The sequence below is a fragment of the Agromyces sp. NPDC004153 genome (assembly GCF_053603635.1).
The window spans coordinates 1,119,031-1,234,373 of the sequence record NZ_JBSGFY010000001.1; the positions used below are offsets into that span (position 1 = coordinate 1,119,031).

Here is a 115,343-nt window from a genome sequence, read left to right on the forward strand (position 1 = left end):
CCGCACGAGGCCCTGCCGAACCTCTACATCGCGGCGACGCGCCGATCGGCGCTCGACGACTCGTTCCCCGCGAACCACCCCGAGTACGCGCTGCCGCTCGCGGACGCGCTCGCGCACGCCACCCGCGACGCCGCCGCGAGCTGCCTCGAGGAGCACGAGCGCGGCCGGATCGCCCCGGGGCTCGCCGCCGACTTCGCGGTGCTCGACCGGGACCCGTTCGCCGAGGGCGCCGACGTGCTCCTCGAGGCGCGCGTCGTGCGCACGGTGGTGGCGGGCGCCACGGTCCACGAGGCCGAGCCGGGTGACGCCGCGCGGGAGGCATCCGCGGCCTGACCGACTTGGCTCGTCGCCTGAAGTGACGCGATCCGCCCTCTCCCACCGGTGGGAAGGGCGGATCGAGTCCTCTCGTCATCATCAGGGTTGACTTATATAAGTCGTGGGTGAAGAATGGTCGCATGCACGCGCTCGACATCCTCGGCGATCCGGTGCGGCGACGCATCGTCGAACTGCTGGCCGACGGCGAACTCGCCGCCGGCGAGGTCGGGCGTGCCGTGCAGCGGGAGTTCGGCATCTCGCAGCCCGCGGTCTCCCAGCACCTGAAGGTGCTGCGCGAGTCGGGGTTCGCGGCGGTGCGCTCCGAGGGCACGCGGCGCTTCTACACGCTCGAGCCCGAGCCGATCGCCGAGGCCGCCGAATGGTTCACGCCGTTCGAGCGGTTCTGGCGCCCGCGGCTCGACGCCCTCGGCACGGAGCTCGCACGCTCGGCGCGTGCACGTCGCCTCGCGCCATCCGAACCGGCACGACCCGACTCGGCAGCGCCCGAACCGGCACGACCCGACTCGGCAGCGCCCGACCCGGCAGCACCCAAACCGGCACGACCCGACCCGGCACGACCCGACTCGGCAGCGCCCGACCCGGCAGCACCGGATACGAACACCTCGAACAAGGAGACCTGAGATGGACATCGACGCCCAGCTCGACGCCGTCGACCGCGGCCTGACGACCGGCACCCGCGACGGCGCCGACACGTTCGTGCAGACGCTCGCCCAGACCTACCCCGCACCCATCGACGACGTGTGGGACGCCCTCACGTCGGCCGAGCGCATCCCGCGCTGGTTCCTGCCGGTGCGCGGCGACCTGCGGCTCGGCGGCCGCTACCAGCTCGAGGGCAACGCCGGCGGCACCGTCGAGTCGTGCGACGCCCCGAACTCGTACGGCGTGACCTGGGAGTACGGCGGCGGCGTCACGTGGGTCACCGTGCGGCTCACCGAGGTCGAGCCCGGACGCACCCGCGTCGAGCTCCAGCACGTCGCCCCGTCGGCCGACCTCGGCGCCGAGATTTGGGAGCAGTTCGGCCCGTCGGCCACGGGCATCGGCTGGGACCAGACGCTGCTCGGGCTCGCGCAGCACCTCACGACCGGCGAGGTGAAGCCCGAGAACGCGCAGGAGTGGCTCGTCTCCGACGAGGGCATCGGCTTCATGCGCGGGAGCGCCGACCGGTGGTCGGCGGCGCACGTCGCGTTCGGCGCGGAGCCCGAGGTCGCGCGCGCCGCGGCCGACACCACGTTCGCGGCGTACACGGGCGCGGCTCCCGCGTCGATGGACTGACCTCCGGTCAGAGCAGGCGGCGGGCGGTCGCCCAGGCGGTGAGCTCGTGCCGCGACGAGAGCTGCAGCTTGCGCAGCACGCTCGACACGTGCGACTCGACGGTCTTCGCCGAGATGAACAGCGTGGCCGCGACCTCCTTGTAGGCGTAACCGCGCGCGATGAGCCGCATGACCTCCTGCTCGCGCGTCGAGAGCCGGTCGAGCTCGTCGTCGGCCGCGGCGGTCTCCCCCACGGCAGCCCCGAACGCGTCGAGCACGAACCCCGCGAGCCGCGGCGAGAACACCGCGTCGCCGCCGGCGACGGCCTGCACCGCGCGACTCACCTCGGCCCCCGACGCGCCCTTGGTGATGTAGCCGCGGGCGCCCGCGCGGATGACGCCGACGACGTCCTCGGCCTTGTCGGACACGCTCAGGGCGAGGAACCGGGTCGACGGCACGGCGGATGCCACGTGCCGCAGCACCTCGGCACCGCCCGAGATCGTTGCGTCCGCGCCGCCGGGCAGGTGCACGTCGAGCAGCACCACGTCGGGCCGCGTCTCGGCGATCACCGCGACCGCGGACGGGACATCCGCCGCCTCGCCGACGACCTCGATGGAGCGGTCGAGGTCGGCGCGCAGGCCCGACCGGAAGATCGAGTGGTCGTCGACCACGACCACGGTGAGCGTGTCAGCCATGCTCCGCCCTCGTCTCGAATCGCAGGTGCACCTCGGTGCCCTCGCCGCCCGCGCCGGGCCGCACGGTGGCGCTGCCACCGGCCCGGCGCATCCGCCCGACGATCGACTCGCGCACGCCGAGCCGGCCCGGCGCCACGTGCGCCGGGTCGAACCCTGGTCCGCGGTCGCGCACGTAGACGTCGACCGCGTCGGTCGAGCCCTCGAGGTAGACCGACACCTCGCCGCCCGCATGCCGGGCTGCGTTGAGCATCGCCTCGCGCGCGGCCGCCGCGAGCTCGCCGCTCGCGCGCTCGTCCGACATGCCGACGGCGACCACGTCGATCCGCACGGGGTAGTCGAGCTCGAGCGCGGCCGCGAAGTCGCGCAGGTCGGTCGCGAGGTCGCTGTCGGCCGGGGCATCGCCCTCGTGCAGCCAGCTGCGCAACTCCCGCTCCTGGGCGCGCGCGAGCCGCCCGGCCTCGCTCGACGCGCCGGCCCGATTCTGGATCAGCGCGAGCGTCTGCAGCACCGAGTCGTGCAGGTGCGCGGCCATCGCGCTGCGCTGCTCGTCGCGGATGCGGCGCACCCGCTCGCCCTCGAGGTCGCGCCAGAGTTTCACGAGCGCGGGGAGGTACACCAGCCCGATTCCGAGCAGCGCGCCGAACGCGGCCAGCACCGCGACGACCGGCCACGCTCGTGCAGCGGGACCCAGCACCAGCACGACCGCAAGCAACGCGAGCGCCACGGTGAGCGCCGCACGCACCCCGACCTCGAGGCGCCGCCCGCGCGCGGGATCCGGCCGGTCGATGAAGCTCACCCACGCTCCCGCACCCGCGGAGAGCAGCACCGCGAGGACGGCGGGCACGAGCCAGTCGGGCGCGCCGCCGTCGGCGCGGCCGTCGTCGAGGATCGCGAGCAGGATCGCGAGGACCGCGGCGCCGAGCGCGCCGGCTGTCGCCAGGATCGCCACGGGGGCGCGCCGCTCGATGCGGTCGTCGGGGCCCGACGCCTCCGCCCACGGCGCGAACGCCCACAGCCACGCGTAGAGCAGCGCGCCCGCGCCGGCGAGGAGCGCCGTCGCCACGAACGCGATGCGCACCACCCGGACGGGCCATCCGAGATGGTCGGCGAGCCCGCCCGCGACGCCCGCGACGAGGCAGTCACGTCGGCGCGCGAGCGTCGGGGCCGCCGATGCCGTGCTCATGCTCCGATCCAAGCAGAACACGGATGCCCCGACACGGCCCTTCGCCGGAAATCAGGGTCGGCTCAGGGTCATGCCGGATGGCCCGCGGGGCGCCGCACGAGGGACGATCGACCCATGACCTCCACCACGACCCCGCCCTCCGCGGGCGACCCGGGCGGAGCCCCGGGCGCCCCCGGCGCCCCGGGCGCCACCGCCCCGCCGCCATCCGAGGATCGCTTCTTCGCCTGGCTCCGCTCGCTCGGCGTGCCGCGTCGGCCCGGGTGGATCGGCGGCGTGGCCGCCGGCATCGCGGCCAGACTCGGCATCGACCCGATCATCGTGCGGGGCATCCTCGTCGTCGTCGCGCTGTTCCTCCCGGTGGCGTTCCTGGCCTACGGGGCCGCCTGGTTGCTGCTGCCCGACACGACGGGGCGGATCCACCTCGAATCGATGCTCCGGGGCGTGTTCGACAGCGCGCTCGTCGGCGTCGCCGCGTTCGCGCTCGTCGGCCTCCTCGGCCTCGGCGGGCCCTGGTGGTTCGGCGGCTGGGACTGGGACGTCGACGGATGGGGCGGCCCGTTCCGCTGGCTCGGCGTGGTGTGGCTGCTGCTCGTGCTCGCCGGCGTCGTCACGCTCATCGTCTGGCTCGCGCGGCGCGCGTCGCCCGCGGCATCCGTACCGCCATCCGATGCCCCGGTCACCACGCCCGCAGCGGCTCGGGGCACCGGCACGACGGATGCCGCCACGGCGGCCACGACCGCAGCGGGCGCGTCATCCGCCTCCGCCACCGCGGCGACCATCCCCATGCCGGCCGGCGCCCTCGCCGTCGAGCCCGTCCCACCGCCGCCGCCGGCGACCGCGCACCACGGCAGCGACGAGTACGCCGCGTGGAAGGTGCAGCAGGACGCCTGGCGTGCGGAGCACGACGCGTGGCGGCGCAGCCAGGACGAGGCGAACCGCGCGGCGCGCGCGCAGCTCGCCGCCGAGAACCGCGCCCGCGCGCTCGAGTTCCAGGCGCAGGCCGAGGAGGCCCGGCGCATCCGGCGGCTCACCCGCCCGCGCACGAGCTTCGCCTACGTGATCGCGACGCTGGGGGCGGCCCTGGTCGCCGGGGCGATCGCCTCGCTGGTCGCGCTGGGGTCGGCCGACCACGCGGCGCAGTCCGTGACCATCGGGCTCGCGGTCGGGACGATCGTGACCGCACTCGCGATGGTGCTCGCCGGTTCCCTCCGGCGCCGCAGCGGCTTCCTCGCGTTCGTGACCGTGACGCTGCTGCTCGCGACGTTCGTCACGGCCGTCGTGCCGCGGGACCCGCGGCTCGTGCTCGGCGGCGTCGCCGAGTCGGCGAGCACGACGAGCGTCGTGCAGCCGATCGGCGCGGTCAGCTTGACGGTGGACGAGCAGGTCGCCGACGAGGCCTCGCCGGTCGAGTGGCGGCTCGTCCAGGGCGTCGGCTCGGTGTCGATCGACGTCCGCGACGGCGCTCGGATCGCGCTGGCGGTCGAGTGCGCCGACTGCACGGTCACGCACGCCCGCTTCGACGCGGACGGCGACTGGTCGCTCGTCGACGAGGTCGACTTGGGGCCCGGCCGATCGATCGGCGGATGGAGCGACGAGATCGGCCCGGGCCTGCAGGCCGGTGAGGTCGACGTCGAGATCCACATCCAGGCGATCGCCACCGCGATCCACGTGACCGAGTTCGAGCCCGAGGGGAACCGACCATGACCGACGACACGACGAGGGCGCTCGGATTCGACGAGGCGCTGCAGCCGCCCGAGGCATCCGTCGCACCCCGCACGCCCGCACCGGAGGAGCTCCGGCCGCGCATCCGATGGGCCGGGATCGTCTGGGGCCTGGTCTTCGCGGGGCTCGCCGCGACGCTGCTGTGGATCGTGCTCGAGCCCGCCCGCATGGAGCTCGTCGCGGACTGGTGGGCGACGCTCACGCCCGGCGGCCTGATCCTCACCGTCCTGCTCGTGCTCGGCGGCCTGCTGCTCGTCGCGGGGCTCTCGAGCCTCGGCCGGCGATCGGACCGCGGGGCCTGACCGCTCGCGGCATCCGCTCGCCCGACGTGCGACGCGCCACGCGGCATCCGCACGCATGACAGGACCGCCCCCGGTGTCGCGGGGGCGGTCCTGCATGCGCTCTCGGGAGCGGAGGCCGGATCGGCGGGACCTCAGTCCTCGGCGACCGCCCGCGAGAGGGTCTCACCGCGGAAGAACGCGGGACGCTTGCGCCATTGCCACAGCATGATCGCGACGCCCGACAGCAGCACGACCATGCCGAGCACGAACACCAGGCCGAGGCCGAAGACGTGCGAGCCGCTGCCGTACTCGGGGTCCATGCTGTCGATCAGCGTCGTGAAGAACAGCACGCCGAGGATCACGCCGCCCACGAGCGGGAACAGCAGCGTGAAGAAGAAGTTCCGCACCGACCGCCACCACAGCTTGCGGAAGAACCACACGCACGCGAACGCCGTGATGCCGTAGTAGAAGCAGATCATCATGCCGAGCGCCGTGATGGTGTCCCAGAGCACGTTCTCGCTCACGAACCGCATGACGGCGTAGAACACGGATGCCACGACGGCCGACACGATCGTCGCGTACCCGGGCGTGAAGAACCGGGGGCTGACTTTCGCGAACGTGTCGGGCAGGGCGCCGTAGTGGCCCATGGCGAGAAGCGTGCGCGCGGGCGACACGAACGTGGACTGCAGCGAGGAGGCCGAGCTCGTCAGCACGGCGAGCGACACGAGCACCGCGAGCGGGCCGAGGATCGGGCCGGCGAGGTGGAAGAACACGTTGTCCTGGATCTCGGGGTTGCCGAGCCCGTACTCGCCGTCGCCGACGCCCGCGTAGGCGATGAGCGACACCGCGATGAGCAGGTAGAGCACCACGATCGTGACCACGGTGATGGTGGCCGCGCGGCCGGGCGTCTTCTCCGAGCCCTTGGTCTCCTCGTTCATCGTGAGGGTGACGTCCCAGCCCCAGAAGATGAAGATCGAGAGCGACAGGCCCGCCGCGAACGCCGAGAACGACTCGACCGCGAACGGGTTGAACCAGCTGAGCTCGACGGGCGTCGCGTCGAACGCGTTGCCGTTGGCCACCTCGACGAGCGCGGCGACCGAGAACAGCACGAGCACGGCGACCTGGAAGCCGACGAGCCAGTACTGCAGCTTCTGCGTGGTCTGCATGTCGCGGTACGAGACCCACGTCGCGCCGAGCACGAACAGCAGGCAGACGCCGACGTTGATGAACGGGTTCGCGGCGAGGTCGGCGATCTCGGGGTTGCCCGCGACCTGCGAGATGAGCAGGAACAGGAAGTCCACCGCGATGCCCGCGAGGTTCGAGAGCACGAGGATGGTCGCGGCCACGAGGCCCCAGCCGGCCATCCAGCCGATCCACGGGCCGAACGCGCGCGTCGCCCACGTGAACGACGTGCCCGAGTCGGGCATCCGCTTGTTCAGCTCGCGGTAGCCGAAGGCGACGAGCAGCATCGGGATGAACCCGACGAGGATGATCGCGGGCACCTGCTCGCCCACCTCCGACACCGTCGGGCCGAGGGCCGCGGTGAGCGTGTAGGCGGGCGCGATGCACGAGATGCCGATGACGATCGCGCCGATGAGGCCGACCGACCCGGCCGAGAGGCCCTTCTTCGTGATGCCGTGGTCGGCGCCGTCGACCGCGGAGGTCGCCTCGGTGAGCGGGGGCTGGTTCGGTTGCGTCATTGCGATGTCTTTCAGGTGGTGGTGCGCGGCACCACGATCATGGGCACCGGCAGCTCGCGCAGCATCTTCGCCGCCGTCGAGCCGAGGAAGAGGTGGCGCGGGGCGGCGAAGCGGCTCGAGCCGACGAGCACGAGCTCGCCGTCGTGCCAGTCGAGGCCCTCGACGGCCTCCTCGATGGTGGCGCCGGTGGCGGCGACCGCCGTGGCGTCGAGGTTGGCCGGCAGCTCGCGGCGTGCGGCAGCCAACACCTCGTCGGCGTGCACGGCTCCCGTGAGCTCGACGAGTCCCTCGTCGAGGCCTGCGGGCAGGTCGATGGGCACGAGCGACACGAGGCGCAGCGGCGCGCGCGTGGCGCGGGCCAGGCGCACGGATGCCTCGAGCAGCGCGTCCGCGCCGGGACGCGTGCCGATCGCGGCGGTCACGCGCGTGACGCCCTGGGTCACCGGCACGTCGCGCTGGCCGACCGGCGCGAGCGCGACCGGGACATCCGACGAGTGCAGCAGCTCGTTCGCGACCGAGCCGATGCGCGACCGCCCCAGCAGGCCGCCACGGGCCGCGCCCACGACGATGAGCGACGCGCCGAACTCGTGCGCCGCGGCGATGAGGCCCTCGGCGAACGACTCCGCGTAGCGCACGTGCAGCGACTGCACGACGTCCTCGTCGTCGAGCGATTCGGATGCCTCGGCCAGCCACTCGCGCGACTGCCCCTTGAGGTACCGCTCGTACCCGGTGTCGGTGGGCACGGTGGTGTTGTGCGCCTCGCTGGGCAGCACCATCACGACGTCGAGGATCGCCTCGCTCGCCCGCGCGATGCGGGTGCCGAGGGCGAGTGCGTCGGCGCCGGAGTCGTTCGCCGTGTAGCCGACGACGATGCGTCCGTTCACGATGCCGCGCGCAGCTCGTCGCCGGCCAGGATCTCGTCGGCGACCTCGCGGCCGACCCGGATCGCACCGTCCACGTGCTGGTACCCCTTGCCCGCCATGTCGCTGCACGAGAAGTGGATGGGACCGACGGGCGTGCGCAGGTCGGCGCCGTAGCGCGCGAGGCCGCCCATGTCGAAGCTCGCGGCGTAGGCGCCGCGCGTCCACTCCTCCGAGCCCCAGTCGCTCTCGTAGTAGACCACCGGATGCTTCGCCTGCTCGCCGTAGTAGTGCGACATCGACTCGAGGATCCGGGCCTTGCGCTCCTCGGCGCTCAGCGAGAAGACGCCGTCGGCCTCCTCGTCGGCGACGAAGCCGACGAGCGTGCCGCGGGGGTCCTCGTGGTTCGTGTTGTCGTACGCCTCGTGCACGAGCTCGTAGGGGCTGAACGCGGTGCCGCTCAGGCCGTCGGCGCGCCAGAACGGCGTCTCGTAGACGGCGTGCACCTTGATGACGAGGCCCATCGAGAGGTGCTGGTGCAGCTGCTGCTGCCGGCGCGGCAGCGGCGGCTCGTACGAGATGCGCGAGATGAGGATCGGCGGGATCGCGAGGATGACGTGCGCCGCGTGCACCTCGAGCTGGTCGGTGACCGCGACGACGCCGCGCTCCGGGGCATCCGGATGCCAACGGAGCGTGCGGACCGCCTGGCCGAGCCGCACCGCGCCGCCGAGCCGCTCGGCGAGCAGCAGCGGGACCTGCTGCAGGCCGCCGACGACGCGGCGGTCGAGGATGAAGTCCGCGTCCACGAGGTTGGAGAACGATCCGGCCGAGGCCGCCATGAGCAGTGCCTGCAGCGCCGAGAACGCGTGCGCCGGCTTCGTGAGCATGGCGCCCGCGATGAACATGCCGATGTTCTCGCGCGCCTCCTCGTCGTCGGTCTGCGTCTCGAGCCAGCGCGCAAACGAGATCTCGTCGAGGTCCTTCGCCTGCGGGTGGTCCCACGGGCGCTCGGGGTCGATCTGTGCGACGAGCGCGTCGAGCTTGTCGATGAGCGAGACGATCTCCTGCTCGGTCGCCGGCGGCACCGGGAAGATCTCGCCCTCGAACTTGCGCAGCTCGCCCTCGGGGCCGATGTAGACGTTCACGCCCTCGCGGTAGCGCGGGTACGTCTCGAGCCCGAGCTCGTCGAGCGTCTCGATGAGCGCATCCTGGTCGGGCGAGACCCACTGGCCGCCGATCTCGAGCATGGCGCCGTCGACGTCGTCGGTCCAGAGGCGGCCTCCGGCGCGGTCCCGTGCCTCCAGCACGACGACCCGGCGGCCGGCGTCCTTCAGTCGGTTGGCCGCGGTGAGCCCGGATGCCCCGGCGCCCACGACGACGACGTCGCAGTCGATGCGTTCCATGATTCCTGTCTGACTTCCTGTTCGTGACGCCGGTCGTCGAGTAGCGCCGTGCGAAGCGCGACGCGTATCGAGACGCTGACGTGTGGTCTCGATACGCGTCCGCCTCCGGCGGTCGCTGCTCGACCACCGGTATCAGCTCACCGGGATGAGCGTGTACTTGGTGTCGAGGTACTCGTGGATGCCCTCGAGGCCGCCCTCGCGGCCGATGCCCGACTGCTTCACGCCGCCGAACGGCGCGGCCGCGTTCGAGACGAGGCCCGTGTTGAGGCCCATCATGCCCGTGGCGAGGCGGTCGATCAGGCGGTGGCCGCGGGCGAGGTCCTGCGTGAACACGTACGACACGAGGCCGTACTCGGTGCCGTTGGCGAGGCGCACCGCTTCGTCCTCGTTCGCGAAGGTCGTGATGCCGAGCACCGGCCCGAAGATCTCCTCCTTGAGGAGGCGGCTGCCCGCCGCGACGCCCGCGAGCACGGTCGGCGCGTAGAACGTGCCGTCGCCGTCGATGCGGGTGCCGCCCGTGAGCACGGTGGCGCCCCGGCCGACCGCGTCCTGCACGAGCGCGTCGGTCGAGTCGACCGCGTCCTGGTCGATGAGCGGGCCGATGTTCACGCCGTCCTCGGTGCCGCGGCCGACCTTCATGGCCCGCACGCGGTCGGCGACGCGCTTCGCGAACTCGTCGGCGACCGACTCGTGCACGATGAAGCGGTTCGCGGCGGTGCACGCCTGGCCGATGTTGCGGAACTTCGCGATCATCGCGCCGTCGACCGCCTTGTCGAGGTCGGCGTCCTCGAAGATCACGAACGGCGCGTTGCCGCCGAGCTCCATCGAGGTGCGCAGGATGCCCAGCGCCGACTGCTCGAGGAGCTTGCGGCCGACCTCGGTCGAGCCCGTGAACGACAGCTTGCGCAGGCGCGGGTCGGCGATGATCGGGGCCGACAGGGCCGACGACTTCGAGGTCGTGACGACGTTGACGACGCCCTTGGGCAGCCCGACCTCCTCGAGCAGCTGCACGAACGCGATGGTCGTGAGCGGCGTGAGGGCCGGCGGCTTGATGACGACCGTGCAGCCCGCGGCGAGCGCCGGGGCGATCTTGCGGGTCGCCATCGCGAGCGGGAAGTTCCACGGCGTGATGAAGAACGACGGGCCGACGGGGCGCTGCGACACGATCATGCGGCCGGTGCCCTCGGGGTTGAGCCCGTAGCGACCCGAGATGCGCACGGCCTCCTCGCTGAACCAGCGCAGGAACTCGCCGCCGTAGGCGACCTCGCCGCGCGCCTCGGCGAGCGGCTTGCCCATCTCGAGCGTCATGAGGAGGGCGAAGTCCTCCTTGCGCGCCATGAGCGTGTCGAACGCGCGCCGCAGCAGCTCGCCGCGCTCGCGCGGTGCGGTCGCGGCCCACGCGTCCTGCGCGGCCACGGCGGCGTCGAGCGCGCGGATGCCGTCGGCCGGCGAGGCGTCCGCGATCTCCTTGATCGTGTCGCCGTTCGACGGGTCGGTGACGGCGAGCGTGCGCCCGCCCTCCGCCTCGACCCACTCGCCGCCGATGAAGAGGCGGTCGGCGACCCGGTCGAGGATCGTCGTCTCAAGCATGGTGTCGGTCATTCTGGTTCCGTTTCGTGTCTTCCGGCCGGTGGGAGTGGTGCCCGATCAGGGGTAGAGGCCGCGGAGGCGGTGGGCCTCGGCGACGCGCTCGACGGCGAGCGCGGTGGCCGCGGTGCGGAGCGAGAGGTCGCGGGCCCGGGCGTAGCCGAGCACGTGCCGCCAGGCGCTGAGCATCCGCTCCTCCAGTCTGGACTCGACCTCGTCGGCGCGCCACCAGTAGGCCTGGTTGGCCTGCACCCACTCGAAGTACGAGACGATGACGCCGCCCGCGTTGGCGAGGATGTCGGGCACGACGAGCACGCCGCGCTCGCGGAGGATGCGGTCGGCGGCCGGGGTGGTCGGGCCGTTGGCGCCCTCGACGATGACCGCAGCCTGCACGTCGCCGGCGTTGCCGTCGTGCAGCACGCCTTCGACCGCGGCCGGGACGAGCAGGTCCACGTCCCGGGTGAGCAGGTCGGCGCCGTCGAGAGGCTCGCCGCCCGCGAATCCGATGACCGAGCCCGTGGCTCGCACGTGGTCGGACAGCGCCTCGATGTCGAGGCCCGCCGTGTTCACGACCGCGCCGTACTGGTCGCTCACCGCGGTGACGCGCACGCCGGCCTCGGACAGGAACCGCGCGGCATCCGCGCCGACCTTGCCGAAGCCCTGCACGGCCGCGGTCGAGCGAGCCGGGTCGAGCCCCACGTGGCGCAGCGCGGCGAGCGCGATGTGCGTGACGCCACGGCTCGTCGCGCTGGCGCGGCCCTGCGAGCCGCCGAGCGAGATCGGCTTGCCGGTCACGATGCCGGGCACGGTGTAGCCGCTGTTGACGGAGTACGTGTCCATCATCCAGGCCATGGTCTGCTCGTCGGTGCCGATGTCGGGCGCGGGGATGTCGCGCTCCGGGCCGATGATCGGCAGGATCTCGCTCGTGTAGCGGCGGGTCACGCGCTCGAGCTCGGCCGCGGAGTGCTCGCGGGGGTCGATCGCGAGGCCGCCCTTCGCGCCGCCGTACGGCACGTCGAGCAGGGCGCACTTCCAGGTCATCCACATCGCCAGCGCCCGCACCTCGTCGAGGTTCACGTTCGGCGCGTAGCGCAGGCCGCCCTTGGCGGGGCCGCGCGAGAAGTTGTGCTGCACGCGGTAGCCGAGGTAGAGCCGGCTCTCGCCCGAGTCCATGCGCAGCGGCACCGCGACGCTGAGCTCGCGGCGCGGGGTCGCGAGCATCTGGTGCAGGCCGTCGGCGTAGCCGAGCAGCGAGACGGCCTCGGCGAGCTGCGAGCGCGCGTCGGTGAGCGGGGTGGCGATGTGATCGGATGCCGCGTGGACACCCACGTGGGCGGTGGACACCGTCGTCGCCGCGAGCACGTCGGTCATGCGTTCTTCAGTCCTTCCGCGACGACCGAGAGACCGTCGATGAGCAGTTCGTCGGAGATGGTGAGCGGCGGGAGGAAGCGGATCACGTTGCCGTAGGTGCCGCAGGTCAGGACGATGACGCCGTGCGCGTGGGCGTACGCGGCGACCTTCGAGGTCAGCGCCGCGTCGGGCTCGCCCGTGGTGGGGTCGACGAGCTCGATGGCGACCATCGCGCCGCGGCCGCGGACGTCGCCGATGCGCGGGTCGGCCGTGCGCAGCGCGTTCAGGCGGCCGAGGAGCACCGCGCCGATCTCGCGGGCGCGCTCGATGAGGCCGTCCTCCTCGTAGGACTCGATCGCGGCGAGCGCGGCGGCGCAGGCGAGCGGGTTGCCGCCGTAGGTGCCGCCGAGGCCGCCGGCCATGGCGGAGTCCATGATCTCGGCGCGGCCGGTGACCGCCGACAGCGGCAGTCCGCCCGCGATGCCCTTCGCCGTGACGACCAGGTCGGGCACGATGCCCTCGTGGTCGCTCGCGAACCAGGCGCCCGTGCGGCCGAAGCCGGTCTGCACCTCGTCGGCGATGAAGACGACGTCGTTCTCGTTCGCCCACTTCACGAGCGCGGGCAGGAAGCCCTGGGCCGGCACGATGAAGCCGCCCTCGCCCTGGATGGGCTCGATGATGATCGCCGCGAGGTTCTCGACGCCGACCTGCTTCTCGATCTGCAGGATGGCGCGGGCCGCCGCCTCGGCGCCCGAGAGTCCGCCGTCGCGGAACGGGTACGAGAGGGGCGCGCGGTAGACCTCCGACGCGAACGGCCCGAAGCCGCTCTTGTACGGGATGTTCTTCGCCGTGAGGCCCATCGTGAGGTTGGTGCGGCCGTGGTACGCGTGGTCGAATGCGACGACGGCCTGGCGCTTCGTGTGGTGGCGCGCGATCTTCACCGCGTTCTCGACGGCCTCGGCGCCCGAGTTGAACAGGGCCGAGCGCTTGACGAAGTCGCCCGGGGTGAGCTCGTTGAGCTTCTCGGCGACGTCGACGTAGCCCTCGTAGGGCGCCACGGTGAAGCACGTGTGCGTGAACGCGTTGAGCTGCGCGGTGACGGCCTCGACCACGCGGGGGTTCGAGTTGCCGACACCGGTGACGGCGATGCCCGAGCCGAGGTCGATGAGCGAGTTGCCGTCGGCGTCGACGACGACCCCGCCGCCCGCGGCGACGACCGAGACGGGAATGGTGGTGCCGACGCCCTTGGCGACGGCCTCCGCCTTGCGGGCCATGAGCTCCTGCGAGCGGGGGCCGGGGATGGCGGTGACGAGGCGGCGCTCCTGCGCGAGGGCCGGTCCTCCGGCGACGATGGCCGGGGTGTCGACGAGGGTCATGGTCTGCTCCGATGCAAAGGTGACGACGGTGGCGATGCCGCCCATGCTAGGTCGGCGGCGACGGATGCCTCAGCGCCCGCGTGTACACTCGGGTGCACGTTGTTCGACACCGCGTACAAGGAGTGGCACCCATGCAGCCGACCGTGCGCACCCTGCTCGACCGGCCAGAGCTCGGGCTGGCCCTGCTCACCCCGCCCACCTCCCTGCCGCCCGAGTCGCTCGACGCCGCCGTCGTCTGGGCGCACTCGTCCGACCTCGTCGATCCGGCGCCGTTCCTCGACGCGGGGCACGTGCTGCTCACCACCGGCACGCAGTTCGAGCGGGCCGAGGCCGATGAGCCCGGGTTCGCCGACGCCTACGTGCGGCGCCTGCTCGAGACCGGCATCGCAGCGCTCGGCTTCGGCACCGAGGTGATCCGGGCAGGCACGCCCGACGCGCTCGTCGACGCCTGCGCCGCGCAGGGACTCCCGCTCTTCGAGGTGCCCTACCGCACGCCGTTCATCGCCATCGCTCGGCTCGTCGCCGACCTCCTCGCCGAGGACGCGTACGCCCGACAGGCCTGGGCGCTCGCCGCGCAGCGGGCCATCTCACTCGCGGCACTCCGGCCCGACGGACTCTCGGCGACCCTCGGCGAACTCTCGCAGCGCCTCGACGCGTGGGTCGGGCTCATCGACGCCGCCGGCACGCTCGATCGCGAGGCGCCCGACGGCGGGCTCGAGCAGCCCGCGCTCGGGGAGGTCGTCGGCGAGGCCCGCTCCATGCTGCGCCGCGGCCAGCGTGCGAGCCGCACACTCGTGGCCGGCGAGTCGGTGGGCGCGCCGCAGCGCATCACGCTGCAGACGCTCGGCGGCGGCGGCGCGTTGCGCGGCGTGCTCGCCATCGGCGACTCGGCCGAGCTCGACCAGGCCGGCCGCGAGGTCGTCACGTCGGTGATCGCGCTCGCCGGCCTCGCGCTCGAGCAGAACCGCGACCTCGACCGCGCCCGCGGCCACCTGCGCACCGGGCTGCTCCGCGGCATCCTCGCGGGCGACACCGACCTCGCTGAGCGCGTCGCGAGCGAGATGTGGGGCCCGCTGCCCGCAGCGCCGTTCCGGGTCGCGATCGCGGACGTGCCCGCCCAGCACGTCGACCGGCTCACCGAGCTGCTCGAGCTCCGCGTCGAGGAGCGCGGCGGACGCCTCTTCTTCGGACGAGACCAGGACACCGTGGTGATCCTGCTCGAGGACGCCGACACGGCGCTCGCCGACGAAGTCGCCGCCGAGTTCGAGGTGCCCGTCGGCATCTCCGACGCGGTCGCCGCCGACGCCGTGGCGCTCGCGCACGAGCAGGCGCTGCGGGCGCTCGAACGCGCCCGCGAGACGAAGGCCGGTGTCGTCGCCTTCGACGAGATCAGCCGCCAGGGCGTCCTCGCGTTCCTCGCACGCACCGACGCGCGGGCCGTCGCCCTCGCCACACTGGCCCCGCTCACCGAGTACGACTCGGCGCACGGCACGTCGCTCCTCGAGACCACGCGTTCGTGGCTCGAGCACGGCGGCCAGTTCGACGCGACCGCGCAGGCGCTCGGGGTGCACCGACACACCGTGCGCAGCCGCGTCGCGCTTGCCGAGAAGCTGCTCGGCCGCGACCTCTCGGGGTTCCACGCGCGCGCCGACCTCTGGGCGGCGCTCCTCGCCGTCGACTGAGCGGATGCCGCGGCCGCCGCGGCCCCGCGGCATACGGCCGCTCAGCGGCGCTGCGAGGCGAGCAGCTCCCGGTACCAGTCGAACGAGTCCTTGCGGGTGCGCTCCCCGGTCTCGAGGTCGAGGTGCACGAGGCCGAAGCGCTGCGTGTACCCGTCGGCCCACTCGAAGTTGTCGATGAGCGACCACACGAGGTAGCCGCGCACGTCGACGCCGCGCCCGATCGCAGCATGCACGGCTCGGATGTGCCCGTCGAGGTAGGCGATGCGCTCGGCGTCGTGCACCTGGCCGTCGATCACGACGTCGGGATACGACGCCCCGTTCTCGGTGATCACGACGGGTGGCAGGGCGTCGCCGAAGTCGGTGCGCAGCGTCACGAGCAGTTCGGTGAGCGCCTCGGGCACGACGGGCCAGCCGAAGCCGGTCACGGGCACGCCGTCGAACTCCACGGGCTCGAACGGCAGCCCGGCGGCGGCGAAGTCCGAGTCGGCGGATGCCCCGGCGACCCGCGTGGGGTTGTAGAAGTTCACGCCGTAGAAGTCGAGCGGTGCGGAGATCACGTCGAGGTCGCCGTCCTCGAGTCCCGGCATCCGCTCGAGGCCGAGCACCGAGAGATCGGGATAGCGCCCGGCGAGCACGGGGTCGGAGAAGACGCGATTGTAGATCGCGTGGAACGCGGCGGCGGCGAACCCGTCCACGGGATCCTCGGTCGCCGGGACGACGAGCGTGTGGTTGTTCACGATGCCGACCTCGGCGTCGCCCGCGGCACGGATCGCCCGCACGGCCAGCCCGTGCGCGAGCAGCTGGTGATGGGCGCTCGGCAGCGCGTCGGTCATGAGTACGTGACCCGGTGCGAGCGTGCCGAGCGCATACCCCTGCAGCGTCGTCATGTTCGGCTCGTTGAGCGTGATCCAGTGGCCGACGCGGTCGCCGAGGCCGGCGAGCACGAGCTCCACGTAGTCGGCGAAGCGTGCGGCGGTGTCGCGTGCGAGCCAGCCGCCGGCGTCCTCGAGGAGCTGAGGCAGGTCCCAGTGGTAGAGCGTGGGCAGCGGGCGGATGCCCGCCTCGAGCAGCCCGTCGACCATCCGGGCGTAGTGGTCCAGCCCGACCGGGTTCGCCGCGCCCGTGCCGTCGGGCTGCACGCGCGGCCATGCGATCGAGAAGCGGTAGTCGTCGACCCCGAGCTCGGCGAGCAGGGCGAGGTCGTCGCGCCAGCGCCGGTAGCTGTCGGCGGCCACGTCGGCGTTCGAGCCGTCGAGGATGCGGCCCGGCGTGCGGGCGAACACGTCCCAGATCGACTCGCCGCGCCCGTCGGCCCGGGTCGAGCCCTCGACCTGGAACGCCGCGGTGGCCGCGCCCCATCGGAAGCCCGCCGGGAACGTGAGCGTGCGCGCGTCGACCATGGGAACCTCGCCGTCGTGGAGCCGTGGAAAGTGGGACAGATGACCCACTCCGCCCACCCTAGCCGCCCGCCGCACTCCGCGGGAGAGGCGTTCCGTCCCTTCCGCGCCGACGGGCCCCGGCGTACGCTGGAACGACCGGAGGGAGCAACGATGCACGCAGCGGTCGGCGAACGCCTCGTCATCCACGGCAAGCAGGTCGGCCAGTCCGACCGCCACGGCGAGATCCTGGAGGTCCGCGGCGCGGACGGCGGTCCGCCCTACATGGTCCGCTTCGACGATGGGCACGAGACGCTGCTCTACCCCGGCGCGGACTGCGAGTTGGAGCACGAGCACCAGAAGCACGCCACCTGAGGTCGTCGAGTAGCGCCGCCGCAGGCGACGCGTATCGAGACGCACCACGTACGATCTCGATACGCGTCCGACTTCGTCGGGCGCTACTCGATCACCGGCTCGGCAGGCGCTCCTCGATCACCGGCTAGCGTGGAGCGCATGTTCCACTCCTACGCCGCGATCGGCGACAGCTTCACCGAGGGGGTCGGCGACGAGCTGCCCGACGGCAGCGTGCGCGGATGGGCCGACTTCGTGGCCATGGGGCTCGCCATCGCCGCGCGCGAGCCGGTCGGCTACGCCAACCTCGCGATCCGCGGCCGCAAGCTCGGGCCGATCGTCGACGAGCAGCTCGAGACCGCCATCGCGCTGCACCCCGAGGTCATCAGCTTCAACGGCGGCGGCAACGACATGCTGCGCCCCCGCATGCCCGAGGAGCGCGTCGCCGACCGCTTCCGCCAGGCCGTGCACCGCATCCGCGACGAGGGCATCCACGTGCTCATGCTGAGCGGTGCGAACCCCACCGACCACCTGCCGCTCGGGCGCGTGTTCGACGCTCGCGGCGTGCGGCTCACCGCGGCGCTCGGCGACCTCGCCGAGCTCGACGGCGTGACGTTCGTCGACAACTTCAACGACCGCGGGCTGCGCGACATCCGCTACTGGTCGCCCGACAAGCTGCACCTCAACTCGCTCGGCCACGCTCGCGTCGCGAGCAACGTACTCACCGCCATCGGCGTCGCGACCCCCGAGGAGTGGGGCGTCGCCGAGGTCGCGGCCGCGCCACCCGGCCCGCGCAGCCGCAACACCGCGACCTACTACCGGGAGTTCGTGCTGCCCTGGATCGGACGCCGCCTCACGGGGCGCTCGTCGGGCGACGGGCGCACGGCGAAGCGTCCCACGCTCGAGCCGTTGGCACCGGATGCCGCGCACTGACGTGCGCTGACGCTCGCTGAGGCCCGATCACGCTCGCTCGAGCGTCGCGCGCCCGCGGCATCCGCTCGCTCAGGGCGCGCTGAGCACGTCGGCGACGAACGCGCGCGTGCGGCGCGCGAGGCCGTCGATGCGCTCGATCTCGCGCACGCTGGGCATCACCTCGGACGGCGCCGGCGGACGGCCGAGCCGCACGGTCTCCTGGCAGGCGAGGTCGCTGCACATGTAGGTGCCGATGCTGTCGCCCCGCTCCCCCGCGGCGCCGGCCTTGCGTGCCGAGAACAGCTCGACCTGGTCGCCGGGCTGCGCCGTGTGGCAGAGGTTGCAGATCGCGGCGCGATGACGGGAGCCGTTGGCGCCGGCCGCCCGCAGCACGACGCCGACCGGCTCGCCGTCGAGCTCGGTGACGAGGTAGCCGCGGCCGGAGATGCGCGGGTCGCGCCAGGCGAACGCGTCGAGGTGCGCCCACTCGGTGAGCGGGAAGTCGTGCGGCAGCGACAGCTGTGCGAGCTCCGCATCGCTGGCGTTGCCGAACGTCTCGCGGATCTCGGTCTCGATCAGCGGCTGCATGCATCCCCTCCCGTGCGCCCCTCCCAGTGTACGAACCCTGCGCGGAGGCGGGTCAGGGCTCCACCGTCCACTCGATCTCGGTGGAGTCGGACCCCCACGTGACGACGACGACGTCGCCAGGCCCGATCCGGCGCGGGCGCGCGCCGTCGCGGATGTCGTCCGCGGCGATGAGGCGGGTGAGCCCGTGCGCCTGGAACTCCTGCAGCGTCGCACACGACCGCTCCCAGTCGAAGAAGTACAACCGCCGCGACAGCATGCAGACGCGGCCGTCGTCGCGGAACACCCAGAACTCGTAGCCGAACGCACGCCCGAGCGAGCGGAGCGTGGCCGCCTCGTCGGGTCCGAGACGAGCGCCGGTCGCGACCTGGTCGACGAGCTCGAGGTCGTCGGGCAGCAGCTCGTGCTCGAACACACCCAGCCCGCGCGGCGGCGAGAGGGCGTCGCGGGCGGGACCGACGAGCGCGATGCCCGTCGCGATGACGACGAACGCCACGATCGCCGCGACGATCGCCTGGGTGCGGGTGGGGCGCCAGCGTGGACGCGGCTCCTCGCCGGCGGGCGGCGCAGTGGCTGCGGTCGTACGGGCCTCGTCGGCCGCTGGCGCATCGCCGTCGCCCGCGGCATCCGAGTCTCCGGCGTCCGTGGATGCCGCCGCATCCGAGTCTGCCGCAGCATCCGGAGCGTACGGGCCGGGCGACCGCGACGAGCCGGGCGAGACGGATGCCACCGGCACCGCCGGCGCTGCGGCGCGTGCCCGCGCGGCGAGCTCGGCCTCGACCTCGGCGAGCTCCGCCGCCGCGTCGCTCTCGGCTCCGTCGCGCGTGCCGTAGACGATCCGCCGAAGCTCCTCGCGTCGGCGCTCAAGCGGATCCTCGTGCTCGATTCCCATGTCGTGTCCCGGCCTCCCCGCCGGGGGCGGCGCCCGCGCGCCGCAGGTCAGCGTTCGGGCGGCGTCACCTCCGCGGCATCCGTCGCCCATCCGGCAGCGACTGCGTCGGGTCGCGCCTCACGCTCGCCTCGGCGTCCCCTGATGAGGAAGCCGAAGCCGAGCGCGATGAAGAACATGAGCACGCCGTACACGGCGGCGGGCAGGCTCATCTCGACGCTGCCGATCACGGTCTGCGCGATGACGATCGCGAGCGTCGCGTTGTGGATGCCGATCTCGAAGGAGCTCGCGATCGCCTGCCGACGGTCGACCCGCAGCATCCGCGGCACGACGAAGCCGATCGTGAGGCTCAGGATGCAGAAGAGCACCGTGATGCCCGCCAGTCGGCCGAAGTTGTCGAGCAGGAGCTGGAGGTTCGACACGATGGCGCCCGCGATGACCACGACGAGGATGACGATCGACGCGATGCGCACGGGCCGGTCCATTCGGTCGGCGAAGGCGGGCTTCCACCAGCGCACCAGCATGCCGAGCACGACCGGGCCGAGCACGATGAGGAACACCTCGATCGCCTTGGCCGGCTGCAGCCCGAGTGCCTCGTCGCCCGGCAGGAAGTAGGCGATCGCGAGGTTCGTGATGAGCGGCAGCGTGACGACCGCGATCACCGAGTTCAGCGCGGTGAGCGAGATGTTGAGCGCGACGTCGCCACGGAACAGATGGCTGTAGAGGTTGGCGGTCGTGCCGCCGGGCGACGCGGCGAGCAGCAGCATGCCGACCGCGAGCACGGGCGGCAGCTGGAACCACAGCACGAGGCCGAAGCACAGCGCGGGCAGCACGAGCAGCTGGCAGAGCAGGGCGACGATCACCGCCTTCGGATGCCGCCCCACGCGCGCGAAGTCGCGAGGTGTCAGGGCGAGGCCCAATCCGAACATGATGATGCCGAGGGCGACGGGCAATCCGATGGTGGTCAACGCTGATCCCATGCGGACAGTGTCGCTCATGCCGGGCCCGCGAGGGAATGGGCCCGTTCAGGGGTCAGGTTCAGTCGAGGACGAGCCGCGGGCGGTCGTCGACCGCCGGACACCACCCGGCGGGCGTGCGCTCGTAGGCGTGGGCGGGACCGTCGGCGACGAGGCGCGCGAGCGCGTCGAGGAACCGGTCGACGTCGTCGGCCGAGGACCCGGCGCCGAGACTGGCGCGCAGCCCGTTGGAGCGGCGTGCGACCCGGTCGAAGAACGGGTGCGCGCAGAAGCGGCCCGCGCGCACCGAGATGCCGTGCTCCGCGGCGAGGGCCGCCGCGACGAGCCCGACCGAGCCGTCCTCGACCTCGATCGTCGCGATGCCGAGCCGGTCGTCGGCGTCGTCGAAGCCGCGGATGACCCGGATGCCGCGCTGCCGGGCGAGCCCCTCGTGCAGGCGCGTCGTGAGGGCATCCTCGTGCGTGCGACGGACGTCGTCGCCGAGCCGGTCGAGCTCGTCGAGCGCGCGGGCGATCGCGGCGATGCCGAGCACGTTCGGGGTGCCCGCCTCGTGCCGTTCGGGGCCGTGCTTCCATTCCGTCGCATCGAGCCGCACGGACTCGACCGCGCCGCCGCCCGCGAGGTGGGCCGGTGCGGCGTCGAGCCAGTCGGCACGGCCCACGAGCGCGCCCGAGCCGTAGGGCGCGTAGGCCTTGTGTCCCGAGAACGCGAGGTAGTCGATGCCGGATGCCACGAGGTCGACCCTGCGGTGCGGCAGCAGCTGTGCGGCGTCGACCGCGAGCCGGGCGCCGCGTGCGTGCGCGAGGGCGGCGATCGCGGCGACGGGGAGGACCTCGCCCGTCACGTTGGAGGCGCCGGTGACCGAGACGAGTGCGGCCGGACGGCCGGCGAGCTCCGCGTCGAGGGCCTCGAGCGTCTCGGCGATCGTCGCGCGGCCGACCACGACCCGGCGATCGCGCCAGGGCAGCAGGTTGGCGTGGTGCTCGATGTCGAGCACCACGGTCTCGCCGGGCACGGCGCCCGCGAGCAGGTTGAGCGCGTCGGTCGTGTTGCGGGTGAACACGACGAGGTCGTCGTCTCGCGCGCCGACGTGTCGCGCGACGGTGACGCGGGCGTCCTCGACGAGCGCCGTCGTGGCCTGCGACGGGTAGCCGCTGCCGCGGTGCACGCTCGCGTAGTACGGCAGCACGCGGGCGACGTGGGCCGCGACCGCGTCGAACGCGGGGGCGGATGCCGCGACGTCGAGGTTCACGTGCCGCACCGTGCGGCCGCCGAGCACTGGGACCTCGAGGCCGGCGTCGGCGAGCGCGGCGAGCGGTCCGAGCGCGGGGCGGGACGCGGCATCCGTCGACGCACCGTGCGCGCCCGCGCGCACTGGCGTGCGCAGGTCGGTCGCGATCACGGCGGGCTCCTCGGGGTGGGTTGGCGTCGAACGTACGGCCGGCGGCGGCGGCCCGCAACGGTGGGCGTCGCACGGTGTCATGCCGCGCAACATCCGGTAACGGAGCCGCCGCCGCCAGGCTCGGTGCGTCAGCCCCCCACCTCGTCGCGACGCGGCTCCTCGGGCTCCCCGAGCGACAGCATCAGCCGGTTCGCCCAGTTGAAGAACGCCGCCGAGTGGATGACATCCGACACCGCCTGCTCGTCGAGCCCCGCCGCCCGCAGGGCGTCGAGGTGCTCGGGCGCGAGCCGCGACGGCGTCGCCGCAAGGGCCACCGCGGCGTCGACGACAGCGCGCCACACCGCGTCCTGCTCGGCGTCGACCCCCAGGTCGAGCAACCGCTGCACGTCGTCGTGCCGCTTCGAGTGATGCGTCGCGAACCGCGCGTGCACCGACGCGCAGAAGATGCAGCCGTTGAACCGGCTCGTCGCCGCGGCGGCGAGCTCCCGCTCGGCGCGACCGAGCCCGTCGGCGGCGTTGTAGAAGATGTCCTTGTCGGTGAGCGTGCGCGCCCGCAGGATGTTGGGGTCGCGCACGAGCAGCCGGAAGTAGTCGCTCTTCGCGCGCGAGCGATCGACGAGTCCGGCGTACTGGCGCTCGGTGAGCGTCGCCTCGTCGGCGGGCTCCAGCCAGGGCAGCCAGCCGAGCTCGTCCTGGGTGAAGGCGAGGGGCACGGATGGCCCGGGGTGCTCGAGGATGCGCACGGGCACGTCGCCCGCGGCATCCGTGCTCGTGGTCGTGGCGGCGTCGGTCGTGATGGTCGTGTCGGTCATGCGGCGTCCTTGGTGGTGAGCAGGCGGAGCCCGGCCGCGACCCGCAGCTGGAACGCGAGGAACGAGACGAGCTGGGAGAGGGTGACGATGCCGGCGGTCGACCAGCCCGCATCGGCGAGGGTCGCGAGGGCGACGGCCGACGACTCGCGCGGGCGGAAGACGAGCAGGTGCGCGTGCTCGAGCGCCCCCGCGAGGCGCTCGCCGAACGCGGCACGTGCGGCATCGTCGAGCCTGAGGCGCAGCCCGGGCACGCCCTCCACGGCAAGCGGTCCGGCTGCGGGGTATTCGCCGTAGGGGCCCTCGGTGCGCGCGGTCGTCGCCGCGTCGGCCACGGCGTCGGCGAGCGCGGCGCCGCCCGCCGAGCGCGTGAGGGCGCCGTAGTGGGTGGCCGCCACCTCGTCGTCGTGCAGGATCGCGACGAACTGCGCCACGGCCGCGCGCTCGGAGAGGCTCGCGTGCGTCTCGTCGGGGTCGGTGAACAGGGCGTCGTAGCTCGCCTGGGCGTTGTCGCGCGTGACGGGACGGTGGCGGCGCAGGGCGTCCACGCTCCCGCCGGGTCGCACGCCGGCGAGCCGGTCGATGATGTCGGTCATGGGGATTCCCTTCCTTCTGGTTCGTGGGTCAGCGGGCGGATGCCTCGGCGAGCGCCCGGCTCCCCCAGCCGAGCGCCGGGGCGACCTCGGACGCGATCAGCTCGATCGAGCGGAGCACGAGCTCGTGCGGCGGGTCGACGGAGTGCACCTGGAACGCCACCTCGGTGGCCTCCGCGGCGGCGGAGTCGCGGGCGAGCGACTCGATGACCTCGACGGGCGTGCCGACGTGCGTGTCGTAGGTCGCGATGAGCTCGTCGAGCGTGTCGCCGATCGGCGGCTGCCCGGTGCGGGCGAAGCCGACGGCGGCCCGCCGGAGTCCGAGCTCGGCATAGTGGCGGGCCTCCTCGCGCGAGTCCGCGACGAACAGGGTGCGGGACGCGAGGACGCGAGGCGGCACGCCCTTCGGCAGCGCCTCCCGATAGGCGTCGATGATCGGCAGCTGCAGTTCCGAGAGCGTGCGGCGCGGGGCATCCGTCGGCCTCGGCTGGGTGCGGGAGAGCAGCAGCCCGTGCCCCGCGCGCCCGGCCCGCGTGCCGCCGAACGACGAGAACGTCGCCTGCCAGATGCGGCCGAGCAGGTCGCGGCCCGGCGGCTGCAGGTGGTTGGCGGGGTCCCCGAGCTCCCCGCCGGCGAGTGCGGCGACGAGCGCGTCGACCTTCTCACCGAACACGCGCCCACGGTCCTCGGAGCGCTCGCCGAACGCGAGGAACGACGCGGGCGTGGAGCCCGAGCCGAGCCCGAGCTCGACGCGTCCGCCCGAGAGCAGGTCGAGCACGACCGCGTCCTCGGCGACCCGCACCGGGTCCTCGAGCGGCAGCGTCACGACGCCCGTGCCGAGCCGGATGCGGCTCGTCTGCGCTGCCGCGTGCGCGAGGAACACGAACGGGGACGGAAGCCCGCCCTCGGCCGCGTGGAAGTGGTGCTGCGCCACCCAGGCCGAGTCGAAGCCGTGCCGCTCGGCGTGCACGATCTGCTCGGTCGCGATGCGGTACCGCTCGGCCGCCGAGGCGTCGTCGAGGAGCCGGGTGAAGAATCCGATGCGCGTCATGCCGTGACCTTCCGTCGGGGAACCGCATCGAGCAGTTCCCGGGTGTACTCGTGCCGGGGCGACCGGAACACCTGTTCGGTCGGCCCCGACTCCACCACGCGGCCGCGACGCATCACCGACACCGAGTGGCTGATGCGGGCGACGACCGCGAGGTCGTGCGAGATGAAGAGGTAGCTGAGCCCGAGCTCGCCCTGCAGCTGCTCGAGCAGCTCGAGGATGCGGGCCTGCACCGTGACGTCGAGCGCCGAGACGGCCTCGTCGAGCACGACCAGCTCGGGCTCGAGCGCGAGCGCCCTGGCGATGGCGACGCGCTGGCGCTGGCCGCCCGAGAGCTCCCGCGGACGGTGTCCGGCCAGGTGCGCCGGCAGCGCGACCCGGTCGATGAGCCGTCTCGCGGTCTCGGCACGCGAGCGGCGGTCGCCGATCCCGAAGTTGCGCAGCGGCTCGGCCACGAGATCGGCCACTGTGTGCCGCGGGTCCAGCGACGCGAACGGGTTCTGGTACACGAGCTGCACGCGTCGGCGGAACTCGCGCCGTGCAGCCCCGGTCAGCGCCGTGACGTCGGTGTCGCCGAGGCGCACGGTCCCGGCATCCGGGGTGACGAATCGCGTGACGATGCGCGCCGTGGTCGTCTTGCCCGATCCCGACTCGCCCACGATGGCGTGCGTCGTGCCGCGCACGATGTTGAAGGACACGTCATCGACGGCGCGGAACGGCTCGGCGCCGCGCTTCGTCGCGTAGGCCTTCACGAGCCCGGATGCCTCGAGCGCGAACGGGTTCTCGGCGGCCGCCACGCTCGCGTCGCGCAGGTAGACGGGTGGGCGCGGATGCCGGAACTCGGGCTCCTCGAGCCCGGGCGCGTCGGCCAGGAGCCGGCGCGTGTACGCCTCGCGCGGGCCGTCGAGCAGCTCGCTGGTCGGGCCCTGCTCGACGATGCGGCCGTGCTGCATGACGACCACGCGCTCGGCGCGCTCGGCGGCGACGCCGAGGTCGTGCGTGACGAGCAGCACCGCGGTGCCGTGTTCGCGGCGCAGCTCGTCGATCAGGTCGAGGATCCGGCGCTGCACGGTCACGTCGAGCGCGCTCGTCGGCTCGTCGGCGATCACCAGCTCGGGCTCCAGCGCCACGGCCGAGGCGATGAGGACACGCTGGCGCATGCCGCCCGAGAGCTCGTGCGGGTACTGGCGGGCCCGCAGTGCGGGGTCGTCGATGCCGACCCGGTCGAGCAGCTCAAGCACGCGGCGAGGCACGTCACGCCGATCGCCGCGACGGTGGATGCGGAACGCCTCGCCGAGCTGCACGCCGATCGGGCGAACGGGGTTGAGCGACGAGACCGGATCCTGCGGGATGTACCCGATGCGCACGCCGCGCACGGCCTGCAGGCGGCGGTCGCTCCAGCCCGATATCTCGGTGCCCGAGAGGCGGATCGTTCCGCCCTCGACGGCACCGCCGGCCGGGAGCAGTCCGAGCACCGCGCTCGTGGTCGTGGTCTTGCCCGAGCCCGACTCGCCGACGAGCGCGACGACCTCGCCGGGCGCCACGTCGAACGACACGTGGTGCACGACACGGCTCGGCCCGGCCGGCGTGCGGTACGCGACGTCGAGGTGCTTGAGCTCGAGGAGCGCGGTCATCGGTTCCTCCCGAGTGCGTGACTGATGCGGTTGGCGGCGAGCACGACGACCACGACGACGAGGCCGGGCAGCACGGTCAGCCACCACGAGGTCGCCACGTAGTTGCGCCCCTCGGCGATGAGCAGGCCCCATTCGGGCGTGGGCGGCGGGGCGCCGTAGCCGAGGAAGCCGAGCGTCGAGATCGCGAGGATCGCGGTGCCGAACTGCAGCGCGGCCAGTGCGATCACGGCGGTGAGGGAGTTCGGCAGCACGTGCCGGAACAGCACCGTGGGCAGCCGCGCTCCCGAGCCGAACGCCGCCTCGACGAAGTCGGCCTGGCGCACGCGCACGACCTCCGACCGGGAGAGCCTCGCGAACGCGGCGATCGAGCCGATGCCGACCGCGATCGCGGCGTTCACGGTGCCGAAGCCGAGCAGGATGATGATGCTCAGCGAGAGCAGCAGCGCCGGGATCGCGAGGAGCACGTCGACGATACGACCGATCACGGCGTCGACCGCGCCGCCGAGCGACCCGGCGAGCACGCCGAGCAGCGTGCCGCCGACGAGGCCCACCGTGACGGCGACGAACGCGCCCGAGAGCGAGTGCACCGCGCCGTACACGACGCGCGCGTACAGGTCGCGGCCGATCGCGTCGGTGCCGAACGGATGCGCCGCGCTCGGCGCCTGCAGCTTCTCGGCCGGCACTCCCGCGAGCGGGTCGGCGCCCGTGAAGAGCCACGGCACGATCGCCCACGCGATCGCGAGCACGATGACAGCCCAGGCCACGACCAGATCGGGTCGGCGGAGGAGGCTGCGCCACCGCACCGCTCGTCGAGTAGCGCCCGCCGCAGGCGGACGCGTATCGAGACGCCCCGACCCAGCGCTGGGAACCGGGTCTCGATACGCGTCGCCGCTCCGCGGCGGCGCTACTCGACCACCGGTGGCTGCGGGCGCTCCTCGACCACCCGCGGAGTTCTCCTTCACCGGCGCGCTCATGCCGCCACCGCCTTCCGCTTCAGCCGGGGATCGAGCACCGGGTACACCAGGTCGACCACGAGGTTGACCGCCACGAACACGAGCGCGGCGAGCACGACGACCGCCTGGAGCACGGCGACGTCCTGGTTGCGCACGGCCTCCTCGGTGAGGCGGCCGATGCCGGCGCGTCCGAACACGGTCTCGGTCACGACCGCCCCGCCGATGAGCTCGCCGATCAGCACGCCCGCGATCGTGATCGTCGGCAGCACCGCGTTGCGCGCGACATCCCGCCACAGCACCCGGGCCGGGCTCGCGCCCTTGGCGCGTACGACCGCGACGAACGGCGAGAGCTGCACCTCGTCGATCGATCGCGCGAGCACCTGCGCGAGCGGGGCCGAGATCGGGATCGCGAGCGTGAGCACGGGGAGGATGAGTCCCTGTACCGGGTCGGCGCCGATCACGGGCACGAGCCGGAGCTGGAACGAGAAGACCTGGATGAGCACGATGCCGAGCCAGAACACGGGCACCGACACGAACAGGCCGGGCAGGTTCCGCAGGGTCGAGCGCAGCCAGGCGAACGGCGCGAGCGTCGAGAGCACGGCGAGCCCGACGGCGATGACGACGGCCACGAGGAAGCCGAACCCGGCGAGCGCGAGCGTGCCGGGAAGGGCCGCGCCGATGAGCTCATGCACCGCCGTGCCGTACTGCACGGAGTAGCCGAAGTCGCCCACGACGAACCCGGTCAGGGTGTGCAGGAACTGCTCGATCACCGAGTTGTCGGCGCCGTACGCGGCCCGGATGTCGGCGATCTGGTCGGGGCTGAGTCCCAGCTCGGGGCTCTCGAACTTGATGAGGATCGCATCGCCGGGCAGCGCCTGCAGCAGCACGAACGTCGCCGTGAACGCGACGGCGAGCACGATGAGCGCCTGGCCGGTGCGGCGGGCGAGGTACGCCATGGGGGTGCTCCTTCCTGGTGCGGGGAGGTCCGCTGGTCGAGTGGCGCCCCGCGGAGCCGACGCCACTCGACCAGCGAGGGTTGCGAGCTACTGCTGCTGCTCGACCCAGGTGTCGTAGAACAGCGGTCGCGCGACCGACTCCGTGCGGAATCCGTGCACGTACGACGCCGCGCCGTAGACCTGCGGCTCCTCGAAGAGCGGGATCACGTAGGCCTGATCGGTGAGGTAGTCCTGCACGGCGGCCGAGGCCTCGTCGCGCTTCGCGGCGTCGGGCTCGGATGCCACGGCCTCGAGCAGGCGGTCGAGCTCGGCGTCGTCCGAGAGCAGCGTGTTGCGGTTCTTCGTGTGGTACTGGCTCTTGATCACGTCGTTGTCGGCGCGTCCGACCATCGAGTGGTAGAGCGGGGTCTTCAGCGGGTCGAGGATGTCCTCGGCGTAGCTGCCCGAGTCGGCGGCCTTCACCTCGAGTTCGACGCCGATCTCCTTCAGCTGCTGCGCCACGAGCTCGAGCGTCTGCTTCGAGAGCGGCTGCGGCTTCGCCTCGTAGACCGTCAGCGACAGCCGCTGTCCGTCCTTCTCGCGGATGCCGTCGGCGCCCTCGGTCCAGCCGGCCTCGTCGAGGAGCTCCGCCGACAGCTCGGGGTCGTACTCGAGCCCCTCGGACTCGTCAACGTAGCCCTTCGCGGTGGCGGCGAGCTCCGACGTGGCGACCGGGTAGTTCTCGGTGAAGATCGTGTCGACGACCTCCTGCGCGTCGACGCCGTGCACGAGTGCCTGACGCACGCGGAGGTCGCTGAGCAGCGGGTTCGTGAACCGCAGGCCGAGCGAGTTGTTCACGCCGCGGGTCGGCGCGGCGATCACCTCGAAGCCGGCCCCCGAGACCTGCGCCTCGTCGAACGCCTGCACGTAGCGGATGACGTCGGCCTGGCCGGCGAGCAGTGACCCGATGCGGACGCTGTCCTCGGGCGTCACGACGACGTCGATCGCGTCGAGGTACGCCCGGCCCTGGTGCTCGAACGACGGGGGCGCCCAGTCGTAGTCCTCGCGCGCCTCCAGGCGGAGCGAGGTGCCGATCTCCTCCTCGGTCGCCACGAACGCGCCGCTGCCGATGATCGCGGCGGCGTTGCCCGCACCCCAGTCCTCGAGCTTGCGGTCGAGCGTGGCGGTCGAGACGAGGCCCGAGTTGATCGTCGAGGTCGCCTGCAGGAAGCCGGGCGCGGGCGCCGAGAACCGGAAGGTGACGGTGTCCGCGTCGACGACCTCGCTCGAGGCGTAGTTGTTGATCGCCTCCGAGATGGTCAGGCCGAGCTCCGTGTCACCCAGGCCGTAGGTGTCGAAGTTCTTCGCCACGGCCGCGGCGTCGAGGGGGGTGCCGTCCGAGAAGGTCACGTCGTCCCGCAGGTCGAACGTGAACTCCGTCGCATCCGCGTTGACGGTCCACTCGGTGGCGACCCAGGGCTCGATCTCGAGCGAGTCGGGGTCCTGCCACGTGAGGCGGGCCGTGAGGTTGTTGACGAGTCCGCCGTTCGGGTAGAAGCCGGCCTGCGGCGGGTAGAGCGTGGTGTAGGCCTGGTGCTCGAGGTAGGTGAGCGTGCCGCCCTCGACGGGGTCGCCGGCTGCGGCATCCGTCGACTGGGCCTGGCCGGCGCACGAGGCGAGCAGGGCCGCCGCGGCGAGCGCGGCCGTGCTCGCGAGGGCGAGGCGGGTGATGCGTGGCGTGGACATCTCGGTGATCTTTCCTTCGGTCGGGAACGGTGCAGGGAGGGCCCCTGGTGGGGGTTGGTCGTCGAAGCTACGGATGCCGCGTGGCCCGCTCAACCGGCCGACGACCCGCGCCGTCACGGTCGGTCACGGGCTGCAATCGCACGTCACCGTGGGCAACATGCACGTTGTCGGGACGGGTCAGTCCGAGGTGCTCGCGCAGGGTCGAGCCCTCGTACTCGGTCGGGAAGACGCCGCGTCGCTGCAGCTCGGGCACGACGCCGAGCGCGAACGCCTCGAACTGGGCGGGCTGCACGGCCGACAGCACGTTGAACCCGTCGACGGCGCCCGCCTCCGCCCACGTCTGGAACTCCTCGGCGATCTCGGCGGCCGTGCCGACGACCATCGACGCGTTGACGGATGCCGCGACGACGAGGTGCCGAAGGGTCGGCGGCCGCTCCCCCGCGGGGCTCCGCCCGGTGCGCTCGGCGACGATCTCGACGAGCTCCTGTCCGGCGGCGCTGAACTGCGCGACGAGCGAGGGCGTCACGGCGCGGTCGGGCGAGAGCCCCGACACGTCGACACCCAGGAGCACCGAGAGCTGCGCGAGCGAGCGGTTCGCGGGGAACGCCTCCGGCGGCCCGTCGGGCCAGTCCTCGGCGATCTGCAGCAGCTCGCTGAGCTCGTCGGCGATGGCCTGCGCATGCTCGCGCGTCTCGCCGACGATCGGCAGCACGGGCGCGATCACCTTGAGCGTGCGGTCGTCGCGGCCCGACTCGAACGCGAGCGCGCGCAGCTCCTCGCGGATCGCGATGCCGTGCTCGAGCCCCGAGACCGCGACGAGCGCGAGGTCGGCGTTCTGCGCGGCGAAGAGGCGGGAGCGCGGCGACGCGCCGGCATGGACGATCGGGAGGTGCCCCTGCACCGGCCGGGCGACGTTGAGCGGCCCCGTCACGCTGAGGTGCGCACCGTGGAAGTCGGTGGCATGCAGGCGCGACGGATCGAGGTACACGCCCGACGCGGCATCCGCCACGATCGCGTCGTCCTCGAACGAGTCCCACAGGCGGCGCAGCACGAGCTCGAACTCGACGGCGCGGTCGTAGCGCGTGTCGTTCGCCTGGTGATGGTCGCGGCCGTGGTTGCCCGCGGCGCGCGGCTCGGCGCCCGTGACGAGGTTGAGGCCGGCGCGTCCGCCCGAGAGCAGGTCGATCGAGGCGGTGGATCGCGCCAGCGTGTAGGGGTCGGCGTACGTCGTGTTCGCGGTCGCGATGAGCCCGATCCGGCTCGTGATGCCGGCGAGGTAGGTGACCGCCGAGATCGGGTCGATGCGTGCGACGAGGTAGGGGTCGCGGAACTCCAGGTCGTGGCCGGTCGCGAGCCAGTCGCCGAAGAACAGGTAGTCGAGCCGTGCCGCCTCGGCGACCTCGGCCGCGCGCCGCAGCACCGCGGCGTCGCCGCGCGGGTCGCGGTGCGCGCCGGGGTGGCGCCAGCCCGAGGGGTACGCGCCGATCGCGCGGACCATGGCACCGATGATGAGTCGAGTCATGTGAGGACCTCCGATGGCCGACGCTAGGGAGGGGCGACGGATGCCGCGAGGGTCCCCGTCACACGGCGGAACGAGGTGCCACACGCCGACACCCTGCGTCACCGGGCGTCACCGCTCGGGTCTCGGGGTCCGTCACAGAACGACTCGCGCATGCCGTCGGCGTCCGCCGGCGGCACCCGCGGCTGCACGTCGCCGCCCGCCCTGTCAAGCCGTCGCCGGGCGCCGCCCGCTCGATAGAATGGTGGGTCACCCCCGCACGATTCCGTGCGATCCGTCGACCCCTGGAGGCCTTCCGTCCGTGACGAGTCCCGACCGCGATCGATCCACCGACCACCTCGACCACTCCGGGAACTCGTTCGCGCGACGCGAGCCGATCCCGCCGCAGGTGAGGCTCGCGGATGCCTCGGAGCTCGTGCTCGTGGCCTCCTCGCCGCGCACCGCGCGGTTCGACCGCGACGACCTCGTGCTCCGCAAGGGCCAGTACGCGCTGCGCAACGGGCACATGACGCCCATGGAGTCGATGGTCGAGGACCTCCTCGCGGTCGGTGACGCACTCGACGCGGCCGGGATCGGGTACCTGCTCGTGCGGGGCAACGACGAGCGGCTCGTGATCGCCGTCGACCGCGCCGACCGCAAGGCCGTGGCGCGTGCGCTCGCCGAGGCGTTCGCGAACGAGCCGTTCTACGCCGCGACCATCGCGCCCGAGCGCATCGCCGACGCCGACCCGGTGCTGCTCGCCGATGGCAAGCTGTCGGCGCACCGCAAGGCGAGCATCCTCCGCCTGTACCGGCCGCGCGTCGAGCCCGTCGGCCGCCTGCGCTATGGCAGCGCGACGGGCGTGCAGCTCGAGCTCTGGCGGTTCGGCGAGGACACCATCGAAGCGCCCGTCGAGAACGCGCTCATGCGTCGCACGATGCCGCGCTCCGAGGCGGTCGACGACACCGTGCACCTGCACGGACGCGACTGGCCGACGCTCGAGCAGATGTTCGCGCCCCTCGCGAGCGACGTCGACTTCGACATCGACATGGTGTTCTCGTGGGTCGACGGCTCGAGCGACGAGTTCGTCCGCGAGCGGGCGAAGCGCATGCAGAGCTACGTGGTCGGCGAGGGCGACGACTCCGAGGCGCGCTACCGCCAGATCGACGAGCTCAAGTACGCGCTCCGGTCGGTGCACCTGTTCGCGCCGTGGGTGCGGCGCATCTTCATCGCGACCGACTCCCCCGCCCCGAGCTGGCTGGCGCGGCATCCGAAGGTCACCATCGTGCGCAGCGAGCAGATGTTCGCCGACACGTCGGTGCTGCCGACGCACAACTCGCACGCCGTCGAGAGCCAGCTGCACCGCATCGAGGGGCTCGCCGAGCACTTCCTCTACTCGAACGACGACATGTTCTTCGGCCGCCCGGTGTCGCCCGACCTGTTCTTCTCGCCTGGCGGCATCACCAAGTTCGTCGAGGCCACGACGCGCATCGGACTCGGCGACACCGACCCCGCCCGCAGCGGCTTCGAGAACGCCGCGCGCGTGAACCGCGCGCTGCTGCGCGAGCGCTTCGGCAAGGTCACGACGCGGCACCTCGAGCACTGCGCCGCCCCGCTGCGCCGCAGCGTCATGGCCGACCTCGAGGCGACGTTCCCCGAGGACTTCCGTCGCACGGCGGCCAGCCGGTTCCGCGCGGCGACCGACATCTCGGTCACGAACTCGCTGTACCACTACTTCGCGCTGCTCACGGGTCGCGCGGTGGTGCAGACCGACGCGCGGGTGAAGTACGTCGAGACGACGCTGAAGCGCGCGCTGCCCGCGATGCGGCGGCTGCTGAAGCGCCGCGACATGGACATGTTCTGCCTCAACGACGGCAGCTTCCCCGAGATCTCGGTCGAGGAGCGCACCGCGGCCGTCATCGACTTCCTCGACCGCTACTTCCCGTTCCCGGCGCCGTGGGAGAAGCCGGCGGATGCCGCGCCCGACGTGCCGGAGCTCACGGCGTAGCCGCCCCGCGGCGCTGCCGGAATCCCGTACGTGCGCTGGAATCCCGTTCGAACGGGATTCCAGCGCGCGATCGGGATTCCGCTGCCGACCCGCCACATCCGGAGCGCGGGCGACCCGTCCTCCACACGGTCGCTTGCTCGCGGCGCGTGCACGGAAGCGGTCCGTCGCGCGGCTTGCGGCGTGCTGCGGGTCATGCTCTTGGGATGCCGCACGCGCTTCCGCTCGACCAGCACGGCCTCGTCCGCGTCGCTGACGCACGGGCGAGTGGGAGCCTCGGCGAATTGCGTGCCGCCCTTGCACGCGGAGAACTCCAATCCGTTCGGCGCGGCGTCTACCGCGCGACGCCGTCTGCGGCCGGGTCTGAAGGGCTCGACCCCGGTGACCGGGCCGACCGGCTCGCCCATCTCTCACGAGTCCATGCGGTCGCCCGGACGTTCCGCGACCCGGTCTTCACGAGCTACTCGGCCGCGGCACTGCTCGGCTTGCCGATCATCGGGGAATGGCCCACTGAGGTCTACACCATGTCGCGAACCGCGCACGGCCGGCGCCGTGCCGGCGTGGTCGAGGTCGCGCAGACCAGCACCTTCGACCTCACGGCCGTCGACGGCTGCCTCGCAACATCCGTCGAGTACACCCTGCTCCAACTCGCTCGTCACGCCCCGCTGGTCGGGGCGCTCACGGCGACGGATGCCGCGCTGCACGTCGGGCGATTCGGCGGCACTGCTCCGCTGACCACGCTCGAACGCCTCGAGGCGGAGCACGAGCGATTGAAGCCCTACCCGCGCAGTCGACGCGCGGACGCGGTGCTCCGTCGAACGACCTCGCTCGCCGACACGCCGCTCGAGACCGGCAGCCGCCTGCTCATCGAGGAACTCGGATTCGCCGCACCCGAACTGCAACGCGAGCTCTGGCTGCCCGAACTGGGCAAGCAGGCGTTCCTCGACTTCTACTGGCCCGAGGTGGACGTCGGTGCCGAAGCAGATGGACGAGGGAAGTATCGCGGCGGGGTGCGTGTCGCTGGAACCCCTTCGAGCGCCATCCGCGCGGCGGCCGACACGGTCATCGCCGAGAAGGATCGTGAGAACGCGATCCGGCGCCTGGTGTCCGGGTTCGACCGATGGGACTGGGACGAGATGCTCGGCAAGCAGGCGGTCGAAGCGCGCCTCGTCCGGCTCGGCGTGCCCCGAGTTCGGCGGCGGGTCATCCTCATCTGACGCGGCCCGCGGCGGCGATCCCGCTGACGCTGCGTGCACACTGACGCAGCGGAATCCCGCTCGCGCAGTGGAATCCCGTGCGAACGGGATTCCGGCGCACGAACGGGATTCCGCGGCGATCCGCAAGGCGCGGCGGGCGCTCAGCCCGCGAGCACCGGGATCGGCATGGTGAACGGGGGCTCCTTCGGGGCCGCAGGGGTCGCGGCATCCGGGATCACGATGCCGTCGGCGGCCAGGCGCCGGGCGCTCTCGGCGGCGTCGATCCAGTCGAGCGCGGGGAACGATCCGAGCGGCACGACCGAGTGCAGCACGGTCGACGGGTACACGTGCACGAGGTTGAACGCCCGGGCGCCGTCGCGGCCGCGGGTGCCGCCGACCGGAACGTTGAGGTCCTGCGTGTAGCAGCTCGCCGACGCGACCGACACGGGCACGCCCGCGAACGTCGCCGTCGACGAGTAGTGCAGGTGCCCGGCGATGATCGAACGGATGTCGCTGCCCTCGACCACCTCGGCGAGGCCCGCCTGGTCCCGCAGCTCGACCGACACCGCGAGGTCGAGCACGCTCGGAACGGGCGGGTGGTGCATGGCGAGGATCGTGCCGTGCGGCGCCGGGATCGACAGCTCCTCGGCGAGCCAGTCGAGCTGGTCGGGCGTCACCTCGCCGTGGTGGTGTCGGGGCACGGTCGAGTCGAGCGTGATGACTCGGAGCCCGTTGACGTCGTCGACCCGGTCGACCGGACGCGAGCCGCCGACATGGTCGTCGAGCAGCCCTCGACGGAACGCCGTGCGGTCGTCGTGGTTGCCCATGACCCAGATCACCTGCGCGCCGAGCCGCTCGGCCACGGGGTCGACGAGCCGGCGCAGCCGGTCGTACGCGTCAGGCTCGCCGAGATCGGCGAGGTCGCCCGTGAACACGATCGCCTCGGGCCGGCCGCCGGATGCCTCGAACTCCTCGAAGAGCGTGCGCAGGTGCTGCTCGCTCGCGACCCGGTCGTAGAGGCGGCCTCCGCCGGCGAGCAGGTGCGTGTCGCTGATGTGGAGGAGGAAATGGTCCGGCCGGGGGTACTCGGCCGTGCGAATGGTCACTGGGGGTTCCCATCGTTCGGTGGTGACGCGCAACGCTGGACGTCGCGCTCAACCTACCCGAACACCCGAATCTGAACGCGCCATGAACGGGGAGTGTGACGAAGCCGAAACCGTTGGGCGCGACCGCAGGCGCGCGGCGCCGGACCGGTGTCAGGGCTTGACGGGCTTCTTCGTCTGGCCGGGGGCATTCGGGTTGCCGCGCGTGTCGGAGGGCTCGGGCTCCGTCGGCTCGACGGGATCCTCGACGGTCGGCTCGTCGACCGCGGGGTCGTCTCCGGCGCCCGGCTCGGGCACTGCGGTGGGACCAGGCGTGGACGGTCCGAGGTGCTGCTCCGGTCCGGGGCTCGGCAGGATGGGCGCGTACGAGCCCGGCTCACCCGTCTCGGTCGACGTCGGCCGCACACCTTCGACCACGTTGGCCACCTCGTCGTCGGGCGCCGAGCCTCCGCGCGCGATGGAGATGAGCGCCACCGCGCCGCCGATCATGATGACGGTGGCCGCGGTCGCGGAGATGACGAGCACGTGCAGTCGCCGCTCGAACAGCCACGCCGCCGCGGTCGCGACACGGGGTTCGACGGATGCCACGACCGGCGCCGCGACGGCCACGACCTTCGCGCGCCAGCCGTCTCCCGCCACTGGCGCGGGGCGCCGCGCGTGCCGTCCGCGAGGTCGGCGCATCGGCTCATCGGGTTGCTGCTGCTGCCCGTCGGTCATGCGTCCACCTCCCCCTGTTGCGTGCGGCGCGCTGCCCCGTTCGGGGGACAGCGCCCATACGAGGATAGGCGGACGGCGTGGATGACTCCACTCGGGCCGGACGCGTGGTAATGGAGCGAGGGCGTCAGGAGCGGTGACGCGGCTTCCGGTACGGCTTGTCGGCCGGTGCCCCGGAGTCCCCGTCGCGGCGGCGGTCGCCGGCCGGCCGCCGCTCCCCGTCGCGGCGGCGGCGCGGACCGCCGGAGTCGAGGCGCAGCTCGATGAGCCGGCCCGAGATGCGCGTGCCGTCGAGCCGTTCGAGGGTCTCGCGCGAGAGGTCGGCGGGAAGCTCGACGAGCGAGAATTCCGGCCGGATCTGGATCGCGCCGAAGTCCTCGCGGCTGAGGCCGCCCTCGTTCGCGAGCGCCCCGACGATCTGGCGAGGCTCGACCTTGTGCCGGCGGCCGACCGCGATGCGGTACGTCGCCAGGTTCGCGTCGCCGCCGCGACGCCGGCGACCGCCGCCGTCCCGCTCGTCGTCGTAGCGACCGCCGCGGTCGTCGCGGTCACGGCGATCGCCACGGCCACCGCGGTCGTCACGGTCGTACCGGTCGTCGCGATCCCGTCGGGCGCCGCGCTCGGCGCGCGCCGGGCGCTCGGGCTCGGGCTCCATGAGCAGCGGCGTCTCGCCCTGGGCGACGACGGCGAGCGCGGCCGCCACGTCGACCTCGGGAACGTCATGGTGCCGCACGTAGTGGGCGATGATGTCGCGGAAGCCCTCGATGCGATCGGATGCCGCGAGCGCCTCGCTGATGCGGTCGTCGAATCGCGCGAGCCGGGTGACGTTGACCTCGTCGACGCTCGGCAGCTGCATCTGCACGAGCGGCTGGCGCGTGGCCTTCTCGATGCGGGCGAGCAGGCCGCGCTCGCGCGGGGTCACGAAGCTGATCGCGTCGCCCGTGCGCCCGGCGCGTCCGGTGCGGCCGATGCGGTGCACGTAGGGCTCGCTGTCGGTGGGGATGTCGAAGTTCACCACGTGGCTGATGCGCTCGACGTCGAGGCCGCGCGCCGCGACATCCGTGGCCACCAGGATGTCGAGCTTGCCCGACTTCAGCTGGTTGACCGTGCGCTCGCGCTGCACCTGGTTGATGTCGCCGTTGATCGCGGCAGCCGAGAACCCGCGGGCGCGCAGCCGCTCGGCCAGTTCCTCGGTGACGTTCTTCGTGCGGACGAACACGATCATGCCCTCGAAGTTCTCGGTCTCGAGGAGGCGCGTGAGGGCGTCCACCTTCTGCGCGTACGAGACCACGAGGTAGCGCTGCGTGATGTTCGCCGACGTCTGGGTCTTCGCCTTGACGGTGATCTCGGCGGGGTCGTGCAGGTACTGCTTCGACATGCGGCGGATGGCGGCGGGCATCGTCGCTGAGAAGAGGGCGACCTGCTTGTCGTCGGGCGTGTCGGCGAGGATCGTCTCGACGTCCTCGGCGAAGCCCATCTTCAGCATCTCGTCGGCCTCGTCGAGCACGAGGTACTTGAGCTCCGAGAGGTCGAGCGTGCCCTTGTCGAGGTGGTCCATGATCCGGCCAGGCGTGCCGACGACGATGTGCACGCCGCGGCGCAGCGCCGAGAGCTGCACGCCGTAGCCCTGGCCGCCGTAGACCGGCAGGATGTGCACGTCGCGCAAGTGCGCGGCGTAGCGCTCGAACGCCTCGCAGACCTGGAGGGCGAGCTCGCGGGTCGGCGCGAGCACGAGCGCCTGCGGGGTCTTCTGCGACAGGTCGAGGCGCGCGAGGATCGGCAGCGCGAACGCGGCGGTCTTGCCGGTGCCGGTCTGCGCCAGGCCCACGACGTCGCGCCCGGCGAGCAGCGTCGGGATGGTCGCGGCCTGGATCGCGGAGGGCGTCTCGTAGCCGACGTCGTCGAGCGCCTTGAGCACCGGGCCCTCGAGTCCGAGGTCGGAGAACGTCGTGGCGGGCTCCTCCGGAGCCTCGACCTCGACCGGGGCGTCGCCTGAAGTCACGCTTCAGGGTAGTCCGCGCGACTGGGAGCCGTCACGGGGCGGCAGCCCGAGCCCACGGCCGGAGCCGGCGACCGGCGGGCGAAGCGACCCGCCGAGGGGCGCCAAGTGTGCGGCATCCGCTCGTGGATCGCAAGGGGTGGCGAGCTCTCGCGGCATCCGGAATGGTGGACGGTTCGTGATCGAAGGAGGAACGATGCTCACCCTGACCGACACCGCCACCACCGTCGTCGAGGAGATCGTGCGCCGCAACGACGACACCGAGCGGGCCGGACTGCGGATCGAGGCCGAGAACCCGGATGCCACGGACTTCGGCGTATCGATCGTGCCGCTGCCCAAGCCGCGCGACGCCATCGTCGAGCAGGGCAATGCCCGCGTCTACCTCGACGAGAGCGCGACCACCGCGCTCGACGACAAGACGCTCGACGCACGGGTGGATGAGGACGGCCGCGTGGCGTTCGACATCCTGCCGCAGGTGTGACCCGACCGGTCCGGCGCCCTGCCGCAGATCGGACCGCGCCACCGCGACGGCGCTCCGCTTCGGCGGGGCGCCGTCGTCACGCGCATCGTCATGTCCAGGCGCGGGCGCTGCGGGCGGCCCAGTAGGCGGTCGGGTCCTCGGCGAGGGCGACGAACTCGGCGGATGCCGCGGCGGTCGCGGCATCCGTGGCGCTCGGCGCTCGCGACGCGAGGTTCGACGCGAGCTGGTCGGCCGTGACGGCACCTGAGAGCACGACGTCGCTCCACGGTTGCGCCCGGGCGACGCCGATCGCGAAGGCGTCGATCGCCTGCCCGTCGGCGGCGGCGAGCGCGGCCGCGCGCGGCTCGTCGCCCGCCGGAGTGAGCCGCCCGTTCGCGACCGCCTCCTTGACGACGACGAGCCACCCGGCGTCGTGCGCCCTCGCGAGGGCCGGCGCGGCCGACGGCTCGAGCAGGTTCCACGTCGCCTGTACCGCCGTGAACGGCGAGTCGGGCAGCATCCGGGCCGCGTCGAGGGCGTCGGCCTGTCCCGGCCCGCTCGTCGAGACGCCGATGCGCACGCCGGATGCCGCGAGCTCGCGCAGCCGGTCGAGCAGCGCCGCGTCGGAGAGCGCCGGGCTGTCGGGCCTGAGCGAGTGCACGAGGTACACGTCGGGCGGACCGCCGAGCGCCGCGAGCGTCTCGGGCCACTGCCGCTCGAGCATCCCGAGCGAGTGCTCCTTGCGCTCGTGCACCTCGGCGTCCATGCGCCAGCCGCCGACGTAGGCGTAGCCCCATTTCGACTCGACCGTGAGTTCCGGGCGGCGCCCCGGATGTGCGGCGAGCCACGACCCGAGGAACTCCTCGGCCCGCCCGTACGACCGCGCCGCATCGAAGAAACGGATGCGTCACGGGCTGGGGCTCGGTCGCGGCTCGATCGTCCACGAGTCGTCAGCCTACGCGCAGGGATCGCCCGTCAGCCGCGGACCCGCGACGCCCGAACCCGCTCGAGACTCCGTCCCGAGACACCCGAGAGGGCCGGTCCGCGTGGACCGGCCCTCCGGGCCTCTCCGTCGAGCTTCGGGCTGCTACTCGACCAGCGTGAAGGTCACGGTCGTGACGTTGCCCGCAACGTCGACCACCTTCAGCTCGTTGCTGCCGAGCACCGCGCCGTATGAACCGGGCTTGACGCCGTTGAGCGTGCCGTCGATCCGGTCGGCCAGGTCCCGGCTCACCCCGTTGAGCGAGAGCTCGGCGAGCCCGCCGAGGTCGAACAACCGGAAGGAGACCGAGCGGTAGACCCCGTCCTCGCCCTTCGAATCCGGCTTCACGGCGACCGTCGGTCCGGTCCGGTCCGGCACGGCGATGTCGGTCCGCTTCGCCGGCAGCTCCGCCTCGTCGCCGAGGTAGAAGCCGGCGAATCCGACCTGGTCGTAGCCGGTGTTCTTGTTGGCGACGCCGGTGCGGTACATCGGGTCGTGCATCAGCGTGCGGATGCCGTACTCGGTCGGCGCCAGCGTCGTGACGATGCCCAGTCGGTTCCCGCTCGCCCGCAGGATGAGCTCCTCGCGCCAATCGCCGAACATGTCGGCCTTGAGCGTCGGAGTGCTCTTGTTGCCGGTCGACGTCATGCCCGTCGCGAGGTACGACGTGGCCGCGAACGTCTGGTCGTCGATGCGGTTGACCGTGGCACCGTTGACGGCCATGTGGGTCAGCCCACCGCCGAACCAGATGGCGTTCTGGCCCTGCGCGATGCCGCGAGCGCTGGAGGTGGTCGTCAGGATCTCGCCCGTGACCATGCTCCTGACCTCACGCGTCGCGCCGGCCGAGCCGGCCTGCGCGCCCGGCCACCGGTTGGAGAAGTTGCCCGCCACGCTGCCCTCGTCGTCACTGCCGGAGTAGGTGCCGTAGATCAGCGAGTTCTCGTAGACGACCTCCCCCTGCTCGTCGAGGCGCTTCCCCTTCATGGGGTCGTAGCCGGCCGGTCCGGGGATCCAGCCACTGTGCACACCCGTGCGGATGTCGTCCAGGAGGTGCTCCTCCATACCCGACCACTCGCGGATGTTGTCCTCCTTGTCGACCGGCAGCAGCGCGCTGCGGTCGCCGTGGCGGAGCGGAGCCCACTGGTTGAGCGGGTTGTTCCGCACCTCGTCGGTGGCGAACTGGAACTCGCCGGCGACCGGCGGCACGCCGTCCTGCCCCTCGATCGTGGGCATGACATCGCCGTTGAGCACCTTCGGGAGGATCTTGGTCTTGTCGGCGTTCAGGCCGAGGACCATCGCCTTCAGCACGACCTCGTCCCAGCCGTCGCCGTCGAGGTCGGCCGAGGCCGTGAAGTGGTTGCCGCGATTCTGGTAGTCGTAGGCGCTGCCGCCGAGCGACCAGTACTGCGGGTCCGCCGAGTCGAAGCTCGCCTGCAGCTGGACCTGGCCATCCACGAGGTTGAATGCGGCGAGGGTCGTCCGGTGGTAGTACCCGCGCTGGGAGACGGCGTAGTTGTTCACGCCGTCGAGGGCGGCCACGACGCCGACATAGCGGTTCGGGCGGTTGCCCTGCGCGTCACCGTACGAGGCGGCCTTCCACGGGTGCTCCAGCCAGTAGACCTCCGACTCGGCGAGGATCTGCGCCTTGTAGTCGCTCGTCGATGTGCCCGCGCCGGGGCCCGGGTAGGCCAGGTACGAGTAGTTGCCGCGCTGGGAAGCGGGCGTCATGGCCCAGTTCTCCCCGTCCACGCTCGCCCGGTACGGGAACGGGTACGTCTCGCTGTCGACGAGCACGCCCTTGGCGGCATCCGGGTCCCACTCGAACGCGGAGAAGAACTCCTGGTCGTCCTTGGCGGGGCCGATCGGACCGACGTAGTACGTCTTGATCCAGCGCTTCACCGCCGGGTCGTTGGGTCCGTCGTTGCCGCCGCCGGCGGTCGGGCTGCGGTAGGCGATGCTGAAGCTGTTCAGGAGCGACCAGTAGGTGTCGAGCGCCTGGTCGTCGCCGGTGGCGAAGTACTCCTTGAACTTCTCCGTGGTCGTGGCCAGGCCGTCGTCGCCGCCCACCACGGTGTCGAGGGTGTCGGGGTACACGACCGACTGCGAGGCCTCGTCCCAGTTGCCGATCCGGGTGCCGAGCGCGGTCTTGAGCATGAGCTCCGACGTGCCGTCACCGTCGAAGTCCTCGGCGAACAGGGTGGTCTCGTGGTCGTTGGCCGCACGCACGTTGTAGCCCATGTCGACGCGGAACAGCAGGGTGCCGTCCTGCTTGTAGACGTCGACGTACTCGGGCGCGGTCGTGGTGTTGGCGCCGCCGAAGATCGGCTCCGAGTACATCGGGTCGACCTGGGTGCTGCGCCACTTCACGACGATCTCGTACTCGCCGTCGCCGTCGAAGTCGCCCACCGTCATGTCGTGCGTGGAGTACGCGCCGCTCAGCCCCGTCGCGATCGCGCCGGACTCGGTCTTCGCATACGGAAGGGACGTGCCGGAGTCGAGGTTCTCGACGTACTTGATGAACTCGCCCTCGAGCTCGTCGTAGAGCACTTGGGTGATCCTGCCGTCGACGAGGCCGTTCGTCAGCGGTCGCGGTGCCGCGTAGGTGGCGATGCCGAGGGCGTTGGGCGTCGTGTTCTTCTGGTTCAGCGCGGCGACCCAGCCGTCGAGCTGTTCCTGCGTCACCGCGGTCTGCTCCTCGAACGCCGACCGGAAGCCCTTCAGCAGGTCCATGTCGACGACGTACCAGTTCTGGCCACCGGTTCCGGGGACGACCATGCTGGCCGCGCTGAGGTTCCGGTTCGGACCGCCGAACTCGTTGGCGGTGCCGCGGTAGGTGAAGTGCGCGAGCGGCACGGGGGCCGGCGCGGGCTTCAGCGGGATGTAGTGCACCGCACCGCGGTTCGCCTGCCCCGCGCCTCCGGCCAGGGCCGAGAGCATCGGCACGCTCATGCCCTGCCGCTCGCCCTCGACGCCGTGGATGACCGGCGCGACTTCATAGACGGAGGTGAGGACGCCGTCGGGGTCGGTGTAGTTCGACGGGGTGCTGTCCTCCTTCACGACGCCCGGGTTCGTGTCGTAGTCGCTCTCGGGCTGGACGTCGCGCGGATCGATGGTCGCGATCTTCTGGAAGTCCGCGCCACCGTCCTTGCGGTAGACGTTCCACGAGAGGCCGTTGGGCTCGTCGCCCAGGAAGCGCCAGCTGAGGAAGATGCCGTCGGCGGACTGGGCCGCGACCAGGCCGCGAGTGAGGTACTCCATCGGGCGCAGGTCGGACTCGGGGGCGGCGGCAGCGGGAACGCTGGCGCCGAACAGCGACAGCCCCACGGCCACCGAGACGGTGAGCGGGAGGGCTTTGCGCCATGGATTTCGCGTGGTGGATCTGGGTGATGACGTGGACGTGACCATGCCTGCCTTCTTCGTCGAAAGTGACTGGGTTTCCGTGCCCAGCGTGTTCCGGGGCATGACTGATCGCCCGTCGAGCAGGGTGGTGGTGGCCATCGCTCGCCGTCGAGGGACATGGCAGGAATACGCTTTCCAACCTCGAAACTATGCCCGAGCCATGAGGGTGTCAAGAGCGAATCGAAACGATTCAGGTGCTCGGTTTTGACATGCCGTGCGGCCGCCGTCAAGGCCTCGAGATGCCCGACGACCCGCCCGTAGGCTCGGCGCATGCCCTCCCGATCACGTGCAGCCGTGGTGTACAACCCTGTGAAGATCGACGGCGACGAGCTCCGTCGCGCGATCGCCGCCGAGCCCGCAGCGGCCGACTGGGACCAGACGCTCTGGTACGAGACCTCCGTCGACGACCCCGGTGGCGGCCAGGCGAAGGCAGCGCTCGAGGCGGGTGCCGACATGGTCATCGCGGCCGGCGGCGACGGCACCATCCGCGCCGTCGCCGAGGTGCTCGGCGGCACGTCGACCTCGCTCGCGCTGCTGCCCTCGGGCACCGGCAACCTGCTCGCCCGCAACCTCGACCTCACGCTCGACGACCTCGAGAACTCGATCCACGTCGCCTTCGCGGGCGCCGACCGGCGCATCGACCTCGCCTGGGCGGAGCTGCGCAGGGAGGACGGCTCGACCGACCGCGCGGCGTACCTCGTGATGGCCGGATTCGGGCTCGACGCCAAGATGCTCTCGAACACCGACGAGGAGCTGAAGGCGAAGATGGGCTGGCTCGCCTACGTCGCCGCCATCCGCACGGCGCTGCGCGACGAGAACCGCATGCGCATGCGCTACCGGCTCGACCGGCATCGCATCCGTGCCGTCTCCGCCCACACGCTCATCATCGGCAACTGCGGGTCGCTGCCGGCGAACATCCTGCTGCTGCCCAGCGCCGCGATCGACGACGGCCGGTTCGAGGCGGTCTTCCTCCGGCCCGAGAGCGCCTGGGGCTGGCTGCAGATCATGGGCAAGGTGATCTGGGAGAACGGCGTGCTGCGTCGCACGCGGTGGGGCAGCGGGCTCGTCGGCCGCGACGTCGACGCGCTCCGCTACGTCAAGGGCCGACGCCTCGAGGTCGTGCTGAGCCACCCCGAGGAGATCGAGCTCGACGGCGACGGCTTCGGGCGCGCCCGCGCCCTCCGCACGTGGGTCGACGCCGGCGGGCTCACCGTGCGCGTGCCGCCGGGTGAGCGGCATCCGAGCGAGGAGCGTGCCGAGCCGCACGAACGACGCGAGTCGCAGCCCGACCAGCCGCCGCCGGGAGACGCCGGGCCCGGCGCGGGCGATGGCGAGGTGCTGCCGGGCGAGGTGACGTCCGACACCACGGGAATTTCGACGTAATGTAGAAAACATGGCTCGCACCGCGCTCGCCCTCCGCCTACTGCTCCCCCCGTTGCTCATCGGCATGATCGTGGCGATCTCGTTCCTCGAGGCGCCGCTGAAGTTCCTCGCACCGGGCATCACCATCCCGCTCGGGCTCGGAATCGGCCGCCTCGTCTTCACCGCGCTCAACATCGCCACGGGCATCGTCCTGGTCATACTGACCCTGGCCAGCCTTCGCCCGCGGCCCGCGCGCACGCCGCTCGTGCTGCTCGCTTCGATCTGGCTCGTCTACCTCGTCGAGGTGGCGGTCATCCGCCCGGTCCTCAACCGCCGTAGCGACCTCGTGCTCGCGGGCGCCCAGGCGCCGGGCACCGACTGGGCGCACTATGCCTACATCGCAGCGGATGCCGCACTGCTCGTGCTCCTCGTCGCGCTGGCCGTCGTGACGGTGCGAGGGGTCCTCCCGGCGACGGCCGACGCGCCACGGCAGCCGGTCCGCGCCTGACCCGTCGGAGCGGGCGATGAGCGCACACCGCGTCGCGTCGCGTCAAGACCCGTGGTGAGGATTTCTCGAATCGGTGGGTCATCAGGCAGAATCAGTGCGGCGAGACGATGACCGGGGAGATCCTCGTCTCGCCACTTCGGCGGGCCGGGACGCCCCCACCTGAAGGATCTGGGGAGATCCGGGGCGGCCCGACCCGCCGCCCACGCTCCCCCCGCGGCATCCGCTCAGCCCGCGGCATCCGCCCCGTCAGCATCGCCCGCCTCGGCGCCCGGCACCCACTCGAGCAAGTCGCCCGGCTGGCAGTCGAGCACCCGGCACATGGCCTCGAGCGTGCTGAAGCGCACGGCCTTGGCGCGTCCGTTCTTCAGGACCGCGACGTTCGCCGGTGTGAGCCCGACCAGCTCGGCGAAGTCGCCGACGCTCAGCTTGCGCTTGGCGAGCTCGACGTCGATGCGCACGATGATCGGCATCAGATCACTTCCTCGAGGTCGGCGCGGATCGCCGCCGCCTGCCCGAGGAGGGCGCGCATCACGACCATGAGCAGCAGCACGACGCTCGTGGCGAGCCCGATGCCGAACAGCACGACCGGGATGCCCGGGTCCCGCAGCTCGGGCGTGAAGTAGAGGAAGCCGACGACGTAGCCGAACACCAAGAGCATCAGCAGCCACAAGGCGGCGATCGTCCAGACGATGGCGTCGACCCAGGCGAATGCCTGCTCGCTGAAGATGCGCTCGCCCCGCACCAGGTCGAGCAGCCGCCAGATGCACACGATGATCACCTGCACGCCGATCAGCACGAGGATCGAGAACACCAGCATCAACCAGGGGATGTGCGCGAACTCGGGCCGGATCCCGCGGGCCGACTCCATGAACTGGCCGGGCACGCTCAGCACCTCGGCGACGATCAGGCCGACGAACAGCAGGGCGAGCAGGACCTTGAGCGGGACGAGGACGCGATCGAGCTTCAGCATGCATCGACCCTCGCGTCTTTTCTATCGTTTGTCAATAGGTTTCGAATTGCTCTCATTCGATGCACGGCGAGCAGCCATCGGATGCCCCGAGGCCCGTGCGTGTGCACGGCGAGGCACCGCCCCGGCTGTCGAGCCGGGGCGGCGCCCCACGTCACCCGCTGTGCGTCAGCGACCCGACGGCGTCTCCGTCGGCTCGGATGACGCCGGCGGCTCGGTCGCGGGAACCGGCGCGGTCGGCGACGGCGCGCTCGGCGTCGGCTCGGTCGGCGTCGGCGTCGGCGTCGGCGTCGCGTACGGCGCAAGCTCCGGCGACACCGCCCCCGGCCGGCCGCGCGCGTCGCTCGTCACGAACACGCTCGGCAGCGACGGCGTCACGCCGCCGCCCTCCGTACGCGCGACCACGAACCAGGCATACGTCGTGCCCGGCTTGAGCCCCGTCCACTCGACCGACGCCACCTCGCCCGACGCGACCGTCGACTCGCCGACCACCGCGATCGGGTTGTAGAGCGCGAGCGAGTCCGTCCGGAAGCTCGTCGTGCGCGACGTGAGGTCGACCGGCAGCACCATGTTGTCCGACTCGGGACCGTACCGCAGGGCGGGGTCGTACTCGTCGGCGCCGAAGTCGTCGAGGAACGGCGAGAACGTGTCGACCATCATCTCGCCGCGGTCCACGTCGAACTGCAGCAGGCGCAGGTAGCTCGCGCCGAACCGCAGCCGGTCGGTCGGGGCGTAGCCGCCGATCTCGGTGAGCCCGAGCTCCTCGGCCGTGACCGTGTAGTTCTGGTAGTCGGCGAGCATCTCGACGACGCCATGACCCACCACGCCGACCTTCGGCTTGACGTTCGTGCCCACGCCGTGCACGTGGCCGGCGAGGATGAGGAACACGTTGGGGTTGTCCTCCACGACCGTCTTGAAGAGCATCGACCCGTCGGGCGCGGCGTATCCCGAATTGCGACCGTCGCGCTGCGCGCTCGCCGCGAGGTAGTCGTGCGACAGCAGGATGCCGTTGCGGTCGGGGTAGCGCTTGTAGATCGAGTCGGCCCACTCCGCCTCCTCGCGCGTGACGCCGTACGAGAGTCCGACCGCGACGAAGTCGAGGCCGCCCGCCGAGAACAGCGTGTAGTTGTTCTGGTTGTCGCCCTCGCGCCAAGGGCCGCCGTACTCCGCGTCGATCCACTGGTCGTCGGCTGCCTCGTAGCGATCGGGGCCGTAGTACTGGTTGTACATCGCCCCGGGTCCGTCCTCGGTGCCCGACCGGTTGTCGTGGTTGCCCGCGATGACCTGGTTGGGCACGCCCGCGTCGTCCAGCACCTGCTGCTGGCGCGACGACACCTCGAACTCGCCGACGACCTCCTGCATCATCGCGGCATCCGCTGGGGTGCGGATGTTGTTCTCGATGATGTCGCCCGTGTGCGCGACGTACTCGATCCTGCGGTCGTCGGCGTTCGCCGCGATCCATCGGGTGGTGTCGCCGTAGGCCTTCTCCCAGATCGCCCGCTCGGCCGCCGACTCCTGCTCGGTCGCCCCCTCCGACAGGTACTGCGTGTCGGTGAAGTGCGCGATCGAGAAGTCGTACGACGCCGGGTCGGCGAAGCCCTCCGCACCCGCGTCGAGCTCGTCGGCGAAGGGGTCCTCGCCCGTGATCATCACGTGCACCTGCTGCACGTCGAGGTAGCGCTCGTCGACGATCGCCGTGAGCTGCGTGTCCCCGTCGAGCGCGCCGCGGGAGCTCGCGAGCACGTCCCACGCGCCGGTCGACAGGTTCCACGCCCGCAGCGACACCACGCGGGTCGGGTCGATGACGCCCTCCCAGCGGAGGACCGGGTCGGCCACGTGGCCCTTCACCTGCACGTCGAAGCGCTGGAACGCGACGTCCCGGCTGGCCGGGGCGTCGAGGGTCGCCCCGTCGCCCGGTGCGAGCGCCTTCGTGTCGCCGAGGTTCTGCTCGCCGGCGACGTTCAGCGAGGTCGGCACCTCGGGCGCCGACCCCTGCCAACCCTGGTTCGGCGTGAGGATCTCGGCCTGCGTGAACTCGGCCGTGACGTCGCCGCCGTCGGGCTCCGCGACGGATGCCTCGAGCGTCACCGTGCCGGCGACGCCGTTCGCCCCGCCGGCCGGAACCAGCTCGGCGGGCACGTCGGGGATGCCTGCGGAGGCGAACACCACCTCGTGGGTCGCGGTGTTGCCGAGCGCGTCCGTGGCGGTGACCGCGAGGGTGTGGTCGCCGGCGCCGAGGCCGGGGCCGACGAGCGATCCGAGCGCGACCAGCTCGCCGTCGAGCGTGAGCTCGGGCGTGCCGATGAGACCGGATGCGTCGTCGAGCTGCACATCGAGGGCGACCGACGAGGTGATCGTCGCGCCGGCCGCCGGCACGCTCGACGCCACCGCGGGCGCCAAGTTGTCGGTGAGCAGGGTGCGCGTCGCGACCTCGCCGGTGGTGGATGCCGCGGCGACCACATGCGCGCCGTCGGCGATGGCCGTGGTGTCGAGCTCGGTGCGCAGGCCCTGCGCCGTGGCATCCGTGACCTCGAAGTGCAGGTCGACCTCGCGGAACAGGTTGATGTTCGACCCGCACGTGCCGTCGCCGAGGGCGTACGACGTCTTCGGTCGCTGGAGCGCGGCCGCGCCCGACGCCGGCGCGAGCGCCACGTTCGAGATTGTGAAGTCGTCGCGGTTGCAGCCCGTCGCGGTGGTCCCGGTCACGAACTCGACCGTGTTCCAGCCCGGGAGCAGCCACTCGTTCGGGATGACCACGTTCGCCCGCTCGCTCACGAAGTCGCCGCCGAGCACGTAGCGGATGCCGTTGACGAACAGCAGGTTCGCGAACGTCGCGTCGATCGAGTTGGAGCCGACGTCGAAGCTCAGGGTGGCCTCGCCCGAGCCGAGCGTCGGCAGCACAGCCACCGCCGGCGCGTCGACCGTCCACCGCGTCTCGGCCTTCGGCAGCGCCGTCGTCGACGATCCGCAGTTCCCGTCCCCCATCGAGTAGCTCGGCGCGATGGCGAGGCCGGCCGCCGAACCGGTGCTCACGGTGAGCCCGACGTCGGTCAGCGTGAAGTCGTCGAGGTTCGCACCGCAGGTCGAGCTGATGTCGCCGGCGACGATCTCGATGACGTTCTCGCCGGCGACGAGGTAGCGGTTCGGCACCGGGACGTCGACGCGCTGGCTCACCCAGTCGCCGAGGATGTCGACCTGGTGGCCGTTGACGAGCAGGTGGTTCTGGTAGCGGTGCTCGATCGAGTTCGAACCGACCGTGAAGCTGAACGTCGAGGATCCCGCGCCGAGGCTCGTCGCGGCCGGCGGCACGGAGCCGTCGATGGTGAGCGACGAGACGCCGCCCTCCTCGTCGGCCGGCTGCGAGGCCGACACGGTCTGCGTCCCGTGCGCGAGCGTGCCGTCCTCGGGCGCCAGGCTCGGCGCGCCGATGGGTGCGTTGTTCACGGTGACCGCGTGGGCGACACGGCCGCCGGCCGCCGTCGTGGCGACGATCTCGTGCGCGCCGTTCGCGAGCGCGCGCGTGTCGACCTCCGCCGAGAGACCGGGCGAGGCGAGCGGGTCGCCGAGCACGAAGAACGAGAGCTCGGCGTGCACGATGTCACCGGTCTGCGTGCCGCAGTCGCCGTCGCCGAAGCTGAAGGTGAAGGGGTTCTCCTCGCCGTCGGCGACCTCGCCGAGCAGCTCGAGGCCGACCTCGGTGATCACGAAGTCGTCGTAGTTCACGCCGCACGCCGTGTTCGACGTGCCCGCGAAGATCTCGACGGTGTTCTCGCCCGTGACGAGCCAGTCGTTCGGGACCGGGACATCGACGCGCTCGGACACCCAGGTGCGGTCCTGGTCGATCCGGTGGCCGTTGACCACGAGGTGGTTGCGGTATGCGGCGGACGCGGAGTTGCTCCCGATGTCGAACGTCAGGTGCGCGACGCCCGGCGTCTGCGTGGCCGTGATCGGTGCGCCGTCGATGGCGAGGCTCGCGACGGGGTCGCGGGCGGTCGTGGCATCCGAGGCGACCGTGACGTCACCCTCGAGCCAGGCACCGTTCTCGGGGCTCAGCGTCGGAGCGACCGGGGTCGTCGCACCGGGCTTCTCGGTCGTGAACGGCGCAGCGGATGCCGCGGGCACCGCCAATCCCGACACCGCCAGCGCCGTGACGACCGCCGCCGCGACCGCGGCCGCCCGCCCCTTCCATCGTCTCGCTTCGCCCTCTGGGCGTTGACTGCTCGGCCGCATCGGCGTGCCGTCCTTCCTCTTCGTCCTCGATGAGCGGGCGCGCGGCACCGACCGAGGCCAGGGCACGCCCACGGCACACTGTGGAGGCGCTCGGTGAACGCTGTGCGAGCACGGGGAGAAGGCCGGGCGTCCGGAAAGCGATCTCCCCCGGTCGCGCGGGTGCACGACCGGGGGAGGTCAGGTCCCGATGCCGGGATCGGGGGGACGCCGGCGTCACGACCCGCTGCGCGCGTCGATGGCCGGAGAGGGGCCTCGCGGCTCGACGAGCCGCGAGACCGTCACAGCTCGGCGATGACCGTCTTCAGCTCGGTGTAGTCCTCGAGGCCGAACGAGCCGAGCTCGCGACCCCAGCCCGACTCCTTGTAGCCGCCGCGGGGCAGCGTCACGTCGTCGGCGTGCCACGAGTTGAGCCAGATGGTGCCCGCCCGGAGGCGGCCGCCCACCCGGTGCGCGGTGCCGATGTCGCGGGACCACACGCCCGCTGCGAGTCCGTAGCGGGTGTTGTTCGCGAGTCTGATCGCCTCCTCCTCGGTGTCGAACGGCACCGCGGTGACGACCGGCCCGAAGATCTCGTCCTGCTGGATCGACATCTGCTCGCTCACGTCGGTGAAGACGGTGGGACGCACGAAATAGCCGCGGTCGCCGACGCGCACGCCGCCCTCGGCGACCGTCGCGCCCTCGGCCACGCCCGCCTCGAGGTAGCCCGTGACCTTCGCGAACTGCTCGTCCGAGATGAGCGGACCCATGTCGGTGCGCTCGTCGAAGGCGCTGCCGACACGGATGCCGCGCGCGATCTCCGCTATTCCTGCGACGACCTCGTCGAACACGCCGCGCTGCACGTAGAGGCGTGAGCCGTTCACGCAGCACTGGCCCTGGTTGAAGAACGCGGCGTGCGCCGAGCCGGGGATCGCCTTGGCGAGGTCGGCATCGTCGAAGACGAGGTTCGGAGCCTTGCCGCCGAGCTCGAGCGAGACCTTCTTCAGGTTGCCGGCGGCAGCCGCCGCGATCTTCTTGCCCACCTCCGTCGACCCGGTGAACGCCACCTTGTCGACGTCGCGGTGCGCGACGAGGGCCGCACCGGTGTCGCCGAACCCGGGAAGGACGTTGACGACTCCCGCAGGCAGTCCGGCCTCGAGGAGCAGTTCGCCGAGGCGCAGCGCGCTGAGAGGCGTCTGCTCGGCCGGCTTCAGCACGACGGTGTTGCCCACCGTGATCGCGGGGACGATCTTGAACGCCGCCATCGTCAGCGGGAAGTTCCACGGGACGATCCCGGCCACGACCCCGATCGGCTCCCGCACCGTGTAGGCGAGGAACTCCGAGGTCTCGCTGGACAGCGGGATCGTCGTGCCCTCGGTCTTGTTCGCCCAGCCGGCGAAGTAGCGGAACAGCTCAGCGGCCGTGGCCACGTCGCCGTCGCGCGCGCCGACGAACGGCTTGCCGCCGTCGAGCGCCTCCAGCTGCGCGAACTCGTCGGCGTGCTCCTCGAGCAGGTCGGCGATCCTCCACAGCAGGCGTCCGCGCTGGCGCGGGGTGAACCGGTTCCACGCGGAGCCGTGCTCGAACGCGCGGCGGGCCGCTGCAACCGCCCGGTTCACATCCTCGGGTCCGGCTTGGGCCACCTGGGTGATCGCATCCTCGGTCGCGGGGTCGATCGTCGCGAAGGTGCGGCCGTCCGCGGCATCCTGCCACGCACCGTCGATGAGCAGCCGCCGGGGCGAGCCGACGAACTCGGCGACGCTCGGGAGCAGGGCTGCGTTGGTCATGGTGTTCCTTTCAGTTGACGTCATGTGCGGTCACTTGACGAAGGGAAGCTTGGAGCGGTCGATCGTGAGGGCGACCGCGGCGATCACGAGCACCCCGTAGAAGATCTGCTCGTACGAGGAGTCGACGCCCGCCACCGAGAGTCCCACGCGCAGCACCGTGATGATGAGCACTCCGATCACGGTACGTCCGATTCCGCCGAATCCACCGGTGATCGCCGTCCCACCCACCACGATGGCGGCGACCACCGGCAGAAGCAGGGAATCCGCGAGGCTCGGTGCACCGCTGTAGGTGCGGCCGACGAGCATCACGCCCGCGAATCCCGCGCACGCGCCCGACACGACGAACGCGGCGATCTTCGTCTGGGCGACCGGCACGCCGGCCATGAGCGCGGCGGGCTCGCTGCTGCCGATCGAGATGAGCCAGCGCCGCACCGGGGTGAAGGTGAGGACGAGCGCGAAGACCACGACGATCGCGGCGGCGATGAGCACCGCACTCGGGATGCGCCAGGGGCCGATCCGGGTGAACGTCCAGTCGAGGGTCGAACCCGAGACGCCGATCGTCGACGCCCCGGAGGCGACGAGGGCGATCCCCGACCAGACCGCCAGCCCGCCGAGGGTGACGAGGAACGACGGGATCTGGGCGACGACGTGGATGGCGCCCTGGAGCAGCCCCGCGAGGGCGCCGACCAGCACGACCACGGGCACGACCCACGGCCCGAGCGCCGGTATCCAGAGGGCGACCAGCACCGATGCCATCGAAGCGAGCGCGGCGACCGAGAGATCGATCCCGCCGCACAGGATGACGAGCATCGCCCCCGAGGCCAGGATCATCAGCGGCACCGCCGAATCGAGCACCGTCCAGATGCTCAGCGGGCGCAGGAAGTTCGGGTTCGCGATCGCGATCGCCGCGACGAGTGCCGCGAGGACGATCATGGGCATCACGGTCAGCAGCAGCTGTCGACGTGTGGTCTGCGTGAGCCGGGGCGGCTCGCCGAGTCGGGCGAACGTGCCGGTCTTGTCGGTGACGCTCATCACACCATCCGTTCCAGCACCCGCAGCGGGGCGGGCTTCGCGCCCGCGGGTGCATCGATGACCTCGGTGACGCGCCCGTCCTTCATGACGAGGACGCGGTGGCTCATGGCGATGAGCTCCTCGAGGCTGTCGGCCATGAGCAGCACCGACATCCCGGACGCGGTGAGCTCGCGGATCAATTGGTAGACCTCGGTCTTCGCCCCGACATCCAGCCCGCGCGTCGGGTGGTCGAGGATCAGCAGCCGCAGCGAGTCGGAGACGAGCCAGCGGGCGAGCACCGCCTTCTGCTGGTTGCCGCCCGACAGCGACCCGAGTGGCGCCGATGCCGACGGGGTGCGGATGCTGAGCCGCTCGATCCACTCGTCGGCGAGCGCCCGCTCCTTGCCCCGCTGCAGCAGCGGACCGGCACACACCTCGGCGAGGTGCGGGAGGGTGATGTTCTCGGCGACCGACATCGAGCCGACCATCCCCTCGCGACGGCGCTCCGCGGGCACGAAGCCGATGTCCGACGCGATCGCGGCCCGAGGCGAGCGCGACCGGAGCGGCCGCCCCTGCAAGGTGACGGATTCGCTGCGGCTGGCGAGCGCGCCGAAGAGGCTCCGGCACAGCTCCTCCCGGCCCGAACCCTGCACGCCCGCGATCCCGAGCACCTCGCCCTCGTGGAGGTCGAAGTCGACGCGATCGCACACGCCCTTGACCGTGAGTCCGCGCACCGCCAGGCGGACCTCGTCGCGGGGCGGCAGCTGCCGCTCCTCGTCGTAGTGACTGCCCTCCAGGTCGCGACCGATCATGAGCCGACGCAGTGTCGCCTCGTCGACGTCCCCGGGCACGCACTCCGCCACGGTCTGGCCGTTCCTCAGCACGTAGACGCGGTCGGAGACCCGGAGCACCTCGTCGAGGCGGTGCGAGACGAACACGACGGAGGCGCGGGTGCGCAACCGCTCGATCTGGGCGAACAGCACTTCGGTCTCGTCGCGGTCGAGCACCGAGGTCGGCTCGTCGAGGAGCACGACCGGTTCGGCGTTGGTGCGCTCCTCGGTCGCGAGGACCTTGGCGATCTCGACGAGCTGCCGGTCGGCGAAGCTGAGGCTCTCCGTGACGGCGTCGGTCGAGATGTCCGAGCCGATCTTGTCGAGTTGCACCTGGGCGCGCCGCCGCAGCTCTCCCCAGCGATAGAGGCCGCCGACGACGGCGGGGCCCTCCGCGCCGAGGAGGATGTTCTCGGCGACCGTCAGGTTCGGGATCAGCGACTGCTCCTGGAACACCATGCCGATTCCTGCGGCCCCGGCCTGCGCGATGCCGCGCATCCTGACGCGCTCGCCGCGCAGCTCGATCGAGCCCGAGTCGGGCTGTGCGAGCCCCACCAGCATCTTCAGCAGGGTGGACTTGCCCGCGCCGTTCTCGCCGATGAGCCCGACCACCTCGTGCGGTCGCACCTCGAACGTCACGCCGTCGAGGGCCGTGGTCTCGGCGAACCGCTTCCGGAGCTCCCGTACCGCCAGGACCGGCGCGGTGCTCGAGGGACGCTCCACGTCCAGGGTCGTCTCGATGTCCGCACTCACTTGACCACTCGCAATCTCCGCCGCAGCGGCCACGCCGTGATGACGACGGCCGCGACGACGATCACTCCCTGCACCGCCCGCTGCACGTACGGGCTCACTCCGATGAGCACGAGTCCGTTGGCGAGGACGGTGACGATGAGCACCCCGACGATCGACTGCAGCACCCCGCCTCGGCCTCCGGAGAGGAGCGTGCCGCCGACGACGGCGGCCGTGATGGCGGCGAAGTTCTGCCCGACGCCGGCCTGCACGATCCCCGAGCCGAGCTGGACCGTGACCATGACGCCGGCGAGCCCGTAGGCGGCGCCCCCGAACGTGAACGCCAGGGTCTTGTAGCGACGCACCGGGATGCCGGAGAGTAGTGCCAGCTCCTCGGCGCCGCCGATCGCCCGTGCGTACCGCCCGAGCCGCGTGTACCGCTGGACGAGGAGCCCGATGACGACCACCGCGATCGCGACGTACGTCAGCCGGGTGAGTCCGAGCCACTGTCCGGCGGCCCATTCTGCGAGCTCCGCCGAGCGCAGGGTCGGCTGCACGCCCCCGAACAGCACCGTCGCGATGCCGATGCCGATGGCCGAGACGCCGAGCGTCGTCATGAACGACGGGATCTTGAGCCCCGTCGAGAGCATGCCGCTCGCGAGGCCGAAGCACGCGCCGAGCGCGACCGCCGCGACGACGCCCAGCAGGCCGAGGTCGATGTCGTTCCGGCTGTTGGCGACGAGGAGCGCGACGCTCAGCGCGGCGGTCGCCATGACGCCCTCGATCGACAGGTCGATCGCGCCGAGCAGCAGGACGAACGTGAGGCCGACCGCGATGACCGCGAGCACCGCCGCCGAGTCGAGGAGGTTCCGCACGTTCCCCCACGTCGCGAACTGCGGGCTGAGGACGGCGAAGAGGATGCAGAGCAGCACGAGGGCCGCGAGGGGACCGAAGTCGGCGAGCAGCGTCGCACGATCGAAGCGGCGCGATCGAGGTCGTGGGCCGGCGGCCCGCCCGGTCTCGGGCGGCGCCTGCCCGAGCCGGGCGGGCGTCATGTCAGCTCACCGGGCCGTCGACGCGGTTGAACAGGTTGCCGCACTCGAAGTCCTCGAGGTTCACCGACGGCGTGAGGTTCGCTTCCGCATTGGACGCGTCGATGAGCGTCTGCTTCGCGAAGAAGGCGCGCTCCTCGTTGCTGAGGTCGGAGACCGCCAGCTCGCCGGTCAGTGCGCAGTAGCCCATCGCGAGGCCGATGCCGCCCTGCCAGGGGCCGTCGCTCGACACCGTCGCGGTCATCTTGCCGTCGGCGATCGCCTGGACCGCCTCGGGGACCGCGTCGATGCCCACGACGGCGACCCCGCTCATGCCCGCCGCCTCGAGCGCCTGCAGCGCACCGAGCGCCATGTCGTCGTTGGCCGCCCAAACGCCCTTGATCGCCTCGCCGTGCTTGGTGATGAGCGTCTTGGTCACGTTGAACGCGGTCGTGCGATCGAAGTCGGCGGCCTGCTCGTCGAGGAGGGTCACGCCGGGGTTCTCGGCGAGCGCGTCCTCCAGGCCGATGAAGCGGTCCTTCGCGGCACTCGTGTCGAGGATGCCCTGGAGGGCGATGATGCCGCCCTCGCCGCCCATGGCCTCGAACATCGCCTCGGCGATCTGGCGGCCCGAGTCCACGCCGTTGAACGTGATGTGCGAGATCCAGGTGTCGTAGCCGTCCCAGGGGTTGAGGTCGGCCGGCTTGTTCCAGTGCGTCACGAGGTACGCTCCGGCGGCATCCGCCTCCTTGACGATCGGCGTCGTGTCGGAGTCGCCGTTGGGCAGCACGTTGAGCACCATGCACTCGGGGTTGCCCGTGCTGAGCGCCTGACGCAGCTGCTCCTGCTGCTTGGGCGACTCGCCGTCGTAGGTGAGGCGGGTCTGGGTGAGCCCGACCGACTCGGCGAACTCGTCGCCGCCGTCGAGCCAGGCCTTCTCGTACGGGTTGGTCTCGTTGCGGACCTGCCCGATGAGCTGGATGTCCTCGGGTGCGCATGCGGCGGCCTGTCCGCCGTCGCCTTCGGCGGCGGACTCGGTCGCGCAGCCGGCGAGTGCCAGCGCGGTCAGGCCGGCGGCGGCGAACGCGAGCGCGCGCCGGCTGCGGGCGGATGTGCTGATCATGTGCTGTGCTCCGTTTCGGGATTCGTGGTGAGGTGGGTGGTCGTGGTCATCGCGACATCCACCCCCCGTCGACGACGAGGGTGTGTCCGGTGATGTAGTCGGAGGCCGGCGAGGCGAGGAAGACGGCCGCGCCGACGAGGTCCTCGGGGCGACCCCAGCGCCCCGACGGGATGCGCGAGAGGATCTCGAGGTCGCGCTCGGGGTCGGCGCGCAGCGCCGCGGTGTTGTCGGTGGCGATGTAACCGGGGGCGATCGCGTTCACCTGCACCCCGCGATCGGCCCACTCGTTCGCGAGCGCCCGCGTGAGTCCCACGAGGGCGTGCTTGCTCACGGCGTACCCGGCGACCTGGCGGCCGCCCTGGAACGAGAGCAGGCTCGCGATGTTGATGATCTTCCCGCGCCCGCGGGCGAGCATGCCCTCGCCGAAGGCCCGACTCAGCACGCGGGGCGCCTCGAGGTTCACGGCCATGAGGTCCCGCCACTCGTCGTCGTCGACGTCGAGGAACGGACCGCGCTGGATCGTGCCCGCGCAGTTGACGAGGATGTCGACCGGGTGCTCGACGGCCAGTTCGCCGGCGGCCTCCTCCAGTGCGTCGGTGTCGCGCAGGTCGAGGCGCGCGATCACGGCATCGCCGTGCTGCGCGGCGATCTGCGCACGCGTGGCGTCCAGCGAGTCCGATCTGCCGATCAGCACGACGGATGCCCCGCCCGCGGCCAGTCCGCGTGCGATCTGCCGTCCGATCCCCGAGCTCGCACCGGTCACGAGCGCGCGACGACCCGCGAGGGAGAAGAGCGTGTCGACCGTCACCGCAGGTCCTCCACCGGAACCGGGGCGAGGTCGCCGTAGTCGCGATTGTCGCCGGCCATCGCCCAGACGAAGGAGTATCGCGCGGTCCCGGCGCCGGAGTGGATGGACCAGCGCGGCGCGATGACGGCCTGCTCGTTCGCGACGATGAGGTGCCGCGTGTGCTCGGGCTCGCCCATGAGGTGCACGACTCGAGCGGCGTCGGGCAGTTCGAAGTAGAGGTAGATCTCGGTGCGCCGCTCGTGGAGGTGCGGCGGGAAGGTGTTCCAGACCGCGCCGGGCTCGAGCACCGTCACGCCCAGCTGCAGCTGGCACGACTCGACGGTGCCGCCGCCCCAGATGTAGCGGTAGAGGCGCCGGCGGCCGGCGCCCGCCTCGTCGCCGAGTTCGACCGGCTCGGTCTCGTCGAAGGCGATGCGTGCGGCGGGCAGTCGCGTGTGGGCGAGGGTCCCGACGACGTAGAAGCGCGCCCCGGCGCCCTCGAACGAGAGGGAGCTGCCGAGCCCGGCGTACAGGCCGTCACGCGGTGCGAGCTCGAACCGCTCGCCGTCGACGACGACCGTCCCCGGCCCGCCCACGTTGATGACACCGAACTCCCGCCTGGCGAGCCCGTCGGGCCCGAGCGCCTCGATCTCGGGGAGCTCGAGGGCCGAGCCCGACGGCACGACCCCGGCGATGAGCATCCGGTCCTCCGCCGTGTGCAGCGTCGACACCTCGCCCTCCCGGAAGAGGCCCTCGACGAGGAACGCGTCCCGCAACTCCTGCGTCGTCGCGGCGCGGGCGCGCTGGGCGTCCATGGCCGGGCGGTCGATGTCCATGCGCTGCTCCTCGAGTCGGTCGCGGAGAGGCAGGCCATCCATCCTCATCCTTGAACGATGTTCCGTATCTTGTACGGAGACCGTAGACTGATTCGGCACGGCGAGTCAAGTATGAGAACATCGTTCAAGAATGTGAACGGCCAGCGTCAAGGAGAACCGATGTCCCACCCCCTGTCCAGCGGCGCCGACGACCCCGACTTCGTGCCCGTGAAGTCCGCCGATCGCACGCTCGACGTGCTCGAGGCGCTCGCGTCCGGCGCAGCGAGCCTCGCGGAGCTGTCGGCGCGTCTCGGCATCCCGAAGAGCAGCATGCACAGCATCCTCCGCACGCTCGAGCACCGGGGATGGGTCGAGAGCGACTCGGCGCGGTCGACCTACATGCTGGGCATGAACGCGCTCCTCATCGGGTCGTCCTACGTCGACCAGGACCCCACGGTGCTCCGCACGTCCGACGCCCTCGACGGGCTCGCCGCGGAGACCGGCGAGACCGTGCACCTCGCCCGCCTCGAGGTGCCCGACGTGGTCTACCTCGCCAAGCGCGAGTCGACGCATCCGCTTCGCATGTTCTCCGCCATCGGACGACGTCTTCCGGCGCACGCGACGGCGCTGGGCAAGGTGATGCTCGCCGAGCTCCCGACCGACACCATCCGGCGCATCCTGCCCGAGCAGCTGCCCGCCTCGACGGAGCACACGATCACCTCGCGTGAGGCGCTCATCGAGCACCTCGCCGACGTGCGGCGCCAGGGTTACGCCGTCGACGCCGAGGAGGCCGGCCTCGGCATGCGATGTTTCGCGGTCGTGCTCCCGTTCCAGACGCCGTCGAAGGACGCGATCAGCTGCTCGGTGCCGATCGCGCGGCTGGACGACGAGCGCGAGCGCTCGATCATCGACCTGCTCCTCGAGACCCGCGACCAGCTGAGCCGGCAGTTCGGCAGCCGGCGCGTGACCGCGATCTGACATCCGACCCGAATCAAGGAGGAACCATGCCCAACATCACCGTCGAGCTCCTGCGGGGTCGCACCGTCGACCAGCGACGCGCCTTCGCAGAAGCCGTGACCGCGCATGCTGTGGACATCCTCGGCGCACGCCCGCAGGACGTGCGCATCGTGTACCAGGAGATCTCCGCCGACGTCGTCGCGAACGGCGGCGTGCTCGCGAGCGAGGACTCGTCTCGGGCCGACGTGGTGGCGAAGCACGGCGCCTGACCGGCCCGACGCCGAGGTTGCCAACGCGGCGTCGGCCACCGACTGAGTCGACGCCGCGCATCGTTCCCCCGATTGCCGGATGCCACAAGGGCGGCGCCGGAGCGACCGGCCCGCATCGTCGATCCCGACAGAGGTCGACGCCCGGCGGCAGGCCCTGGTCTACAGTCCGAAGATGAATGATTTCCGTCCGCCCGTTGCCGACCTCGCCTACGCGCTCAAGCACGTCGTGGGCTACGACCAGGTCGAGCAGCTTCCGGGCTTCGAGCACGCCGACTTCGACACGGTCTCCGAGATCCTCGACGAGTTCGGCGACTTCACTGCTGCGGTCGTCGCCCCCACCAACCGCGCCGGCGACATCGAGGGCGCCTGCCTGAACTCCGACGGGACGGTGACGACGCCCACCGGCTTCAAGGAGGCCTATGCCGCCTACGTCGACGCGGGCTGGGGTTCGGTGCCCCTTCCCGAGGAGTTCGGCGGCGGAGGGTTCCCGCGAACGGTCGGCCTCGCCATCCAGGAGCTGACCACCACCGCCAACATCGCGTTCGCGCTCGGACCGCTGCTCACCCAGGGCGCGATCGAGGCGCTCCTCCACTACGGCAGCGAGGAGCAGAAGCAGGCGTGGCTGCCGAAGATGGTCAGCGGCGAGTGGGCCGGCACCATGAACCTCACCGAGCCCCACGCCGGATCCGACGTGGGCGCGCTCACCACGAAGGCTGTGAAGCGCGCCGACGGCACCTACGGCATCACCGGCCAGAAGATCTTCATCTCGTTCGGCGACCACGACCTGAGCGACCAGATCGTGCACCTCGTGCTCGCCCGCACGCCCGACGCGCCCGCCGGCACGAAGGGCATCTCCTGCTTCATCGTTCCGAAGCACCTGGTGAACGAGGACGGCTCGCTGGGTGAGCGCAACGGCGTGCACACCGTCGGCCTCGAGCACAAGATGGGCATCCACGGCTCACCCACCTGCGTGCTGTCGTACGAGGATGCCACCGGCTACCTCATCGGCGAGGAGAACTTCGGCATGCGCATCATGTTCGTCATGATGAACAGCGCGCGCCTGTCGGTCGGCATGCAGGGCCTGGCCGTCGCCGAGCGGGCCTACCAGCAGTCGCTCGACTACGCGAAGGAGCGCATCCAGGGCCGCGCGATCGGCGCCACGCAGGACTCCCCCATCATCGACTTCCCCGACGTGCGCCGCATGCTCATGACGCAGAAGTCGTACATCGCCGCGCTCCGCCGGATGATGCTCCAGAACGCCGTGTACGTCGACATCTCCACGAACCATCCGGATGCCGCGACGCGCGCCCGGGCCGATGAGATCGTGGGCCTGCTCACCCCGATCTGCAAGGCGTTCGGCACCGACCTCGGCAACGAGCTCACCTCGCTCGCGCTGCAGATCCACGGCGGCATGGGATTCATCGAGGAGACCGGAGCCGCCCAGCACTACCGCGACGTGCGCATCACCGCGATCTACGAGGGCACGAACGGCATCCAGGCCGCCGACCTCGTCGGCCGCAAGCTCGGCGTGCGCAATGGTGCCTCGTTCCTCGAGTTCATCGCCACCATGCGCGAGCTCGACGGCGAGCTGGCTGCCGCCGGCGAGGACTTCGCGTCCATCCGGGCGCAGCTGAACACGGGACTCGACGTGCTCGAGCAGACGACCGGGTGGATGCTGCGCACCGGCGTCGCCGACCCCAACTCGGTGCTCGCGGGCTCCAGCCCGTACCTGCGCATCTGGGGGCTCGTGGTGGGCGGTTGGCTGCTCGCGAAGTCCGCGCTCGCCGCTCGCACGCTCGACGGCGACAGCGTCGCGGCGGCGCAGTTGCCGATGGCGCGGTTCTACGCCGAGCAGCTGCTGCCCGCGGCATCCGGACTCGTCGGCGCCGCCACCGCCGGATCACGCGACCTGTTCGCCCTCGATGCTGAGGCGCTGGGGGACGTGGTGCGTCGCACCGCACGCGTCTGACGCGTCACACGACCGGAATCAGCCGGGGAACGACGACTCGAATTCGCCGTACGGAACCTGGCCGTCGGAGCTCGTCAGTATCGCTTCCGCGACGTCGGGAGGGATCGGCGTCCACCAGCCGGGCATCTGCGCCGCCACGGCGGGATTGAGCACGTAGAGCAGGGTGAAGTTGATGATCCAGATGGACGGTGCCATCGACATCCCGACGATCGTGCTCCTCCCGCCGCCCTTGACGTTGGGAACGAGCTGGGCGGGGTCCGACTGCGGCAGTTGCTGCGACGCGATCGCGAAGGCGATCTCGGACTGGTAGGCCGACCGGTGGAGCATCGCGAGCGATTGCTCGCAGCCGTTCTGCTCGCACCAGTGGTCCACGTACCCACCCGGTGAGATGAGCGGGTTCACCTCCCTCGTCGGTGCGTCCTCATTCGCGAGGCTCATCAGCACCCCGCTCCCGCTCACCCACAGCCCGTAGCTGGCCAGCACGAACGGTGTCGTCGTGCCATCCACATCGGCGTAGAGGGGGTTGCCGGTCGTGTTCGTGAAGATGCTCACGCTCTCGTCGATGAGCGCCGCGGATGCCGGATCGCCATCGATCCCCTCGCCGTTGATGAACAGCTCGTACTGTTCCGGTGTGAAGACCAGCTGCTTGTCGAGCCCGAGCTTGCGGGCGATCAGATCTGCGGCCTGCTGACCGAGTGGCTGGTTGACCTGGCGGATGTTGCCGGCCTGGGTCGGCGTCCACTTCTCGTACTCCGGCGTCCCGGCGTAGGGCTGTGTGAAGCCGGTGGCGGAGCCGGCCGCTCCCGCCGCCGTCGGGACCGCGATCGAGAGCACCGCAGCGCTCGACACGACCGTGATGGCGACCAAGCCGATGCGCAATCCGTTCGGCGCGTGCGTGAGGCGCTTCATCGTGCTCGCCTTCCCTCGGCTCGTCCGCGGGCACGCGGTGCCGCACGTCGTGACGCCCCTGCGGCAGAGCCGATTCGTCGCCGACCATCCTCCCCGCACCCGCCAGGCGCCGCCACCCCGTGTCAGGGGGCCGCGCCGACCACGAAGGACCGGCATACGGATGACGGATGGGACCACGGGCTCGACATCGAGCCTCCCCAGCGGGAAACTCGGACCAACAGCGTTCAAAGGGGAGCGTCCATGTCCGATCAACGTCTCGGGCTCGGTGCCCAGCTGCTCCGACGCAAGCCGATCATCTTCCAGCATCATTTCCATCCCGGCACGGAGCTCCCGCGCAAGCTCAACACGTTCCAGCTCATGATGTTCGGGGTCGGCGCCACCATCGGAACCGGCATCTTCTTCGTGCTGAGCGAAGCGATCCCGGTGGCCGGGCCGGGGGTGATCATCTCGTTCCTGCTCGCGGGTCTCGCGGCCGGTCTGTCGGCGCTCTGCTACGCGGAGCTCTCCTCCTCCATCCCGGTGAGCGGATCGACCTACTCGTTCTCGTACCACGCGCTCGGCGAAGGTGTCGCGGTCCTCGTCGGCGGGTGCGTGCTGCTCGAGTACGGGCTGGCCGTCTCGGCGGTCGCGGTGGGCTGGAGCGGCTACTTCAACGAGCTGCTGCGCCTCCTGTTCGGGTTCCAGCTGCCGACGGAGCTTTCCATTTCGTTCATCCCCGGCGATGACGGCGTGGCCACCGGTGGCGTCGTCAACCTGCCGGCCATCGTGCTCGTTGGCCTGTGCATGCTGCTGCTCATCCGCGGTGCTTCGGAGTCGGCGACCATCAACGCGATCATGGTGTGCATCAAGCTCGGCGTGCTGGGCCTGTTCATCGTGATCGGACTCTCCGCCTTCAACGCCGACCACTTCGACGACTTCTTCGCCCAGGCCGCCGGCATCAGCGGAGCGGCCGGGGTGATCTTCTTCTCGTTCATCGGACTCGATGCGGTCGCGACCGCCGGCGAGGAGGTGCGCAATCCGCAGAAGGCGATCCCCCGCGCCATCATCGGCGCGCTGTTGATCGTCACCGGGGTCTACGTCCTGGTGTGCATCGCGGGCCTGGCCGCGATGCCGGTCGAGTGGTACTCGACGCCCGAAGCCGGCGAAGCCGGACTCGCGAAGGTCATGGAGCTGGTCACCGGAACACCGATCTGGGCGACGATCCTGTCGGCCGGTGCGGTGATCTCGGTGTTCTCGGTCACGCTGGTGACCCTGTACGGCCAGACGCGCATCCTGTTCTCCATCTCGCGCGACGGCATGGTCTCGAAGAAGTTCCTCGCCGTCAGCCCCAAGCACGGCACGCCGGTCTACAACACCGTCGTCGTCTCGATCCTGGTGGCGCTCGTGGCGGGATTCGTGCCGTCCGACTACCTGTGGGACAGCGTGTCGTTCGGCACCCTGGTCGCCTTCAGCGTCGTCGCGATCTCGCTCATCGTGCTGCGGCGGCGGCATCCTGAACTCGAGCGCCCCTTCAAGGTGCCGTTGTACCCGGTGGTCCCCATCCTCACGGTGGCCGTGTGCATCTACGTGCTCGTGAGCCTCCGCCCGATCACCTGGATCATCTGCCTCACGTGGCTCGCCATCGTGTTCGTCTTCTACCTCGCGTACGGCCGGCGGCACGCCACGCTGAACCACTACACCTCCGACGAGGAGATCTCGGAGCCGATCCACCCCGAATTGGAGAAGCAGTGACCTACGTCGTCGGGTACGGGCCGCACAACAACGATCGCAGCGCGATCGAGCTGGCGTGTCAGCTCGCCCGCTCGGTACCCGGCGACGTGCGCGCGATCTCCGTCGTCCCGCAGGGATGGGGAACGCCGGCGGCGGGTGGAACCGACCGGGAATTCGAGGCATGGGCTGCAGAAGAGGGCGAGCTGAGCGCCGCAGAGGCGCGCGACGATCTCGCCCAGCACCCGACCATCGAAGGCTCCGCCGCCTGGGTGAGCGACCGTTCGGTACCCCACGCCCTGCTGGAGGAGGCGGCCCGGTCCGATGCCTGGATGCTCGTCGTCGGTTCCAGCGGCGACGCCGAGCCCGGCCGCATCCGGCTCAGTTCCAAGACCGACCGCCTGGTGCACTCGTCACCCGTCCCGGTGGCGATCGCTCCTCGCGGCTATCGCACCGATCACCCCGTGACTCGGGTGACCGTGGGATTCCGCGACGATGACGCGAGCTGGTCCCTGCTGGCCCGCGTCGCCGAGATCTGCCACCGGGCATCGGCACACCTCCGCGTGGCCACGTTCGTCGTCGCACCGCCGCGCCGACCGGTCACGGCCCGTTCGAGCCACACCGAGACCCAGGTGATCGACCTCTGGAAAGCCCAGGCCGCGAATGCCCAGCGCGAGGCGAAGACCTACCTCGACTCGCAGGGGTTCGACGAGACCTCGCTCGAGTTCGCGATCGCCCAGGGCGCCGACTGGGCGCGGGCGATCAGGATGCTCGACTGGGAGGACGGCGACATCCTCGCCATCGGCTCGTCGGCGACGCATCCGGTGGCTCGCGTGTTCCTCGGATCGAGCGCGACCAAGATCATCCGGTACGCGCCAGTCCCTGTGGTCGCGGTCCCCGGGGCCGCCGCGGAAGGCCGAGCATGACCGCCGCGGTGCTGGCCGAGCAGCTGCGTCGCGCGCTCCCATCGGACAGCTTCGAAGGTCGGGAGCCACGTGACGTCACGGGTGCGCTCACCGCGTTGACGACGCTCGCCGACGAACGGCGGTCCGGCGAGGCTCGCGTGGCCGTGTACACGCCGACACTCACCGAGAACGGGTGGACGTCGCGTCGCACGATCGTGCAGATCTGCACCGACGACGCACCCTTCCTCGTCGACTCGGTCACCGCGGCCCTCGCCGACGCGGGCCTCACCGTCCACCTGCTGCTGCATCCGATCCTCTCGGCCGGCCGCGACACCGAGGGGCGCCTCCTGGCGATCGGGACCGACGACGGCCTGCGCGAGTCGTGGATGCACATCGAGACGGACCGCATCCCGACGGACGAGCAGCGCGCGGCGCTGCAGGCGCGCATCGGGTCCGTGCTCGCCGATGTCCGCGCCGCGGTGGACGGCTGGAGCGCCATGCGGCGCACCTGCCTCGGCATCGTCGCCGACCTGCGCACCTCCCCTCCGACCGGGGTGGCCGCGGAAGCCGTCGCCAGCACCGTCGAGTTCCTCACCTGGCTCGCCGACGACCACTTCACCTTCCTCGGCTACCGCGAGTACGCGCTCGACGTGGTCGACGGCGAGGACGTGCTGCGTCCCATTCCGGACAGCGGTCTCGGCATCCTCCGCGATGCGCCCACCCGGGTCGCGCATCTCCGACCGGAAGCCCGGGCGACAGCGCGAGCCCCCCGGCTGCTCACCGTCACGAAGGCGAACTCCCGCTCGACGGTGCATCGGGCGGTGTACCTCGACTACGTGGGAGTGCGCACATTCGACGAGGTCGGAAACGTCACCGGCGAGCGTCGCCTCATCGGGTTGTTCACCTCGACGGCCTACGCGTCGTCCGTCCTGATGCTCCCCGTCATCGCGGCCAAGGTGAGCGCCGTGCTGGAGGCTTCCGGACACGCGCCCGGTTCGCACTCCGCGAAGAACCTGCTGCAGATCCTCGAGGACTACCCGCGTGACGAGCTGTTCCAGGACTCGCCGGAACACCTGCTCGACGTCACGACGCAGGTCAGCAAGCTCCAGGAGCGGCGGGGTTCACAGGTGTTCGTCCGCAGTGACGAGTTCGGCCGCTTCGTTTCGGCACTCGTGTTCATGCCGCGCGATCGGTACAACACGCCCGTCCGACTGCGCGTGGAGTCCCTGCTCACCGAGGCCTACGGCGCCGAGTTCATCGAGCACACCGCGAAGGTCGGGGATTCGCCGCTGGCCCAACTGCACTGCACACTGCGGATGCCGCGGGGCGTCGACATCCCCCCGGTCGATGTCGCGGAGCTCAACGCCGGCCTCGAAGCCGCGATCCGCACGTGGGACTCCGAGTTCGTCGACGCCCTGCACCGCGTGCACGACGAAGAGGTGGCTGCCGGGCTGTTCACCCGATACGGCGCCGCCTTCCCGGAGTCGTACAAGGACTCCACGACACCCGACGAGGCGGTCGCCGATGTCGGGCGCATCGAGCGGCTGGACGACTCGGGCGGAATCACGGTGCACCTGTACGCCGCTGGCGACGATCCCCGCCTTCGGTTCCTCAGGGTCGTGAGCACCGCCTCGCGGCCGCTCACCGAGGTGCTGCCCATGCTCACCGCGCTCGGCGTCCAGGTGATCGACGATCGCCCCCAGGATGTGACCCTCATGGACGGCTCGACGAGGCACATCTCCGACTTCGCCCTGAGCCTGCATGACGCCGAGATGTGGGACGACGACGTCCGTGCAGCGGCGTTCGAGCGGGCGTTCCTCGCGATCTGGTCGGGCGCCGCCGAGGGTGACAGCCTCAACACGCTCGTCCTGCGGGCGGGCGTGGACTGGCGTGACGTCGTCATCCTGCGTGCGATCGGCGCCTACCTGCGACAGATCGGCTCCGCCTTCTCGATGGACTACATCGACCAGGCGCTCACCGCGAACCCGACGCTCGCGGCGGGCCTCGTCCGCCTGTTCGGGGCCAGGTTCGACCCCGACAGCGCCGATGGCGGCACCGGATACGAGCAGGTACGCGACGAGCTGCTGCGCGCGCTGGACGATGTCCCGAGCCTCGACCACGACCGCATCCTCCGCGCCTTCGTCGGCACCATCGACGCGACGGTGCGCACGAACTTCTACCAGCGCGACGTCGCGGGCCTCCCCAAGTCGTGGGTGTCGATGAAGCTCGAGAGCAAGCGCGTCCCGAACCTGCCCAAGCCGCAGCCCATGGCCGAGATCTGGGTCTACTCGCCCGAGGTCGAGGGTGTGCATCTGCGCTTCGGGAGGGTCGCCCGCGGGGGCCTGCGGTGGAGCGACCGACGCGAGGATTTCCGTACCGAAGTGCTCGGGCTCGTCAAGGCGCAGATGGTGAAGAACGCCGTGATCGTGCCGACGGGCTCGAAGGGCGGGTTCGTCGGCAAGCGGCTGCCCGACCCCGCGGTCGACCGGAGCGCTTGGTTCGAAGCCGGCACCTCCGCGTACCGCATGTTCATCCGCGGGCTCCTCGACATCACCGACAACCGCACTGCCGCGGGGATCGTGCCGCCGGAGCGCGTCGTGCGCCACGACGGCGACGACCCGTACCTCGTGGTCGCCGCCGACAAGGGGACCGCGACGTTCTCCGACATCGCGAACGGCGTCTCGCAGGAGTACGGATTCTGGCTCGACGACGCGTTCGCGTCGGGCGGGTCCGCCGGCTACGACCACAAGGCGATGGGGATCACCGCACGCGGAGCGTGGGAGTCGGTGAAGCGGCACTTCCGCGAACTCGGCCTCGACACGCAGGCCGAGGACTTCACCGTCGTCGGCATCGGCGACATGTCGGGCGACGTGTTCGGCAACGGGATGCTGCTCTCGGAGCACATCCGACTCGTCGCCGCCTTCGACCACCGTCATGTGTTCGTCGACCCGCAGCCCGACTCCGCCGCCTCCTTCGCGGAGCGCACGCGCCTGTTCCGCCTGCCCGGGTCGTCGTGGGCCGACTACGACACCGCGCTCATCTCCGCGGGCGGTGGAGTGTTCCCGCTCAGCGCGAAGTCGATCCCGGTGTCGCCGCAGATGCGCGCGGCGCTCGGACTCGAGGACGGCGTGGCGGCGCTCACGCCCAACGAGCTGAAGCGGGCGGTGCTCCTGGCTCCGGTCGACCTGCTGTGGAACGGCGGCATCGGCACGTACGTCAAGGCCTCGACCGAGACCAATACCGAGATCGGCGACCGGGCGAACGACGCCATCAGGGTCGACGGCGTCCAGCTGCGCGCCCGGGTCGTCGGCGAGGGCGGCAACCTCGGGGTGAGTCAGCGCGGACGCATCGAAGCCGCGCGCGCGGGCACGCAGATCAACACCGATGCCATCGACAACTCCGCCGGCGTGGGCATCTCGGACCGCGAGGTGAACATCAAGATCCTCCTCGGCGAGGCCGTCCGCGCTGGCGATCTGACGATCGACGACCGCAATGCCCTGCTGGCGTCGATGACCGACGAGGTGGCCGCGCAGGTGCTGCGCGACAATTACGAGCAGAACGTGCTGCTCGGAAACTCCCGTGCGAACGCGGCGATCATGCTGCCCGTGCACGAACGGCTGATGGAGGCCCTCGAGGCGCGAGGCGAGTTGGATCGCGAGATCGAGTTCCTGCCCGACCGCACCGACGTCGCGGAGCGCATCCACAGGGGCGACGGGCTGAGCCGCCCGGAGTTCGCGGTGCTGGTCGCGTATGCGAAGCTCGCCCTCAAGTCCGACCTCGCCGCGACCGACCTCGCCGACGATCCGTGGTTCGGCGGGACGCTCGCCGAGTACTTCCCGACCGAGCTGCGGGAGCGCTTCTCGGCGTACCTCGACCGGCATCCGCTGCGGCGGGAGATCATCATCAACGCGGTCGCGAACTCGATGGTCAACCGCGGCGGGATCACGTTCGCCGACCGCGCCGCCGCCGAGACGGGAGCCACCACCGAGCCGATCGCTCGGGCGTACGTCGCTGCGCGCGAGATCTTCGATCTGCGCGGATTCGTGGTCGCGGTCGAGGCCACCGACACCATCGTCGACACGAGCACGCAGTCCACGCTGTACCTCGACTTCCGGCGACTGCTCGATCGGGCCGCCCGGTGGTTCGTGCAGCGCCGGTCCGACCGGGTGGACATCGGGGCCGAGATCACGAGGTTCGCGGGTCCGGTCGCGATCCTCTCGGACCGGCTCGCCGAGTTCTTCCGCGGTGAGGAGGCCGACCAGTTCGCCAACCGCAAGGCTGCGCTGCTCGAAGCTGCAGTACCCGAGGACCTGGCGCACCGCGGAGCGCGCCTGCTCGAGGCGCTGCGCCTGCTCGATGTCGTCGAGCTCGCGCAGGCTCGAGGGTGGGACCTCGACGAGGTCGCCCGCACCTACTTCCTGCTCTCGGGCGAGATCCGGTTCGACGACCTGCTGACCAGCGTCTCGGGGCTCCCGCAAGAGGGCCGCTGGCAGTCGATGGCGCGCGCTTCGCTGCGCGATGACCTCTACGCCGTGCTCGTCGAGCTCACCGCCTCGGTGCTGTCGCACGCGGGTGATGTGGAGCTCGAGCAGCGGTTCGCACGATGGCTCGAGGGGGGAGGCATCCCCGCGAAGCGCGCGGTCGATGCCCTCGCCGCGGCGAGCGCCGTGACGGACCCCGACATCGCCGTGCTGTCGGTCGCCCTCCGACAGTTGCGATCGCTGGTCCGTTGACGGTGGAGCGGTCTGTGAAACCCGGTCAAACCTCGCCTGCGACGGGCAGTTGACGACCTCGAATGACTGACCCGAGGTTCCTTGCGAGAACGGATGTCGAGGCATCGACTCTTCCGGGGACAGCTGGGATCGGGCGCCGACGAGCAATGGCGCCGACGTAGTCTGAGTACGGTCCGGTGAAGACGCGTTGCGCGATCAAGGGAGAGCGGCGAGATGAGACCACTTCGATACTCGATCAACGTCACACTCGACGGCTGCGTCCATCACGAGGCAGGGCTTCCCCCTGACGAGGAGTCGATGCGCTACTGGACCGCTGAGATGGAGCGAGCCGATGCCCAGCTCTTCGGCCGGGTGACCTACGAGATGATGGAGTCGGCGTGGCGGCAGCCGACAACGGGCACGTGGCCCGACTGGATGCGTGCGTGGGAGATCCCCTTCGCCGAGGCCATCGACCGGACGAAGAAGTACGTCGTGTCGAGCACGCTGAGCGGGGTCGATTGGAATGCCGAGCTGGTGCGAGGCGACCTGCGGCAAGCGGTTCAGCGGCTCAAGCAGGAGCCGGGCGAGGGCCTGTCGGTGGGTGGCGTGACGCTGCCCCTGGCGTTGGCGGATCTGGGACTGATCGACGAGTACGTGTTCGTCGTGCAGCCGGTCCTCGCCGGACACGGGCCGACATTGCTCGCCGGTCTGCGCGAGCGCATCCAGCTCGAGCTCGTGGATCGCCATGAGTTCCGCTCGGGGGCGGTCGCCCAGCGTTACCGACCCTCGCGAGCAACCGCGTGATGTGACGAGTCCCGGCACGTCGGCCGCCCCATCGCGACGAAACGACGGTGCTCGCGCAACGCGACGTTCCACTTCGTCGACGGCATCGAGGCGGCCGTGGCCACGGCGAAGGAGCTCGCGGGTACTGGCTGGGCCGCGAAGACCCCCGCATCATTGGTACATAGGCTGGTCGGGGCGGCAACGACGCCGCGCGTGGGCGGGAGGTCGGATGCTCGAGGCGCTGGCGACGTTGTCGGGGCTGGCTGACAAGCACCCCGTCCACGGTCGGCGGCTGCGCGCGATTCGCAGGCGCGTCTACCGCAGAATCGTCGACCTGCGCGCCGAGGTCGTCCGCTCGCCTGAGCCGATCCCCTTCGCCGATCTCGACCGTGGCGCATTCGCTCCGATCCGCGCCGGCGCCCGCTTCGGCCGGCCGCTCGAATGCGCGTGGCTGCACATCGCGGGCGACGTGCCCGCTGAGACTGCAGATCCCGTCGTCATGCTCGGCATCCGCGGCGAGGGACTCGTCTACTCCGCCGACGGAGCGATGCTCGACTCGATCAGCACCGTATGGATCCAGGGCGATCTGCCGCACAGCGGCGGAAGGTTCCGGCCCGTCTCTCACGCCGACCTGTCGACGGGCCGTGTGGACCTCTACGCCGACGTCGCGTTCAACGGCTTCCTGTTCCTCGGCGTCGGGCGCGGCGTGTACTTCGGTGCCCACCTCGCCGAGCGCGACGACGACGCCTTCGGGCTGTACTACGACTACCTCGCCCTGTTCGTCCTGGCGGTGTCGACCGATGACTCCCGGCTCGCGGCCGATCTGCACGCCGCGCTCGGCGGGGCGTACTCGCGTTTCGCTGCGGGTGACACTCGAGCCGCCCGCGCGCGTCTTGCGGAGGAGCTCTCGCAGCCGTCCACGAGCGCGCTCACGTACAGCGCCGTCGGGCACGGCCACCTCGACATGGCGTGGGTATGGCCCATCCGCGAGACCAAGCGCAAGGCCGCGCGCACCTTCCTCAAGGCGCTGGACTCCATCGACCGCTACGACGACTTCATCTACGGAACGAGCCAGCCGCAGCAGCTGCAGTGGACGAATGAGCGGCATCCCGAGCTGTTCGAGCGGGTGAAGGATGCCGTGGCGAAGGGCCGCATCGAACTGCAGGGCTCGTTCTGGGTCGAACCCGACACGAATCTGCCCAGCGGGGAGTCGCTGATCCGTCAGGCCCTGGTCGGGAGACGATTCCTGAAGCACGAGTTCGGACTCGACGACGAGGACCTGCGGCTGTGCTGGCTGCCCGACACCTTCGGCTACAGCGGCAACCTCCCGCAGATCCTTCGCGGCTGCGGCATGGACTGGTTGCAGACCATCAAGCTGTCGTGGAACAGGGTCAACGTGTTTCCGCACCGCACGTTCCGCTGGGAGGGCATCGACGGGTCTTCGGTGCTCGTCCACATGCCGCCGGAGGGCGACTACAACAGCCGCGCCGCGGCCGACGGCCTGCTCAAGGGCGTCGACCAGTATCCCGAGCGCGATCTGGGGACGGCACTGCTGGTGTACGGCGCAGGCGACGGCGGAGGCGGGCCCGGTGAGGTGCACCACGAGCTGCTCCGGCGCGAGGCGTCGCTGCGTGGGCTTCCGAAGGTGGAGAAGTCCCCGGCATCCGCCTTCTTCCACGCTCTCGAGCAGCGCGACATCCCCCAACGGCACTCCGGCGAGCTCTACCTGGAAACCCATCAGGGTACGTACACCACGATCGGGCACACCAAGCGGCACAACCGCATCGCCGAACGCAAGCTGCACGAGGTCGAGGCGCTCGCCGCCCTGGCGGGCGCCGACGTGAACGCCGAGCTCGAGCCGCTCTGGCGCGACGTGCTGCTGAACCAGTTCCACGACATCCTTCCCGGCTCGTCCATCGAGCGCGTCAACCGTGAAGCGCGCGAGTCGTACGGCGAGGTCGAACAGGAGCTCGACCGTATCGGTGCGCGACTGGCGGACGACCTGCCCCGCGGCGACGCAGGCCCGTCGGCGATCAACCTCACCTCATTCCGCCGGCACGACCACGTGCACGTCGACGGACGGTGGTGGTCGGCCGACGTCGGCCCGTATGCTGCCGCCCCCCTGCAGCCGGTCGGCACGTTCGCCGACCTTTCGCACACCGCCGATGCGATCTCGAACGGCCTGCTCACGGTGCGCTTCGACACCAGCGGCGAGATCGTTTCGTGCGTCGACGCCGCGGGCACCGAGCACGCGGCCGGCTCCTTCAACCGCCTCGCAGTGTACAGAGACCCCTACCAGTTCCCGTGGGACGCGTGGGACATCGATCCCGGCTACGTCGACACGAAACCGAAGGTGCTCACGGTCTCCTCCCACCGCACGTCGATCGACGGGCCGTTCGTGATCCGCCACCACGAGTACCGCGCGGCGAAGGTCACCGTGCGTCAGCGCATCGTGCTCGAGGCGGGCAGTCCCGTCATCCGGTTCGAGACGCACGCCGACTGGCACGAGAGACACCGCATGCTGCGCGCCGAGTTCCGCCCGCGTCACTACGGCGGCCAGGCGCTGTGCGAGATCCAGTTCGGGCATATCGCACGCCCCACGACCGAGCGGGACGCCATGGAGAAGGCGCAGTTCGAGATCTGCGCCCACAAGTGGATCGCGACGGTGGCGGATGCCGGTGGCTTCGCGCTGCTCAATGATTCGAAGTACGGGCATCGGGCGAAGAACGGGCTCATCAGCCTCAACCTGCTGCGGGCGCCGACGTTCCCGGACAAGACCGCCGACCGCGGCGCCCACGAGTTCACGTACGCATTCATGCCGTTCGCGCCCGACGATCTGGCCGCCGTCGTCCGCGAGGCATATCGCCTGAACAATCCGCTGCTGCCCGCCGACGGAGTGGTCTTCGGCAGCGCCGTTTCGGCCGACGACCCGGGGGTGGTGGTCGAGACGGTGAAACCTGCCGAGGACGGCTCGGGCGTGATCGTGCGGCTGTACGAGAGCCTCGGGCTGCCGACCCAGACGGCGCTGCGCCTTGCCATCCCGCATGCGCGCGCTGTCGAAACCGACCTCATCGAGCGACGCCTCGGATCGGCGGATCTCGCGCACCTGAGCTTCCGCCCGTTCGAGATCAAGACGATCCTGCTGGAACGCACATGAGCGTCGTCGCCACCGAAGCGAGGATCCCGAGCCCCCGCACGCAGCGGATCTCGATCATCGCGGCTGGGTTCGGCCAGAACCTCGTCCTCACGACGGTCACGACGTTCATGCTCGTCTACCTGTTGCAGTACGCCCGGATCAGCACTGCAGGCATCGCGGTCGTGACCGCCGTCATCACGGTCGCGAAGATCTTCGACGCGATCAACGACCCGGTGATGGGCAGCCTGGTCGACATGACCCGCACACGCTGGGGCAAGCTGCGGCCGTACATCCTCTTCTCCGCCGTGCCGGTCGCGGTGCTCTCGACGTTGCTGTTCACAGTGCCGGACGTGTCCGAGACGGGCAAGATCGTCTACTTCGCCGTCTGCTACGTCTTGTGGGGCATCGCCTACACGGTGTGCGACGTACCGTTCTGGGGGCTCATCGGATCGGCGTTCTCCGAACCCGGGTATCGCATGCGTGTGATCTCCAACGTGCGCGCGTTCGGCGGGATCGCGCTCGGGCTGGCGACGCTCGGGATGCCGTGGCTCGCCCTCCTGCTCAGCTCGGACGACCAGACCACCGGCACCGGATGGTCCCTGGCGGTGGGTGTCGTCTCGGTCCTGGGCATGGGCCTCTTCTTGCTGGCGTTCACCAACACACGCGAGCGGCACAGCCCCGGAGTGCAGTATCGCCTCACATTCCGGCAGCTGTTCGGCACGCTGCTACGGAACACGCCGCTGCTCATGGTGCTGATCGGGTCGGTGCTCGGTTTCGGCCGTTACATCGTGCAGGTCGGCGGCGCGGTGTTCGTCGTGATCGCCTACGACAGCGAGGGCGCGTTCACCCTCATCGGCGCAGCGATCATCACCGGCATGGTGCTGGCATCGTTCCTCACGCCGCTGCTGCTCAAGGGCATGTCGGCGAAGACCCTCGCGATCGGCAGCTCGGTGATCGGCGCGGCGCTGTTCGTGGCGATGTTCCTCGCCGGGTTCGAGAACATCGCCGTGCTGCTTGTGTTCATTTTCCTCACGGGGATGACCCTCGGCATCTTCCTCGTCGTGCAGGCGACGATGATCGCCGACGCCGTGGACGACATCGAGCGCCGCACCGGGGTGCGCAACGACGGCATCTCGTTCTCGACGCTCACCTTCGTGTCCCAGACCATGGCCGCACTGGCGGTGCTCGTCTTCGGCATGTTCATCGTGCTCGCCGGATACGAAGCTGGCGTGACCGTGACCCCCGAGATGCAGTGGACCGTCTTCGTGTCGCTCACGCTCGTACCCGCCGTCAGCTGCCTGGTGTCGGCGATCCCATTCATGTTCTACCGGCTCGGTCGCTGAGTCGCTATTGGCGTCAATATCTCTGTCTGCTGTGGTCTTCGACGTCGCGCCATCAGGGTTGGACACATGGATCTCCGTCGACATGGCTCGGCGCAACACGCCGTGATGCCGTGTTCGCTGGCTGCGTCGTGACCTCCTGAATGGCGATCAGGTCGAAGCATGATGCCATCTCTGCCAGGTAATACAGCGACTCTTGGGTCGGGGGCCCCATTTGAACTCGTTTGAGTCGAAATCCTGATTTTCCAGGTCGCCAGCATCGGCGAGCTGTCACACGCTTGGCCGTGAGGCGGAGCGCTTCGTCTGCGCAAGCCTTGACTCAAGTCCGAGGGTCGACACTACGATTTGTCGTCGGGCAGCTTTGCTGGGGGGCGTTGGCGACGGAGAAATCAGCGGGGCGCAGTCGAAGGGGGTACCGCTGCTGGCGAGTTCGGGTGTTTACCGACATTCGGGTCCGGTCCCGTTCCGGGATGTGATGACTTCGCCGTCAGTACAACCTGGCTGCCAAAGTAGAACGAGGCAACGGCAACGACGAGCGTGCCGAGGGTAGTAAGCAACTGCTGGGACATCTCGGCGGATGGAGACGGTCCGGCTTGAAGAACGAGGCGAACAAACGGGTCTCCGTTTTCATCTTCCCCGAAGTCGTCGGGAGGCAACTCGTCCCAGTCCAAGATGGTCTGATCGGAGGAGAACTCTTCTGCCTGCCTTTGCGTGATCTTGTCAAAGACCCTCTCCTGCGCGCGATCTGCGTTCGTGATCAAGAAGACCGCCACGACCGAGAAGAGCAGAATAAGGAGGAGTGCAATGATCGCGCGGATGCTTCCCTCAGGTAACCCCATGGCATGTTTTTGGTCGGCCAAACCGAGCCTATTGAAGACGATGGCGGCGGCGGCCAGTGCAAGGATGAGCACCATCACTGACGCCACCACCACGAGGGTCAACGCAACCTCCGCGTTCAGGAAGTTGAAGCTGCTCAGCATCCACAGCACCAGCGCGAGTGCCGCGAGGATGACGACGAAGCCCAGGACCATCCACCACACCGCCCCAGATGCCGTCCGCGGATCTTCTCCGGACTGGCCGGAGTTCGTGTCAGTCATCCATCCCCCCAATCGCTGTGCCGTTTCCCATTCAGGTACACGGAACCAGCCATGGCGAACCGCCGGCCGCCCGGGCCGATCGTCCTTCTAAGATCCAGTCGCTTTGCGCTCCCATGCCCGCTTCCAGGGGCTGCCGTAAAGCACGTACGCCGCCCAAGCCGGCTGCTCAAAGCCGTGACGAGCGACGACGGCACTTCGGCCACGGAGCATCGCCTCGCCGAGGGTGCCGCGACCGACCTCCTCGACCAGCAGCTCGGCGTAAAAAGCTTCGGCGAAGGTGGATGCCGCCTCGTCGTCTATCTCCCAGGCGGCACCAACGAAGCCGCGCGCTCCGGCCGCCAAGACACCGGTGACCAAATTACGGGTCGCCTGGCTCGCGGTTCCCCGGCGGATCTCCGCGTCATAGTCACCCGCGGGCTGGAGCCGAACGTCACCCGTGGTGCCGGAATAACAGGCGTTCGCCACCAAGAGTCGTGGAAGGTAGTGGCGGGAGGACAAATCCTGTGCGGTCAGGATCTGGTCTCGCAGCACCAAGCCTCCGGCGTCTTCTCGGAGCACGTCGAACGTCGCGTGGCCCGCGTAGTGCACGACGTCGTAGCACACAGTGTCTAACGCTTCTGACACGTTCTTGTAAGTGGCCTCCTCGCCAATCAGCGGTTGCACGTCGGCGCCTGACCTTTCCAGGGAGGCGACGACGGCCTTCGCCTCGGCGTGGGCGGCTGGAAGATCGCCCGTCGGATCACCGATCACGAGAACTGATAGCCGCTCATGGTCGGGAACGAACGCCGACTGCCGACCCGGCGTGCTCAACTCCACCTGACGCGCGAAGCGCTGGTCGAGTACGACGTGGGAGTCGCCGACGGTCAACAGCTCCCACGGGAGGTCGACGGTCGAGTCGTCGAGGCGGAAGACGACGTAGTCGCCAGGGTTTCGGGTCAGGAGATCCTCGGCCTCGATGCCGGCCTCGCCGAGGAACGCGTTGAAGAGCTGGCTACCGATGCTGACGAGCGACTTCTTCCGCTGATCCGCTTCTGATTCCTTGAGCACCTGTTCACGAAGATTCTGGACGATCTTCTTGGCCACATCGTTCGGGAACGGAAACAGTTTGGCCATGTCGAACGCTTCGTGGCCGATCCGAGTGACCTTCAGCTGCTCCCCTGATCGGGTGACACCAATCCGCAGATGCTGTTCTACCTCCCGAGGTGGCGGGTCGTGGGCGGTGAGGGTACGGCGCACCTCCAACTCGGCGGTGTAGACGTGCAGCGTAAGGTCGTGGCGGAACGAGTGCAGCGCCTCTCGGATCTCTTTCAATCGATCGGCATCGCGCTCGACGATCGTGAGTTCCCGCAGCCGATCCCCGCGTGGCCGCCGAACGACGGCGTCGAGGGCACCGGTCACCAGGGCCGTCGCGGCGGCACCGACCCGGCCGATCCCCATCGAACCGCCCAAGACGACTGTCGCGACATCCGGGGCGCCCACGGTGGCCGCCGCTTCGACCACCGCCGCTCCCAGTTCGGGGAGCCGCGTGAGCTCGATTTCTTCGGCGTCACCGAGACAGACGACCGCGACACAGGGGCTGGCCAGGGGGCTCGTCAACGTCGGCAGTAGATGCGTCGTTCCCAACTTGCTTCGGCGCGGGCCGATGTGCCGGGCGAGGGCGCCACCGAGCACCGCGTCGACCGCCGCTTCCGCGCCGCCGGCGGCGACATCGTTGATGTGCCCGACCACGATCATGGACGCCTCGGCGTCGATGATGTCTCCTGCGGCGAGGCGGAGGACGAATGGTTGGGAAGAGCGCGACTCCACGGCCCGTCAGTTTCCGGTCAGTGCGCTCTGGTAACGCCTCAGGAAGTCATCCCACTGCCGCCCGGCGAAACTGAGATCGGCGTAGTACTTCGACACTGACTGCAACGGCTTGGGGCAGTACAGGGTGATCCCTCCGCATTCTTCGACGGTTGGTCCCCGGTGTCCCTCCGCGACCACGTAGGCGCCGGGCTGGAGGGCGTCGAGAACAGCTCGCGCTCCCTGCCGGACCGAATCATCGTCGATGCTGGCGGCGAGGCCGAGGCAGAATGTGCGCAGATCGACGAGCTCACCGGTGAAGTACACGGTCTGCCCCAAGGCCGATGTGACGAGGGCGGCTCCGGGTCCATCTGCCAGGTGGTCGTTCAACGCAGTCGCCAGGCCGTCAACTGCGACCGCGAAATCTTCCAGATGTGCGGTGTTGACGGCGGCCTGGGTGACCGGCCATTGATCGCGGCGATTCTCATAGGACTCGATGTAGCGCGAGACGACGATGCCGCCGAGTTCGGCTCCGGAAGCACCGGGTTGAGCGTTCAGGTCCGTGAGGATGGCGGTGTACGGCCAGCCGTCCCCGGGCTCGAGTTCCTCGGACCCGACCACGTATTCGACGACCTCGCGGGCCTCGTACGCCACCTCAAAGGCGCTCATCAGGCACGCGTCCATACCGAGCAGAGCCAATGGACCACCCAGATCTTCGCAGGCCGCCTTCAGCACTCGGCCCAACTCGATGGTGTCCAGCGAGTGACCGGTGCCGTCGTCGGAGGCGATACCGCGGTCTCCCGCGTCCGGCAGGGCGAGGATCTCCTGGACCGTCGAGCTGAACAGACTCAGCGCCACCTGCTGTGAAGAGCGCAGTCCCATCTCCCGGGGCGTGACGCCGGTATCGCCGCGAGACGCACGGACTTCGTCGTAGAGGTCATCGAGGTCGTCAGGCCGCCAGCCGGACCCGTGGTTCCACACGGTGAGCGCGTAGCGTTCCGCCGGAGCGTTGGCGTGCGCCCAGCGCACGAAATCCAGCAGAGTCTGCGGTCGGCCCGAATCGGCGTTACCCACCTGCTCGACGAGATCGGCCTGCCCGTGCTCGCCCAGCAGGATGTACTGCGCGCCGGAATGTCCCAGACGCTTGATGAAGACGGCCACCTGCACATCCGCGGTCGATCCGACGCGGCGCATCTCCTCGAGATCTTTCGTTGCGAACGAAGTCAGGTTGTTGAATCCGGCCATGTACACCATGAACGTCCATTGAGCAGCCACAGCCAGCCCCTTTCTGGTTTCAGACATTCGACGATTGCGGCATTAGTCGCCCTGGCCCTCGACTTCAAGGGTTAGTCGCTCTTGGCTCGCACGGAGAAGGTAGGAATACCGTCCCAATGGCAGCGGCTCCTCTCCCACAAAGTCGTACGGAATGATTGAGCGGTCGCCGGCAGGGCCAGTAACTTCGATGCGGGCGATACGGCGCGCTTCTGGCACCTCCCGGTATTCGCTGTACGACTCGTTGGGGATGGCGCCGAAATCAACGACATCCTGTGAGCGAGTCGGTGCGTACACACGTACGGAGTCGAGGTCCGTGCCGGTTTCGTTGTGCACCCGAATGAGTACCATCCCGGCCTCAGCTCAGGAAGTCGATTCCGGCGCTGATGAAGTCCATTCGCCGCTCCGCAGCGGTTCCCCCGCCCGTGGTCACTCCGATTGAGATTCCAGCACCCCAGAACACATCCGGCTTGTGCGGAACTCCAAACACCGCAAACGGAAGACTGCCGGACAGATTCACTGACTGATGAGCCGCGATTCGCGCCGAGCCGTCGTAGATGTGAACATCGCGCACAACCGCGTTGCCGCCGCCTGTGACGAGCCTGAGCATCGCCCGGGCAAACGCAAGACGGTTGTTGCTGACGATCACCGGGGTTGGGATAGCGAAGTGGTACCAGTTGGTGGTGTTCGGTTTACCCACCACCCGGGTGAAGAACCCGAAACGGATCAACGACTCGACGTTGGCGTCGACCTCGACATGCAGGTCGGTGCCATGGACCCACTGGGCCTGCTCGATCGCAAAGCTCCCGTACAAGCTTCTGATGCCCTCGATGTCATCGGACTCGACCGCTCGGTGCGGACCACCATAGAACGGAGCCATCAGGGCGCCGGCGACAGCGGAGTGTCCCAGCCCAAGGGAATGCCCGAACTCGTGCGCGGCAACAGTAACGAGATCGATCCCGCTGCCGGGCGGCACGGTGACCGTCCATGTCTCCGCCTCGTCGAAGTGCGCATCCCCCATGATGGGAGTGACTGGGGCTGGCGGCACGGAGGGGTAGAACGCGTGGGCCAGGACGCCGCTGGCCCCGTCAAAAGGCGAGCCATCGCCGTGGTCGCCGGCTACGAATCGGATGATTATCTCTGGCGAGGAGGCCAACGGCACCAGGCTGAAGCGCAGCGGTGTGTATGCCGCCCAGAGCGCGAATGCCTGCGCCAGGCTGATGGTTATCTGATCACTGGTGAGGTCTGGAGTGAAGTTCTCGAACGCGTAACGGATGTTGTTGGTCGCCCATTTGCGGCCCGAGGTTGCAAACTCCGCAAGGCCAGGCAGATCCGGGAGTCCGCATCTGGGCTGATTCATCTTGGCTGCGGTCAGCTCATCGACGATGCCCGTGATCGGGAGGCCCGCGAACTGCTGAAAGCGGCGGACTGCTTGACTCGTCGAATCGTCGAAGGTGCCCGGCGTGGCCTCACCTGGCTGTCCCGCAAGGGTGGCGAAATCATCGCCCTCTACCAACGGGAACGGTGCGGCGCCGAAGCGCTCCACCACATCGGTGACATCGCCGAGATAGCCAAACGTTTTCAGATACTCCTGAACGGTGGTTACATTCTTGCCCTTGTCCCCTGTTTCCAAACCGGAGGGGATCCCGCTTCTCTTGACCATCTCAGATCTCCGTGGCGAGGGTGAAATGAACGCACTGTTGTTTCGCAGCGCTGACTCTCAGTGTCCTCGCATATCAGAACTTGAACAGTCCTCACTTTGACGGACCGTCGCCTCTCGACGAGGGGCCGAATTGCCGGCTAACTGTCAGGGCCGCTGGTGCGGCAGCACAAAGTCGTAACCTTGTGCGAAGTGCCCATCCCCCGCGGTGCACCGGCCCTTGCCTTCGTAGCCGTCATAGAACATGACATTGCACTTATTGCAGAACCGCCATTGAGTTTGCGCGGTTACCGTTCCAGGGACATCGTGAGGCAACGCGAAGTTGTAACGGAAGCGAGTCTCCCGAGCGTGGCCGCCGGACCTGCCGGGACACGCGCCCTTCTGGTCATAGCCGTCATAGAACATGGCCCAGCAGGTTCCGCAGAACCGCCAGCCGTTCTGCGCTGTTGGTGAAGGGGCCGCGCGGACGGGGATCTCGAACTGGTAGCCCATCGCCTCGTGATAGGCGCCGGCCGGGCATATACCCTTCGGCGTTCCAGCGGGCTCGTATTTTCCCTCATAGAAGAGGCTCTGGCATTTGTGACAGAAGCGGAACGCTTGTACGACCATCAAGCTCATTACGACCCCCCGGTTGAGCTCCATTGGTGCCGCCACTCTACGTCGCCGCCGCAGTGACGAACAAGGTTTCGCCGGGATTCACGCAGTCGGGGTATTCGGGCCAGCTGACTCTCTCATGTCCCTGCCGTAATTCGGGGCAAAGGGGGTCCAACACGTGCACTCGCGCCGAAATAGGCGCCTCTTGGTGTCGGGGCCGAAGTCTTGCCCTCAAGGAAACGAGGATCGGTGCCGAGCATTGCCTCATTCGCTGATTCGCCGTGTGTGGAGAACAAGATCGTGGTCCCGGGCAGCACCTGGCAAGTGTCCATGCAAGGGCAGGATTATCGGATTCCCACCATTTTTCACGGACGTATGGCGGACCACCGAGCCAGAACTCCACTGGCTGGCAGACGTCGGTTCAACTCTCGCGACCGGATCCCACAATCCGAGAATCGACGGAGTCCAGGGTTGCTCGAGCCTTCACGCGGACTACTGTTCTTTTAACCCCTTGCGAGATGCCCAATCACCTTTGGCTATTGGGCGTCAGAAAGTTGAATAGTCATGGCAAAGAAGACCGTCGTTTCACTCATCGACGACATCGATGGCTCGGAAGCCGTCGAGACTCTCGCGTTTGCTTTCGATGGCACGAACTACGAGATTGACCTCTCGAAGAGCAATGCGAAGGCGTTCCGGAAAGCAATACAGCCCTACGTCGACGCCGGCCGGAAGGCAACCACTCGATCCGCACGACGTACGTCGTCATCAGGTACCAACCCGCGGGACATTCGGGCCTGGGCGGCCGCCAACGGAGTGGACGTGCCCGCTCGCGGCCGCATCCCCGCCAACGTTCAGGAGCAATACCGCGCCGCTAACTCCTAGAACCATCCCCCTAAACTCTGCCAATTCCTTCGCATCTCGCGGCTCGGTTCAGGTCGAATGCGGGAGCGGGTCCCGCACCTCCATCGAAAAGGGGGCTGGGCATCGATCTCAGTGTGCTCACTGATGTGGATGACCCGATTCCGAGACCCGAATGCGCCAGTGCGCTGGATCCGGCGCCAGTGAAAAGGATCGCACATCCCATTCCGGGGACTGGAGCAGCCAAGATGAGTACGCACGTCGATGACGAAGACCGGCAGGCCGAGCCCCAACCTGAAACTCAAGCGGCAGAAGCGCGGCGCTCATCCACAGGGAATCGTGGATGGCGCCTGCTGCTGCGCCCGCCGGCGATCAACGAGGATCTGGTCACGCGAGTCGTAGCGAGCGAATGACTGCTGGCCGCAATGGCCCAAGATCCCCGAGATTCTGCTGTTGTAGCGAGGGCGGGACTCGAACCCGCGACACCACGATTATGAGCCGTGTGCTCGTATCGATGCTGCCAGTCCAAGCGCATCGAGGTCGAGAACCGCGCGATCGCGGGCATCGTGCGTCACGCGGGGCACGTCTTGATCACGCCGTCGATATCTCAACTGTGGTCAATATGTGGTCAGGTGGAGACTCCTATGCGCTGGGAGTGCCCGCATTTGAAACTCTCCGGCTTAGGTGCCGGCGTGAGAGCGGCTCACCACCGTTCTGTGAGCCAGTCATACTTGTCGGCGAAGTGCTGGTATCGGAGCATCAACATCTCGGGGTCCGGCTCCGCACCGCGATGCGGTCTATTGAGGAAATCAAAGGTGGAGCTGACGAAGGCCAGCGCAACCGGATCCCTTCTGGCCTGATCGAGGACGTCAGGCCGAAAGAGCACGTCGAGGTTCGGCGGGATGACAGCGATTTGGTGCCGGTCGAATGCGAGATGGTGATTGGCGCAAAGAGCGACTCCATTCGATGTCACATCTCGAGAACCGGGCGCGGACGCCGGATAGATATGCGCGCCTTGAACGAGGTTGAGTCCGAGGCCACACATTGCGCAGCGACGTTCATAGGCGTCAAGGACGTCGCCGCTAAACCACGTGTCACGGATCAGCGCCGACACCGCCCGACGGAGCCGAATAGCGCTTCCTACCCGTCCGGCAGCGGTCGGCCGCCGAGTGTTGAGGTGTCCCGTGGCTCTGACTGCCGTCTGGACCTCGCGCTCGTCAGGATGAACGCGGGCGATCAGCGAAGCGATTGCCAACGGAAGGAGCTCGGGGTGGAAGCAGACGAGATGCTCGTCGCTGGCAGTGATCTTTGTGGCCCACCCGTTTTCGGCCGCCCTCAGGAGCGTCGCGATGGACACGAACATCGACCAGCGGGTGTCCCTGCCAATGCGTCTCTCTGGCTCCGGTAGCACTAGGACCGGCGCGGGGACTGAGAGGTCGTCGTCTTCATCCCAGAGGCCGAGCAACACCGTCACGCGGTCCCGGTACTCGAGGATCGGCCGGTCGCGACCGGGGTTCTGGAAGCGCCGCTCAGCGGGATTGCCGCGGTGGGTCCCATGGACCTCGCCGACGTAAATCGCTGTGGGGATGAGCTCGCAATCGACCTCAATACTGGCGAATGCGGGCCACCCGTTCCGAGGGTCCTCGATCCGGAACGTCGGGCCGACCAGGGATGCTATGTGGGCGACGAGGCTAGCTCGTGGGGGCATCAGCGACTGTGCGGTCGGGTCAACCGAAGGCCACCGCTTGCGATGGCTGTCTGTGTTCGAGGTAACCCAGTTGGCTCATTAGCGCGCGCACGACGGCCTTGCCGAGTTCGAGCGGGACGGCGTTGCCGAGCTGGCGTTGCACATCGGCGCGGGTGCCGTCGATCTTGAAGTCGTCCGGAAACGACATCAGACGCAGCATCTCGTGTACGCGGAGTCGCCGCGCGCGCTCTTCGCCAGAAGCGGTGCGGACGTTCTCCCAGTGGAAGGGGCCGACCCAAGGTCCGGGCTGCGCCTGGAGCGTGGTGGAGGGCCGGTTGGGATCGAGGCGGAGCAGGAAGGTCCAGTAGCGGCTGCGCCATTCGAAGTGGTTGCGGCCGCCGTAGCGGTCGGTGTGCCAGAGGTAGTTCTGGCCGGGCGGGATCTCCGCTGCGAGCTGCCCGTAGTTGCCATCTACGATCTCGTCGTCGGATGCTCGAACTAGCCTCGGAAGTCCATTGAACGCCTGTTCGGCGGTGACGTGCGGGAGCTTGCTTGTGTCGAAAGTCCGTGTGTGCTCGCTCCAGCCAGAGTGGGTCGGCTCGGGGAACTCGAACTTCTCCCCATCACGGCGGCCCACGACGAACACGCGGCGCCGAAGTTGCGGGACGCCGTAGTCAGCCGCGAGCAGGACCTTCCACTGTGGGTTGTAGCCTAGCTCGCCGAGTCCCTTCAGAAGGCGCTCGAACTGCGCCTTGTGGGTCTTGTAGGTCAGCCCCTGGACGTTTTCCAGGATGAATGCTTCGGGTCGAGAGTCACGCACCACGCGTACGTACTCGTCCAGCAGGGAGGCGTTTGGGTCGCGGCTCTCGCGCTTCTGCTCCAGCCAGAACCCGGACTTCGAAAACGGCGTGCAGGGTGGGCCGCCGACGACGAGTACCGGCTCTTTGGACCGCAGGCCGGCAGTGGCGAGAATCTCCTCGGTTGGGACCTCGCGGATGTCGCCGATGAGCGTCCTCGTGTCGTGGAAGTTCGCCTTGAGAGTCTGAAGGGCCGGCTCGTTGTAGTCGGTCGCGACAGATACGCGCAACAGTCCGCTGCCGGGATCACCGGCCACCAGCGGCTCTGCGTCGGCTCGCTCGACAGCTAGATCGAGTCCTCCTGCCCCGGAGAACAGGCTCACCACCGGGAGCTGCTCGCCCATTTGCCACCTCAGTCCTTCGTGCCCGCACCGCCCGTCATTCGCGGGGATTGCGTGTCTGACCAGTATGGTCGAGACGAGTCTGTCGCCAGCCTCCGACATGCCCATCGCAGGTCGGTGTGTGACGTCTCGCGTTGGAGGGAGGCCTTTGGAGGACGAGCTGCTTGTCGGCCGCGCCTTCGGCGAGGTCTACCGGGTACAGGGCCGGTCGGATCTGCGTGAATTCCTCATGCACTCTGTCGAGGCGTCAGGCGGCCGCGTCCTCTACGCCAGCGACCACCGCCGCGCTCCCGTCTATCTTGGAGTGCAGCTGGACTCGGACGAGCGGATCGGGATGCTCGTTTACCCATTCCGAGTCAAGAAGGTGAAGACCAATGGCAGGCCGGACGACGAGGTCCGCGGTCAGCTCCGTTACGGCTCCGAGGAAAGTTGGCAGCGGGAGCATCCGGTAGGCCGTGATGTCGCCGGCGTCGACGTCACGATGATCCTCGGCATCGACATCGCTGATGGCGTGATCCTCGGGCTCGACGCGAATCTGTGGGACCCACTGCCGATGGGGATCTCCTTCTACGCGAAGGACAGGGAGATCGAGCACGCAAAACGAAGCGGCTGGCATGTCTGGGAGAAAGTCAATCGTGGTGGAACGAAGCGGTCCGAAGCCCGCTCCCCCAGCAACCTTGAGACAGTCGTCGCGTTCGCTCCCGAGCGGCTCATTGACTACGCGAGGCTGGAGCGTCGCGCGACGTCGCTACGACTGGACCCTCCGCTGCGCTTCTCCGCCGCGACTGCAATGGCCGATCGTCTCCTCCCCGATGAGCCTCAACGTCGGCATGTGCTCGAGGAACAGTTCGCGTTGACCAGCGAGCAGATCCTCGACATCATCAGAGGCCGCAACCGGCTCTCCGTCGCCGTCAAAGGCGGCGTGGCCGAGTACCACCTGGAGCAGCAGCTCACCGGCGCGCCTGGCATCGCCTCGGTGACACGGCTCGACGTCGACGCGATGCACGACTTCGATGTGACGCTCGACGACGGCACGTTCTTGCGGGTCGAGTGCAAAAACGCCAGCCCCAGGAGGTCCGCCAGAGGTGCGTTCAGGGTCGAGGTGCAGAAGACCCGCGCCTCCAAGGGCGACCCCGCATCCCGCTTCTACGCGACCGACGGGTTCGATGTGGTGGCGGCATGCCTATTCTCGGCGACCGAGCGATGGGTCTTCCGCTTCGGCCGCACCGCGGACATGGCCCGACACAAGGATTACCCCGACCGGCTCGCGCCGATCCAAGCCATTACCGACGACTGGACCGACAGCCTCCCGGCACTCAGGCACTGACGGCTGCACGCGCGCGCACGATCTTGCCCACCCGCTCCGCGACGGAAGCCGGCGGCTCGTGCTCCCAGAACCGCACCACAAGCCAGCCTCTCCCCTCAAGTCGGGATGTCGTGTCCAGGTCGCGCGCCTGGTTGCGTCCGATCTTGGTGCTCCAGTATTCGAGGTTCGTGACAGGCATGGTGAAGTGCTCCGGGCAGCCGTGCCAGTAGCAGCCGTCAATGAACACAGCGACTCTCGCGCGCCTGAACAGCAGGTCAGCGGTGCGGCGCAGATCAGCCTCGGGTCGGGCGTTGACCCGGTACCGAAGTCCCTGGGCGTGGACGAGCCGGCGCACCAAGATCTCGGCCTTGGTGTCGCGGCCGCGGTTTCCTTGCATCGTCCTGCGCGCTGCCGCGCTGGAGGCCCAAGACTCGTACACCGCCCCAGAGTACCCGCTATGGCGAAGCCTCCTTCGGGTGTCTCGCCCTACTCATCAGCTTCGGGATCGTTCGGGAGAACAATCTGAGATATCTGACAGCGAGCCCGGGTGGGCGCTGTCCACCAATCATCGTTGGTCACCTACGATGCGCGACCACAACGCCGCCTCCGGAGCCATCGCGGAGGAGGGACACCTGGACTGATAGTCGCCTAGGGAATGCTGGAGAGCCTCCTACGAATTCTCGCGCGGCTCCCGCTTTGTTCGCCGAGTAAAGGTGTCGAAGAACTTGTCACGAGTGAGTCCTAGTGCAGTGAGCTGCGCTCCCACCGCATGCGCATCCTTGAAGGCGTCGTCATGAGCGAGGGCACGCGCGAATCTCTTAAGCGCCTTCTTGAGCTCTTTCATGTCGGCCCGATTGATGGAGCGGCATCCTGGCGGGGGCGTGCCAGCACGTTCAACGACGTGACTGGGGTGGACGGCGAGAGGAACGACCTTCGCGTCCGCACCGTACTCACCCTGACACCAGTTGACCGAACCGGCGAGCTGGTTGATGTCCTTCTTCCAAATCACCTGAGACGTGGCGCCGGTCTTCGCTTCGATCACGGCGTACTCGTGGTTGCCGATCGACCACATGACGTCGCTGCCGATCTTAAAGTCACGCTCAGGCTGCTGGGCTAGGAAACCCAGGTGCCTGCCCAGGGAAGCGAGTGCGTCCTCTGCCTCGTCGGTGCGAATCGGATCCCATGCGAGGTCGGCAATCATCGCGTCGACTCCGACCACGAGCGCGTCCCCACTCACGTACGTTCCGGCGAGGAATGACCGCGCCTCTTGGGCTTGGTCCGAGTTCTGCCCGATGCGCTCGTAAGCGACTCCGGCGAGCGGGGTTAGAACTGCCGGATTGTTCCGCGACGCCTGATCCAGCACCCGCTGAGCAGCAACGCCGTCCACATGACCGAGATAGGCGGCATGGACCTCCCCCACCCATCCGGCGAGCCGTATGTCACCCAATTCGAGGGCGGCATCTACTGCATCGCCCGCATGCTCGGCGGCATCCTCGTATCGTCCGACACGCGCCGCGTTGTAGGCTGCGCGCAGGTGCCGAGAGACGTCCGAAACCACTCCGGGGTCGTACTTGACCCCGAGCAGCGCTTCCCGCGAGAGCGTCCGAAAGTCGGCGTCGCCGCCGATGACCTGCCTGATTACTCCTTCGATGTCCTCCACCGAGGCGCCATCGAGGTCGGATGCGACCGTACGGGAAAGCTTCATCTGAGCGCGAGTCGCCGGTGAGAGGCGGTCCGAGACGTCGGCGCGAGCGACTAGCTGCGTCAACCTCGCTCCGATAAGGATTACTGCGCAGCGATCGTCCCGGCTTCGGACTCCGCGCCCTATCCCCTGCTCGAGGCGTTGAAGCTGACGCGCGACCATCGCCTCGCTGTCTCGCAGCGCGATCGCCTCGCGTCGCTCCGAGCCCGTGTAAGCGAATGGGAGGCTGTCGATGACGAGAAGCCTGCAGGCGTCATCGGGAAGATCGATCCCGTCGTAGCGACCGACGATCACCACGAGCCCGATGTGCTTCTTCCGAAGTTCAGCGACTGCGGCGCTGATGTGATCGGGCTTACTGACAGTCTTGACGGCGTACTGGTCCCACTGGTTGGCGATGCGCCAGCTCGGTACAAGGACGACGACGTTGTGGTCCGCGGAAATGGATGCTGCAAGCTCCCGGACCTCTCCCAATTTGATGCTCGCGTTGAGTTCCTGCGGGGCGAGCACAAGCCTGTCGCCAAGGTCGGACGCCGTGTCGGGAACGATCGAGTCGGCAACGCTCTCCGGGTTAGCATCGAAATGCGTCACGAGGAGGCTGTCGTCTGCGAGCGTCGCGGTCATGTAGATACGCCGCTTTGCCTCGGCGAGTGAGGGAAACTTCTCGACAGGCGGGCAAGGGGGCATGATCTCGATCTCCTCCGCGGAGACGGTGACCTCGCAAATAGCCAGCAGATTTGACATGACGGGCCACGCCCACTCGAACTCAGCGGACGCCCGATGCGGCCGCAGCAGCGTCAGGACCTGCTCCTGACGTTCGATCCACGCCCAGTAGGGAACGCGGAGCACGGCGCTCCTGTCGCCTTCGCGGATGTCCATATAGGCGTTGAGGCCCTGTGCCTTCAGATCGTCCTCGAACAGATCCAGCAGGGGCTTATACGTCTGGTGGCTGGAGGGGATGGCGAGGCGCGAGGCATCCTCGGCGATGGCGAGAGCGGCGTGGGCATCGTCGATGACCACGGTGCCGACGGGGATTGGCTGTCGAGTGGCCGACCCCTCGATACCGAACCTCGTCTTAGCGTTCATCAGTATCTGCATCGTCGTGACGCAGATGGCTTCGCCGCTGGTGAACTTGTAGCTCTCGGGGTCGGTCACCACCGCGAGCCCGAGAGCGTTCGCCTCTTCCTCCACGCGCTCTGCGAGGTGAGGGTCGGGAGCGACGTAGAGAGCGGGGCCTGCGCCCTCGTGCAGGGAGGACTGCAGCATCAGGAGGCCGACGATCGTCTTGCCGCCTCCGGTATTGGTCTTGATAACAAGATCGGTCTCGACGCGGCGCGGGTACCAAGCGTCGAGAACGGCCCCTTGCACGGCCCGGAGGTAGCCGTAGCCGGCTTCCTTATTCGGCAGCGCATCGAAGAGTGCCGTCGGTTCAGTAATGGCGCGGATGGCCGCCCCAGCCGTTAGCTTGCCGAAATTGAACCCGGTCTTCTTGGTCACATCTGAGTATCCCAGAGCCGTCCTGATCCAGCGGGTACGAGACGTCACCAGCCTAACCACGTGGAATCCTCCACTTTGGCGACCGAGCGACCGAGCGGTGCGTTCTCCAATTCGGGCCGAAGCAATTCGTAACGTCGGTTCCGAACCGAGTTGGGTCGCGACGATCGAGCCGGCGGAGGTGCGGATGAGATCGCTTGTCGCCCACCGCTCGAGGTAAGACCTGGGCAGGCACAAGATGATGTCCCCTAGGCTCCTACCCCGCGGCGCTCATCACTTCTGCTGCCAACTCATAGGGCTGCCGTTGGGGGTCCGGTCGGTCACGCTTCCGCTTGGTCACGGCGCAGCTATAGATCCCGCTGGTCGTTTGCCGGCGCGGTACGCCACGGGTCCGGACGGCTGATTCGGAGCGGACTCGCTGCTGCGCGCTCGCGGGCGCGCACCTTCCTTGCTGTGGCCCCGTCGGGGCGCTCGAAGAAGATCAGCATCACGTAGAGCAACGAGCTCACAAACCAATTCGGGTAGCGGTGTTCATCGGCATAGCGGAGCCACTGTCGGCCGGAGGAGTCCTGGAGGAACACGTAGATCGGGAGCTTCGTCTGGCGGCTTTCCTTCACCGTGATAGCAACTTCAGTGCCCGGCGTGAGTACGCCGCTCATTCCGTTCGGACTTAGCACCTGTGTCGAAAAGCCCCCGCGGATATCCGCATATGCGATCAGCGGCGTCTTTACGGGCCGAGCCCCCGTGTTTGAAGCGTGCACGACGGTGATCTGCTTGATCCCGGCGCCAGGAATCAACACCTCGTCGCGTGTCACCCACGTGATGAAGTCATCAGCACCCTTGCGCCGGGAAATCGCTAGCTCGCGCCCTAGCAACGCCAAGCCAAGGACCAGGGCGCCGACGGTTCCGATAGCGCCAATCCACTCGGCGAGGTTCCCCATTTGCACGGCCCGAGCGTAGCGACGACCACCGACAAGCGATCGGGAGTCGCAAACGCCGGCGACGCCTGCCAAGCAGAGGATCGTAGTGTGCGACTCAACCCCGACGATGGTCGTGCTCACGACTCCGTCGAAGTCGATGTTCAATCGGGGTGAACGCTTTTCCGCTGTACAGTCCGGAGTGTCGGGGGACGACTTAGGCGCTGAGGGGAGTCGTGAGCACTCCGAGATAGCCGTGGACTTGACCGGCGAGCAGATCGTCGGGTGTGGGACGCGGGCGCGATTCTGCGTTAGACGCACAGGTTATCCACGCGGGTCGAAGAGCGCGTTCCCGCTCAGGCTCGACGTTCCAGGAGTGGGCACTAGCCGTATGAGGCCAGCCGACATGCCATCCTGAGGTCGTGCGCCCCTACTCAGACGACGGTGTCGCCGTCGACGCAAGGTTCATTGTGGAGGCCGACGGCAACCAGTTCGCTGTGACCCTCGAGAGTCGGGGCGGAGCATCAAAGGGCTCGGCAGCCCGCAATCCTGAGTACAACGTCGCTCTGGACCTCTTGCTCGCTCGGCTCGCGGGTCTCCGGGCTGAACTCGTCGATGCGCTCGTGGATTCAGCGTCAGCCCGAAGGCTGTCCGATTTCGATCGCCGGATCATCGACGGGCCACTCAGCCTGGATAGGCTCACCGACCTGAATCAGGTCCGTGTGCTCTTGGGCAAGTCCGCCGCTGCAGTCGATCGTGCACCGAACGCAAGCGGCGAAGGGAATCGAACGAAGCGGATCAGGCTCGTCGTTGCGGTACCCGGGTTCGGCCCCAACGATCAAGCCGTGCTCGCGTCCGTGCTCTCCCGTCCCTCGACAGCGTTAGAGGTGTCGCCTACTGCGGTGGGTGGCCTTCTTCGCGAGCTGATCGGCATCGAGATCCCTACGCCTTCTGGCTCGCGGGCGAATACGATTCTCGCCGTCGACTCTGATCAAGTGATCGTGGCCACGAGCCGAACGCCGAGCGGTCAAACGGTCCCGATCAGTGATGTCGTCGCAGCCATGGACCTGCTTAGACGGGAGGGAGTTATCGACGTCACGGTGGACGTCCTTGGGTATCGGAGCGCGTTTATCGGAGCATTGTTGCTGCAACTGCCCGGTGCGCGAGCCGAGGGCACGTCGCCGACGCGAATCGTGATCACGGATTCGCTCGACGCAGGTCCCATCGACCTCGGACCTTCGTCTTCTCGCGACGTCGAGCTCGGCCCGTTCCAGGGGACCTTGGATCGCCCGGTCGCCGCGCGACAACGACGCGAACAGCAGCGTCTTCGTTCAACCCTTCTTCGCGGGCGTGATGAAGCCCCTTGCGCGCTCTGTGGCGAGACGTATCCGGCCCGTTTTCTCTGGGCGTCGCACATCAAGAAGCGGTCGGCCGCCACCGATAACGAAGCTCGAGACTTGCAGAGGATCGCGATGCTCGCCTGCATCTTCGGGTGCGACGCGCTCTTCGAAGACGGATACCTGAGCGTGGAGAACGGAACGGTGGTCGGGACAGGGACAGTTGATCTGAACAGCGCGATCGGGCGGCGAATTCACATGGTCCGAGGGCGGGAAGTGGAGGGGTACTCAGAAAGCGCGAGCTACTTCCAATGGCACCGTCAGCATGTGTTCCTGGGCTGATTCAGCCCGATAGCACTCTAGATAAGTCGCGTCGGAACTTGCCGGCCCGGGAATCACGTACACCCGCCGGCCAGCTGCTCGTTAATGGTGCCGCTGCCGCCCGAAGCACGCCGGTCGGAATCACTCAGATGTCAGCGTCTCGTGCTTCGTCTTGCGCGGGTGGGTTGCGCATGGGTGACCGTTAGCCGACGTTTAGCGGCTGGCCCGCGTACGCGAGATCGATGTGCAGGTGGTTGCAGGTGTCCTCGAATTCGCGGAAGTTGCGGAGGGCGAGGGTGATGCCTGCGTCGGCGCGGCATTGAACCTGTCCGACGCGTGCGCCGGCGGGCATGACCGAATCGAGCATTGAGATGAGCCGGATCGATTGTGGGTCTGTTCCACTGAGGGTGCGTCCCTCGAGTGCATAGAAGTCGACGGCCTTTCCGCCGCCCTCGATCCAGTGCGAAGAGGATGTGCCGGCGCCAAGGAGTGAGCCGGTGCATTTTCGGTTGATGTCGCTGACGCCGACGGTCTCGAAGGTTCGCACGGCGAGCACCATGATCTGGAGGATGCCGAGGTCGATACCGCACTCAGGCGCATGCTGGCCAGCCGCGACAGCCTGGATCTGGGAGAGATAGCGCGGTTCGAGCACGCGAAGTTGTCCGCTGGCGGTAGCCGCATCGAGTTCTTGGGCGAGCGCCCGAGCGTCGCTGCCGACGCTGCATGAGCTACCGCCCGCGGAGCTGGTGAGCGTGCTGACGACCTCGACCGCGGCGGGGTAGAACTTCGTGTAGTGGTCTGGGTCTTGGTTGATCTGCACCTCGTGCGCGGCGCGCGAGGGTGGCATGGTCGCCCAGCCGGGGACCTGCACCAGCCTGGTTAGGAAGGCGACGGCGGCCTTCTTGGGGTCCAGCCTGTTGCTCGGCGGGCCGTAGCTCGCGTCCTGCTGGAACACGCCGAGGGTGGTGTTGTCGACGGCATCGCCGTGGGTGAGGTTTCGCAGGCTCGACTCGCCCATGCCGGTCATGACCGCGATGGTCGCAGCGCGACTGTCGAGCTGAAGTTCGGCGGCGACGTTGATGATCGTGCCAGCGATCACGAGCTGGTCGCCGGAGTAGCCGGCGATGGGCGCGCTCGTGCTGACTGTGACGAAGTTGATGCCGCCACTGCCGCAGCTGGCGGACGCCGAACTGATCGCGACCGTTCCGCCGAGGGTGAGCAGGAATGCCACGGCGGCGGCGATTGCGGTCTTGCCCGCTCCCATGCCGTCTACTCGCGACCTGCGGCGACGGCCAACGCTTCATCGGTGTTGGTGACGTCGATTTCCCACTGGGACCGGATGTGCTGCACGTGCGTTTCGGGGTGGGATCCGTACTTGAAGATGTAGTGCCCGTCGCGGAGCCGTTCGATGGTCTGTGCCGTCTCGGGGGCGAACCCGAACGTTACCTGGCACCAGAGGGCGTCTTCGGGTCGGCCTTGCCGGAATGTGTAGATGCTCTGCGCCTCTTGGATGATCGTGATCCCGGGAGAGTCCCGGGGGATGTCGGTGCCTTTGTGCATGACGAACACGTTGCTGATGCCGAGGCCGCGGGAGAGTTTCTGGTTGGACTTGATGAGCTGGGCGCTAGGTCCACCGATCATGTGCCAGCCCTCTTCGTAGACGACGGTGGTGGCCCAGCCGCGTTCGTTGCGCAGCCGGCCGAGCATCCACATGTTGCCGATCGCCATCACGACTGGGACTGCTGGGCCGTCGTCGGGCAGCTGGGAGATGTCGAAGCTGGTGAGCTTGCCGGTCAGGTCGACCTGTGATGACGTCTCGCCGTCGAGGAGACCGGCGTACTCGTCGAGCAGTCCGTTCAGGGTCCATCGCACGGAGAGGCCGGCTTGGTGCAGCTTGTCGCGGGCGTCGGGCGACAGCCCCTCGTACCGGTCGGGATCGACGACGCCGAGGTTTGGCAGCACGTCGGCCAGAACGGGGGTGCGGCCGCCCTCGAACCGGCCGAGTGTGGTGAGGAGCGCGGCGCGGAGGGCTTCTTCTTCCCATTCGTTGAGGTGTTGGTCGCCGCGGGCGAGCCGGGTGATGATGTTGAGCAGTCGCGCTTGGCCCTTCACGCCGGTGCCTTGGGCGATTATCGGGTCCATGAGGTTGAGCCGGGTGCCGGTGCCGTCTGCGGTGAACCGGATGGGTTCGTACCCGTAGCGGCGGACGACGTTGGAGTATTCGCCTTCGCCGGCTTGGTCCTTCTTGTCGAAGATGACTGCGCGTCGGTTCTGCAGCAGCAGCGGCCGGAGTACGCACACGGTTTTCACGAACGAGGACTTTCCGGCGCCGACGTCGCCCATGACTACTGTGTTCGGGCTGGAGACTTCGCGGGGGGTCGAGTTGTACGCCGTGACGGGGTCGTGCGAGATGGATGTGCGGGAGAGCACGTCGCGACCGTTGACGACGCCCTTGGTGCCGGTGGGCGGGCCGATCAGTGCGGTGTTCAGGATCTCAGCCTGCCGGGTCGTGGTCGGCGCTCCGACGCCGGCGGGCGCGTAGTACCCGCGGAAGGCCTTGGATGCGTTGGTACGCAGCGGCGTGCCGGGGAGGTTCCACGGCACGATCTCGCTGGTGCTCGTGGCGCGGCCTTCGGCTGGCATCTCAATGGGTGGCGCGAATGCGCGGAGGCCGGGCAGGGCCCGGATGCCCTTGCTGGCCGCCTTGTGGTCGCTCATGAGATGGCCTCCTTCTCCGATTTGCCCGCTAGCGCGCGGTAGACCCGCGCCGAGAAGGACGAGTCGCGGGCGGTGATGCCCCGGCCGATCGGCCAGGTGGTGCCGGATGCTGCGGCTTGGTATGAGTCCTGCCAGTCGAGGTATTCGATGCCGAGGCCGGTGGCGCAGGTTTCCTCGAGCTGGCGGGATGCTCGCGCGAGCTCGTCGCGCGAACGGGTTGAGATCGTCACGTAGCCGACCCAGGCCGCGCCGTGGTGGCCGGTCCCGGCGCGGAGGTCCATTCGTCGGCGCTTGGATGCGCTCATGGCGGTGCCGGTCTCGTCGAGGTCGACGGAGCCGGCCTCGCTTTTGGAGATCGCCTCGGCCTGGTCGCGGACGAGATCGCGCTGCGCCGCGGCCTTCGCCTCGCCGGCCGGGACCAGGTGGATGTGGAAGCTGACGGACCGGATGAATTGGATGTCGCGGCCGATGAGAAGATCCAATGCCCACAGTTGCGTGCGTGGGGCGGTCGCGAGCGCTTCGACGGTGATCTTCGCGGTGCGGTGCCACCACTCCACGGACTCCCCGGTGAGCGGGTCAACGCCCGCTACGACGTGCGCGGAGAACTCGTCGTGCGAGCGCACGCCGAGACGAGACGGATGGACGTCCGCCACGTAGTCAATCGGCCGTGACGGGTTCTGCTGATGCAGCATCACTGCGGTGACCTGGCGTGCGGAGAGCACATCGACCTGGCCCATGCGGGCCTCGGTAAGCCCGCGGTGAGCGGAGCCGATCTCCTCGCGCATCAGGCCGCGCCAGCCGTCGCGGCCTTCGCTGTACTTGCGTGCCGTGTCGTAGAACGCCGTGGTCAGCGGCCATTTGACCGTGATGAAATGGCGTTGCACCATCGCGCCTTCGCCGGTGCGGCGAAGCACTTCCTCGTACGACCTGACGGCGTCGGCTGGCGCGTCGGAGTCGAGGCTGTTGAGGACCCAGAACTCCTGCAGCGCGGTATCGGCCGGCAGTACCCTCGTGGTCGTCTGTACGTCCTCGACGAGCACGGACGGGACCGCTCGCGAGGCCAGGAACGCGCCCCATGCCTCGGCTGCCCGGGTCATGACGGACGTCGACTCGATCCCGCGCAGCTGGCCGGTCACGGAGAACGTGACAGCCAGGTAGGCGCGCTCACCGATTGGCGCGTGCCACTGGATCCCGGGCACGCCGCGGCCGTACTCGAGCCACCCCATCCCGTCGGCCCCGTCCGGGTTCGCTCGCATCGTGATGAGGGTGCGCTGCGCTTCCCATTTCTCAGTCCGGCCCTTGGCCATCCGGACGGCTTGCTCGGCCTGATCCCAGGCCGCGACGTCATACGGCTCGAACGCCTCGGTGCCGGATACCACCCGGGCCTTCCAGCGACGTCGGCGGCGGCTGCGCTCCACGATCGTGCCACGGTGCGTCCTGGTCGTGACGAGCATCGTGACCCCGACACCACCCAGCCCGAGCAATAGTCCCGGCCAACCGACGAGGATCGTCACGACCATGCCGGCGACGACGAACCCGATGATCAGCGCGATGCGCGTCTTCGAGTGGGTGCCGCCGAAGAACGACCGGTGCCCGGACTCCCCGCCCAGGTGGCGCACGATCGCGCGGGACTGCGTCTGGCTCATGGCCGTTCTCCCCCGACGTTCGAGCCCTGGTCATCCATCGCGGCGACCGCCTGATTCGCGGCCGCCTCGCCGACCTGCCGTGCCTTCTCCGCCGTGCCGACCGCAGCCGCCGCGACCAGCGTCGGAACGCCGATCGCGGCTCCAGCGCCCGTCGCGGACTCGGCCGTGCCCGCCGCGACCAGCGCTTCGGTGCCAGCGGCACCGGCTGCTCCCCCGGCACTCGCGGCCGCCTCACCGCCCATAGGGCCGGCCGCGCGCGCTTCGCCGGCCACCCCATCGGCGGCGCGTGACGCGGCAACGTCGGAAAGTCCCCCGAGTCCGGAGCTCTGCGCGGTCGAGGACTCCGCGTCGCTCGTGCTCGCCAGAGAACTGCTCGATCGGTTCGACCCGCTCTCGCGGCTCTGGCCGTACCGGTTGCCGGCGTCGGTCATGTTGCTGGAACCGATCGGGATGCCAGCCAGGGCGGGACCGTTCGTTCCGCCCATGCCGGTCGGGATGACGGGCGCGAACTTGAGCAGCAGCACCGGCGAGAGCGCCGCCATGAACAGGGCGATGATCGCGACCAGGAACGTCACGAGGGTCTGCAGCAACGGGTTGTCGCCGAGCGTCACGATGCTGCCGGCCATCATGTTGAACGCGAACCCGAGCAGGAAGAACAGCAGCGGATGCGCCGCGAGAATCCCGAGCCAGACCTGCACGAGACGGAGTCCGAAGCTGCGCTTGGTCGGGTCGATGATCCAAACGATGCCGAGCGGGATCAGCACACCCGTGAAGTAGAGCGTGACCAGCTGCACGATCAGCATGAGCACGACCAGGAACAGGCCGACGACCATCAGCAGCATGAGCACGCACGCGATGAACACCCCGCCGGTGAGCGTCGCTGGATCGGTCGTGTCGATCAACGAGACCATCTGCCCGATGACCTGGTTATACGATCCCGCGACGCCCCACTCGATGAACACGTTCGAGAGGGCGTGGAAGAACTCCACGAGAAGGTACCCGAGCATCGGGCCGAACATCGCACCGGCCAGGAACAGCGGGAAGTAGATGCCGATCGACTCCAACAGGTCCCGGCCGGCCATCGTGCCGCGCGCCGTCCGCAGCACCTGTGGAACCAGCAGCACGATCGCCGCCAGAATCGCCGTCGCGAACGCAATCGCGTACGCGCTCAAGAACCAATCCGCAGTGAGATCCGGCAACGCCGCCTCAGTCAGAGCCGGCAGCACATCCTTCGCCAGACCCGCCGCCGCGTCCTTCAACGCCTTGAACGTGTTGCCAAACGGATCCTGCCAATAGTTGACGGCTCCGCCGATCTGCTCGCCGATGCCGTTGATCACGCATAGCGGGTCGGTGCATGGCTCCTGCGAAGTCATCAGCAGCCCTCTGTGTACGGCGTCCCGATCGAGAAGAGTTCCTCAGTAGTGCGATCGAGGCTCGCCTGGTCAAATGTCCAGTGCTCGTCCTCCCAGTCGAGGGTGAACGTCTTGGCCATTCGGAACGTCGGATGCAGCTCGCCGTTGATGACGATGCCGGTGCCAACCGTGACGGTGGCTGTGTCATCGGCGTAGCTCTCTAGGTTCCAGACTCCCGGAATGGTCGAGAGAAAGAACGGTGTCCCGTCCGGCACGAGCGCGCCGGAAGTGTTCGGATTGCTCGCGTACGCGCTGGTGAGGTCGTATGGCGAGCCCGACGCGACAAGCGACGCGTCGACCGCGGAAATGTCCTCAGCTGGCGGCACCGGGTATTGGTGCATCCAGCGCATCAGAGCTGTCGCGAACTCGACGGCGCCGTTGCTGGTGTGCGGTGCAGCCTTCTGCGCTGCGAGCACCATGGCGGCGTCGCGGGCGTCGCCGCCGAGGCATCCGGTGGGGTCGGGATCGAGGGGGGTTTCGGCGTTCGGTGTGTTCGGGGCTGCTGTGGGCACCGTAGGCGGATTGCTCGTCGAGGCCCTGAACCAGACGCCAGCCACGATGAGCGCTGCCACGACGATGACACCGCCAACGATCCATGGCCATTTCCGTCGGGGCGGTCGGGCTTCGGTGCGCATGGTGTTCCTATCCGAAGATGGCGAGGATGGCGCCGACGATGACGGCGAGGGCGGCGAGCACGCCGAGGGAGATGCCGGCCCACATGGCTTGGTTGCGGGCGGTCTTGTATTCGTTGGGGTTGCCGCCGGTTGAGGCGCTGGCCATCTTGACGATGCCGATGATGAGGAAGACGACGGCGAGGATGATGCCGAGGCCCCAGAGGCCGGCGATGAGCTTCTGCCAGAGTTCGGTGAACTCAGTACCGAAGACGTTGAAGTCCGGGAGGATCCCGTCCAGTGGGTTCTCCATCGTGGGGCTCCTTCTCGTGGTTACCGGATGCTGTGCTGCAGGTGGGAGACGACATTCGCCGCGATGGCGGTGAACGCTCGTCGGGTGGACGGGTCGAGTCGGTCGAGGGTGAGTTGTCCGCGTTCGGCGATGTGCGAGTCGTACGGGACGTCGAACACGGCACGCACTTCCGTGGTGTCGATGATCTGGTTGATACGGTCGACGACCTGCGGATGCTCGGGTCGGCCGTCCGTGAGCCGCACGATGATCGCGTTCGATGCGAGGTCGGCCGCCTTGCCCCCGTCTGTGTGGAGTTCGTCGAGGAGTGCGACGGCTTCGAGCACCGCGTCGCCGGCGTTCAGGACCGGGATGACCAGAGCATCGGCTGTCTGGATGGCGCCTTGGAAGGCTGAGGAGCTGGGTTGGTTGCCGGAGTCCATAATCCGGATGGCGTGGTAGTGGTCCACCACGTTGGCGACTCGGGTGACGTCCTCGCCAGCAAGGCGTGGGCGTCGGCCGGCGGATCCGATCACGGATGCGAACGAGGTCTGTGGTGCGGTGTAGCCCGCGAGCTGCCCGGCGGTGCGGATTGTCCCGACGTCGCGGACGAGCTCACCGATCCCGCGTTGCGGGTTGCCTTCGGCTCGGAAGGCGAGCGCGCCCGGGTCGTCGGAGACTTCGACGATCGCGACGGAACCGCCTCGGACTGCGGCGAGGACACCGCCGAGGAGCAAGGAGACGGGTGTCTTGCCGACTCCGCCCTTGCGGTTCGCAACCAGGACGCCGACCGCGCGAGTCCAGGTGGCTTGCCGGATGATCCGTTCGTGCTCCAGCTGCAAGGCGGCGAGGTCGAGCGCAGCCTGTTCGGTCGCGCTGGGGGCGACCCGGATGCCGACCCGCGCGAGGACACCACGGAGGCCACGGGTTGCGAGGGCCGGGCTGTCGGCGGGCGCGGTGATGCTCAGGTCCTCGAGCGGCAGCTCGAGGCGCGAAGGCGTTCGCGCCGATCCATCGAGGTTGGCCTCGACGGCAGAGCTTGCAACGTGTCCGATGACTGGCTCTCGAGGAGCGTCGGCCCCTTCGTTGTCGATCGGTGACTCAAGCTCGGCGAGGTCGGGTGCGCTCGTGACCTGGGCCCTGAGTTCTGCGAGCTCGCTGCGATGCGAGGTGTGGGGGTCCTCGACGTACCCGGTCGCGCGCCTCGCCCCGGCAAATGGGCCGGCCGGAGCCGGTAAATCCGTCTGTCTCGGTGATTCGGTGGTCGTGGTTTGCGGTTCATTGACGGATCCGACCTGCTCGAGGGGCGCGCCGCACTGTGTGCAGAACCTCGCTCCGACAGCGGTCGACCCGCACTCCATGCAGCGAGTTGCGGTGCCTACTTCGCTTTTGGGCGGCGAGAAAACCTCAGTCATGGCAACCCCCTCAATCACGCGATGCCCGTCCCCCGAATGAGGGTAGCGGGTACCGCCGACTCTAGCCGCCAACTTGTCCACATTGCTACTCAATAGCAATCTTTGATGGACAAGTTCTCTCGCTGGCGGCTTGTGAGTGGGGCATGATGGGCTGCATGCCCAGGCGCGTGGATCTGGCGGGGATGCCCGTTCGCGCTGCCGCTGCGCATGAAGCAGTATCAGGTCACGCCCGTTTGAGTGTGCTTCGGTACCTCCTCGATCATCCGGAGTCGAAGCGTCCGGAGATCGTCGCCGGGACCGGGGTAAGTGCTGGGGGTGTTCGCGCGGCGTTGGCGGAGTTGGAGTCGCTGGGTTACGTCGTCGGCGATGTGGAGGGGCCGCGGCAGGGTCAGCGGATCCGGTACACGGTGAGCCGGCACGCGTTGACCGATGACCTGACCGCGCTGGTGGCCTGGATCCTCCGATAGCCCTCTCTCTCGCTCGACGTCCTGGCCGGGGAGCGCGAGGGGCACGCCCCTCGCCGGCCGCTCGGATGGGGGAGCGACAATTGCCGCTCGCCCATCCGGGGTTCGGGTCAGTCGTTGGTTCCGGCCACGATCTGCTCGACATCGGAGAGGGTGTAGCCCCATCCGGCGATCTTGGCGAAGTAGTCGCGGACGAGGCCGTCGTGCGGGTTGCGCCAGGTGTGGCGTCCGGTCCCTTGCTCGATCGCGGCGAGGGCGAGCGCGAGCAGCACGTACCCGGCCTTCGCGGACGTGAGCCGGCGGAGCGAACTACGATGAACGGCCAGGCAGGACAAGAACCCCCCAAGGGCTGCGCGGCACTGCCGCTCCACTCAATTGAGCTGCCGCCGGCGCAAGCCGACGTCCGCCTGGCTCGTCTCCCCCGCCGCACGGAACATCACGTTGCTCGAGGCTGACCTGCGTCGCGGATCCGGACCAGCGCCGCGAGTTCGGCGTCGAGGTGCGTGACTCCGGGTGCGGTGAGGACGGGGATGAAGGCGTTCAGTGCTGCCATCGCGGTGGGCGCGTCGGGGTAGGTGCCGAGGGAGATGAGCCGTGCGCGTCGGTCGGTGGTGCGGAGCTCGAGGAGTGGGTAGAACTCGCGTGGGATCGCGCCGTGGAGTCGGTGACGGCGGGCGAGATTGTTGCTGAGCATGCCGCGCACGCTGGTGAGTTGGTCGACGTTGAGCCATTCTTCGCGGTCCGACGGGAGCGGTTCGCCGTCGCCGTTGATGTCGGTCACCGCGATCCGGATGAAGCGCGCCATTCTCGGTTATCTCCTGCCCTCGCGTGGGATTCGGTCTCACGCTGTTGCAAAGCCGGACGCGTCTGGCAGCGCGGCGCGGCAATGTGGCAAGGCGCCACCACCGGGGGTGTGTGAGGGGATCGCCCCTCACCGGCCGGGCCCCGCCGGGCCCCGGCCGCCGGGTTAGAGGACGTCCGGGATGAGTTCGGGTCTGGGGAACTTGCCGCCGTGCGCGTCGAGCACGGCGAGGGCGATCGAGAGGGCCCGGTCGAGGGTGATCCCTGCGGGGCGGATCGAGTTGCGGCGTTCGGCGCGGCGGCGGGCGGCGCGGACGTCGCGGTTCACGCGCGCCTCCCAGAACTCGTCCGGGTTCCGGATCGGCCCATACGAGGGGTGCAGGATCGCCCACCGGGTGTACGGGGTGTGGGCGGCGTGCCGGGCGAGCACCTTCTCGGGGTTGGCGGCGACGCGGCGTGCCCACGCGAGCGCGTTGTGGTTGTTGCGGGTCACGCTGTGCTCGCTGCGGTGCTCGGCGCCGATCCGGACCGGGGGCATCTGGAGCCGGGTGAGCGGGTCGATGTAGTCCCGGCGGTGTGCGAGGTAGTGCGCGTGCGCCTTGGTGCGGGCGTCGCGTTCGCGGGCTTCGCGTTCGTTGCGGGCCTGCTGTCGGGGTTTGTTCCATTCGAGCATCTCCCGCATCGCGAACAGCAGCCGGGGCTGGAGGATCGCCTCGCGGGCGACGCGCTTGAACTGGCCGAGCGCGACCATGCGTCGCATCCGCAGGTAGAACGCGGCCGCCTCTGCACGGTTCGTCTCGATGGCGGATGCCGCATCCGTGGTGGGCCGGATCGTGGTCTGCACCATTTGGGTGCCTCCTCCCGCCAACCGTTTGTTTGGCCTGGCTGGCGAGAGAAATCGATTGTGAGCGGGAGCCGGCGGAGCGCCCGGCGGGAGCGGTTGCTAAGCGGAGCCGCGAAGCGGCGCAGTCTGCAAATAGCGGACGGTGGGGCCGGAGCTGGCGGAGCGAACTACGATGAACGGCCAGGCAGGGCGAACCACCAACAAGGCAGCGCCGCGAAGCGGCACCACGATGCTGTTCCTCGCCGCGGGCGCGGCGGGCCGCGCCTGACGGAGCAGGCGCGACGAAAGAGCGTTGGAATTTGAGCCGCGATGCGGCCCTGCCTTGGTGGTTTGTTTGGCCATTCCGGCTGGCGATCGTAGCTCGTGACCGCGGCTTCGTTCCCAGATTGCCGGACGCGCCCGGAGGGCTTATTTCGCCCGACAATCAGGGCACTTCGCCTTGTCCCTTCGCAATCGATCTCTCTTGCCGGAAGGCAAACAAAATGATCGATCCGAGAGGACATCCACTGCCGTGACCTGGACCGCCGCACGTTCCGCTTCGCCCACCATCCGCTCCGACGACGAGACCCGGGCTCGGGTCGCGCTGGCCTGCGCCGGCCTCTCCGGAGACGCAACGGTCGGCGCCGCGATCCGCCGCTTCGGCGGCGCCACTCAGCTGGTCTACGCGGCCAGAACGGGCACCGTTGCCGACAGCACTGCTGGCATCGCCGAGTGCGTGCTCGAACGGATCGCGTCAATCGAGGACGGCGGTGCGGCAACCGACGTAATCTCCGTGTCCGAGCAGCTGGGGTTGACGATCGTCACTCCGAACCAGGACAGCTGGCCGCGCGGGATGGACGCGTTGAGCGACGCCGCCCCGTTGGCGCTGTGGGTCCGGGGTCTCGAGACGGTTCTGACCGAGGAAGCGACCGCCATCGTCGGCCCCCGCCATCCGTCGCGTGAGGCACGACACGCGACGCTCGAGTTCGCGACATCACTGGCGGACCAGGGCTGGGTCGTCGCCTCCGGTGTTGCGCCGGGGGTTGAACAGCTCGCACTGAAGGCCGCACGGGCGATGCGTGGGACCACAATTGAGGTGACCCCGGTCGGTTTGGACCGTCATCTCGCGGAGGATCCTGGCGCCTCGGTCACGGTGAGCGCCGCTCCTCCCGGCGCCGCAGCGACGGCACACGGCGTCCGACTTGCGCGGCAGGTGCTGGCCGCGCTGGCCACACGGATGATCGTCGTGGACGACGCCCAGTGTATGAACGCGCGAATGACCGCCGACGCGGCACGAGCCCTCGGCCGACCGGTCGGTGTCGCCGCAACCACATGCTGAACCGAGCTCGACCCACGCCCGGACTGCATGGCTGTGGAGTGCCGGCCACCAACCTCGCGGGGGTGTGGCACGGTGTCCTCGTGTTCGAGATCGAATCGACAGAGCCGGACTGCCCGAGCTGCTCCACCCGGTGCGTGACCGGGCGCAGCGGCATCACCTGGTGCCGAACCTGCCGTCTCGCGGTACTCCCCTCGCCCACACTGCGCGGAACCGTCTCTTTGCTCCGGCGGTGAGGAGCCGAACGTCCGCCCCACACGGCTGAGCGTCTGCGCGGGCTCCTACAATCAACGCATCGCGCGGGCCGGCGCGCTCCCCTCCCCCAGGAAGGAGCCCGGCCCGTTGCGATACTGGCAACCGAAACTCGGGCTGGTCGCGCAAGGCACGTGGAATCTCAATGCTGCTTGTCAAGCGATCATGGTCGGTGACGCAGCGATCTCGGCGTTTCGTTTCGAATGGTGGGGGTCAGCGGGGAGCGCCGAGTGCTAGACCGGAGGCCAAGACCAGCATGATCATGAGGCCTAACACGCTCCCGATCGAGGCGACCAGAACCCCATTCCGTAAGGCCCTGCGGTTCTGCGATGTGGCGGGTCTCGTCGCAGCCGCGGCCGCCGTCGTGCCGCCAAGAATCACCACAACTGCAGCTGCCAACGCGACCGCCGGCCGATAGTCAGGCCAGACACACTGTGCATTCGGGTCCGTGACGATCTGCATCAATGGCGGACAGGCCCGGGGCACGAGTAGCCCAACAAGAATCAAGAGCAGAGCACCACCAGCAACGGCGATCACGGCCCGTAGGCCGCGTGACCCCGAAGCAGATCCTGAGCGGACGTCGTCGAGAGCTCCACGGCCATCGAGTGTCATACCGCAAGCTTACGAACCGGGTCCTCACATCGAGGGGACACGCGATCGGTGACCGGCAGCCCCTACTCTGCGCTCGAGTTCTCCCCGCCGGCGCGCGGCCTCACAATCCTGCATCGATCCGGAAGACAGGGCGTCACCACGTGCAGAGTAGGCCCATGACGTCCATCACAGCGCCGAGCCGCGCGTGGGTTCCGACCGCCGGTATGGCCGGCGCCTTAATCGTTGGCCTGCTCCTCGTCGCGGTGATCCCGGAAGTGTGCCCGGCGATTGCCCCAGCACCGCCGAGTTGCGCGCCAGATGCTCGAGAATCCGCCGCAATTAACTGGGGGCTGATCATTCCGGCAGCCGCCGTTCTCGGCATCGCTGCAACATACCTCGTGCCCTTGCGCCTACGTCACCGGACGATCACTATCGCGATGATTGTCGTGGCGGTAGCCGGAGTGCTTGCTATTGGGGCGACGTTCATCGCATCCGGGTTCATCTTGATCTGAAACCTTTCCTTCCGACGAACTCTCCTTCAAAGCCGGTCAGAGTTCGAGCTTGAGGCTTTCAGCCGGCTCGCCTCGTTACGCGATCGTGAAGGAGCAGTGGACTTCTCGGCGCTACGTTCGAAATCATGGCGAAGATTCAGTCAGGGTTGAGCATCATGGCGATCGCAGTCGCCATGGTCGGTCTAGTCGGATGCACCGCCCCTGAGAGCGACGAGGCATCCACAACGCCGGCGCCGAGTTCGACATCTAACCGGAACGTCACGCTTGACGTGGGCCACATCATCCATCCGGATGGCACCGTGGAATACCCTGCGCGCAACGTCAATCTCGAGGTAGGCACGATCCTCGAGGCCCCGCAAGCGCACTAACCTCACAAATCGCCGCGCGAGTGGGGTTCAGGCACCGAGCGAATCTTCGGCTGACCAGCTCGTCACAAATCCGTCCCAGCTCCGGGCCAATGCGACACGCACGCTACTGTAATCGACGTCCGCCGGCTACCCAGTAGCCGTGGGTGCAGGTCGTAGTTGGTAGGTGGTGCCGTCGCGGAGCATGGCGTAAATGACGTTCATGCGACGGCGTGCGAGGGCGAGCACGGCTTGCTTGTGGCTCTTCCCTTCCCGGCGTTTGCGTTCGTAGTAGGCCCGAGACTCGGGGCAGAAGACCGCGGCGGTTTGCGCGGCGAGGAAGCAGGCGCGGAGCATGCGTCGGTCGTACCGGTGTGGTCGTCGGTGGTTGCGTTGGATGCGGCCGGAGTCGCGTGGCACCGGTGCCACACCGGCCATCCCGGCGAGCCGGTCCGGTGTGCTGAAGTGAGCGATGGTGCCGCCCGTCGCGGCGATGAAATCCGCCGCGAGCTGCGGCCCGAACCCGGGCATGCTCATCAGAATCGGGGCGTGCTCGTGCCGCTGCAGCCGTTCCTCGATCGCGTGCTCCAGCTCGCCGATCTGTGCGCGCAGTCGCAGCACCTCGGAAGCGAGGTTCGCGACGATCAACGCAGCCGCGGCCTGGCCGGGCACAATGATGCGCTGCTTATCCGCCGCCTTCAAGGCGCCGACCACGGTCGCAGTCGCCACCGAGTGCTGCTTAACGTGCTGGCCAACCCACGCAGCGAGCTCAGCAGCGCCAGCACTGCGGATAGCGTTCGGAGTCTGGTAGCGGGTCAGGAGCACGAGCGCCGTCGTGCGGCGGGAGTAATCGAACGCGGCCTCCAGTGCCGGGAAGTACTCCAGGAGCGCCGCCCGTAGGCGGTTGATCGTCCGTGTCTTGTCGTTGACCAGATCGGTGCGATACGACGTGAGGAGCCGCAGGTCGGCGGCGATGTCGCTCCCATACCGGACGGGGTGCAGGTCTCGACGCATGCGGGCCTGGTCGGCGATGATCGCCGCGTCCTTCGCGTCTGTCTTCGTGTCCCCTCGGTAAGTCGAAGCAGCATGCGCGACTGCGCGGCCAGGAAAGTACAGGACCTCCTGCCCGTGTGCGACGAGGACGCTGATCAGGAGCGCGGCGCCACCTTGATTGAGATCAGTCGCCCAAGTCAGCTCGCCATCGCCGGCCAGATCACGTACGTCGGCGAGGAGCTCAAGGAGCTCGTCCTCGTCGTTAGAGACCTTCCGGGAAAGTAGCTGGTTGCCGTATTCGTCGATCACGACGCAGTGATGCTTGCTCTTGCCGGCGTCGATGCCGGCCCACAATCGTTGCACTCGCCCTCCTGGCGTAGATGTGTTGGTGGGATGTCCCGGAAACGACCACGCCGGCAGGTCTTTACACAGCGATCACGTCGCACTTCTCAATCAGCGGTCGAGTCGTTACGGGGCACCGGGCGGCCATTCCACGTCGAGCCACTCGAAGCACACTGCAATTCCAGCCATACCCGGCGCCCCTCGGGTCATGCGAAGCCTACGTATGCCCCGCCACCCGCAGCGATCGTAAAGCTGCAGTTCGACGGTACCCGCCGGATCGCGATCATCCGGGTGGTGACGGCGGGCCATCCCCCGAAGCTTCTTCTCCGCGCCGACACGTGGGCCGCCGACGAGGCAGCTCGCGACCTTCTCGGGTTCTTTCCGCCCGATGAACTACGACTCTGCGCTGAGGTTGTCTGGGGTCTCTATCAAGACGCAACTGCCCGCCAAGGGAAGGAGCCCGCAATGCACAAGCAGCGACCTGAGGTCGAGTGGCATCCACTCCTGAACGCCGATGAGAACACGCCCGGCGTTTGGACCCTTCGAGACGCCGACGGACACGCTTATGGCGGCGTCAAGATCGTGCGCCAAGGAACGGAGATTTACTACTTGGGGCAGTTTCGCGGAGAGCCCATTGGTCGTTTTGATCGGCTGCGACCGGCCGTCGAGGACGTGCACCTCGCCTTGGTCCGCGCCACGCAAGGACGTGTTCTGCCATCGCCGCGTTCGGATCGAGCTCGCTAGTCGCCGACCGCTGTTGGTGGGCTCGGCAGGGCGCGGAACGGTGCGATCGCGCCGCCTTGTACAAGCCAGAATGCGCCGTCGGCCGCTTCACGGACGTCTTGGGGTGGGACGACGAAGGTGTGTTGGGCCCGTGCGGAGCCGAGGCGGTCGCCGGCGGCTTGGCCGGCGGCTTCCATTCGCATGATGGTGCCGGCGTATTGGACGATTTCTTCCGGGTCCTTTGATCGGCCGAAGATGAGGGCGGCACCGCTGGTGAGGGCGCGACGGCGGCGGATGTCGTCGTTGGAGAGTCCGGCGGGGCTCTGGGTGGCGAGGACGAGCCCGACACCTGCGGAGCGCGCAGTCTCGAACAGGCTGCCGGCCGTGTCGCCCGGGTCCTGTGCGCCGGTGACGAGCTGTGGGAACTCGTCGACAATGACCAGGACCGGTGACTTGTCGCCTGCCTCGAGGCGGCTTGCGAGGAAGTTGCGGAGGTCGAGAAGCAGCAGGTCGCCGAGTCTGGCTTGGGCGTCGTCGACGGGTGAGAGCGGGATGACAGTGAGGTCCGCCGGGGGCTGGCCGTAGGACCAGCCGTCTTCGTCGATCCATCGCTCGAGCGGGCGGAGCGCAATGGCCAGGCTCTGCAGTGCGCGGGCGCCGGCGGTCGTGCCGTTGCGATCAACGGTCTGGTTTACGAGGCTGAGGTCGAACTGGTCGCGGACGTGCTGGCCGGGGTTGAGGAGCCGATCACGGAGGTCGGTCGCGGAGCGGATCGGGGCCTCGGCCTGAACGGCCTGGAGCACGCCGCGGATCTCGTCCAGGTAGTGCTGGTTCGCCCCGTCCGGGACGGGCATGAGCCGCATCAGCTTCGCAGTGACCTGCTCCGCGGTCCCCGAAAACATGTCCCACGCACCGCCGATCGTGGCGGTCCGGCCCGCTGCCCGCGCGAGCTTGATCATGGAGCGGGCGTCGGCCGGGTCGCCCTTCGCGTCGATCACGAACACGGGCCATCCGTACTGGAGCGCGCAGAGGACGAGCCCGTTGATCAGGACCGTCTTGCCGCTGCCAGACTCGGCGATGATCAGTGCCCGCGCCGCGGACGACCCGTTCGGCATGAGGACGTACCGGCCGGTCGGGTCGACCCAGTCCCGCACCTGACGGGTGTCGTGGAACCGGTCCGCGATGCTCCGCACCGTGGAGCGGGTCGCGAACCCGAACGCCTCCCGCTCGCCAACCCGGTGCGGCACGGTCACCGCTCTGTCGTCGACGCCGGTGATTCGACCCGTTTGCAGGTCGAGCCGGATCCCTATCCGGGCCGCAGTCGCATCGTCCGCGGCGCGCTTGCGGGCGACCTCGATCCGCTCCTGCCGGAGCACGTCACTGACCCGCCTGGCACGGACCCGCTCTGCGATCTGCCGACGCCGGATCGACCAGGTCACCGGCAGCAGCAGCGCGCCCGCACCGAGGTTCACCATCAGCCACGGCCCGAACGTGGGCCACAGCGACCCGCCCCAGTCACCCGCGAGGAACGCGGCGGCCGCTCCGGAGTTGACCCATTCCACGAGGAGCACCGTCTCCCAGAGGAGCAACCCGGCCACGATGACGATGCCGAGGGTGTTCACGACCCATTGGCCGGACCAGACCCGCCAGAACGACGCTTTCGTCGCCACGCCCTCCCCCGCGACCCGCACGGCGACGACCGGCACGAGTAGCGGCAACGCCACCAGCCCGGCCAGCAGTAGCAGGATCGCGACGATGACCCGCTCAAGTGCGTCGGAGACGGCGTCGCCTTCGACCGGGGCGACGGTCTGCTCCACGCTCATCCGACCTGCTCCCACAGGGTCGGCGCCACCGACCCACCCGCCGGCTCGGCAGCGTCGGCCCATGGTGCGTTGTCGTCGCCGACCCACCTGCCGCGTGCGTCCAGGACCGGGAGGGTCACCAGCCGGGGGCGTTCGGTGCGGAAGATGAACCGGTCCGCTTCACGGGCCACGACCCGCTCCGCTTCCGGGGTGCACAGGTACACGACCCGGGTCACCCCGGTCGTGGTCATCCGGGTCGCGTGGTTCGTGTGGATCGCCTTGTACCGATGCAGCGTCTTCGGGGTGAGCTCCACCTCGATCAGCTCGATCCCGTCGCCCTTGATCGCGACCCCGTCGACCTGGTGATCCTGGGTCGACGCGGGTCGCCGGTCCCGAAACCATTCGTATCCGCGGGCCAGATACCGGGCCGACGCCGCCGCGACCGCGACCTCGTGCCGTGCAGTCTGCCGGTACAGGTTCGGTGCGCTCTTCCCGATCGCCTGATGCGTCGCCCACACCACCTGCCCGTCCTGAAAGTTCGGCCGCGCCCGATCCACCAACCCGACCCCGGCCAACCGTGCCACCCACTGCTGCGCCTTCCGACGACTCACCGGCGACCCCGAGTGGTCACCGGCCAGGCCAGCGAGGGCCCACCGGATCGCGTCCACGTCCGCCATCCGGACCACGCCGAGCCACTCGAGCATCGCCTCATCACGCACCGTCAACTGCACCATCAGACCACTCCCCGTACGTCACGTGCCCTGCATTCCTTCGCTGCTCCCCTGTTCCCGTCGTGCCGAGCCGTGAGGGGGTATTGAGTTTGTTGTTGTTCTTTCCCTGTCCTGCTGCCCCTGCTTTACTTCCCAACCTCCCCCATGAAGAACGAAGGATGAGTGGGGGAGGTTGGGAAGCGCGCGAAGAGCGGCAGGGGCGGCAGGACAGGGAAAGAACGGCAAAACCGTTCGTTTGCCTATTCGCGCCGGATGAATACCCAAACGCACGCCCATCCAACCCGCTCGCTTACCCCCGAATAGGGGTGACACGCCGGTATCGGCGCTGTCGAGGCTGCCTCGACCAGCAGCTCTCGGCGCCGTGAGCTGCATCACGTCACCCACCTGCGACAACACTCTCAGCAAGGACTCCTTCGCGTCGCGCCTGCTCAACCCAACGCTGCGCTGTCGTCGGCGCGACACCCGCCGCGCGCGCTGCGCTCCGGACGGGTGCACCCATCCCGACGAGCTCGAGCACCTCCGACCGTTTTGCCGCGCGCTCGCCGTCCTCAGGGGGCGGGACGGCCTCGGTTGGCTGGCCGAGGGCGGCCGCGGCCTTCCCGTTCATGTCGCGAGCAACTGTCGAGCCCTCGCGGGAGGGTCGAGTGACAACTGGTCGAGTCGCGCTCGTCGGTCGGTCATCTCGGCGGTAGACCGTCGCCGCGGCGAGATGGGTTGTGAGCAGCAACGCGATCGCCGGTACGGCGTTCACGATCACCGCGGGTAGCTGGCCCAGGATCATGGTGTCGGGATCCGCGATCGCGACCGCGGCCGCGTTGCCGGCAACAGTCAGGGCGCTGAACAGGCAGAAGGTAATCCACGGCAGGGCCCGAAGAAAGCGTGACGGTGCCGGCACAAGCAGGGCGATCAGCATCGCAGCGAGAGCGGGTAGATCGACAACGATCGGGAACGCGATCGCGCGATCCGCTGGCATTCCACCGACGTGCAAAGCGAGATCGTGGAGCGCGCCCCAGGACATGAAGATCGCGAGCGCTCCGGCGAACGCAATGAGCCATCCGAGGAAGATCCGAAGCGGCTTCGACGCGGAACGCAACTCGGGAATCTGAACCGGAATCGCACTGCGTCGTTTCGATCGGCTCACGGCTACCTCCCTCTCGGCTTCGCGCGTCGCGCGCGTACTGGTTCTTTGGTGTTCATTCCTGTTCTCTTCCTTCTTCTAAGGGGTACGGTCAGCGTCCCCCTGCAGGTACGGAAACTGACCCCCTAAGGGGTACGGTGAGCGACCCCCTGAGGGGTACGGTCACCGTCCCCCTGGGCCTTGACTGAGAAGGGCAGAACGACAGAGTTATCCACACCCGCCCGTAGTCCCGCCACCGGCCGTGCGCTTGCCACGAGCAGCTCATACTCGGCCGGCAGCCCGCGCCCGCCGGCACGGACTCGCACGATCGCGCCTTTGCTGACCAGCTCGGCGATGGCTCGCTTGACCGCTTGAATCGCGGCCTCAGACTCGTTCGCGGGCGCCAGATAGCCGAGCGCGATCGCTGCCATTTCACGGCCACCGAAGTAGCGGCGGGGCAGCCGCCCCTCGGGCGATTCTTCGTCCCAGCACTCGAGCGCCATGTGCAGGAGTAACCGAGTCGCCGCGTTACCGAGCTGCAGCCGCGCCGCGAGGAGCACGGCACCCTTCGCGGCATACAGCCCCATCCTCGCCCACCCTCGAATCGACCAGAACGCACTCAGGCGTACGACTCCGCACCGGTGCGGGTCCGCGCCGTCGACTCCACCCACTCGATGACCTCCTCGCGCTTGTAGAGGACGGTGCGCTTGGTCGGCTTGTAGAACCGGGGGCCCTGCCCGGTGTATCGGAGCTGTGCCAGCGCGCCGACCGACAGGCCCGTGATCTCTGAGACGACCTCAGGCTGAATGAATTCCTTGTCCATCACGTTTCCCTTCATTTTGACAACTGAATGATGTGGTGACTGTCAATTTCACGGTAGCGTCAAACCTTCGACATGACAACTGGGAGCGCGCTAGGCTGTCAAAATGACGGATTACCGCGATGAGGCGAGCATCGGGGCCCGGATTCGTGCAGCACGTCGAGAGCGGGGCTTTCGAACGCCACGCGATCTTGCCAACGCCCTGACCGGCACGAGGATCACGGCATCAGTTCTCGAGAACATCGAGTCGGGGCGCAAGGCTGACCTCGCTCTCGGCCAATTCCTGAGCATCGCCTACGCGCTACGAGTGCCACCGAGCTATTTGCTTGCTCCCCTCAAGCGTCCGCTGGAGCCCCTGGATCTTGACAACGTGAGCGATGAGCTTCGGGCACTCAATGCACTTGAGTTCGATGCCTGGTTGTCGGGCGCCACGGCCGGTGCTCATCGGCCATCGTCAGCAGCCGAGCGCACAGATCGCAACGACCTCGATACCCTGCGAGAGCTCGCGGCGATCTGGCGTGAGCTCGACCGCCTTGCGGTGCTTCAGTCGCTTGAAGCGACCGATTCAGAGACGAGCGAGCCGTCCGCGGATCGGACCATTCGCCTCGTCGAGCGGCTCACAGAGCGCGAACGAGAACTCAGAGGACTCCTCGATCAGGAAGGTTTCGGCGTAACACGCTCGAGCTAGGTTTCTGGGTCGCTACAACCAGCCGCTAGTACGCCATAGCCATGGATGTCGCCTTCGCCTGGAGCGCATCTCAGCGACACACGCAGGATCTAGCGTCCACCCATCAATCCGCCCGGTCGATCTGCTTCTCACGGAGTTGCCGGCGCGAGGTCACATCCAGCTTCATGAACACTTTCCGCATGTGCCATTCCACCGTGCGGGCGCTGAGGAAGAGGAGCGCACCGATTTCGGTGTTGGTGTGTCCTTCGATCGCGAGCCGTGCGATCTGTTCCTCTTGGGGTGTGAGCTCACCCGGCATCGGCTCGCTCCGCTTGTGGGGTCGCTCACCACTGGCGGAAAGCTCGCGTCGAGCGCGACGAGCGAACCCGTCCATTCCGATCGCGGTGAGCCACTCTTCGGCTATGCGAAGGTGCTTTCGCGCTTCCGTGACTCGGCTCTCGCGTCGTAGCCACTCGCCGAACAGGAGGTGCGATCGGGCTGCGGCGACGCGAACATTACTTCGGTCGAGGCAGTCGATCGCTGCTCTGTAGTGCGGTTCAGCTGAGCTCGGGTCACTGACCAGCGCTCGGCATCGCAACTCCACGCCGATCGCCCAATCGGTCCCGCTCGATCGCGCGAAGAGCGCAAGTCGATCGAGTGGTGCCCGCGCCCGTTCGACGTTACCGCTTCGAACAGCGGCCTCGATCAACTCATGCGAAACCCAGACGGTCGACAGCCCGAAGTCGTCGACGTCCGCGCTGGCTCGCTCCGCAGCCGCGAGCGCCTCTGCGTATCTACCAAGGCCGTTGAGCATGTTCGCGATTCCCCACTCCATCGAGACATGCCAGAGTCGATGTCGGTTCGACTTGAGCTCGACGTCGTGCGCGGCAATCAGGTCATCCACGCTTTCCGCCCGGCCGTGCCAGATTTCCAACCACAGCTGGGATGGCGAGGTGACGGGGCAATCCATGGCGTGAAGCACTGCATCGCTCTCCATCGCCAGCGCTCGCGCCTTCGATGGATTGCCAGTCATGAGTTCGAATCCGAAACGTTCGGTAAGCGCGAGCGGGAGCGCGGAGACAGCACCCAGTTCGCGGGCGAGGGCGAGATGTCGTTGAGTCAGATGGCCCCAGCTTCGTTCATCGCACAAGCCCCGCGCGATTCGGGAGGCGAGCCATAGCCACCGCAAAGACGAGGGGTCATTGATGGGCTCCCGGATGAACGCATTGAGCGCACTTCGGAGAATCGGAACCGCGGCTTCGTACCCGCGATCGACGAGCATGGCCATCCCGTACAGGAGGAGGTCTCGTCCCGTCTCAGTTCGATCAGACTGGTCCGACGATCCGGTGCGCAGCAGCGCGGAAGCGATCTTGCGCACGGCACCCGAATCTCCCGGCGGACCTTCGAACAACGATGCAGAGAACGCCTCGAGGTATGTGTCACGAGCGCGGTCGGGGTCGAGTCTCTCGAGCCGCTTCGCGGCCTCGAGGAGCAGTGCCGTCGCTTCACGGCTCGGTTCGGTCGCAGAATTGAGCTCTGCGTCCAACAGCAGCGCGCGGGAACGATCGAGCGCGCTCAGCGGGCCGGACCTGGCAACCCCGAGAAGGTTGGTCGCGTCCTCGAATTGACCGGCCTCCTGCTTGGCCACCGCGGCGTCGAGCGCTCGATGGGCTCGCCGTGCCGGCTCGGCCGTGAGGCGGGTGGAGTCCAGAAGGAATTCCGCTGCCGCGGCTGAACCGCCGCGAGTTCTGGCCCGTGATGCCGTCGACTCCAATTGGTCGGCGACGCGATCGTCGACGCCGACCGTAGCCTGAGCGCGGTGCCACGCACGACGATCCTTGTCCCGCCCTTCCTCCGTGCTGTCCGCCAGAGCCCGATGCACGGCACGGCGTTGCTGAGGAGTTGCAGCTCGGTAGACAGCCGAACGCGCGAGAGGATGGCGGAATTGGGCACGGGAGCCGAGTGTCAGCAGTCCTGCGGACTCCGCCGGTGCTGCAGAGATCGGCGTGAGGCCCAGCCTGCTCGCAGCCCGCCAAAGGAGCGCTACATCACCCGTCGGCTCGGCGGCAGCAACCAACATCAACCGACGCGTCTCGGCCGGCAAGCGGCGCACGCGCTTGATGAAGGCCGCCTCAGTTCGATTGTCGATCTGCGCAGGGCCGTCACGACCGAATCCGTATGCGAGCTCGGTCGGACTGCAGACGTCGGGCAGCTCCACCAGGGCACGCGGATTACCGTCGGCCTCCGCCACGATCCGATCCTGCACGGCAAGATCGAGCGGATAATGCAAAACCGAGGCCAAAAGCGCGTGAGCGTCTTCGTCTGACAGCCCGTTCACAGCGAGGTCGGGGAGCCCCGCGAAATTGTCCCGCTCGTTCACGCCACGGACCGCGAAGATCAGCGCGACCGGCTCTGCATGAATCCTGCGCGCGACGAAGGAGAGTGTTTGTGTGGTCGCGGGGTCCAGCCAATGAGCGTCATCGATAAGGCAGACCACCGGACGCTGACGAGTTGCCTGCTCGGAAAGTAGGGTCAGTGTCGCCAGACCGATCATGAACGGCTTGGGTGCGAATCCGTCCACCTGGCCGAACGCGGCTGCAAGGGCACTGCGCTGGGGCCTTGGAAGTCTCTTCAATTGCGACAGGAACGGGGAGAGGAGAAGGTGAAGGCCCGCAAACGGCAGCTCCCTTTCGGCCTCGACACCCGCAACTCGCTCGAGCCGGCAGTCTCCCGCCGACACGGCGAGGGCGTCGAGCAGCGCAGTCTTGCCGGCACCGGCGGGGCCGCGAAGCACAAGCACGCCACTCTGCCCCGAATGCAGGCGCTTCACGAGTACATCCAGGTTCTCAAGCTCTCGGCTCCGACCGATAAGGTCCGA

Annotated in this window: 94 protein-coding genes (2 of these 94 only partly in view); 30 read left to right on the plus strand and 64 right to left on the minus strand. The window is 69.1% G+C overall.

Annotation, left to right across the window (positions count from 1 at the left end):
* The 3 genes from ACWEOH_RS05270 to ACWEOH_RS05280 all read left to right on the plus strand — a co-directional run.
* Positions 1-333 carry the 3' end of an amidohydrolase gene (locus tag ACWEOH_RS05270; RefSeq protein WP_452028867.1) on the plus strand. The gene continues 1,317 nt to the left of window position 1, outside the view, so 333 of the gene's 1,650 nt are visible here — the last part of the coding sequence; its start codon lies off the left edge, out of view; the stop codon is at positions 331-333.
* A gap of 122 nt (positions 334-455) precedes the next feature.
* Entirely contained in the window at positions 456-956 is a 501-nt protein-coding gene (locus ACWEOH_RS05275) for an ArsR/SmtB family transcription factor (RefSeq protein ID WP_452028869.1), read from the plus strand.
* A gap of 1 nt (position 957) precedes the next feature.
* Entirely contained in the window at positions 958-1,608 is a 651-nt protein-coding gene (locus ACWEOH_RS05280) for an SRPBCC family protein (protein WP_452028871.1), read from the plus strand.
* A 7-nt stretch (positions 1,609-1,615) separates the two neighbouring features.
* Here the strand turns inward: ACWEOH_RS05280 and ACWEOH_RS05285 are convergent, their stop codons facing one another.
* Together ACWEOH_RS05285 and ACWEOH_RS05290 are read right to left on the minus strand one after the other, a co-directional pair.
* Complete coding sequence (locus ACWEOH_RS05285) at positions 1,616-2,281, minus strand: LuxR C-terminal-related transcriptional regulator (protein ID WP_452028873.1); 666 nt, start codon at positions 2,279-2,281, stop codon at positions 1,616-1,618.
* The gene (locus tag ACWEOH_RS05290; RefSeq protein WP_452028875.1) at positions 2,274-3,464 is read right to left on the minus strand and encodes a PspC domain-containing protein; all 1,191 of its coding nucleotides are present in this window, start codon (positions 3,462-3,464) and stop codon (positions 2,274-2,276) included. Before ACWEOH_RS05290 ends, ACWEOH_RS05285 begins: the two co-directional genes overlap by 8 nt.
* 114 nt (positions 3,465-3,578) lie before the next feature.
* Between ACWEOH_RS05290 and ACWEOH_RS05295 the strand changes: the two genes are divergently transcribed.
* Complete coding sequence (locus ACWEOH_RS05295; RefSeq protein ID WP_452028877.1) at positions 3,579-5,168, plus strand: PspC domain-containing protein; 1,590 nt, start codon at positions 3,579-3,581, stop codon at positions 5,166-5,168.
* Positions 5,165-5,488: a hypothetical protein gene (locus tag ACWEOH_RS05300; protein WP_452028878.1), complete on the plus strand. Its 324-nt coding sequence runs from the start codon at positions 5,165-5,167 to the stop codon at positions 5,486-5,488. The genes ACWEOH_RS05295 and ACWEOH_RS05300 overlap by 4 nt, the downstream gene beginning before the upstream one ends.
* Before the next feature lie 131 nt (positions 5,489-5,619).
* Here the strand turns inward: ACWEOH_RS05300 and ACWEOH_RS05305 are convergent, their stop codons facing one another.
* The 6 genes from ACWEOH_RS05305 to gabT form a co-directional block, all read right to left on the minus strand.
* Complete coding sequence (locus ACWEOH_RS05305; RefSeq protein ID WP_452028880.1) at positions 5,620-7,167, minus strand: APC family permease; 1,548 nt, start codon at positions 7,165-7,167, stop codon at positions 5,620-5,622.
* Positions 7,168-7,178: 11 nt separating this feature from the next.
* Complete coding sequence (locus ACWEOH_RS05310) at positions 7,179-8,051, minus strand: universal stress protein (protein ID WP_452028882.1); 873 nt, start codon at positions 8,049-8,051, stop codon at positions 7,179-7,181.
* Positions 8,048-9,430 carry a flavin monoamine oxidase family protein gene (locus ACWEOH_RS05315; RefSeq protein WP_452028883.1) on the minus strand — a complete coding sequence of 461 codons (1,383 nt, stop codon included), beginning with the start codon at positions 9,428-9,430 and terminating at the stop codon, positions 8,048-8,050. The genes ACWEOH_RS05310 and ACWEOH_RS05315 overlap by 4 nt, the downstream gene beginning before the upstream one ends.
* Positions 9,431-9,562: 132 nt before the next feature.
* Complete coding sequence (locus tag ACWEOH_RS05320; protein WP_452028885.1) at positions 9,563-11,032, minus strand: NAD-dependent succinate-semialdehyde dehydrogenase; 1,470 nt, start codon at positions 11,030-11,032, stop codon at positions 9,563-9,565.
* 45 nt (positions 11,033-11,077) lie between these two features.
* A complete protein-coding gene (locus ACWEOH_RS05325; protein ID WP_452028887.1) occupies positions 11,078-12,388 on the minus strand; it encodes a Glu/Leu/Phe/Val family dehydrogenase in 1,311 nt (436 codons plus the stop codon).
* Positions 12,385-13,743 (minus strand): 4-aminobutyrate--2-oxoglutarate transaminase, encoded by a 1,359-nt coding sequence (gene gabT / locus ACWEOH_RS05330; RefSeq protein WP_452028888.1) that lies wholly within the window; start codon positions 13,741-13,743, stop codon positions 12,385-12,387. The genes ACWEOH_RS05325 and gabT overlap by 4 nt, the downstream gene beginning before the upstream one ends.
* Before the next feature lie 131 nt (positions 13,744-13,874).
* Between gabT and ACWEOH_RS05335 the strand changes: the two genes are divergently transcribed.
* Entirely contained in the window at positions 13,875-15,425 is a 1,551-nt protein-coding gene (locus tag ACWEOH_RS05335; protein ID WP_452028889.1) for a PucR family transcriptional regulator, read from the plus strand.
* A gap of 41 nt (positions 15,426-15,466) precedes the next feature.
* Here ACWEOH_RS05335 and ACWEOH_RS05340 read toward each other — a convergent pair whose 3' ends face one another.
* A complete protein-coding gene (locus ACWEOH_RS05340; protein ID WP_452028891.1) occupies positions 15,467-16,825 on the minus strand; it encodes a GH1 family beta-glucosidase in 1,359 nt (452 codons plus the stop codon).
* Positions 16,826-16,975: 150 nt separating this feature from the next.
* Here ACWEOH_RS05340 and ACWEOH_RS05345 point away from each other — a divergent pair, with 150 nt between their 5' ends.
* Together ACWEOH_RS05345 and ACWEOH_RS05350 are read left to right on the plus strand one after the other, a co-directional pair.
* On the plus strand, positions 16,976-17,176 hold the full coding sequence (locus ACWEOH_RS05345; RefSeq protein WP_452028893.1) for a DUF1918 domain-containing protein: 201 nt from the start codon (positions 16,976-16,978) through the stop codon (positions 17,174-17,176).
* A gap of 138 nt (positions 17,177-17,314) precedes the next feature.
* On the plus strand, positions 17,315-18,085 hold the full coding sequence (locus tag ACWEOH_RS05350; RefSeq protein WP_452028894.1) for an SGNH/GDSL hydrolase family protein: 771 nt from the start codon (positions 17,315-17,317) through the stop codon (positions 18,083-18,085).
* A 69-nt stretch (positions 18,086-18,154) separates the two neighbouring features.
* On the opposite strand, the gene ACWEOH_RS05355 is transcribed toward ACWEOH_RS05350, so the two are convergent.
* The 12 genes from ACWEOH_RS05355 to ACWEOH_RS05410 all read right to left on the minus strand — a co-directional run bounded on the left by ACWEOH_RS05355 (position 18,155) and on the right by ACWEOH_RS05410 (position 31,133).
* Entirely contained in the window at positions 18,155-18,652 is a 498-nt protein-coding gene (locus ACWEOH_RS05355; protein WP_452028896.1) for an FBP domain-containing protein, read from the minus strand.
* Positions 18,653-18,704: 52 nt separating this feature from the next.
* Entirely contained in the window at positions 18,705-19,541 is an 837-nt protein-coding gene (locus ACWEOH_RS05360) for a hypothetical protein (protein WP_452028898.1), read from the minus strand.
* Positions 19,542-19,588: 47 nt separating this feature from the next.
* A complete protein-coding gene (locus ACWEOH_RS05365; protein ID WP_452028900.1) occupies positions 19,589-20,518 on the minus strand; it encodes a bile acid:sodium symporter family protein in 930 nt (309 codons plus the stop codon).
* Positions 20,519-20,576: 58 nt separating this feature from the next.
* Positions 20,577-21,917, minus strand: coding sequence for an aminotransferase class V-fold PLP-dependent enzyme (locus ACWEOH_RS05370; protein ID WP_452028902.1), 1,341 nt, complete (start codon positions 21,915-21,917; stop codon positions 20,577-20,579).
* A gap of 128 nt (positions 21,918-22,045) precedes the next feature.
* Positions 22,046-22,729 (minus strand): alkylhydroperoxidase domain protein, encoded by a 684-nt coding sequence (locus tag ACWEOH_RS05375; protein WP_452028904.1) that lies wholly within the window; start codon positions 22,727-22,729, stop codon positions 22,046-22,048.
* The gene (locus ACWEOH_RS05380; protein ID WP_452028906.1) at positions 22,726-23,322 is read right to left on the minus strand and encodes a CMD domain protein; all 597 of its coding nucleotides are present in this window, start codon (positions 23,320-23,322) and stop codon (positions 22,726-22,728) included. Before ACWEOH_RS05380 ends, ACWEOH_RS05375 begins: the two co-directional genes overlap by 4 nt.
* Before the next feature lie 28 nt (positions 23,323-23,350).
* Positions 23,351-24,370, minus strand: coding sequence for a putative FMN-dependent luciferase-like monooxygenase (locus ACWEOH_RS05385; protein ID WP_452028908.1), 1,020 nt, complete (start codon positions 24,368-24,370; stop codon positions 23,351-23,353).
* Positions 24,367-26,001 carry a dipeptide ABC transporter ATP-binding protein gene (locus tag ACWEOH_RS05390; RefSeq protein WP_452028910.1) on the minus strand — a complete coding sequence of 545 codons (1,635 nt, stop codon included), beginning with the start codon at positions 25,999-26,001 and terminating at the stop codon, positions 24,367-24,369. The genes ACWEOH_RS05385 and ACWEOH_RS05390 overlap by 4 nt, the downstream gene beginning before the upstream one ends.
* Complete coding sequence (locus tag ACWEOH_RS05395; RefSeq protein ID WP_452028912.1) at positions 25,998-26,975, minus strand: ABC transporter permease; 978 nt, start codon at positions 26,973-26,975, stop codon at positions 25,998-26,000. The genes ACWEOH_RS05390 and ACWEOH_RS05395 overlap by 4 nt, the downstream gene beginning before the upstream one ends.
* Entirely contained in the window at positions 26,972-27,910 is a 939-nt protein-coding gene (locus ACWEOH_RS05400) for an ABC transporter permease (RefSeq protein WP_452028913.1), read from the minus strand. The genes ACWEOH_RS05395 and ACWEOH_RS05400 overlap by 4 nt, the downstream gene beginning before the upstream one ends.
* 87 nt (positions 27,911-27,997) lie before the next feature.
* Positions 27,998-29,635 carry a TIGR04028 family ABC transporter substrate-binding protein gene (locus ACWEOH_RS05405; RefSeq protein ID WP_452028915.1) on the minus strand — a complete coding sequence of 546 codons (1,638 nt, stop codon included), beginning with the start codon at positions 29,633-29,635 and terminating at the stop codon, positions 27,998-28,000.
* A 67-nt stretch (positions 29,636-29,702) separates the two neighbouring features.
* Positions 29,703-31,133, minus strand: coding sequence for an NtaA/DmoA family FMN-dependent monooxygenase (locus ACWEOH_RS05410; RefSeq protein WP_452028917.1), 1,431 nt, complete (start codon positions 31,131-31,133; stop codon positions 29,703-29,705).
* A gap of 262 nt (positions 31,134-31,395) precedes the next feature.
* Here ACWEOH_RS05410 and ACWEOH_RS05415 point away from each other — a divergent pair, with 262 nt between their 5' ends.
* Complete coding sequence (locus ACWEOH_RS05415) at positions 31,396-33,141, plus strand: stealth family protein (RefSeq protein WP_452028918.1); 1,746 nt, start codon at positions 31,396-31,398, stop codon at positions 33,139-33,141.
* A 203-nt stretch (positions 33,142-33,344) separates the two neighbouring features.
* Positions 33,345-34,355 (plus strand): hypothetical protein, encoded by a 1,011-nt coding sequence (locus ACWEOH_RS05420; RefSeq protein WP_452028920.1) that lies wholly within the window; start codon positions 33,345-33,347, stop codon positions 34,353-34,355.
* A gap of 140 nt (positions 34,356-34,495) precedes the next feature.
* Here ACWEOH_RS05420 and ACWEOH_RS05425 read toward each other — a convergent pair whose 3' ends face one another.
* The 3 genes from ACWEOH_RS05425 to ACWEOH_RS05435 all read right to left on the minus strand — a co-directional run bounded on the left by ACWEOH_RS05425 (position 34,496) and on the right by ACWEOH_RS05435 (position 38,153).
* Positions 34,496-35,440 carry a phosphodiesterase gene (locus tag ACWEOH_RS05425; RefSeq protein ID WP_452028922.1) on the minus strand — a complete coding sequence of 315 codons (945 nt, stop codon included), beginning with the start codon at positions 35,438-35,440 and terminating at the stop codon, positions 34,496-34,498.
* Between the two features lie 150 nt (positions 35,441-35,590).
* Positions 35,591-36,154: a hypothetical protein gene (locus ACWEOH_RS05430; protein ID WP_452028924.1), complete on the minus strand. Its 564-nt coding sequence runs from the start codon at positions 36,152-36,154 to the stop codon at positions 35,591-35,593.
* A gap of 124 nt (positions 36,155-36,278) precedes the next feature.
* On the minus strand, positions 36,279-38,153 hold the full coding sequence (locus tag ACWEOH_RS05435; RefSeq protein ID WP_452028926.1) for a DEAD/DEAH box helicase: 1,875 nt from the start codon (positions 38,151-38,153) through the stop codon (positions 36,279-36,281).
* Between the two features lie 193 nt (positions 38,154-38,346).
* On the opposite strand from ACWEOH_RS05435, the gene ACWEOH_RS05440 reads away from it, so the two are divergent.
* A complete protein-coding gene (locus tag ACWEOH_RS05440; RefSeq protein ID WP_452028928.1) occupies positions 38,347-38,631 on the plus strand; it encodes a hypothetical protein in 285 nt (94 codons plus the stop codon).
* Positions 38,632-38,719: 88 nt separating this feature from the next.
* Here ACWEOH_RS05440 and ACWEOH_RS05445 read toward each other — a convergent pair whose 3' ends face one another.
* Both ACWEOH_RS05445 and ACWEOH_RS05450 read right to left on the minus strand, forming a co-directional pair.
* Positions 38,720-39,514 (minus strand): aldo/keto reductase, encoded by a 795-nt coding sequence (locus ACWEOH_RS05445; RefSeq protein WP_452031860.1) that lies wholly within the window; start codon positions 39,512-39,514, stop codon positions 38,720-38,722.
* Between the two features lie 183 nt (positions 39,515-39,697).
* The gene (locus ACWEOH_RS05450; protein WP_452028930.1) at positions 39,698-42,997 is read right to left on the minus strand and encodes a rhamnogalacturonan lyase family protein; all 3,300 of its coding nucleotides are present in this window, start codon (positions 42,995-42,997) and stop codon (positions 39,698-39,700) included.
* A gap of 264 nt (positions 42,998-43,261) precedes the next feature.
* Here ACWEOH_RS05450 and ACWEOH_RS05455 point away from each other — a divergent pair, with 264 nt between their 5' ends.
* Together ACWEOH_RS05455 and ACWEOH_RS05460 are read left to right on the plus strand one after the other, a co-directional pair.
* Positions 43,262-44,374 carry a diacylglycerol/lipid kinase family protein gene (locus ACWEOH_RS05455; RefSeq protein WP_452028932.1) on the plus strand — a complete coding sequence of 371 codons (1,113 nt, stop codon included), beginning with the start codon at positions 43,262-43,264 and terminating at the stop codon, positions 44,372-44,374.
* Between the two features lie 10 nt (positions 44,375-44,384).
* Entirely contained in the window at positions 44,385-44,861 is a 477-nt protein-coding gene (locus tag ACWEOH_RS05460; RefSeq protein WP_452028934.1) for a hypothetical protein, read from the plus strand.
* A 224-nt stretch (positions 44,862-45,085) separates the two neighbouring features.
* On the opposite strand, the gene ACWEOH_RS05465 is transcribed toward ACWEOH_RS05460, so the two are convergent.
* The 10 genes from ACWEOH_RS05465 to kduI form a co-directional block, all read right to left on the minus strand.
* Positions 45,086-45,331 (minus strand): helix-turn-helix domain-containing protein, encoded by a 246-nt coding sequence (locus ACWEOH_RS05465; RefSeq protein ID WP_452028936.1) that lies wholly within the window; start codon positions 45,329-45,331, stop codon positions 45,086-45,088.
* Positions 45,331-45,831 carry a DUF2975 domain-containing protein gene (locus ACWEOH_RS05470; RefSeq protein WP_452028938.1) on the minus strand — a complete coding sequence of 167 codons (501 nt, stop codon included), beginning with the start codon at positions 45,829-45,831 and terminating at the stop codon, positions 45,331-45,333. The genes ACWEOH_RS05465 and ACWEOH_RS05470 overlap by 1 nt, the downstream gene beginning before the upstream one ends.
* 165 nt (positions 45,832-45,996) lie before the next feature.
* On the minus strand, positions 45,997-50,058 hold the full coding sequence (locus tag ACWEOH_RS05475) for a metallophosphoesterase (RefSeq protein WP_452028940.1): 4,062 nt from the start codon (positions 50,056-50,058) through the stop codon (positions 45,997-45,999).
* Positions 50,059-50,336: 278 nt separating this feature from the next.
* A complete protein-coding gene (locus tag ACWEOH_RS05480) occupies positions 50,337-51,821 on the minus strand; it encodes an aldehyde dehydrogenase family protein (RefSeq protein WP_452028942.1) in 1,485 nt (494 codons plus the stop codon).
* A 30-nt stretch (positions 51,822-51,851) separates the two neighbouring features.
* Positions 51,852-52,853 carry an ABC transporter permease gene (locus ACWEOH_RS05485; RefSeq protein WP_452028944.1) on the minus strand — a complete coding sequence of 334 codons (1,002 nt, stop codon included), beginning with the start codon at positions 52,851-52,853 and terminating at the stop codon, positions 51,852-51,854.
* Positions 52,853-54,415, minus strand: a complete 1,563-nt coding sequence (locus ACWEOH_RS05490; RefSeq protein WP_452028946.1) for a sugar ABC transporter ATP-binding protein — start codon at positions 54,413-54,415, stop codon at positions 52,853-52,855. The genes ACWEOH_RS05485 and ACWEOH_RS05490 overlap by 1 nt, the downstream gene beginning before the upstream one ends.
* On the minus strand, positions 54,412-55,446 hold the full coding sequence (locus tag ACWEOH_RS05495; RefSeq protein ID WP_452028948.1) for an ABC transporter permease: 1,035 nt from the start codon (positions 55,444-55,446) through the stop codon (positions 54,412-54,414). Before ACWEOH_RS05495 ends, ACWEOH_RS05490 begins: the two co-directional genes overlap by 4 nt.
* 1 nt (position 55,447) lies before the next feature.
* A complete protein-coding gene (locus ACWEOH_RS05500) occupies positions 55,448-56,545 on the minus strand; it encodes a sugar ABC transporter substrate-binding protein (RefSeq protein WP_452028950.1) in 1,098 nt (365 codons plus the stop codon).
* Positions 56,546-56,591: 46 nt separating this feature from the next.
* Positions 56,592-57,353 (minus strand): SDR family oxidoreductase, encoded by a 762-nt coding sequence (locus ACWEOH_RS05505; protein WP_452028952.1) that lies wholly within the window; start codon positions 57,351-57,353, stop codon positions 56,592-56,594.
* Positions 57,350-58,210 carry a 5-dehydro-4-deoxy-D-glucuronate isomerase gene (kduI, locus tag ACWEOH_RS05510; RefSeq protein ID WP_452028954.1) on the minus strand — a complete coding sequence of 287 codons (861 nt, stop codon included), beginning with the start codon at positions 58,208-58,210 and terminating at the stop codon, positions 57,350-57,352. Before kduI ends, ACWEOH_RS05505 begins: the two co-directional genes overlap by 4 nt.
* 117 nt (positions 58,211-58,327) lie before the next feature.
* Here kduI and ACWEOH_RS05515 point away from each other — a divergent pair, with 117 nt between their 5' ends.
* From ACWEOH_RS05515 to ACWEOH_RS05525, 3 genes are all read left to right on the plus strand, one after another.
* Positions 58,328-59,125, plus strand: a complete 798-nt coding sequence (locus ACWEOH_RS05515) for an IclR family transcriptional regulator (RefSeq protein WP_452028956.1) — start codon at positions 58,328-58,330, stop codon at positions 59,123-59,125.
* Positions 59,126-59,151: 26 nt separating this feature from the next.
* Entirely contained in the window at positions 59,152-59,373 is a 222-nt protein-coding gene (locus tag ACWEOH_RS05520; RefSeq protein WP_148732622.1) for a tautomerase family protein, read from the plus strand.
* A gap of 172 nt (positions 59,374-59,545) precedes the next feature.
* Entirely contained in the window at positions 59,546-61,342 is a 1,797-nt protein-coding gene (locus ACWEOH_RS05525; protein ID WP_452028959.1) for an acyl-CoA dehydrogenase, read from the plus strand.
* An 18-nt stretch (positions 61,343-61,360) separates the two neighbouring features.
* Here the strand turns inward: ACWEOH_RS05525 and ACWEOH_RS05530 are convergent, their stop codons facing one another.
* Positions 61,361-62,251 (minus strand): hypothetical protein, encoded by an 891-nt coding sequence (locus tag ACWEOH_RS05530; protein WP_452028961.1) that lies wholly within the window; start codon positions 62,249-62,251, stop codon positions 61,361-61,363.
* A 240-nt stretch (positions 62,252-62,491) separates the two neighbouring features.
* Between ACWEOH_RS05530 and ACWEOH_RS05535 the strand changes: the two genes are divergently transcribed.
* From ACWEOH_RS05535 to ACWEOH_RS05560, 6 genes are all read left to right on the plus strand, one after another.
* Positions 62,492-63,982, plus strand: a complete 1,491-nt coding sequence (locus ACWEOH_RS05535) for an APC family permease (protein ID WP_452028963.1) — start codon at positions 62,492-62,494, stop codon at positions 63,980-63,982.
* Positions 63,979-64,884: a universal stress protein gene (locus ACWEOH_RS05540; protein WP_452028965.1), complete on the plus strand. Its 906-nt coding sequence runs from the start codon at positions 63,979-63,981 to the stop codon at positions 64,882-64,884. The genes ACWEOH_RS05535 and ACWEOH_RS05540 overlap by 4 nt, the downstream gene beginning before the upstream one ends.
* Positions 64,881-69,596 (plus strand): NAD-glutamate dehydrogenase, encoded by a 4,716-nt coding sequence (locus tag ACWEOH_RS05545; RefSeq protein ID WP_452028966.1) that lies wholly within the window; start codon positions 64,881-64,883, stop codon positions 69,594-69,596. The genes ACWEOH_RS05540 and ACWEOH_RS05545 overlap by 4 nt, the downstream gene beginning before the upstream one ends.
* Before the next feature lie 213 nt (positions 69,597-69,809).
* Positions 69,810-70,379, plus strand: a complete 570-nt coding sequence (locus ACWEOH_RS05550; protein WP_452028968.1) for a dihydrofolate reductase family protein — start codon at positions 69,810-69,812, stop codon at positions 70,377-70,379.
* Between the two features lie 208 nt (positions 70,380-70,587).
* Positions 70,588-73,515: an alpha-mannosidase gene (locus ACWEOH_RS05555; RefSeq protein ID WP_452028970.1), complete on the plus strand. Its 2,928-nt coding sequence runs from the start codon at positions 70,588-70,590 to the stop codon at positions 73,513-73,515.
* Positions 73,512-74,837 (plus strand): MFS transporter, encoded by a 1,326-nt coding sequence (locus ACWEOH_RS05560; protein WP_452028972.1) that lies wholly within the window; start codon positions 73,512-73,514, stop codon positions 74,835-74,837. Before ACWEOH_RS05555 ends, ACWEOH_RS05560 begins: the two co-directional genes overlap by 4 nt.
* 386 nt (positions 74,838-75,223) lie before the next feature.
* Here the strand turns inward: ACWEOH_RS05560 and ACWEOH_RS05565 are convergent, their stop codons facing one another.
* From ACWEOH_RS05565 to ACWEOH_RS05585, 5 genes are all read right to left on the minus strand, one after another.
* A complete protein-coding gene (locus ACWEOH_RS05565; RefSeq protein WP_452028974.1) occupies positions 75,224-75,931 on the minus strand; it encodes a hypothetical protein in 708 nt (235 codons plus the stop codon).
* An 87-nt stretch (positions 75,932-76,018) separates the two neighbouring features.
* Complete coding sequence (locus ACWEOH_RS05570) at positions 76,019-77,737, minus strand: CHAT domain-containing protein (RefSeq protein WP_452028976.1); 1,719 nt, start codon at positions 77,735-77,737, stop codon at positions 76,019-76,021.
* 6 nt (positions 77,738-77,743) lie between these two features.
* Entirely contained in the window at positions 77,744-78,988 is a 1,245-nt protein-coding gene (locus ACWEOH_RS05575; RefSeq protein ID WP_452028978.1) for a clostripain-related cysteine peptidase, read from the minus strand.
* A gap of 355 nt (positions 78,989-79,343) precedes the next feature.
* Positions 79,344-80,648 carry a DUF6623 family protein gene (locus ACWEOH_RS05580; protein ID WP_452028980.1) on the minus strand — a complete coding sequence of 435 codons (1,305 nt, stop codon included), beginning with the start codon at positions 80,646-80,648 and terminating at the stop codon, positions 79,344-79,346.
* 144 nt (positions 80,649-80,792) lie between these two features.
* Positions 80,793-81,287 (minus strand): hypothetical protein, encoded by a 495-nt coding sequence (locus ACWEOH_RS05585; RefSeq protein WP_452028981.1) that lies wholly within the window; start codon positions 81,285-81,287, stop codon positions 80,793-80,795.
* Positions 81,288-81,803: 516 nt separating this feature from the next.
* Between ACWEOH_RS05585 and ACWEOH_RS05590 the strand changes: the two genes are divergently transcribed.
* Complete coding sequence (locus ACWEOH_RS05590) at positions 81,804-82,121, plus strand: histone-like nucleoid-structuring protein Lsr2 (protein WP_452028983.1); 318 nt, start codon at positions 81,804-81,806, stop codon at positions 82,119-82,121.
* Positions 82,122-82,800: 679 nt separating this feature from the next.
* Here ACWEOH_RS05590 and ACWEOH_RS05595 read toward each other — a convergent pair.
* Positions 82,801-83,805 (minus strand): HNH endonuclease, encoded by a 1,005-nt coding sequence (locus ACWEOH_RS05595; RefSeq protein ID WP_452028985.1) that lies wholly within the window; start codon positions 83,803-83,805, stop codon positions 82,801-82,803.
* A gap of 19 nt (positions 83,806-83,824) precedes the next feature.
* Positions 83,825-84,985, minus strand: coding sequence for a DNA cytosine methyltransferase (locus ACWEOH_RS05600; RefSeq protein ID WP_452028987.1), 1,161 nt, complete (start codon positions 84,983-84,985; stop codon positions 83,825-83,827).
* Positions 84,986-85,130: 145 nt separating this feature from the next.
* Here ACWEOH_RS05600 and ACWEOH_RS05605 point away from each other — a divergent pair, with 145 nt between their 5' ends.
* The gene (locus ACWEOH_RS05605) at positions 85,131-86,309 is read left to right on the plus strand and encodes a hypothetical protein (RefSeq protein WP_452028988.1); all 1,179 of its coding nucleotides are present in this window, start codon (positions 85,131-85,133) and stop codon (positions 86,307-86,309) included.
* Here ACWEOH_RS05605 and ACWEOH_RS05610 read toward each other — a convergent pair.
* From ACWEOH_RS05610 to ACWEOH_RS05620, 3 genes are all read right to left on the minus strand, one after another.
* Complete coding sequence (locus ACWEOH_RS05610) at positions 86,299-86,727, minus strand: very short patch repair endonuclease (RefSeq protein ID WP_452028990.1); 429 nt, start codon at positions 86,725-86,727, stop codon at positions 86,299-86,301. The two genes, ACWEOH_RS05605 and ACWEOH_RS05610, sit on opposite strands and share 11 nt — an antisense overlap.
* 231 nt (positions 86,728-86,958) lie before the next feature.
* A complete protein-coding gene (locus ACWEOH_RS05615) occupies positions 86,959-89,484 on the minus strand; it encodes a helicase C-terminal domain-containing protein (protein ID WP_452028991.1) in 2,526 nt (841 codons plus the stop codon).
* A 344-nt stretch (positions 89,485-89,828) separates the two neighbouring features.
* Positions 89,829-90,542, minus strand: coding sequence for a hypothetical protein (locus tag ACWEOH_RS05620; protein WP_452028993.1), 714 nt, complete (start codon positions 90,540-90,542; stop codon positions 89,829-89,831).
* 278 nt (positions 90,543-90,820) lie between these two features.
* Between ACWEOH_RS05620 and ACWEOH_RS05625 the strand changes: the two genes are divergently transcribed.
* Positions 90,821-92,077, plus strand: coding sequence for a hypothetical protein (locus ACWEOH_RS05625; protein WP_452028995.1), 1,257 nt, complete (start codon positions 90,821-90,823; stop codon positions 92,075-92,077).
* A 181-nt stretch (positions 92,078-92,258) separates the two neighbouring features.
* Here the strand turns inward: ACWEOH_RS05625 and ACWEOH_RS05630 are convergent, their stop codons facing one another.
* The 10 genes from ACWEOH_RS05630 to ACWEOH_RS05675 all read right to left on the minus strand — a co-directional run bounded on the left by ACWEOH_RS05630 (position 92,259) and on the right by ACWEOH_RS05675 (position 102,259).
* Positions 92,259-93,320, minus strand: coding sequence for a hypothetical protein (locus ACWEOH_RS05630; RefSeq protein WP_452028997.1), 1,062 nt, complete (start codon positions 93,318-93,320; stop codon positions 92,259-92,261).
* 5 nt (positions 93,321-93,325) lie between these two features.
* Complete coding sequence (locus ACWEOH_RS05635) at positions 93,326-94,774, minus strand: ATP/GTP-binding protein (RefSeq protein WP_452028999.1); 1,449 nt, start codon at positions 94,772-94,774, stop codon at positions 93,326-93,328.
* Positions 94,771-96,420 (minus strand): SCO6880 family protein, encoded by a 1,650-nt coding sequence (locus ACWEOH_RS05640; RefSeq protein WP_452029001.1) that lies wholly within the window; start codon positions 96,418-96,420, stop codon positions 94,771-94,773. The genes ACWEOH_RS05635 and ACWEOH_RS05640 overlap by 4 nt, the downstream gene beginning before the upstream one ends.
* A complete protein-coding gene (locus ACWEOH_RS05645; RefSeq protein ID WP_452029003.1) occupies positions 96,417-97,793 on the minus strand; it encodes a hypothetical protein in 1,377 nt (458 codons plus the stop codon). Before ACWEOH_RS05645 ends, ACWEOH_RS05640 begins: the two co-directional genes overlap by 4 nt.
* Complete coding sequence (locus ACWEOH_RS05650; RefSeq protein WP_452029005.1) at positions 97,793-98,467, minus strand: hypothetical protein; 675 nt, start codon at positions 98,465-98,467, stop codon at positions 97,793-97,795. The genes ACWEOH_RS05645 and ACWEOH_RS05650 overlap by 1 nt, the downstream gene beginning before the upstream one ends.
* 7 nt (positions 98,468-98,474) lie before the next feature.
* On the minus strand, positions 98,475-98,756 hold the full coding sequence (locus tag ACWEOH_RS05655) for a pilin (protein ID WP_452029007.1): 282 nt from the start codon (positions 98,754-98,756) through the stop codon (positions 98,475-98,477).
* Between the two features lie 20 nt (positions 98,757-98,776).
* Positions 98,777-100,147 carry a MinD/ParA family ATP-binding protein gene (locus tag ACWEOH_RS05660; protein WP_452029009.1) on the minus strand — a complete coding sequence of 457 codons (1,371 nt, stop codon included), beginning with the start codon at positions 100,145-100,147 and terminating at the stop codon, positions 98,777-98,779.
* 574 nt (positions 100,148-100,721) lie between these two features.
* The gene (locus ACWEOH_RS05665; RefSeq protein WP_452029011.1) at positions 100,722-100,883 is read right to left on the minus strand and encodes a hypothetical protein; all 162 of its coding nucleotides are present in this window, start codon (positions 100,881-100,883) and stop codon (positions 100,722-100,724) included.
* 164 nt (positions 100,884-101,047) lie between these two features.
* Entirely contained in the window at positions 101,048-101,416 is a 369-nt protein-coding gene (locus ACWEOH_RS05670; protein WP_452029013.1) for a hypothetical protein, read from the minus strand.
* A gap of 162 nt (positions 101,417-101,578) precedes the next feature.
* Positions 101,579-102,259 (minus strand): hypothetical protein, encoded by a 681-nt coding sequence (locus ACWEOH_RS05675; RefSeq protein ID WP_452029015.1) that lies wholly within the window; start codon positions 102,257-102,259, stop codon positions 101,579-101,581.
* A gap of 508 nt (positions 102,260-102,767) precedes the next feature.
* On the opposite strand from ACWEOH_RS05675, the gene ACWEOH_RS05680 reads away from it, so the two are divergent.
* The 3 genes from ACWEOH_RS05680 (at position 102,768) to ACWEOH_RS05690 (ending at position 105,294) form a co-directional block, all read left to right on the plus strand.
* A complete protein-coding gene (locus ACWEOH_RS05680) occupies positions 102,768-103,574 on the plus strand; it encodes a DNA-processing protein DprA (RefSeq protein WP_452029017.1) in 807 nt (268 codons plus the stop codon).
* Between the two features lie 1,016 nt (positions 103,575-104,590).
* Entirely contained in the window at positions 104,591-104,926 is a 336-nt protein-coding gene (locus ACWEOH_RS05685) for a hypothetical protein (protein WP_452029019.1), read from the plus strand.
* Positions 104,927-105,051: 125 nt separating this feature from the next.
* A complete protein-coding gene (locus ACWEOH_RS05690) occupies positions 105,052-105,294 on the plus strand; it encodes a hypothetical protein (protein WP_452029021.1) in 243 nt (80 codons plus the stop codon).
* 126 nt (positions 105,295-105,420) lie between these two features.
* Here the strand turns inward: ACWEOH_RS05690 and ACWEOH_RS05695 are convergent, their stop codons facing one another.
* Positions 105,421-106,626, minus strand: coding sequence for an IS110 family transposase (locus tag ACWEOH_RS05695; protein WP_452029023.1), 1,206 nt, complete (start codon positions 106,624-106,626; stop codon positions 105,421-105,423).
* Positions 106,627-107,070: 444 nt separating this feature from the next.
* Between ACWEOH_RS05695 and ACWEOH_RS05700 the strand changes: the two genes are divergently transcribed.
* Complete coding sequence (locus tag ACWEOH_RS05700) at positions 107,071-107,349, plus strand: hypothetical protein (protein ID WP_452029025.1); 279 nt, start codon at positions 107,071-107,073, stop codon at positions 107,347-107,349.
* Here the strand turns inward: ACWEOH_RS05700 and ACWEOH_RS05705 are convergent.
* From ACWEOH_RS05705 to ACWEOH_RS05725, 5 genes are all read right to left on the minus strand, one after another.
* Positions 107,346-109,151, minus strand: a complete 1,806-nt coding sequence (locus ACWEOH_RS05705) for a hypothetical protein (protein WP_452029027.1) — start codon at positions 109,149-109,151, stop codon at positions 107,346-107,348. The two genes, ACWEOH_RS05700 and ACWEOH_RS05705, sit on opposite strands and share 4 nt — an antisense overlap.
* The gene (locus ACWEOH_RS05710; RefSeq protein WP_452029029.1) at positions 109,148-109,864 is read right to left on the minus strand and encodes a hypothetical protein; all 717 of its coding nucleotides are present in this window, start codon (positions 109,862-109,864) and stop codon (positions 109,148-109,150) included. The genes ACWEOH_RS05705 and ACWEOH_RS05710 overlap by 4 nt, the downstream gene beginning before the upstream one ends.
* Before the next feature lie 373 nt (positions 109,865-110,237).
* Positions 110,238-111,002: a DUF2637 domain-containing protein gene (locus tag ACWEOH_RS05715; protein ID WP_452029031.1), complete on the minus strand. Its 765-nt coding sequence runs from the start codon at positions 111,000-111,002 to the stop codon at positions 110,238-110,240.
* Positions 111,003-111,124: 122 nt separating this feature from the next.
* A complete protein-coding gene (locus ACWEOH_RS05720; protein WP_452029032.1) occupies positions 111,125-111,565 on the minus strand; it encodes a hypothetical protein in 441 nt (146 codons plus the stop codon).
* A 32-nt stretch (positions 111,566-111,597) separates the two neighbouring features.
* Entirely contained in the window at positions 111,598-111,801 is a 204-nt protein-coding gene (locus tag ACWEOH_RS05725) for a helix-turn-helix transcriptional regulator (RefSeq protein ID WP_452029034.1), read from the minus strand.
* A 103-nt stretch (positions 111,802-111,904) separates the two neighbouring features.
* Here ACWEOH_RS05725 and ACWEOH_RS05730 point away from each other — a divergent pair, with 103 nt between their 5' ends.
* On the plus strand, positions 111,905-112,486 hold the full coding sequence (locus ACWEOH_RS05730; RefSeq protein ID WP_452029036.1) for a hypothetical protein: 582 nt from the start codon (positions 111,905-111,907) through the stop codon (positions 112,484-112,486).
* 103 nt (positions 112,487-112,589) lie between these two features.
* Here the strand turns inward: ACWEOH_RS05730 and ACWEOH_RS05735 are convergent, their stop codons facing one another.
* On the minus strand, positions 112,590-115,343 hold the 3' portion of the coding sequence (locus ACWEOH_RS05735) for an ATP-binding protein (RefSeq protein WP_452029038.1). It continues 96 nt past the right edge of the window; 2,754 of the gene's 2,850 nt are visible here — the last part of the coding sequence; the start codon falls outside the window, past its right edge — the gene reads right to left on this strand; its stop codon occupies positions 112,590-112,592.

Bases quoted from the DNA above. Each gene is read 5' to 3' on its own strand.
- ACWEOH_RS05275 (WP_452028869.1), top strand. From the start codon at position 456: ATGCACGCGCTCGACATCCTCGGCGATCCGGTGCGGCGACGCATCGTC.
- ACWEOH_RS05280 (WP_452028871.1), top strand. From the start codon at position 958: ATGGACATCGACGCCCAGCTCGACGCCGTCGACCGCGGCCTGACGACC.
- ACWEOH_RS05285 (WP_452028873.1), bottom strand. From the start codon at position 2,281: ATGGCTGACACGCTCACCGTGGTCGTGGTCGACGACCACTCGATCTTC.
- ACWEOH_RS05290 (WP_452028875.1), bottom strand. From the start codon at position 3,464: ATGAGCACGGCATCGGCGGCCCCGACGCTCGCGCGCCGACGTGACTGC.
- ACWEOH_RS05295 (WP_452028877.1), top strand. From the start codon at position 3,579: ATGACCTCCACCACGACCCCGCCCTCCGCGGGCGACCCGGGCGGAGCC.
- ACWEOH_RS05300 (WP_452028878.1), top strand. From the start codon at position 5,165: ATGACCGACGACACGACGAGGGCGCTCGGATTCGACGAGGCGCTGCAG.
- ACWEOH_RS05305 (WP_452028880.1), bottom strand. From the start codon at position 7,167: ATGACGCAACCGAACCAGCCCCCGCTCACCGAGGCGACCTCCGCGGTC.
- ACWEOH_RS05315 (WP_452028883.1), bottom strand. From the start codon at position 9,430: ATGGAACGCATCGACTGCGACGTCGTCGTCGTGGGCGCCGGGGCATCC.
- ACWEOH_RS05320 (WP_452028885.1), bottom strand. From the start codon at position 11,032: ATGACCGACACCATGCTTGAGACGACGATCCTCGACCGGGTCGCCGAC.
- ACWEOH_RS05325 (WP_452028887.1), bottom strand. From the start codon at position 12,388: ATGACCGACGTGCTCGCGGCGACGACGGTGTCCACCGCCCACGTGGGT.
- gabT (WP_452028888.1), bottom strand. From the start codon at position 13,743: ATGACCCTCGTCGACACCCCGGCCATCGTCGCCGGAGGACCGGCCCTC.
- ACWEOH_RS05335 (WP_452028889.1), top strand. From the start codon at position 13,875: ATGCAGCCGACCGTGCGCACCCTGCTCGACCGGCCAGAGCTCGGGCTG.
- ACWEOH_RS05340 (WP_452028891.1), bottom strand. From the start codon at position 16,825: ATGGTCGACGCGCGCACGCTCACGTTCCCGGCGGGCTTCCGATGGGGC.
- ACWEOH_RS05345 (WP_452028893.1), top strand. From the start codon at position 16,976: ATGCACGCAGCGGTCGGCGAACGCCTCGTCATCCACGGCAAGCAGGTC.
- ACWEOH_RS05350 (WP_452028894.1), top strand. From the start codon at position 17,315: ATGTTCCACTCCTACGCCGCGATCGGCGACAGCTTCACCGAGGGGGTC.
- ACWEOH_RS05355 (WP_452028896.1), bottom strand. From the start codon at position 18,652: ATGCAGCCGCTGATCGAGACCGAGATCCGCGAGACGTTCGGCAACGCC.
- ACWEOH_RS05360 (WP_452028898.1), bottom strand. From the start codon at position 19,541: ATGGGAATCGAGCACGAGGATCCGCTTGAGCGCCGACGCGAGGAGCTT.
- ACWEOH_RS05365 (WP_452028900.1), bottom strand. From the start codon at position 20,518: ATGGGATCAGCGTTGACCACCATCGGATTGCCCGTCGCCCTCGGCATC.
- ACWEOH_RS05375 (WP_452028904.1), bottom strand. From the start codon at position 22,729: ATGACCGACACGACCATCACGACCGACGCCGCCACGACCACGAGCACG.
- ACWEOH_RS05380 (WP_452028906.1), bottom strand. From the start codon at position 23,322: ATGACCGACATCATCGACCGGCTCGCCGGCGTGCGACCCGGCGGGAGC.
- ACWEOH_RS05385 (WP_452028908.1), bottom strand. From the start codon at position 24,370: ATGACGCGCATCGGATTCTTCACCCGGCTCCTCGACGACGCCTCGGCG.
- ACWEOH_RS05390 (WP_452028910.1), bottom strand. From the start codon at position 26,001: ATGACCGCGCTCCTCGAGCTCAAGCACCTCGACGTCGCGTACCGCACG.
- ACWEOH_RS05395 (WP_452028912.1), bottom strand. From the start codon at position 26,975: ATGAGCGCGCCGGTGAAGGAGAACTCCGCGGGTGGTCGAGGAGCGCCC.
- ACWEOH_RS05400 (WP_452028913.1), bottom strand. From the start codon at position 27,910: ATGGCGTACCTCGCCCGCCGCACCGGCCAGGCGCTCATCGTGCTCGCC.
- ACWEOH_RS05405 (WP_452028915.1), bottom strand. From the start codon at position 29,635: ATGTCCACGCCACGCATCACCCGCCTCGCCCTCGCGAGCACGGCCGCG.
- ACWEOH_RS05410 (WP_452028917.1), bottom strand. From the start codon at position 31,133: ATGGTCCGCGCGATCGGCGCGTACCCCTCGGGCTGGCGCCACCCCGGC.
- ACWEOH_RS05415 (WP_452028918.1), top strand. From the start codon at position 31,396: ATGGTGGGTCACCCCCGCACGATTCCGTGCGATCCGTCGACCCCTGGA.
- ACWEOH_RS05420 (WP_452028920.1), top strand. From the start codon at position 33,345: ATGCCGCACGCGCTTCCGCTCGACCAGCACGGCCTCGTCCGCGTCGCT.
- ACWEOH_RS05430 (WP_452028924.1), bottom strand. From the start codon at position 36,154: ATGACCGACGGGCAGCAGCAGCAACCCGATGAGCCGATGCGCCGACCT.
- ACWEOH_RS05440 (WP_452028928.1), top strand. From the start codon at position 38,347: ATGCTCACCCTGACCGACACCGCCACCACCGTCGTCGAGGAGATCGTG.
- ACWEOH_RS05450 (WP_452028930.1), bottom strand. From the start codon at position 42,997: ATGGTCACGTCCACGTCATCACCCAGATCCACCACGCGAAATCCATGG.
- ACWEOH_RS05455 (WP_452028932.1), top strand. From the start codon at position 43,262: ATGCCCTCCCGATCACGTGCAGCCGTGGTGTACAACCCTGTGAAGATC.
- ACWEOH_RS05460 (WP_452028934.1), top strand. From the start codon at position 44,385: ATGGCTCGCACCGCGCTCGCCCTCCGCCTACTGCTCCCCCCGTTGCTC.
- ACWEOH_RS05465 (WP_452028936.1), bottom strand. From the start codon at position 45,331: ATGCCGATCATCGTGCGCATCGACGTCGAGCTCGCCAAGCGCAAGCTG.
- ACWEOH_RS05470 (WP_452028938.1), bottom strand. From the start codon at position 45,831: ATGCTGAAGCTCGATCGCGTCCTCGTCCCGCTCAAGGTCCTGCTCGCC.
- ACWEOH_RS05475 (WP_452028940.1), bottom strand. From the start codon at position 50,058: ATGCGGCCGAGCAGTCAACGCCCAGAGGGCGAAGCGAGACGATGGAAG.
- ACWEOH_RS05480 (WP_452028942.1), bottom strand. From the start codon at position 51,821: ATGACCAACGCAGCCCTGCTCCCGAGCGTCGCCGAGTTCGTCGGCTCG.
- ACWEOH_RS05485 (WP_452028944.1), bottom strand. From the start codon at position 52,853: ATGAGCGTCACCGACAAGACCGGCACGTTCGCCCGACTCGGCGAGCCG.
- ACWEOH_RS05495 (WP_452028948.1), bottom strand. From the start codon at position 55,446: ATGACGCCCGCCCGGCTCGGGCAGGCGCCGCCCGAGACCGGGCGGGCC.
- ACWEOH_RS05500 (WP_452028950.1), bottom strand. From the start codon at position 56,545: ATGATCAGCACATCCGCCCGCAGCCGGCGCGCGCTCGCGTTCGCCGCC.
- kduI (WP_452028954.1), bottom strand. From the start codon at position 58,210: ATGGATGGCCTGCCTCTCCGCGACCGACTCGAGGAGCAGCGCATGGAC.
- ACWEOH_RS05515 (WP_452028956.1), top strand. From the start codon at position 58,328: ATGTCCCACCCCCTGTCCAGCGGCGCCGACGACCCCGACTTCGTGCCC.
- ACWEOH_RS05520 (WP_148732622.1), top strand. From the start codon at position 59,152: ATGCCCAACATCACCGTCGAGCTCCTGCGGGGTCGCACCGTCGACCAG.
- ACWEOH_RS05525 (WP_452028959.1), top strand. From the start codon at position 59,546: ATGAATGATTTCCGTCCGCCCGTTGCCGACCTCGCCTACGCGCTCAAG.
- ACWEOH_RS05530 (WP_452028961.1), bottom strand. From the start codon at position 62,251: ATGAAGCGCCTCACGCACGCGCCGAACGGATTGCGCATCGGCTTGGTC.
- ACWEOH_RS05535 (WP_452028963.1), top strand. From the start codon at position 62,492: ATGTCCGATCAACGTCTCGGGCTCGGTGCCCAGCTGCTCCGACGCAAG.
- ACWEOH_RS05545 (WP_452028966.1), top strand. From the start codon at position 64,881: ATGACCGCCGCGGTGCTGGCCGAGCAGCTGCGTCGCGCGCTCCCATCG.
- ACWEOH_RS05550 (WP_452028968.1), top strand. From the start codon at position 69,810: ATGAGACCACTTCGATACTCGATCAACGTCACACTCGACGGCTGCGTC.
- ACWEOH_RS05555 (WP_452028970.1), top strand. From the start codon at position 70,588: ATGCTCGAGGCGCTGGCGACGTTGTCGGGGCTGGCTGACAAGCACCCC.
- ACWEOH_RS05560 (WP_452028972.1), top strand. From the start codon at position 73,512: ATGAGCGTCGTCGCCACCGAAGCGAGGATCCCGAGCCCCCGCACGCAG.
- ACWEOH_RS05565 (WP_452028974.1), bottom strand. From the start codon at position 75,931: ATGACTGACACGAACTCCGGCCAGTCCGGAGAAGATCCGCGGACGGCA.
- ACWEOH_RS05580 (WP_452028980.1), bottom strand. From the start codon at position 80,648: ATGGTCAAGAGAAGCGGGATCCCCTCCGGTTTGGAAACAGGGGACAAG.
- ACWEOH_RS05585 (WP_452028981.1), bottom strand. From the start codon at position 81,287: ATGGAGCTCAACCGGGGGGTCGTAATGAGCTTGATGGTCGTACAAGCG.
- ACWEOH_RS05590 (WP_452028983.1), top strand. From the start codon at position 81,804: ATGGCAAAGAAGACCGTCGTTTCACTCATCGACGACATCGATGGCTCG.
- ACWEOH_RS05595 (WP_452028985.1), bottom strand. From the start codon at position 83,805: ATGCCCCCACGAGCTAGCCTCGTCGCCCACATAGCATCCCTGGTCGGC.
- ACWEOH_RS05600 (WP_452028987.1), bottom strand. From the start codon at position 84,985: ATGGGCGAGCAGCTCCCGGTGGTGAGCCTGTTCTCCGGGGCAGGAGGA.
- ACWEOH_RS05630 (WP_452028997.1), bottom strand. From the start codon at position 93,320: ATGGGAGCGGGCAAGACCGCAATCGCCGCCGCCGTGGCATTCCTGCTC.
- ACWEOH_RS05635 (WP_452028999.1), bottom strand. From the start codon at position 94,774: ATGAGCGACCACAAGGCGGCCAGCAAGGGCATCCGGGCCCTGCCCGGC.
- ACWEOH_RS05640 (WP_452029001.1), bottom strand. From the start codon at position 96,420: ATGAGCCAGACGCAGTCCCGCGCGATCGTGCGCCACCTGGGCGGGGAG.
- ACWEOH_RS05645 (WP_452029003.1), bottom strand. From the start codon at position 97,793: ATGACTTCGCAGGAGCCATGCACCGACCCGCTATGCGTGATCAACGGC.
- ACWEOH_RS05650 (WP_452029005.1), bottom strand. From the start codon at position 98,467: ATGCGCACCGAAGCCCGACCGCCCCGACGGAAATGGCCATGGATCGTT.
- ACWEOH_RS05655 (WP_452029007.1), bottom strand. From the start codon at position 98,756: ATGGAGAACCCACTGGACGGGATCCTCCCGGACTTCAACGTCTTCGGT.
- ACWEOH_RS05660 (WP_452029009.1), bottom strand. From the start codon at position 100,147: ATGACTGAGGTTTTCTCGCCGCCCAAAAGCGAAGTAGGCACCGCAACT.
- ACWEOH_RS05670 (WP_452029013.1), bottom strand. From the start codon at position 101,416: ATGGCGCGCTTCATCCGGATCGCGGTGACCGACATCAACGGCGACGGC.
- ACWEOH_RS05675 (WP_452029015.1), bottom strand. From the start codon at position 102,259: ATGGTGCAGACCACGATCCGGCCCACCACGGATGCGGCATCCGCCATC.
- ACWEOH_RS05685 (WP_452029019.1), top strand. From the start codon at position 104,591: ATGACGTCCATCACAGCGCCGAGCCGCGCGTGGGTTCCGACCGCCGGT.
- ACWEOH_RS05690 (WP_452029021.1), top strand. From the start codon at position 105,052: ATGGCGAAGATTCAGTCAGGGTTGAGCATCATGGCGATCGCAGTCGCC.
- ACWEOH_RS05700 (WP_452029025.1), top strand. From the start codon at position 107,071: ATGCACAAGCAGCGACCTGAGGTCGAGTGGCATCCACTCCTGAACGCC.
- ACWEOH_RS05705 (WP_452029027.1), bottom strand. From the start codon at position 109,151: ATGAGCGTGGAGCAGACCGTCGCCCCGGTCGAAGGCGACGCCGTCTCC.
- ACWEOH_RS05710 (WP_452029029.1), bottom strand. From the start codon at position 109,864: ATGGTGCAGTTGACGGTGCGTGATGAGGCGATGCTCGAGTGGCTCGGC.
- ACWEOH_RS05720 (WP_452029032.1), bottom strand. From the start codon at position 111,565: ATGGGGCTGTATGCCGCGAAGGGTGCCGTGCTCCTCGCGGCGCGGCTG.
- ACWEOH_RS05725 (WP_452029034.1), bottom strand. From the start codon at position 111,801: ATGGACAAGGAATTCATTCAGCCTGAGGTCGTCTCAGAGATCACGGGC.
- ACWEOH_RS05730 (WP_452029036.1), top strand. From the start codon at position 111,905: ATGACGGATTACCGCGATGAGGCGAGCATCGGGGCCCGGATTCGTGCA.